This is a genomic window from Bacillus sp. FSL K6-3154 (assembly GCF_040869395.1).
GTDB lineage: Bacteria > Bacillota > Bacilli > Bacillales > Bacillaceae > Bacillus > Bacillus safensis.
The window spans coordinates 170423-283872 of sequence record NZ_CP152033.1 but is presented as its reverse complement, the minus strand read 5'-3'; the positions used below and the strand labels follow the sequence as shown (position 1 = coordinate 283872).

At 41.7% G+C, this 113450-nt stretch carries 129 protein-coding genes, 1 tRNA gene and 1 riboswitch (2 of these 131 running past the window's edge); of the genes, 109 read left to right on the top strand and 21 right to left on the bottom strand.

All coding sequences use genetic code 11. The features are described from left to right. The 23 genes from MHH61_RS01620 to MHH61_RS01510 all read left to right on the top strand — a co-directional run. On the top strand, positions 1-1139 hold the 3' portion of the coding sequence (locus tag MHH61_RS01620; protein WP_125586596.1) for a nodulation protein NfeD. It extends 175 nt beyond the left edge of the window; the window shows 1139 of its 1314 coding nt (coding positions 176-1314); the start codon falls outside the window, past its left edge; its stop codon occupies positions 1137-1139. A gap of 27 nt (positions 1140-1166) precedes the next feature. Further along, a complete protein-coding gene (gene floA / locus MHH61_RS01615; protein ID WP_024423026.1) occupies positions 1167-2159 on the top strand; it encodes a flotillin-like protein FloA in 993 nt (330 codons plus the stop codon). Between the two features lie 31 nt (positions 2160-2190). After that, positions 2191-2688, top strand: a complete 498-nt coding sequence (locus MHH61_RS01610) for a hypothetical protein (RefSeq protein WP_024427958.1) — start codon at positions 2191-2193, stop codon at positions 2686-2688. A 206-nt stretch (positions 2689-2894) separates the two neighbouring features. Continuing rightward, on the top strand, positions 2895-3176 hold the full coding sequence (gene yqfC / locus MHH61_RS01605; protein WP_012010618.1) for a sporulation protein YqfC: 282 nt from the start codon (positions 2895-2897) through the stop codon (positions 3174-3176). Positions 3177-3194: 18 nt separating this feature from the next. Then, positions 3195-4385, top strand: a complete 1191-nt coding sequence (gene yqfD / locus MHH61_RS01600; RefSeq protein ID WP_024427959.1) for a sporulation protein YqfD — start codon at positions 3195-3197, stop codon at positions 4383-4385. A 3-nt stretch (positions 4386-4388) separates the two neighbouring features. Continuing rightward, positions 4389-5348 carry a PhoH family protein gene (locus MHH61_RS01595; protein ID WP_024423023.1) on the top strand — a complete coding sequence of 320 codons (960 nt, stop codon included), beginning with the start codon at positions 4389-4391 and terminating at the stop codon, positions 5346-5348. 111 nt (positions 5349-5459) lie between these two features. Next, positions 5460-7574: an HD family phosphohydrolase gene (locus tag MHH61_RS01590; protein ID WP_164512169.1), complete on the top strand. Its 2115-nt coding sequence runs from the start codon at positions 5460-5462 to the stop codon at positions 7572-7574. Then, positions 7575-8054 (top strand): rRNA maturation RNase YbeY, encoded by a 480-nt coding sequence (gene ybeY, locus MHH61_RS01585; protein WP_024423021.1) that lies wholly within the window; start codon positions 7575-7577, stop codon positions 8052-8054. It begins immediately after the preceding gene. Beyond that, positions 8032-8418, top strand: a complete 387-nt coding sequence (locus tag MHH61_RS01580; RefSeq protein WP_024423020.1) for a diacylglycerol kinase family protein — start codon at positions 8032-8034, stop codon at positions 8416-8418. Before ybeY ends, MHH61_RS01580 begins: the two co-directional genes overlap by 23 nt. 113 nt (positions 8419-8531) lie before the next feature. Next, on the top strand, positions 8532-8930 hold the full coding sequence (locus MHH61_RS01575; RefSeq protein WP_008356263.1) for a cytidine deaminase: 399 nt from the start codon (positions 8532-8534) through the stop codon (positions 8928-8930). Next, on the top strand, positions 8923-9828 hold the full coding sequence (gene era, locus MHH61_RS01570) for a GTPase Era (protein WP_007501305.1): 906 nt from the start codon (positions 8923-8925) through the stop codon (positions 9826-9828). The genes MHH61_RS01575 and era overlap by 8 nt, the downstream gene beginning before the upstream one ends. 148 nt (positions 9829-9976) lie before the next feature. Then, positions 9977-10120, top strand: coding sequence for a YqzL family protein (locus MHH61_RS01565; RefSeq protein WP_003217288.1), 144 nt, complete (start codon positions 9977-9979; stop codon positions 10118-10120). Positions 10121-10155: 35 nt separating this feature from the next. Next, positions 10156-10926 (top strand): DNA repair protein RecO, encoded by a 771-nt coding sequence (recO, locus tag MHH61_RS01560; protein ID WP_101676866.1) that lies wholly within the window; start codon positions 10156-10158, stop codon positions 10924-10926. 329 nt (positions 10927-11255) lie between these two features. Continuing rightward, positions 11256-12143, top strand: a complete 888-nt coding sequence (glyQ, locus tag MHH61_RS01555) for a glycine--tRNA ligase subunit alpha (protein WP_012010611.1) — start codon at positions 11256-11258, stop codon at positions 12141-12143. Then, the gene (gene glyS / locus MHH61_RS01550) at positions 12136-14181 is read left to right on the top strand and encodes a glycine--tRNA ligase subunit beta (RefSeq protein ID WP_024423018.1); all 2046 of its coding nucleotides are present in this window, start codon (positions 12136-12138) and stop codon (positions 14179-14181) included. The genes glyQ and glyS overlap by 8 nt, the downstream gene beginning before the upstream one ends. Positions 14182-14348: 167 nt before the next feature. Beyond that, positions 14349-14987, top strand: coding sequence for a helix-turn-helix transcriptional regulator (locus MHH61_RS01545; protein ID WP_024423017.1), 639 nt, complete (start codon positions 14349-14351; stop codon positions 14985-14987). Positions 14988-15012: 25 nt separating this feature from the next. Beyond that, positions 15013-15834, top strand: coding sequence for a pyruvate, water dikinase regulatory protein (locus tag MHH61_RS01540; protein ID WP_008342399.1), 822 nt, complete (start codon positions 15013-15015; stop codon positions 15832-15834). 261 nt (positions 15835-16095) lie between these two features. Beyond that, complete coding sequence (locus MHH61_RS01535; protein ID WP_024423016.1) at positions 16096-16596, top strand: YaiI/YqxD family protein; 501 nt, start codon at positions 16096-16098, stop codon at positions 16594-16596. Positions 16597-16629: 33 nt separating this feature from the next. Then, positions 16630-18459 carry a DNA primase gene (gene dnaG, locus MHH61_RS01530; RefSeq protein WP_024423015.1) on the top strand — a complete coding sequence of 610 codons (1830 nt, stop codon included), beginning with the start codon at positions 16630-16632 and terminating at the stop codon, positions 18457-18459. A gap of 206 nt (positions 18460-18665) precedes the next feature. Then, on the top strand, positions 18666-19787 hold the full coding sequence (rpoD, locus tag MHH61_RS01525; protein WP_008342392.1) for an RNA polymerase sigma factor RpoD: 1122 nt from the start codon (positions 18666-18668) through the stop codon (positions 19785-19787). A 301-nt stretch (positions 19788-20088) separates the two neighbouring features. Beyond that, the gene (gene cccA, locus MHH61_RS01520; protein WP_024423014.1) at positions 20089-20448 is read left to right on the top strand and encodes a cytochrome c550; all 360 of its coding nucleotides are present in this window, start codon (positions 20089-20091) and stop codon (positions 20446-20448) included. 120 nt (positions 20449-20568) lie between these two features. Beyond that, a complete protein-coding gene (locus MHH61_RS01515) occupies positions 20569-21285 on the top strand; it encodes a tRNA (adenine(22)-N(1))-methyltransferase TrmK (protein ID WP_125586594.1) in 717 nt (238 codons plus the stop codon). Continuing rightward, complete coding sequence (locus MHH61_RS01510) at positions 21278-22399, top strand: Nif3-like dinuclear metal center hexameric protein (RefSeq protein ID WP_125586593.1); 1122 nt, start codon at positions 21278-21280, stop codon at positions 22397-22399. The genes MHH61_RS01515 and MHH61_RS01510 overlap by 8 nt, the downstream gene beginning before the upstream one ends. Before the next feature lie 37 nt (positions 22400-22436). Here MHH61_RS01510 and MHH61_RS01505 read toward each other — a convergent pair whose 3' ends face one another. Both MHH61_RS01505 and vrrA read right to left on the bottom strand, forming a co-directional pair. Next, a complete protein-coding gene (locus MHH61_RS01505; protein ID WP_024423011.1) occupies positions 22437-23381 on the bottom strand; it encodes a 4-hydroxy-3-methylbut-2-enyl diphosphate reductase in 945 nt (314 codons plus the stop codon). A 157-nt stretch (positions 23382-23538) separates the two neighbouring features. Then, positions 23539-24243, bottom strand: coding sequence for a VrrA/YqfQ family protein (gene vrrA, locus MHH61_RS01500; protein WP_125586591.1), 705 nt, complete (start codon positions 24241-24243; stop codon positions 23539-23541). A 155-nt stretch (positions 24244-24398) separates the two neighbouring features. Between vrrA and MHH61_RS01495 the strand changes: the two genes are divergently transcribed. Further along, the gene (locus MHH61_RS01495; protein ID WP_024423009.1) at positions 24399-25718 is read left to right on the top strand and encodes a DEAD/DEAH box helicase; all 1320 of its coding nucleotides are present in this window, start codon (positions 24399-24401) and stop codon (positions 25716-25718) included. A gap of 9 nt (positions 25719-25727) precedes the next feature. Next, positions 25728-26621: a deoxyribonuclease IV gene (locus MHH61_RS01490; RefSeq protein WP_024427965.1), complete on the top strand. Its 894-nt coding sequence runs from the start codon at positions 25728-25730 to the stop codon at positions 26619-26621. A gap of 48 nt (positions 26622-26669) precedes the next feature. On the opposite strand, the gene MHH61_RS01485 is transcribed toward MHH61_RS01490, so the two are convergent. After that, on the bottom strand, positions 26670-26924 hold the full coding sequence (locus MHH61_RS01485; protein WP_024423008.1) for a DUF2624 domain-containing protein: 255 nt from the start codon (positions 26922-26924) through the stop codon (positions 26670-26672). Positions 26925-27064: 140 nt separating this feature from the next. Here MHH61_RS01485 and MHH61_RS01480 point away from each other — a divergent pair, with 140 nt between their 5' ends. The 5 genes from MHH61_RS01480 to MHH61_RS01460 all read left to right on the top strand — a co-directional run bounded on the left by MHH61_RS01480 (position 27065) and on the right by MHH61_RS01460 (position 31161). Further along, positions 27065-27946 (top strand): YitT family protein, encoded by an 882-nt coding sequence (locus MHH61_RS01480; RefSeq protein ID WP_024427967.1) that lies wholly within the window; start codon positions 27065-27067, stop codon positions 27944-27946. Between the two features lie 135 nt (positions 27947-28081). After that, complete coding sequence (locus MHH61_RS01475; RefSeq protein ID WP_025092955.1) at positions 28082-28858, top strand: metal ABC transporter ATP-binding protein; 777 nt, start codon at positions 28082-28084, stop codon at positions 28856-28858. Further along, a complete protein-coding gene (locus MHH61_RS01470) occupies positions 28858-29718 on the top strand; it encodes a metal ABC transporter permease (RefSeq protein ID WP_025092956.1) in 861 nt (286 codons plus the stop codon). Before MHH61_RS01475 ends, MHH61_RS01470 begins: the two co-directional genes overlap by 1 nt. Beyond that, positions 29696-30124, top strand: coding sequence for a Fur family transcriptional regulator (locus tag MHH61_RS01465; RefSeq protein WP_003217433.1), 429 nt, complete (start codon positions 29696-29698; stop codon positions 30122-30124). The genes MHH61_RS01470 and MHH61_RS01465 overlap by 23 nt, the downstream gene beginning before the upstream one ends. Positions 30125-30243: 119 nt before the next feature. Beyond that, positions 30244-31161 (top strand): ROK family protein, encoded by a 918-nt coding sequence (locus tag MHH61_RS01460; protein WP_024427969.1) that lies wholly within the window; start codon positions 30244-30246, stop codon positions 31159-31161. Between the two features lie 66 nt (positions 31162-31227). Here the strand turns inward: MHH61_RS01460 and MHH61_RS01455 are convergent, their stop codons facing one another. After that, complete coding sequence (locus tag MHH61_RS01455) at positions 31228-31806, bottom strand: nucleotidase (RefSeq protein WP_024427970.1); 579 nt, start codon at positions 31804-31806, stop codon at positions 31228-31230. A 139-nt stretch (positions 31807-31945) separates the two neighbouring features. On the opposite strand from MHH61_RS01455, the gene MHH61_RS01450 reads away from it, so the two are divergent. Further along, on the top strand, positions 31946-32308 hold the full coding sequence (locus tag MHH61_RS01450; RefSeq protein ID WP_024423002.1) for a DUF308 domain-containing protein: 363 nt from the start codon (positions 31946-31948) through the stop codon (positions 32306-32308). Positions 32309-32351: 43 nt separating this feature from the next. Here MHH61_RS01450 and ispG read toward each other — a convergent pair whose 3' ends face one another. Both ispG and MHH61_RS01440 read right to left on the bottom strand, forming a co-directional pair. After that, a complete protein-coding gene (gene ispG / locus MHH61_RS01445) occupies positions 32352-33467 on the bottom strand; it encodes a flavodoxin-dependent (E)-4-hydroxy-3-methylbut-2-enyl-diphosphate synthase (protein ID WP_024423001.1) in 1116 nt (371 codons plus the stop codon). A 105-nt stretch (positions 33468-33572) separates the two neighbouring features. Continuing rightward, complete coding sequence (locus tag MHH61_RS01440; protein WP_039180007.1) at positions 33573-33875, bottom strand: hypothetical protein; 303 nt, start codon at positions 33873-33875, stop codon at positions 33573-33575. A gap of 198 nt (positions 33876-34073) precedes the next feature. Here MHH61_RS01440 and MHH61_RS01435 point away from each other — a divergent pair, with 198 nt between their 5' ends. Then, positions 34074-34619, top strand: coding sequence for a GNAT family N-acetyltransferase (locus tag MHH61_RS01435; RefSeq protein ID WP_024427972.1), 546 nt, complete (start codon positions 34074-34076; stop codon positions 34617-34619). A gap of 72 nt (positions 34620-34691) precedes the next feature. Here MHH61_RS01435 and MHH61_RS01430 read toward each other — a convergent pair whose 3' ends face one another. Continuing rightward, positions 34692-35450: a DUF1189 domain-containing protein gene (locus MHH61_RS01430; protein ID WP_125586589.1), complete on the bottom strand. Its 759-nt coding sequence runs from the start codon at positions 35448-35450 to the stop codon at positions 34692-34694. Positions 35451-35595: 145 nt separating this feature from the next. Here MHH61_RS01430 and MHH61_RS01425 point away from each other — a divergent pair, with 145 nt between their 5' ends. The 9 genes from MHH61_RS01425 to pstB (MHH61_RS01385) all read left to right on the top strand — a co-directional run bounded on the left by MHH61_RS01425 (position 35596) and on the right by pstB (MHH61_RS01385) (position 45194). Beyond that, the gene (locus MHH61_RS01425) at positions 35596-36081 is read left to right on the top strand and encodes a DUF456 domain-containing protein (RefSeq protein ID WP_024427974.1); all 486 of its coding nucleotides are present in this window, start codon (positions 35596-35598) and stop codon (positions 36079-36081) included. 181 nt (positions 36082-36262) lie between these two features. Continuing rightward, on the top strand, positions 36263-36871 hold the full coding sequence (gene sodA / locus MHH61_RS01420; protein WP_007501264.1) for a superoxide dismutase SodA: 609 nt from the start codon (positions 36263-36265) through the stop codon (positions 36869-36871). Positions 36872-36992: 121 nt separating this feature from the next. Further along, complete coding sequence (locus tag MHH61_RS01415) at positions 36993-38279, top strand: MFS transporter (RefSeq protein WP_024422996.1); 1287 nt, start codon at positions 36993-36995, stop codon at positions 38277-38279. A gap of 122 nt (positions 38280-38401) precedes the next feature. Beyond that, a complete protein-coding gene (locus MHH61_RS01410) occupies positions 38402-40537 on the top strand; it encodes a penicillin-binding protein 2 (RefSeq protein WP_024427976.1) in 2136 nt (711 codons plus the stop codon). 215 nt (positions 40538-40752) lie between these two features. After that, positions 40753-41670 (top strand): phosphate ABC transporter substrate-binding protein, encoded by a 918-nt coding sequence (locus tag MHH61_RS01405; protein WP_024422995.1) that lies wholly within the window; start codon positions 40753-40755, stop codon positions 41668-41670. 79 nt (positions 41671-41749) lie between these two features. Beyond that, the gene (gene pstC / locus MHH61_RS01400) at positions 41750-42676 is read left to right on the top strand and encodes a phosphate ABC transporter permease subunit PstC (RefSeq protein ID WP_024422994.1); all 927 of its coding nucleotides are present in this window, start codon (positions 41750-41752) and stop codon (positions 42674-42676) included. Next, a complete protein-coding gene (gene pstA / locus MHH61_RS01395) occupies positions 42676-43560 on the top strand; it encodes a phosphate ABC transporter permease PstA (protein WP_025092964.1) in 885 nt (294 codons plus the stop codon). Before pstC ends, pstA begins: the two co-directional genes overlap by 1 nt. 32 nt (positions 43561-43592) lie before the next feature. Beyond that, positions 43593-44396 (top strand): phosphate ABC transporter ATP-binding protein PstB, encoded by an 804-nt coding sequence (gene pstB / locus MHH61_RS01390; protein WP_169510668.1) that lies wholly within the window; start codon positions 43593-43595, stop codon positions 44394-44396. 15 nt (positions 44397-44411) lie between these two features. Continuing rightward, positions 44412-45194, top strand: coding sequence for a phosphate ABC transporter ATP-binding protein PstB (gene pstB, locus MHH61_RS01385; protein WP_024422991.1), 783 nt, complete (start codon positions 44412-44414; stop codon positions 45192-45194). 45 nt (positions 45195-45239) lie between these two features. Here the strand turns inward: pstB (MHH61_RS01385) and MHH61_RS01380 are convergent, their stop codons facing one another. Together MHH61_RS01380 and MHH61_RS01375 are read right to left on the bottom strand one after the other, a co-directional pair. Continuing rightward, a complete protein-coding gene (locus MHH61_RS01380) occupies positions 45240-45740 on the bottom strand; it encodes an endolytic transglycosylase MltG (RefSeq protein WP_024422990.1) in 501 nt (166 codons plus the stop codon). Further along, positions 45737-46084, bottom strand: coding sequence for a hypothetical protein (locus MHH61_RS01375; protein WP_024422989.1), 348 nt, complete (start codon positions 46082-46084; stop codon positions 45737-45739). The genes MHH61_RS01380 and MHH61_RS01375 overlap by 4 nt, the downstream gene beginning before the upstream one ends. A gap of 413 nt (positions 46085-46497) precedes the next feature. Between MHH61_RS01375 and rpmG the strand changes: the two genes are divergently transcribed. From rpmG to MHH61_RS01325, 10 genes are all read left to right on the top strand, one after another. After that, positions 46498-46647, top strand: a complete 150-nt coding sequence (rpmG, locus tag MHH61_RS01370; RefSeq protein ID WP_008360061.1) for a 50S ribosomal protein L33 — start codon at positions 46498-46500, stop codon at positions 46645-46647. A 48-nt stretch (positions 46648-46695) separates the two neighbouring features. Further along, positions 46696-47256 (top strand): 5-formyltetrahydrofolate cyclo-ligase, encoded by a 561-nt coding sequence (locus MHH61_RS01365; protein ID WP_125586586.1) that lies wholly within the window; start codon positions 46696-46698, stop codon positions 47254-47256. Between the two features lie 639 nt (positions 47257-47895). Then, positions 47896-48069 (top strand): hypothetical protein, encoded by a 174-nt coding sequence (locus MHH61_RS01360; RefSeq protein ID WP_162176177.1) that lies wholly within the window; start codon positions 47896-47898, stop codon positions 48067-48069. An 86-nt stretch (positions 48070-48155) separates the two neighbouring features. Next, positions 48156-49694, top strand: coding sequence for a rhomboid family intramembrane serine protease (locus tag MHH61_RS01355; RefSeq protein ID WP_125586584.1), 1539 nt, complete (start codon positions 48156-48158; stop codon positions 49692-49694). Positions 49695-49764: 70 nt separating this feature from the next. Next, a complete protein-coding gene (locus MHH61_RS01350) occupies positions 49765-49968 on the top strand; it encodes a YqgQ family protein (RefSeq protein WP_008342322.1) in 204 nt (67 codons plus the stop codon). 13 nt (positions 49969-49981) lie between these two features. After that, positions 49982-50935 carry an ROK family glucokinase gene (locus MHH61_RS01345; protein WP_125586582.1) on the top strand — a complete coding sequence of 318 codons (954 nt, stop codon included), beginning with the start codon at positions 49982-49984 and terminating at the stop codon, positions 50933-50935. A 213-nt stretch (positions 50936-51148) separates the two neighbouring features. Further along, positions 51149-53068: an LTA synthase family protein gene (locus tag MHH61_RS01340; protein WP_025092969.1), complete on the top strand. Its 1920-nt coding sequence runs from the start codon at positions 51149-51151 to the stop codon at positions 53066-53068. Between the two features lie 85 nt (positions 53069-53153). Continuing rightward, positions 53154-54278, top strand: coding sequence for a M14 family metallocarboxypeptidase (locus MHH61_RS01335; RefSeq protein WP_025092970.1), 1125 nt, complete (start codon positions 53154-53156; stop codon positions 54276-54278). Between the two features lie 154 nt (positions 54279-54432). Further along, on the top strand, positions 54433-55686 hold the full coding sequence (locus MHH61_RS01330; RefSeq protein ID WP_056767338.1) for an MFS transporter: 1254 nt from the start codon (positions 54433-54435) through the stop codon (positions 55684-55686). Between the two features lie 76 nt (positions 55687-55762). Then, a complete protein-coding gene (locus MHH61_RS01325; RefSeq protein WP_024427984.1) occupies positions 55763-56077 on the top strand; it encodes an MTH1187 family thiamine-binding protein in 315 nt (104 codons plus the stop codon). A 224-nt stretch (positions 56078-56301) separates the two neighbouring features. Here MHH61_RS01325 and MHH61_RS01320 read toward each other — a convergent pair whose 3' ends face one another. Beyond that, positions 56302-56475, bottom strand: a complete 174-nt coding sequence (locus MHH61_RS01320) for a DUF2759 domain-containing protein (RefSeq protein WP_003217333.1) — start codon at positions 56473-56475, stop codon at positions 56302-56304. 157 nt (positions 56476-56632) lie between these two features. Between MHH61_RS01320 and MHH61_RS01315 the strand changes: the two genes are divergently transcribed. Next, positions 56633-57271 (top strand): MBL fold metallo-hydrolase, encoded by a 639-nt coding sequence (locus MHH61_RS01315; protein ID WP_024422981.1) that lies wholly within the window; start codon positions 56633-56635, stop codon positions 57269-57271. Between the two features lie 47 nt (positions 57272-57318). Here the strand turns inward: MHH61_RS01315 and MHH61_RS01310 are convergent, their stop codons facing one another. After that, the gene (locus MHH61_RS01310; protein ID WP_003217440.1) at positions 57319-57561 is read right to left on the bottom strand and encodes a DUF2626 domain-containing protein; all 243 of its coding nucleotides are present in this window, start codon (positions 57559-57561) and stop codon (positions 57319-57321) included. Between the two features lie 212 nt (positions 57562-57773). On the opposite strand from MHH61_RS01310, the gene MHH61_RS01305 reads away from it, so the two are divergent. Next, a complete protein-coding gene (locus MHH61_RS01305) occupies positions 57774-58154 on the top strand; it encodes a Spx/MgsR family RNA polymerase-binding regulatory protein (protein ID WP_007501232.1) in 381 nt (126 codons plus the stop codon). Between the two features lie 55 nt (positions 58155-58209). On the opposite strand, the gene MHH61_RS01300 is transcribed toward MHH61_RS01305, so the two are convergent. Next, a tRNA-Gln gene (locus MHH61_RS01300) sits at positions 58210-58280 on the bottom strand. Positions 58281-58376: 96 nt separating this feature from the next. On the opposite strand from MHH61_RS01300, the gene MHH61_RS01295 reads away from it, so the two are divergent. The 9 genes from MHH61_RS01295 to MHH61_RS01255 all read left to right on the top strand — a co-directional run bounded on the left by MHH61_RS01295 (position 58377) and on the right by MHH61_RS01255 (position 63641). Continuing rightward, positions 58377-59252 carry an STAS domain-containing protein gene (locus MHH61_RS01295; RefSeq protein WP_024422979.1) on the top strand — a complete coding sequence of 292 codons (876 nt, stop codon included), beginning with the start codon at positions 58377-58379 and terminating at the stop codon, positions 59250-59252. A 177-nt stretch (positions 59253-59429) separates the two neighbouring features. Next, entirely contained in the window at positions 59430-60500 is a 1071-nt protein-coding gene (gene comGA, locus MHH61_RS01290; RefSeq protein ID WP_041117979.1) for a competence type IV pilus ATPase ComGA, read from the top strand. Next, positions 60481-61521: a competence type IV pilus assembly protein ComGB gene (gene comGB / locus MHH61_RS01285; RefSeq protein WP_125586580.1), complete on the top strand. Its 1041-nt coding sequence runs from the start codon at positions 60481-60483 to the stop codon at positions 61519-61521. Before comGA ends, comGB begins: the two co-directional genes overlap by 20 nt. Before the next feature lie 16 nt (positions 61522-61537). Next, complete coding sequence (gene comGC / locus MHH61_RS01280; protein WP_024422977.1) at positions 61538-61831, top strand: competence type IV pilus major pilin ComGC; 294 nt, start codon at positions 61538-61540, stop codon at positions 61829-61831. Next, the gene (gene comGD, locus MHH61_RS01275; RefSeq protein WP_125586578.1) at positions 61824-62270 is read left to right on the top strand and encodes a competence type IV pilus minor pilin ComGD; all 447 of its coding nucleotides are present in this window, start codon (positions 61824-61826) and stop codon (positions 62268-62270) included. Before comGC ends, comGD begins: the two co-directional genes overlap by 8 nt. Continuing rightward, positions 62254-62568 carry a competence type IV pilus minor pilin ComGE gene (gene comGE, locus MHH61_RS01270; RefSeq protein ID WP_025092974.1) on the top strand — a complete coding sequence of 105 codons (315 nt, stop codon included), beginning with the start codon at positions 62254-62256 and terminating at the stop codon, positions 62566-62568. The genes comGD and comGE overlap by 17 nt, the downstream gene beginning before the upstream one ends. After that, entirely contained in the window at positions 62480-63007 is a 528-nt protein-coding gene (comGF, locus tag MHH61_RS01265; protein ID WP_335374388.1) for a competence type IV pilus minor pilin ComGF, read from the top strand. The genes comGE and comGF overlap by 89 nt, the downstream gene beginning before the upstream one ends. Next, positions 63004-63387, top strand: a complete 384-nt coding sequence (comGG, locus tag MHH61_RS01260) for a competence type IV pilus minor pilin ComGG (RefSeq protein WP_125586574.1) — start codon at positions 63004-63006, stop codon at positions 63385-63387. The genes comGF and comGG overlap by 4 nt, the downstream gene beginning before the upstream one ends. A 59-nt stretch (positions 63388-63446) precedes the next feature. After that, the gene (locus tag MHH61_RS01255; RefSeq protein ID WP_056767455.1) at positions 63447-63641 is read left to right on the top strand and encodes a YqzE family protein; all 195 of its coding nucleotides are present in this window, start codon (positions 63447-63449) and stop codon (positions 63639-63641) included. 34 nt (positions 63642-63675) lie between these two features. Here MHH61_RS01255 and MHH61_RS01250 read toward each other — a convergent pair whose 3' ends face one another. Further along, a complete protein-coding gene (locus tag MHH61_RS01250; RefSeq protein WP_171464609.1) occupies positions 63676-63954 on the bottom strand; it encodes a DUF3889 domain-containing protein in 279 nt (92 codons plus the stop codon). Positions 63955-64253: 299 nt separating this feature from the next. Between MHH61_RS01250 and tapA the strand changes: the two genes are divergently transcribed. The 3 genes from tapA to tasA are packed head-to-tail and all read left to right on the top strand — an operon-like array spanning position 64254 to position 66261. Next, the gene (tapA, locus tag MHH61_RS01245; RefSeq protein ID WP_125586572.1) at positions 64254-64781 is read left to right on the top strand and encodes an amyloid fiber anchoring/assembly protein TapA; all 528 of its coding nucleotides are present in this window, start codon (positions 64254-64256) and stop codon (positions 64779-64781) included. A 52-nt stretch (positions 64782-64833) separates the two neighbouring features. Then, a complete protein-coding gene (sipW, locus tag MHH61_RS01240; protein WP_024422971.1) occupies positions 64834-65406 on the top strand; it encodes a signal peptidase I SipW in 573 nt (190 codons plus the stop codon). A 54-nt stretch (positions 65407-65460) separates the two neighbouring features. Beyond that, a complete protein-coding gene (gene tasA, locus MHH61_RS01235; RefSeq protein WP_024422970.1) occupies positions 65461-66261 on the top strand; it encodes a biofilm matrix protein TasA in 801 nt (266 codons plus the stop codon). 67 nt (positions 66262-66328) lie between these two features. On the opposite strand, the gene sinR is transcribed toward tasA, so the two are convergent. The 4 genes from sinR to MHH61_RS01215 form a co-directional block, all read right to left on the bottom strand. Further along, positions 66329-66664 carry a transcriptional regulator SinR gene (gene sinR / locus MHH61_RS01230; RefSeq protein WP_024422969.1) on the bottom strand — a complete coding sequence of 112 codons (336 nt, stop codon included), beginning with the start codon at positions 66662-66664 and terminating at the stop codon, positions 66329-66331. Positions 66665-66697: 33 nt separating this feature from the next. After that, complete coding sequence (locus MHH61_RS01225; RefSeq protein ID WP_073206269.1) at positions 66698-66862, bottom strand: anti-repressor SinI family protein; 165 nt, start codon at positions 66860-66862, stop codon at positions 66698-66700. 181 nt (positions 66863-67043) lie between these two features. After that, positions 67044-67841 (bottom strand): YqhG family protein, encoded by a 798-nt coding sequence (locus MHH61_RS01220; protein ID WP_024427993.1) that lies wholly within the window; start codon positions 67839-67841, stop codon positions 67044-67046. A gap of 14 nt (positions 67842-67855) precedes the next feature. Further along, the gene (locus MHH61_RS01215) at positions 67856-69526 is read right to left on the bottom strand and encodes a DEAD/DEAH box helicase (protein ID WP_024427994.1); all 1671 of its coding nucleotides are present in this window, start codon (positions 69524-69526) and stop codon (positions 67856-67858) included. A gap of 253 nt (positions 69527-69779) precedes the next feature. Further along, a riboswitch (glycine riboswitch) is annotated at positions 69780-69886 on the top strand. A 201-nt stretch (positions 69887-70087) separates the two neighbouring features. Between MHH61_RS01215 and gcvT the strand changes: the two genes are divergently transcribed. The 3 genes from gcvT to gcvPB are packed head-to-tail and all read left to right on the top strand — an operon-like array spanning position 70088 to position 74001. Next, positions 70088-71185, top strand: a complete 1098-nt coding sequence (gene gcvT, locus MHH61_RS01210; RefSeq protein ID WP_024427995.1) for a glycine cleavage system aminomethyltransferase GcvT — start codon at positions 70088-70090, stop codon at positions 71183-71185. Between the two features lie 16 nt (positions 71186-71201). After that, positions 71202-72548, top strand: a complete 1347-nt coding sequence (gene gcvPA, locus MHH61_RS01205) for an aminomethyl-transferring glycine dehydrogenase subunit GcvPA (protein ID WP_125586570.1) — start codon at positions 71202-71204, stop codon at positions 72546-72548. After that, positions 72541-74001, top strand: a complete 1461-nt coding sequence (gcvPB, locus tag MHH61_RS01200) for an aminomethyl-transferring glycine dehydrogenase subunit GcvPB (RefSeq protein ID WP_034621614.1) — start codon at positions 72541-72543, stop codon at positions 73999-74001. The genes gcvPA and gcvPB overlap by 8 nt, the downstream gene beginning before the upstream one ends. Before the next feature lie 44 nt (positions 74002-74045). Here gcvPB and MHH61_RS01195 read toward each other — a convergent pair whose 3' ends face one another. Then, complete coding sequence (locus MHH61_RS01195) at positions 74046-74426, bottom strand: rhodanese-like domain-containing protein (protein ID WP_087978357.1); 381 nt, start codon at positions 74424-74426, stop codon at positions 74046-74048. Between the two features lie 219 nt (positions 74427-74645). Here MHH61_RS01195 and MHH61_RS01190 point away from each other — a divergent pair, with 219 nt between their 5' ends. The 3 genes from MHH61_RS01190 (at position 74646) to MHH61_RS01180 (ending at position 76982) form a co-directional block, all read left to right on the top strand. After that, entirely contained in the window at positions 74646-75482 is an 837-nt protein-coding gene (locus tag MHH61_RS01190) for a biotin/lipoate A/B protein ligase family protein (RefSeq protein ID WP_024422962.1), read from the top strand. A gap of 85 nt (positions 75483-75567) precedes the next feature. Then, positions 75568-76002, top strand: a complete 435-nt coding sequence (gene mntR / locus MHH61_RS01185) for a transcriptional regulator MntR (RefSeq protein ID WP_024422961.1) — start codon at positions 75568-75570, stop codon at positions 76000-76002. Between the two features lie 104 nt (positions 76003-76106). Next, positions 76107-76982, top strand: a complete 876-nt coding sequence (locus MHH61_RS01180) for a patatin-like phospholipase family protein (protein WP_024427998.1) — start codon at positions 76107-76109, stop codon at positions 76980-76982. Here the strand turns inward: MHH61_RS01180 and MHH61_RS01175 are convergent. Continuing rightward, complete coding sequence (locus tag MHH61_RS01175; protein ID WP_024422959.1) at positions 76979-77374, bottom strand: SA1362 family protein; 396 nt, start codon at positions 77372-77374, stop codon at positions 76979-76981. The two genes, MHH61_RS01180 and MHH61_RS01175, sit on opposite strands and share 4 nt — an antisense overlap. Positions 77375-77412: 38 nt before the next feature. After that, a complete protein-coding gene (locus MHH61_RS01170) occupies positions 77413-78369 on the bottom strand; it encodes a DUF1385 domain-containing protein (RefSeq protein ID WP_025092983.1) in 957 nt (318 codons plus the stop codon). 223 nt (positions 78370-78592) lie between these two features. Between MHH61_RS01170 and MHH61_RS01165 the strand changes: the two genes are divergently transcribed. The 30 genes from MHH61_RS01165 to MHH61_RS01020 all read left to right on the top strand — a co-directional run bounded on the left by MHH61_RS01165 (position 78593) and on the right by MHH61_RS01020 (position 104128). Further along, entirely contained in the window at positions 78593-79120 is a 528-nt protein-coding gene (locus MHH61_RS01165) for a YqhR family membrane protein (protein ID WP_024428000.1), read from the top strand. A gap of 108 nt (positions 79121-79228) precedes the next feature. After that, a complete protein-coding gene (aroQ, locus tag MHH61_RS01160) occupies positions 79229-79672 on the top strand; it encodes a type II 3-dehydroquinate dehydratase (RefSeq protein WP_024422956.1) in 444 nt (147 codons plus the stop codon). After that, the gene (locus MHH61_RS01155; RefSeq protein WP_024428001.1) at positions 79669-80730 is read left to right on the top strand and encodes a Xaa-Pro peptidase family protein; all 1062 of its coding nucleotides are present in this window, start codon (positions 79669-79671) and stop codon (positions 80728-80730) included. The genes aroQ and MHH61_RS01155 overlap by 4 nt, the downstream gene beginning before the upstream one ends. 25 nt (positions 80731-80755) lie before the next feature. Further along, the gene (efp, locus tag MHH61_RS01150) at positions 80756-81313 is read left to right on the top strand and encodes an elongation factor P (RefSeq protein WP_007501192.1); all 558 of its coding nucleotides are present in this window, start codon (positions 80756-80758) and stop codon (positions 81311-81313) included. A 171-nt stretch (positions 81314-81484) separates the two neighbouring features. Beyond that, positions 81485-81766, top strand: coding sequence for a YqhV family protein (locus MHH61_RS01145; RefSeq protein WP_024422953.1), 282 nt, complete (start codon positions 81485-81487; stop codon positions 81764-81766). A gap of 66 nt (positions 81767-81832) precedes the next feature. Then, positions 81833-82756: a stage III sporulation protein AA gene (gene spoIIIAA, locus MHH61_RS01140; protein WP_034280251.1), complete on the top strand. Its 924-nt coding sequence runs from the start codon at positions 81833-81835 to the stop codon at positions 82754-82756. Further along, positions 82750-83265: a stage III sporulation protein SpoIIIAB gene (gene spoIIIAB / locus MHH61_RS01135; protein ID WP_024428003.1), complete on the top strand. Its 516-nt coding sequence runs from the start codon at positions 82750-82752 to the stop codon at positions 83263-83265. Before spoIIIAA ends, spoIIIAB begins: the two co-directional genes overlap by 7 nt. Positions 83266-83284: 19 nt before the next feature. Then, complete coding sequence (gene spoIIIAC / locus MHH61_RS01130; protein WP_003153142.1) at positions 83285-83491, top strand: stage III sporulation protein AC; 207 nt, start codon at positions 83285-83287, stop codon at positions 83489-83491. Next, positions 83488-83901: a stage III sporulation protein AD gene (spoIIIAD, locus tag MHH61_RS01125; protein WP_087978339.1), complete on the top strand. Its 414-nt coding sequence runs from the start codon at positions 83488-83490 to the stop codon at positions 83899-83901. Before spoIIIAC ends, spoIIIAD begins: the two co-directional genes overlap by 4 nt. A 19-nt stretch (positions 83902-83920) precedes the next feature. Further along, positions 83921-85114, top strand: coding sequence for a stage III sporulation protein AE (gene spoIIIAE / locus MHH61_RS01120; protein WP_061109344.1), 1194 nt, complete (start codon positions 83921-83923; stop codon positions 85112-85114). A 14-nt stretch (positions 85115-85128) separates the two neighbouring features. Further along, the gene (spoIIIAF, locus tag MHH61_RS01115) at positions 85129-85761 is read left to right on the top strand and encodes a stage III sporulation protein AF (RefSeq protein WP_024422949.1); all 633 of its coding nucleotides are present in this window, start codon (positions 85129-85131) and stop codon (positions 85759-85761) included. After that, positions 85754-86425: a stage III sporulation protein AG gene (gene spoIIIAG, locus MHH61_RS01110; protein ID WP_024428005.1), complete on the top strand. Its 672-nt coding sequence runs from the start codon at positions 85754-85756 to the stop codon at positions 86423-86425. The genes spoIIIAF and spoIIIAG overlap by 8 nt, the downstream gene beginning before the upstream one ends. Beyond that, complete coding sequence (locus tag MHH61_RS01105) at positions 86425-87057, top strand: SpoIIIAH-like family protein (RefSeq protein WP_024428006.1); 633 nt, start codon at positions 86425-86427, stop codon at positions 87055-87057. Before spoIIIAG ends, MHH61_RS01105 begins: the two co-directional genes overlap by 1 nt. 194 nt (positions 87058-87251) lie before the next feature. Continuing rightward, positions 87252-87734 (top strand): acetyl-CoA carboxylase biotin carboxyl carrier protein, encoded by a 483-nt coding sequence (gene accB, locus MHH61_RS01100; RefSeq protein ID WP_024428007.1) that lies wholly within the window; start codon positions 87252-87254, stop codon positions 87732-87734. Between the two features lie 11 nt (positions 87735-87745). Continuing rightward, positions 87746-89095, top strand: a complete 1350-nt coding sequence (accC, locus tag MHH61_RS01095; RefSeq protein ID WP_024422945.1) for an acetyl-CoA carboxylase biotin carboxylase subunit — start codon at positions 87746-87748, stop codon at positions 89093-89095. Between the two features lie 25 nt (positions 89096-89120). Then, positions 89121-89528 carry an Asp23/Gls24 family envelope stress response protein gene (locus tag MHH61_RS01090; RefSeq protein WP_024422944.1) on the top strand — a complete coding sequence of 136 codons (408 nt, stop codon included), beginning with the start codon at positions 89121-89123 and terminating at the stop codon, positions 89526-89528. A gap of 210 nt (positions 89529-89738) precedes the next feature. After that, complete coding sequence (gene nusB / locus MHH61_RS01085; RefSeq protein WP_012010530.1) at positions 89739-90134, top strand: transcription antitermination factor NusB; 396 nt, start codon at positions 89739-89741, stop codon at positions 90132-90134. 11 nt (positions 90135-90145) lie between these two features. Further along, positions 90146-90997 carry a bifunctional methylenetetrahydrofolate dehydrogenase/methenyltetrahydrofolate cyclohydrolase FolD gene (gene folD, locus MHH61_RS01080; RefSeq protein WP_024422943.1) on the top strand — a complete coding sequence of 284 codons (852 nt, stop codon included), beginning with the start codon at positions 90146-90148 and terminating at the stop codon, positions 90995-90997. Positions 90998-91067: 70 nt separating this feature from the next. Next, positions 91068-92414: an exodeoxyribonuclease VII large subunit gene (gene xseA / locus MHH61_RS01075; RefSeq protein WP_024428008.1), complete on the top strand. Its 1347-nt coding sequence runs from the start codon at positions 91068-91070 to the stop codon at positions 92412-92414. Continuing rightward, positions 92411-92671 carry an exodeoxyribonuclease VII small subunit gene (locus MHH61_RS01070; protein WP_003215880.1) on the top strand — a complete coding sequence of 87 codons (261 nt, stop codon included), beginning with the start codon at positions 92411-92413 and terminating at the stop codon, positions 92669-92671. Before xseA ends, MHH61_RS01070 begins: the two co-directional genes overlap by 4 nt. Next, positions 92661-93551, top strand: a complete 891-nt coding sequence (locus tag MHH61_RS01065; RefSeq protein ID WP_125586568.1) for a polyprenyl synthetase family protein — start codon at positions 92661-92663, stop codon at positions 93549-93551. The genes MHH61_RS01070 and MHH61_RS01065 overlap by 11 nt, the downstream gene beginning before the upstream one ends. Before the next feature lie 150 nt (positions 93552-93701). Continuing rightward, on the top strand, positions 93702-95603 hold the full coding sequence (gene dxs / locus MHH61_RS01060) for a 1-deoxy-D-xylulose-5-phosphate synthase (RefSeq protein ID WP_024428010.1): 1902 nt from the start codon (positions 93702-93704) through the stop codon (positions 95601-95603). Next, on the top strand, positions 95600-96454 hold the full coding sequence (locus MHH61_RS01055; protein WP_025092991.1) for a TlyA family RNA methyltransferase: 855 nt from the start codon (positions 95600-95602) through the stop codon (positions 96452-96454). Before dxs ends, MHH61_RS01055 begins: the two co-directional genes overlap by 4 nt. A 369-nt stretch (positions 96455-96823) precedes the next feature. Further along, the gene (gene argR, locus MHH61_RS01050; protein ID WP_024422938.1) at positions 96824-97273 is read left to right on the top strand and encodes a transcriptional regulator ArgR; all 450 of its coding nucleotides are present in this window, start codon (positions 96824-96826) and stop codon (positions 97271-97273) included. Between the two features lie 33 nt (positions 97274-97306). After that, positions 97307-99040 carry a DNA repair protein RecN gene (gene recN / locus MHH61_RS01045; RefSeq protein ID WP_025092992.1) on the top strand — a complete coding sequence of 578 codons (1734 nt, stop codon included), beginning with the start codon at positions 97307-97309 and terminating at the stop codon, positions 99038-99040. A gap of 199 nt (positions 99041-99239) precedes the next feature. After that, complete coding sequence (gene spoIVB, locus MHH61_RS01040) at positions 99240-100517, top strand: SpoIVB peptidase (protein WP_025092993.1); 1278 nt, start codon at positions 99240-99242, stop codon at positions 100515-100517. A gap of 284 nt (positions 100518-100801) precedes the next feature. Further along, the gene (gene spo0A, locus MHH61_RS01035) at positions 100802-101605 is read left to right on the top strand and encodes a sporulation transcription factor Spo0A (protein ID WP_024422935.1); all 804 of its coding nucleotides are present in this window, start codon (positions 100802-100804) and stop codon (positions 101603-101605) included. 271 nt (positions 101606-101876) lie between these two features. Next, positions 101877-102074, top strand: coding sequence for a hypothetical protein (locus MHH61_RS01030; RefSeq protein WP_024422934.1), 198 nt, complete (start codon positions 101877-101879; stop codon positions 102072-102074). Beyond that, complete coding sequence (locus MHH61_RS01025) at positions 102062-103162, top strand: Rap family tetratricopeptide repeat protein (RefSeq protein ID WP_024422933.1); 1101 nt, start codon at positions 102062-102064, stop codon at positions 103160-103162. The genes MHH61_RS01030 and MHH61_RS01025 overlap by 13 nt, the downstream gene beginning before the upstream one ends. 228 nt (positions 103163-103390) lie before the next feature. Beyond that, on the top strand, positions 103391-104128 hold the full coding sequence (locus MHH61_RS01020; RefSeq protein WP_024422932.1) for a glycerophosphodiester phosphodiesterase: 738 nt from the start codon (positions 103391-103393) through the stop codon (positions 104126-104128). A gap of 36 nt (positions 104129-104164) precedes the next feature. On the opposite strand, the gene MHH61_RS01015 is transcribed toward MHH61_RS01020, so the two are convergent. Further along, the gene (locus MHH61_RS01015) at positions 104165-104401 is read right to left on the bottom strand and encodes a DUF2627 domain-containing protein (RefSeq protein WP_024422931.1); all 237 of its coding nucleotides are present in this window, start codon (positions 104399-104401) and stop codon (positions 104165-104167) included. Positions 104402-104550: 149 nt separating this feature from the next. Between MHH61_RS01015 and MHH61_RS01010 the strand changes: the two genes are divergently transcribed. The 8 genes from MHH61_RS01010 to MHH61_RS00975 all read left to right on the top strand — a co-directional run. Next, positions 104551-106623, top strand: a complete 2073-nt coding sequence (locus tag MHH61_RS01010) for a sigma-54-dependent Fis family transcriptional regulator (RefSeq protein ID WP_024428014.1) — start codon at positions 104551-104553, stop codon at positions 106621-106623. A gap of 124 nt (positions 106624-106747) precedes the next feature. Next, positions 106748-107641, top strand: coding sequence for a phosphate butyryltransferase (gene yqiS / locus MHH61_RS01005; protein ID WP_125586566.1), 894 nt, complete (start codon positions 106748-106750; stop codon positions 107639-107641). Positions 107642-107667: 26 nt separating this feature from the next. After that, entirely contained in the window at positions 107668-108762 is a 1095-nt protein-coding gene (gene bcd, locus MHH61_RS01000; protein WP_003215658.1) for a branched-chain amino acid dehydrogenase, read from the top strand. 27 nt (positions 108763-108789) lie between these two features. Further along, a complete protein-coding gene (gene buk / locus MHH61_RS00995; protein ID WP_029708028.1) occupies positions 108790-109917 on the top strand; it encodes a butyrate kinase in 1128 nt (375 codons plus the stop codon). Then, complete coding sequence (gene lpdA, locus MHH61_RS00990) at positions 109907-111331, top strand: dihydrolipoyl dehydrogenase (RefSeq protein ID WP_125586564.1); 1425 nt, start codon at positions 109907-109909, stop codon at positions 111329-111331. The genes buk and lpdA overlap by 11 nt, the downstream gene beginning before the upstream one ends. Positions 111332-111348: 17 nt before the next feature. Then, complete coding sequence (locus tag MHH61_RS00985) at positions 111349-112341, top strand: thiamine pyrophosphate-dependent dehydrogenase E1 component subunit alpha (RefSeq protein ID WP_056767291.1); 993 nt, start codon at positions 111349-111351, stop codon at positions 112339-112341. Between the two features lie 12 nt (positions 112342-112353). Continuing rightward, positions 112354-113337, top strand: a complete 984-nt coding sequence (locus MHH61_RS00980; RefSeq protein WP_024422925.1) for an alpha-ketoacid dehydrogenase subunit beta — start codon at positions 112354-112356, stop codon at positions 113335-113337. 19 nt (positions 113338-113356) lie between these two features. After that, a protein-coding gene (locus MHH61_RS00975; protein ID WP_125586562.1) for a dihydrolipoamide acetyltransferase family protein crosses the window boundary here: on the top strand, positions 113357-113450 show its start. 1163 nt of this gene lie beyond the right edge of the window; 94 of the gene's 1257 nt are visible here — the first part of the coding sequence; the start codon lies at positions 113357-113359; the stop codon falls past the right edge of the window.

Genomic DNA, 113450 nt, shown 5'->3' with positions numbered 1-113450 from the left:
CGGAGCGGGCGAAGCATATTATTCTCGACATCAATACACCGGGTGGTGCAGTCGATGCAGCGCTTGAGATCGCAGATACGATTCGTGCTTCTGATATCCCAGTGACAGCGTTTGTCAATCATAGAGCGCTTTCAGCCGGGGCCTTCATCGCGCTAAATGCCGATCAAATTTATATGACCCCGAATGGAAAGATGGGGGCTGCTGCGATCATCGATGGAGAAGGCAATGCTGCCGATCAAAAATCTGAATCTCTATGGCTTGCTGAAATGAGTGATGCTGCCGAAAAGCAGGGGCGTGATCCAAAGTATGCTCTTGCCATGGCGGATATAGATATAGACGCAAAAGAAGCCGGTGCACCAAAAGGAGAATTGCTCACCTTCAACACAGACCGGGCGCTTAAATTCGGTTATGCAGAAGGAGAAGCAAAAAATATGGATGAGTTGCTTCAGAAGCTGAAATTAAAAGATGCTTCTGTTCAATACGATGAAGTGAGCTTTGCTGAAAAGGTTGCGCGTTTTCTTACGCACCCAATTGTCATTCCAATCCTTTTATCCATTGCAAGTTTAGGGTTAGTTGTTGAGCTCTATTCTCCTGGCTTTGGGGTCCCGGGCACCATGGGAGTGACAGCGCTTCTTCTATTCTTTTATGGTCATCTCGTGGCAGGTTTTGCAGGATATGAGACGTTGTTCCTGTTTTTAGCAGGGATTGCACTCATCATTTTGGAATTGTTTTTGCCAGGGGGAATCGTAGGTGTCATTGGACTGATCTGTGTCGTTGTCAGCTTATTTTTAGCAGCTGGAAGCTTTACAGAAATGGCGATTTCCATCTTGATTGCCACTGCTGTTTCAATCATAGCAGTTATTTTATTGACAAAGGTGTTGGGGAAACGTATGAAATTCTTTAAAAAGTTCATTTTAACCGATTCAACCAATAAGGAAAGCGGTTATGTCTCAAATGAAACAAGAGAAGATCTTGTTGGGCAAATCGCAGTGACAGCCACTGCACTTCGTCCATCTGGTACGATCGTACTCGGAGATGAGCGCATTGATGTTGTGTCAGAAGGTGCATTTATCGATAAAGATGAACAAGTAAAAATTGTGAAAGCGGAAGGCTCACGCATTGTCGTGAGGAAAGTATAGATATACTGATTTTAGAGGAGGAATAAAATGGATCCATCTACTTTACTATTATTTGTGATTATCGCAGCAGGTTTGATTGTTCTATCGATCTTTTTCACCTTTGTACCGGTGATGCTGTGGATTTCTGCCCTAGCGGCTGGCGTAAAAGTGAGCATTTTTACACTTGTCGGAATGAGACTGCGTCGAGTGATTCCAAACCGAGTGGTCAACCCGCTCATCAAAGCACATAAAGCAGGTCTTGATGTGACGATTAACCAGCTGGAGAGCCACTATCTTGCAGGTGGTAACGTGGACAGAGTTGTGAACGCATTAATTGCAGCTCAACGCGCGAATATCGAATTGAACTTTGCCCGCTGTGCAGCCATCGACCTAGCAGGCCGTGACGTACTTGAAGCAGTTCAAATGAGTGTAAACCCTAAAGTCATTGAAACACCATTTATCTCTGGTGTTGCGATGGACGGGATTGAAGTCAAAGCAAAAGCACGTATTACAGTTCGTGCAAACATCGACCGACTTGTCGGTGGTGCAGGGGAAGAAACAATTATTGCCCGTGTAGGTGAAGGGATTGTCTCTACAATCGGTTCATCAGATAATCATAAAAAGGTTCTTGAGAATCCTGATATGATTTCTCAAACGGTTCTTGGTAAAGGATTAGATTCAGGTACTGCATTTGAAATTCTCTCGATTGATATCGCAGATGTTGATATCGGTAAGAACATCGGGGCAATTCTGCAAACAGACCAAGCAGAAGCAGACAAAAACATTGCACAGGCGAAAGCAGAAGAACGCCGCGCAATGGCTGTTGCACAAGAACAAGAGATGCGTGCGAAAGTTGAAGAAATGCGCGCGAAAGTCGTTGAAGCAGAGGCTGAAGTACCACTTGCAATGGCTGAAGCATTACGTGAAGGCAATATTGGTGTCATGGACTACATGAATATTAAGAATATCGATGCTGATACGGATATGAGAGATTCATTTGGCAAAATGACAAAAGGTCCATCTGATAATGAAAACAAATAAGCATCCTCTCACGCTTTAAGGAGGGAGCCCATTGGACATTTTATTTGAAAATCCGCTACTAATTGCGATTATCATCGGTATCATCTCTGCCGTCTTTGGGAAGATCGGCAAACAAGAGGAGAACGAAGAGCAGAATCAGCAAAAGAAGCCCGCTCCTCAGCGTAAGCAGGTGCCCCAAAAGCAAACAAAGCAAACAAGTCCAGATCCAGTCGTGACCGATCAGCTGGACGATTTCGGCGATGTGCATGATCATGGCGGGATGAAGAAAAAAACTTCTCAGTCCTTACAAGATCGCTATACGGCTACACTTGCCGAAATGGAAGAAAGAAAAAACGAGCTGAACAAAGAGTTCCAATCGCTTGAAAGAGAGCTGACAAGGCCAAAGGCTGCATCTGCTGAAATGAGGCCAAAATTCATTGAGAAGCTGAACCAAGATACAATTGTTCAAGGAATGATCCTTGGAGAAGTATTTGGAGAGCCGCGCGCGAAAAAGCCGCACAGAACGATGAAACGGCCATATAAAAGATAAAGAAGAAAGCCCCCTTTTTCATAAAGGGGGGCTTTTTTTGCCTGATGACGATTTTTCTTAAAGAAAATGCTGAAAAGGCTATTTTACGGGATTCATTAGCATGATATGAACCCCTGAGGAATAGGATGATATAGAGGCTTTCTCATCAGTCTCACCATCTTTCAGTTTGATCTCATACACATGAGGTGGGAAGGGGTTCTTATTGAATGGGAAAAAGAAAAAATCGACTTAAAGCATGGCTGACAAGAACACTTGAAATCCCTCCAGACGTGATGATGGATCTTCCCCGTATTACGATGGTTGGCAGACTCCACATTTACATAGAGAACCATAAAGGGCTTTTGCTTTTCAGTGATCAAGAGGTAAGGCTGATGCTCAAACAGGGACAATGCATTATTTCAGGGAAAGATTTTGTGATTAAAACGATTTTGCCAGAAGAGATTTTATTAGAAGGGAAAATCGATGAGGTCCGTTATATTGATTCTTAACTGACGGAGGGGAGAAGCGTGAAGAATAAATGGTTCGCCTATTTTATTGGCAGAGTGGAAGTGGAGATCAAAGGAAATGGCATTGAGCGGCTCATTAATGAGTGCACGAGGCAGGGGATCACAATGTTTCAAGTGAGCCGCCGTCAAGACAGCGTGCGCTTATTTATTCGCTTATCAGATGTACATGCCTTCAGAAAGGTACGCAGACATCATGACGTGACATGTTCATTTCATCAAAAAAAGGGCTTTCCATTTCTACTCCTATGGTCAAGGAAGAATATCGGATTTACCCTTGGGATTGTATGCTTTCTAGTGACGATATTGGCGCTTTCAAACATGGTATGGAAAATTGATATTAAAGGAGCCAATCCAGAAACTGAACATCAAATGAGAAAGCATTTAGATGACATCGGGGTGCAAAAAGGACGTTTTCAATTTCTAATGGGAACACCTGAAAAAATTCAAAAATCCCTGACAACCAATATTCCAAGCATCACATGGGTCGGTGTAGAACTAAACGGCACAACCTTTCAAATGAAAGTTGTGGAAAAAAATGAACCTGAAAAAGAGAAATACACGAGTCCTCAGCATATCGTTGCCAAGAAAAAGGCTGTCATCACGAGAATGTATGTAGAAAAAGGGGAGCCGCTCGCCGCGGTTGATGAACATGTAAAGAAAGGACAGATGCTTGTCTCTGGACTCATTGGCAGCGAAGATCAGCAAAAAACGGTAGGAGCCAAAGCGAAAATCTATGGTGAAACGTGGTATCGTTCTGAAGTTTCTGTCCCTCTTCGAACATCTTTTGACGTCTTTACGGGTAAAATGAAGACAAAGCACAAGCTCTCCGCATTTGGAGGCTCACTGCCATTTTGGGGCTTTTCTTTTAAAAAGGATGATTTTAAGCAGCCAAAAACAGAAACAGAAGTTCATCCGCTTCATTTCTTAAACATGCAGCTCCCATTCTCTTATGAAAAGGAAATTACACGCGAAAGTGAGAAAATAAATCGAGAATACACAAATAAAGAAGCGGTTCAAGCAGGGATTAAAATGGGTAAAAAAGAATTAGAAGAGAAGCTAGGTCAAACAGGAGAGGTGAAAAGTGAAAAAGTTTTGCACGAGACAACAGGGAATGGTAAAGTTAAGTTAATCATCCTTTACCAAGTAATAGAAGATATTGTTCAACCAACACCTATTGTTCAGGGAGACTAGAGAATGACAGAACATTTACTTGAGATTCAACAAAAATTGGATAGCCCAAACGAAGCGATTGCTTTATTTGGCAATCAAGATGCTTATCTGAAACTAATGGAAAACGAGCTGAACGTCTCCATTATTACGCGTGGAGAAAAAGTGTATGTTTCTGGTGAGGAAGCATCAAGAGATACAGTAAGCCGTTTGATCACATCTCTTTTACATCTCATCCGTAAAGGAATTGAGATATCTGAACGGGATGTCGTCTATGCCATTAAAATGGCGCAAAAAAACAAGCTGAATTATTTTGAAAATATGTATGAAGATGAAATAACAAAAAATGCCAAAGGAAAATCGATCAGGGTGAAAACAATCGGCCAGCGGGAATATGCTGCGGCGATGAAAAAAGATGACCTGGTGTTTGGAATTGGACCCGCTGGTACAGGGAAGACGTATTTGGCAGTCGTCAATGCGGTCCATTCACTGAAAAATGGACATGTAAAACGGATTATCCTGACAAGACCAGCTGTTGAAGCAGGAGAGAGTCTTGGCTTTTTACCAGGTGATCTAAAGGAAAAAGTAGATCCTTATTTAAGACCACTATATGATGCCCTGCATGATGTGCTTGGCAGTGATCATACGGAACGTTTAATCGAGCGCGGCGTGATTGAAATAGCGCCCCTTGCCTATATGAGAGGCCGGACGCTTGATGATGCATTTGTGATTTTAGATGAAGCGCAGAATACAACACCTGCCCAAATGAAAATGTTTTTGACGAGACTTGGGTTTGGCTCTAAAATGGTCATTACAGGAGATATTACACAGATCGATCTGCCAAAGGGCATGCAGTCAGGTCTTGCGGCTGCAAAGGACATGCTTGCAGAGATCAAGGGCATCTCATTTATTGAATTAGACCAGACAGATGTGGTCAGACACCCGCTTGTGGCGAAGATCATTGGCGCATACGAAAAGCAAAAATGAACTGAGTGACCCGATCGTCTTCATCGGGTCATTTTGTTTCGATCGTGGTTTAAAGTAAAAAAGGAGGTACTTTCCTTGAGAAAGAATCAAAAAGGCAGTAAGCGCAAAAGAATGCTGTCTAAAAAAGAACCTCAGAAAATGGAGCGCTCACGTTATTTAAATGTTTTGCTGTACGCTGGTTTAGCAGCCATTTTATTCGTGGTGCTCTTCTTCCATGTAAAGCCTGAATCGCTCGACTTAGATTTATTTTCAGTGAGCGAACAGACCATCTATTCTCCGTCAACCGTTGATGATCAAGAAGCGACAGAAGAAAAGAAACAAGAAGCAACAGATCAGGTAGAAGATCAATATACGCTCAAAAAAGCGTATTCTGATAATCGCGTAGACCTCATCTCATCCCTCTTTGAAGCCATTAAAGAAGAGAAGAAAGCAGCTGATGATAAAGAGAACGCGCCATCAGATCAAGAAATGGTCAAGCGTGTCAAAGAAAAGCTCACAACAGATATGCAGGAGGCTGTTTCGGATCAATCCATCAAAGCACTGCTTCAGGCAAGTGATGAAAATCTCTCATTTACTAAGGATTCCATCATCACAGTGGTGAATTCACTGATGAGTAAAGAAATTACAGCAGCGAAATTACAAGATGAGAAAAAACAAGTCAAAACAGAGCTTAAAAACAATTCAATTCCATCAAAATACTTAAATGCAGCGACAGAAATCGGTGAATTTGCGATCATTCCAAACTATGTATTTGACCCAGTGGCAACAGAAAAGAAAAGACAGGAAGCGGCTGACAATATTCAGCCTGTGCAAATTAAGCAGGGGCAAATCTTAGTTGAAGAAGGAGAGCTCATCGACCGGGAAGTTTATCGCAAATTAGAACTGACGGGTCTGTTAAACAGCTCAAATTTATTTAAGCCTGTAAGTGGTCTCCTCATATTAATTGGACTTTTCTTAGCAGCGATTATTCATTCCCTTGAATCGAGGAAAAAATCGCTTGTCCATAAGAATAAGTCATTACTGCTTTACTCGCTTATTTTCACGATTATATTAATTATCATGGAAGTGTTCAGCCTCTTCCAGGAAACGAAGTATACGACGATAGGCTATGTCGTGCCAGTGGCACTTGGCACGATGCTGATCAAGCTGCTCATTAATGAGCGGTTAGCGATCTTCTCCGGTCTTGTATTTGCTCTTTGCGGCAGTATGATGTTTAATCAAGGAGTAACCGGCGTCTTTAACTATGTGATCTGCGCTTATTATCTTGTGAGCGGGATGGCTGGTATTTTATTTTTAAGAAAACATAATGCAAGATCAAAAATATTGCAGGCCGGACTTTTGGTGGCTTTGGTGAATGTACTTGTGGTTTTATCCATTACACTGATCCAAAACTCTTCACCATCAGGGCTTGAAATCGGTGTGAACCTCATGATGGCAATTGTGTCAGGGTTTGCATCATCTATCTTGGTCATTGGGTTAATGCCTGTTTTTGAGAGCATGTTTGGTATTCTTTCCACAATGAAACTGATTGAATTATCCAATCCAAATCATCCGCTGCTCAAAAAGATTTTAACCGAGACACCAGGTACATATCATCATAGTGTCATGGTGGCGAATTTAGCGGATGCTGCATGTGAAGCAGTCGGCGCAAATGGTCTTTTAGCAAGGGTCGGCGCTTATTATCATGACATTGGGAAAACGAAAAGACCGCAATACTTTATCGAAAACCAAATGAACATTGATAATCCGCATGACAAGCTTTCTCCTCAGCTGAGTAAAAATATTATTATTGCCCATACGACAGATGGCGCTGATATGCTGAGAGAAAAGAAGTTTCCTGAAGAACTTGTCGACATTGCCGAACAGCATCACGGGAAGTCTCTTTTAAAGTTCTTTTACTATAAGGCGAAAGAGCGTGATGATCAGGTGACAGAAGAAGAATTCCGTTACCCTGGTCCAAAGCCGCAGTCAAAAGAAGCAGCGATTATTTCTGTGGCTGACAGCGTTGAAGCGGCGGTTCGTTCCATGCACAATCCAAATCCAGAGCGGATTGAAAAGCTTGTCAAAGGCATTATTTCAGATAAAATGCAGGACGGGCAATTTAGTGAATGTGACCTCACATTTAAAGAATTAAATATTATCAGCCAAACGATTTGTACAACATTAAAGGGGATTTTCCATTCTCGGATTGAATATCCAGATGCCCCGAAGCAGAAGGTGAAGTAAATGACATTGTTAATCGATTTAATAGATGAAACAGGACAAGTATCAAAAGAGCAGCTTGAAGAAGTGGAAAAGCTTCTTCAGTTTGCTGCAGACGAACTTGAGGTCAAGGATCAAGCGGAAGTGTCAGTGACGATCGTTTCGAATGAAGAGATTCATCAAATCAATAAAGAATACCGCGGAAAAGACGCACCAACGGATGTGATCTCCTTTGCACTTGAGGAAGAAGGAGAAGGGGAGATTGAAATCATAGGAGCGGATGATATCCCGCCTGTACTTGGTGACATTATCATTAGTGTGGATCGAACGAAAGAGCAGGCAGAGGAATATGGACATTCCTTTATGAGAGAGCTTGGATTCTTAACGATTCATGGCTTCCTCCACTTGCTCGGGTACGATCATATGACAGAGGAAGATGAAAAAGAAATGTTCGCCAAACAGACAAAAATTTTGGATGATTATGGCCTTTCGAGATCATCGTAAGAAAAGAAGGCCGCTCGCCCGTTTTTTTCGGAGTTTTTACTATGCATTTAGAGGAATATGGCGAACTTTCTTGAATGAACGGAATTTTCGATTTCACACAGTCGCAGCCATCATCGTGGTGATCTGCGGCTTTTGGTTCCGCATTGACCCATTTGAATGGCTGATCGTTCTTCTTCTTTGCGGGGGGATGTTTGCGCTTGAACTTGTCAATACAGCCATTGAACATACAGTGGATCTGATGACAGAAGAAAGACACCCGCTTGCAGAGAGAGCGAAGGACGCTGCGGCAGGCGCTGTTTGCGTTTACGCCGCGATTTCGGTTATGATTGGGTTGATCATCTTCTTACCGAAGATCATGCAATAGAACAATATTACTATTTATTAACATTTTTAGAAATGGGCGTGAAAATGTCACGTGAATTATGTAAAATATAAATGTGACAGTGGTACCATTTCTTCTGAAAGTGGGAACTAGGAATGAACAAACAAGAGTTGATTTCAGAAGCAATCAAAGCAAGAGATTTTGCATATGTACCCTATTCTAAATTCAAAGTCGGTGCAGCATTACTGTCGAATGATGGAAAAGTGTATGGCGGCTGCAACATTGAAAATGCAGCATATGGTATGTGTAATTGTGCGGAAAGAACAGCACTTTTTAAAGCCTATTCAGAAGGCATTACATCTTTTCAAATGTTAGCAGTGGTGGCTGATACAGACCGGCCTGTTTCGCCGTGCGGCGCATGCAGACAGGTCATTTCAGAGCTATGTGCACCTGATATGCCAGTGATTCTAACGAACTTAAAAGGCCATATATACGAAACAACAGTAAACGAACTATTGCCAGGCGCATTTTCACCGGAGGATTTAAATGACTAACGAAAGCTTCAAATCAGGATTTGTATCAATTATTGGAAGACCAAATGTAGGGAAATCAACTTTTCTTAATCGTGTCATTGGACAAAAGATCGCCATCATGAGCGATAAGCCCCAAACGACGCGAAACAAAGTGCAAGGTGTTCTGACAACAAACACATCACAAACGATCTTTATCGATACACCGGGGATTCATAAACCTAAGCATAAGCTTGGTGATTTTATGATGAGGGTGGCTCAAAATACACTGAAGGAAGTCGACCTGATCTTGTTTATGATCAACGCACAGGAAGGCTATGGCAAAGGTGATGAATTCATCATTGAACGACTAAAGCAAACGTCTACACCGGTGTTCCTAGTCGTCAATAAAATTGACCAAATTCATCCAGATGAACTGTTCCTTTTAATTGATGAATACCGCACACGTTATCCATTCAAGGAAATTGTGCCCATTTCAGCTCTTGAAGGAAACAATATCGACACACTTCTTCAGCAGATTGAAGGTTATCTTCCAGAAGGCCCTCAATTTTATCCGGCAGATCAAGTAACAGATCATCCAGAACGGTTTATTATTTCTGAATTAATTCGTGAAAAAGTGCTACATTTAACGAGAGAAGAGATTCCGCACAGTATTGCGGTTGCGATTGAATCGATTAAGCCAGATGAAAATGGCAAGATCCATGTCGCGGCGACCATTGTCGTAGAACGTGATTCGCAAAAAGGGATCGTCATTGGTAAACGAGGCAGCTTGTTAAAAGAAGTGGGACAAAAAGCGCGCAGAGACATTGAAGCACTTCTAGGCTCAAAAGTGTATTTAGAGCTTTGGGTCAAGGTTCAGAAGGACTGGCGTAATAAATCCACTCACCTGCGTGACTTCGGATTTAGAGAAGACGAATATTAAAAAATCGCTGCATTTGTCAGCTAATCTGACAATGGTGCGGCTCGATTAGTAAAAATTGTTTATCATGAAATGGAGGTAGCCTGGTCAAGATAAAATTAATATGTTGGATGTAGCGTTGCTGCTTCTAATAAAGAAAGGTGGGGTTTTTATGTTGAATTTTACATGGAACGTATTTTCACAAACAGGAAGCGTTGACACGTATCTGCTTTTCAAAGAGTTAGAAAAGGAGAACCTGGAAAGACCCGATGTACTTGAAGAAGAAATAGCACGATTTGATTTTCCAATCTTATAATTCTTGACCCCCTCCAGCGCTCGGAGTGTAGACAAATGCTCATTAAAAGTGAAGGAATCGTCCTTAGAACAACAGATTATGGCGAAACAAACAAAATTGTCACGCTGCTCACTAGAGAACATGGAAAAATTGGTGTGATGGCCAGAGGCGCTAAAAAATCAAACAGCCGCCTGTCAGCCATAAGCCAGCCGTTTTTATACGGCACCTTTCTCATCCAATCATCAACAGGACTTGGAACGCTCCAGCAAGGCGAAATGATTGAAAGTATGCGGGCCATTCGGGAAGACTTATTTCTCACCGCATATGCCGCATATATGACGGAATTGATGGATAAAGGGACAGAAGAAAAAAAGTCAAACCCTTATTTGTTTGAGCTTCTGCTTCAATCTCTGCGTCATCTCAACGAAGGCACAGATGCTGATATTATTTTATTTATCGTAGAGGTCAAAATGTTATCAGTGATGGGGATGAAGCCTGAACTTGATCAATGTGTCCACTGTGGTCAAAAAGAAGGGCAGTTCCATTTCTCGATAAGAGATAACGGCTTCATTTGCCAAAATTGTTTTTCGAAAGATCCATATAAACTGCCCTTATCCCCCGCAGCTGCAAGGCTGCTCCGTTTGTTTCATTATTTTGATTTATCAAGGCTTGGTCAGGTTGATGTGAAACAGCAGACGAAACAAGAAATTCGTCAAGTGCTTGATCACTACTATGACGAATATTCCGGCCTCTATTTAAAATCAAAAAAATTCATGAATCAGATGGAATCCATGAAAAAGCTAATGGGTGACGAAAACAAAAGTTGACATCTCCCATGACTTTTTGTAAGATCATCTAAGATAAAATATGTTGCATTGACAGAAAGAAGTACTTACGTAAAATCCATAAAAGCGACCTTAGGGCGGTGTGAGCTAAGGATGGAGGCGTAACGAAAGGCATTCTTGAGCAACGTAAAACAAAGCGGCTGGGTGCTACGACACCAGCAAATAGGGTGGAACCGCGGGAAAAAACTCTCGTCCCTATGTTTGCAAGAACCTTGCGAGCATAGAGACGGGAGTTTTTGTGTTCTCTTACAAGGTTCTAATCCCACCCGCCATACATAGCGGTTGGTCTAGAAAAGATGGAGGTGCGATCATTGAATATTCAAGACATGATTTTGACGCTGCAAAAGCATTGGTCAAATGAAGGCTGCGTATTAATGCAGGCGTATGACACAGAAAAAGGTGCCGGAACGATGAGTCCATACACGTTCCTCAGAAGCATTGGCCCAGAGCCGTGGAAGGTAGCATATGTAGAGCCTTCAAGACGCCCGGCTGATGGCAGATATGGAGAAAACCCAAATAGATTGTATCAGCATCACCAATTTCAAGTGATTATTAAGCCATCACCTGACAATATTCAAGAGCTATATCTTGAATCATTGAAGGCACTTGGCATTGACCCGCTGAAACATGATATTCGTTTTGTGGAAGACAACTGGGAAAATCCATCTCTTGGCTGTGCAGGACTTGGCTGGGAAGTATGGCTTGATGGCATGGAAATTACGCAGTTCACGTATTTCCAACAAGTCGGCGGCTTAGAATGTAAGCCTGTTTCTGTTGAAATCACATACGGTATTGAACGTCTTGCTTCTTACATCCAGGACAAAGAAAATGTCTTCGATCTTGAATGGACAGACGGATTTACGGTCAGAGATTTATTCTTAATGGCTGAATACGAGCACTCTGTTTATACATTTGAAACATCTAATACTGACATGCTGTTCGAGCTATTTACAACCTATGAGAAAGAAGCACATAGCCAAATGGACAAAGGGCTTGTTCACCCGGCATATGATTATGTCCTCAAATGCTCTCATACGTTTAACCTGCTCGATGCAAAGGGCGCTATTTCTGTGACTGAGCGAACCGGCTATATCGGAAGAGTGCGTCAGTTAGCAAGAAAAGTAGCCAAAACCTATTATGAAGAACGCGAAAAACTGGGATTCCCTATGCTAAAAGAGGAGGCGGCTTCTCATGAATAAACAAGATGTATTACTTGAAATCGGCTTAGAAGAGATGCCGGCTCGTTTCATGCCAGAGAGCACAAAACAGCTAGGTGAGAAAGTAAAAGCATGGTTTGAAACGCAAAATATTTCATTTGAAGAGACTGCTTTATTTAACTCACCTAGACGTCTTGCTGTACTTGTGAAAGGTGTCGCAGAAAAACAAGAAGACATCAAAGAAGAAGCAAAAGGCCCGGCTAAAAAAATTGCCCAAGATGCTGAAGGCAATTGGACAAAAGCAGCTGAAGGCTTTGCCAGAGGACAAGGTGCTTCAACAGATGATCTCTATTTCAAAGAGATCAAAGGAGTGGATTATGTCCATGTCCAAAAATTTCAAGAAGGAAAGCAAGTCAAAGATCTTCTGCCAGCGTTAGGTGAAATCGCTGCTTCATTAAGCTTTCCAAAGAACATGAGATGGGGAAGCGAGGATTTACGCTATATCCGTCCGATTAAATGGATTGTTTGTTTATTTGGAAAAGAGATTGTACCTGTTGAAATTGCTGGGGTGAAAAGCGGCCGTGAGACTAGAGGACACCGTTTCCTTGGAACGACAGCCAGCATTGACACACCTGCTTCCTATGAACAAACATTGCGCGATCAATTTGTGATTGCAGACTCAGAGAAAAGAAAACAATTCATTACTGAACAGCTAGATGCGCTATCTACAGAAAAAGGCTGGGTCATTCCTGTTGATCCTGAACTTTTAGAAGAAGTGAACGATCTTGTAGAATATCCAACTGTGCTGTCTGGTTCCTTTGAAGAAGAGTTTCTTGCATTGCCGGAAGAAGTATTGGTGACGACAATGAAAGAGCATCAGCGCTACTTCCCTGTGAAAAATGAGCAAGGGGAATTATTACCGCACTTTATTACAGTCAGAAATGGAAACAGTGAGGCGCTGGAAAATGTCGCAAGAGGGAATGAAAAAGTACTTCGTGCGCGTTTATCAGATGCTGCATTCTTCTATAAAGAAGACGAAAAACTAGTGATTGAAGACAATATTAAAAAGCTTGATAAAGTGGTATTCCATGAGAAACTTGGAACAATCGGCGACAAGCTGAAGAGAGTGACAGACATTGCAACTCGTCTAGCGGCGCATGTCGGAGCAGATGACGAAACCACTAAACGTGTGGCGAGAGCAGCAAGTATTTCGAAGTTTGACCTTGTGACTCAAATGGTCTATGAATTCCCAGAATTACAAGGAATCATGGGTGAGAAATATGCAAGAGCTCTTGGTGAACATGAAGAAGTAGCAAGAAGCATCAACGAGCACTATATGCCGCGCTTTGCTGGTGACGAGGCGCCATCCACTTTGATTGGTGCGATTGTGGCAGTAGCAGACAAGCTTGATTCTATTTGTTCATTCTTCTCAATTGATGTGATCCCAACGGGTTCTCAAGACCCTTATGGACTTAGAAGACAAGCGAGCGGTATCGTTCAAATCCTGCTCGACCGTCATTGGAATATTTCATTTAAAGAGCTGTTAGCACTTGCTCAAGTAAAGGCAGAACATGAAGCTGCTCTGATTGAATTTTTAACGCATCGTTTAAAATATGTTCTTCAAGCAGAGCATATCCGCCATGATGTTGTTGATGCAGTGCTGGATGTTGAAAATATTGAGCCATATGCAGTCGTCAAAAAAGCAGCTGTTCTTGAAGAGAGTGTGAAACAAGAAAGCTTCAAAGAAACGGCTGAAGCATTGGGGCGCGTCATTTCAATCAGTAAAAAAGGGGAAGACGCAGAGATTCAGCCTGAACTGTTTGAAAATGAACATGAGCAAAAGCTGTTTGAGGCGTATCAGCAAGTAGAGAAAGCTGTAAAGGAACATGTAGCAGCAGGACAATACAGCTTGGCACTTGAGGCGCTTGATACGTTAAAAACACCGATTGTTCATTATTTCGATCATACAATGGTTCATGCGGATGATGAGAAACTGAAGCGAAATCGTTTGGCACAAATGGTCAAACTAGCCAAAGTCATTCAATCATTTGCGAATATGAACAATTTAATTGTAAAATAAATACCTAAGAACGGTTGCCTTTTCCGAAGGGCAATCGTTTTTTACTCATTTAATTCACGGTTTTTGAGTGGATTTTTGTTTCATTCGGACAAAGATGCGCTATAATATGATGAGTTATGAAAATGATATACATAAAATAAAGATTTCGCTCTCTCTATTTAAAGGTGGTGAGTACAATCGAGTTAAATAAACGGCAAGAGCAGATTTTACAGATTGTCAAAGAGAATGGTCCGATCACTGGAGAGCATATCGCCGATCGGCTGAACTTAACAAGGGCGACCCTCAGACCGGATTTAGCCATTTTAACAATGTCAGGCTTTTTAGAAGCAAGACCAAGGGTCGGCTACTTTTTCACAGGAAAAACAGGCACGCAGCTTCTCGCAGATAAGCTGAAAAAACTTCAAGTGAAAGACTTTCAATCCATTCCAGTGGTGATACATGAGAATGTTTCGGTTTATGATGCGATTTGTACGATGTTTTTAGAGGATGTGGGCACATTATTCGTTGTGGACGATCACTCTATTTTAACAGGCGTGTTATCAAGAAAAGACCTCCTTCGTGCAAGTATAGGGAAACAGGAGCTTCCATCTATCCCTGTCCATATTATTATGACAAGAATGCCGAACATCACCGTTTGCCGCAAGGAAGATTTCATTATGGATGTGGCGAAGCACTTGATTGAAAAGCAAATAGATGCACTTCCTGTGATAAAAGATACGGATAAAGGTTTTGAAGTGGTCGGAAGAATTACGAAAACAAACATGACGAAAATACTTGTCAGCTTATCGGAGAACGAAATAATCTAATGACAGAAGACTGCGAGGGGATGTTATGAGTAATCGCGTAATTTTTGTGGTATCAGATTCAGTTGGAGAAACGGCAGAGCTCGTGGTCAAAGCGGCACTTAGCCAATTTGATGGCGGCTCATCAGACCATTCAAATATCAGAAGAATCCCGTATGTAGAGGATGTTGGTACGATTAAAGAAGTCATTTCACTGGCGAAAGCAGATAATGGGATCGTCTGCTTTACTCTTGTTGTGCCAGAAATGCGCCAATTCTTAATCGAGGAAGCAGAAGCAAACGGTGTCGTTTATTATGACATCATCGGTCCGCTCATTGATAAAATGGAGACGGCATATGGAAATGAAGCGAAACATGAGCCGGGTCGTGTACGTCAATTAGATGAGGACTATTTTAAAAAGGTAGAAGCCATCGAGTTCGCTGTGAAATACGATGACGGCAGAGACCCTAGAGGTATTCTAAAGGCTGATATTGTACTCATTGGTGTATCACGCACGTCTAAGACACCATTATCTCAATATTTGGCACATAAACGGCTGAAGGTAGCGAACGTTCCAATTGTACCTGAAGTTGATCCGCCAGAAGAGTTATTTTCAGTTGATCCGAAGAAATGTATCGGTTTGAAAATTAGTCCAGACAAACTAAATCATATTCGCAAAGAGCGTTTAAAATCTCTTGGTTTAAATGATCGCGCTATTTATGCGAACATTGAGCGGATTAAAGAGGAACTAGAGTATTTTGAAAAAGTGGTTGACCGCATTAACTGTCAAGTCGTTGATGTATCGAATAAAGCAGTTGAGGAAACGGCAAATGTCATTCATCAAATGCTGACCAAAAGAGGTTCCGAATAAACTCAGGATGCTCCTCCTGGGTTTTTCCTATGGTGGGAAACGGGTAAACAAAAACAATGGCATATTTGCTGCATTTGTATTATAATAAAAAATTGTGATAAAATGATTGATTTTAGGTTTAAGTTAAGTCAAGAACGAATAAACTAATATTGGCAGAAGTCAAGTGATTCTGAACATAACTTTTCGACAAAATGAGTTTTACTGTTGATTGCTTTATAGGGGAAAAGTATGGTCTTTTTGCTTCTCTAAAGCAGGAATAAGGTGGAGGGATGGAGAATTAGTCACCTGAATGAACGTAAAAAAGAGAGGACGATTTATGTCGATGCAGATGCTTGTCCTGTAAAAGACGAAATCCTTTCTGTCGCATCTCAATTTCAAGTACCAGTGACGTTCATTGCTTCATATGAGCATTTTCAAACCAAAAGATCTCCACTAGAAGATTGGCGGTTTGTAGATACACATAAGGAAGCAGCGGATTTAGTCATTGCAAACTCAGCTGCCGCACATGATATTGTCGTCACCCAAGATATTGGTCTTGCCTCCTTACTGCTTCCGAGACAGGTCATTGTTCTGTCTGAAAGAGGACGAATGTACACAAACGAAACAATTGATTTTGATTTGGAACGCAGGCATGTTTCCAGCAAACAGCGAAGAAAAGGTGTATACGGAAAAGGTCCCAAAAAGCTTTTAGAAGAGGATAAGAAGCGATTTATGGCGCAACTACAAAAAATCCTGTCGAATCATGAAGGATTTTTAAATTAAAAGGCGAATAATGTACGACGGAGTGTTATTAGGATGAGCAAACGTATACCAGATGAACTTTTGGAGCAGATCCAAAAAAACGCAGACATTGTCGAAGTGATTGGAGAATACGTACAGCTTAGAAAGCAAGGTCGAAATTACTTCGGTCTTTGTCCATTCCATGGTGAAAATACTCCTTCATTCTCTGTTTCAGCAGATAAGCAAATCTTCCATTGTTTTGGCTGTGGTGCAGGAGGCAATGTGTTTTCGTTCCTCAGACAAATGGAAGGCTACTCATTTATTGAAGCCGTTTCACATGTGGCTGATAAGTACCATATTGATCTGCCTGATCAGGTGGCGAATGCTCAGATGAGTTCCTCTCAGCAAGAGGACACTGCAGATCATAAAATGATTGAGGCCCATGAGCTTCTTAAGAAATTTTACCACCATTTGCTGGTAAATACAAAGGAAGGTCAAAACGCACTCGATTATTTACGGTCCAGAGGCTTTACGGATGAAACAATTGCCAAGTTTGAGATCGGGTATGCTCTTGATTCTTGGGATTTCGTGACCAAGTTTTTAGAAAAACGAGGATTTGATCCTGTGATGATGGAGAAGGCTGGTCTTTTGATTCAACGTGAAAACGGCACAGGCTTTTTTGACCGCTTTAGAGATCGTGTCATGTTTCCCATTCATGATCATCATGGAACGGTCATCGCTTTTTCCGGAAGATCGCTTGGTGATCAGCAGCCTAAATATATGAATAGTCCTGAAACGCCGCTTTTTCATAAAAGTAAGCTGCTTTATCACTTTCACGACGCACGTATGCATATTCGCAAACGCGAACGGGCAGTTCTTTTTGAAGGATTTGCAGACGTCATCTCAGCTGTTACATCAGGTGTCGGTGAAAGTGTTGCAACAATGGGTACGTCTCTTACAGAAGAGCACGTAAAGCTTCTCAGGCGGAACGTAGAAGAGATCATCCTTTGCTATGACTCTGATACGGCCGGATACGAAGCGACCATGAAAGCATCAGATTTGCTTGGAAAAAGAGGATGTAAAGTTCGCGTTGCCATGATACCAGATGGACTTGATCCAGATGATTACATTCGTAAATATGGCGGCGAGAAATTTAGGAATGACATCATAGATGCAAGTGTGACATTAATGACGTTTAAGATGAATTTTTTCCGAAGAGGAAAAAACTTATCAGACGAAGGAGACCGTCTTACTTATATGAAGCAGGTTCTCCGAGAAATCAGCCGGTTAAACGGCTCTTTGGAGCAAGAGATTTACATGAAACAGCTTGCTGGGGAGTTTTCGATCTCACTTGATTCATTAAAAGAACAACTGGAGCTGTTTGAAAAACAGCAGCGGCAAGAAACCAAAAGCACGCAGGAAGAAAACGGGCTTGAAAAACGGCGTGCACATCTGTCAACACAAGTGAGAAGAAAGCGTCTGCGGCCGGCATATGAAAATGCAGAGCGAATGCTGCTTGCTCATATGTTAAAAAGCGATGACGTGATCCGCAAAGTACTTGACAGAATCGGGATTGAATTTAATATAGATTCGCACAGGGCGCTGGCAACGTACATTTATGCCTTGTATGAAGAAGGCAAAGAACCAACGCCGCAGCACCTGATGAACCGGATAGAAGATGATGTCATGAATCAGCTGTTGACGGATATATTGATGATTCAAGTCGGAGACGAACTAAGTGAAGCTGAATTAAGTGATTATGTAAAAAAAGTGTTGAATCATCGGAATTTGTCAATGATAAAGGAAAAAGAACTAGAACGTGCAGAAGCGGAGAGGCAAAAAGATTTCTTCAAAGCGGCAACACTTGCAAAAGAAATTATTCAGTTGAACCGTTCGCTGAAGTAATACGTCTATTATTAATGACAGGACTTACGGCTGGCAATGAATCCTTTACGGGAGGAGCATAAGACCGCAAGCATCTTGCCTTCATCATTATTTATTTTATTTCCTATTTGCTTCGTCATCTGTTTGATAGAGAGAGAAAAGCAGGGCGGAAGTAAATCGCAAGTTACTTTAGAATTCGTTGCAAGCTTTGGAAGGAGGGATCCATAATGGCTGATAAACAAGCCCACGAAACCGAAACTGAATTAACCTTTGAACAGGTGAGAGATAAGCTCACTGAAACGGGTAAAAAACGGGGCGTTTTAACATACGAAGAAATTGCAGAGCGTATGTCTAGCTTTGAAATTGAATCAGACCAAATGGATGAATACTATGAATACTTAGGCGAACAGGGTGTAGAGCTCATTAGTGAAAACGAAGAGACAGAAGACCCAAATGTTCAGCAGCTGGCTAAAGCAGAAGAAGAATTTGACCTGAATGATTTAAGCGTACCACCAGGTGTCAAAATCAATGATCCTGTTCGTATGTACCTAAAAGAAATCGGACGCGTCAATTTGTTATCTGCTAAAGAAGAAATTACGTATGCTCAAAAGATCGAAGAGGGCGATGAGGAATCAAAAAGAAGATTAGCGGAAGCGAACCTTCGTCTCGTTGTCAGCATTGCGAAACGCTATGTCGGTCGTGGTATGCTGTTCCTTGACTTGATTCAAGAAGGAAACATGGGTTTGATGAAGGCGGTTGAGAAGTTTGATTACCGCAAAGGATATAAATTCTCAACATATGCGACTTGGTGGATTAGACAGGCGATCACACGTGCGATTGCCGATCAGGCGAGAACAATCCGGATCCCGGTTCATATGGTGGAAACGATTAATAAATTGATCCGTGTTCAAAGACAGCTTCTGCAAGACCTAGGCAGAGAACCAACGCCTGAGGAAATTGCTGAAGACATGGATTTAACTCCAGAAAAGGTAAGAGAGATTCTTAAAATTGCGCAAGAGCCTGTATCTTTAGAAACACCTATTGGTGAAGAAGATGACTCGCATCTTGGTGATTTTATCGAAGACCAAGAGGCGACATCTCCATCTGACCACGCTGCGTACGAACTCTTAAAAGAGCAGCTTGAAGATGTATTAGACACGCTGACGGACCGTGAAGAAAATGTGCTAAGACTACGTTTCGGACTAGACGACGGAAGAACTCGCACGTTAGAAGAGGTTGGAAAGGTGTTCGGCGTAACAAGAGAGCGTATCAGACAAATTGAAGCGAAAGCTCTTCGTAAATTAAGACACCCAAGCAGAAGTAAACGATTAAAAGACTTCTTAGAGTAGAAACCGGACGGATCTTGAAAGAGATCCGTTCTTTCTTATCAAAAATGAAAACGCTTTTTTCAATCTGATTATATTTTACTGAATAACAAATGAATTTGCAACGTTCTTAGAAAAAAGATGTATAAAAAATACATCTAAATGTGCTGAAGACTTCATTTCTCATCTAGAATCATTTTTGTCTAATCTGTGAACTTGACCAAAGTTTTGTATCATAATTCGTTTACTTTTTGTAAAATTAAAGTAGAATTAGAATTGTTTGCATAGTCTCAAAGGGGTTTTCACAAAGGGGAGGATGAAAGAAATGAAACGGAATCCACTTATACCATTTTTATTGATTGCCATTTTAGGTATTGGACTCACTTTTTTCTTATCAATGAAGGGGCTGAAAGATGAAGAAAAAATTGCCTCTGGGGGCAAAGAGCAAAAGCAAGAAGAGACAGCAAATGCAACGCCGGAAGAATTGTATAAGCAGAACTGCATAAGCTGTCACGGGGAAAACTATGAAGGCGGCGCAGGTCCTGCATTAAAAGGTGTTGGAGACAAGCTTGAAGTAGCTGACATCAAGAAGAAAATTCAAGAAGGCGGCAACGGGATGCCAGGCGGGCTGATTCCAAATGAAAAGCTCGATGAAATGGCGGAATGGGTGTCTAAAATTAAATAATCTTACACAAAAAGCTCTTTTTCAAAAGAAGAGCTTTTTTCATTTGAAAACGACTTTTAAAAAGTCCATAATTTATATAAGATAGACAAGTATGAACATTAAAGAAAAGTAGTGATACGTATGAATGAAATGAATTTATCGAAACGATTAAAAAAAGTCGCTGACTTTTTACCAGATGAGGCAGTCTTCGCTGATATCGGCTCAGACCATGCCTATTTGCCATGCTATGCGATTCTGCATCAAAAAGCAGTGAAAGCCATTGCTGGTGAAATTACCGATGGACCGCTTCAATCGGCGCAGCAGCAAGTACATAGACTTGAATTAGATGAACAGATATCGGTCAGAAAAGGAAATGGCCTTGAAGTCATTGAAAAAGGCGAAGTGAATGCAGTGACGATTGCAGGGATGGGCGGGGCACTCATTGCAAGTATTTTAAATGAGGGCAAGCATAAGCTCGCAGGCCATGAGCGGCTCATTCTTCAGCCGAATATCCATGCCCATCATATTCGTTTATGGCTTTATCAAGAGGGGTATGAATTGATAGATGAAGTCATTTTAGAAGAGGACGGCAAAATATACGAAATCATCATCGCTGAAAAAGGCGATAAAGATAAAGCCTATAAAGGAATGTCACTTGAAGCAGGCATGTTGGTTGGTCCTTTTCTTGCGAAAGAGCAAAATGACGTTTTCCAGCGCAAGTGGATGCAAGAGCTTCAGCATATGGAGAAGATAGAAAGTCAAATTCAGCAGGCGGCGCGGACAGAAGAAAATAAAGAACGCCTTGAAGAGCTGAATGCGAAAATAAAGATGCTAAAGGAGGTTTTGACTGTTGGCTAAAACAGTAAACGGGCATGAAATCATCCAATTGTTTGAACAATTTTCACCAAAGGTATACGCCATGGAAGGGGATAAAATTGGTCTTCAGATTGGGACTTTAAATAAAAAAGTAACCAATGTGATGATCACCTTGGATGTATTAGAGAATGTAGTAGATGAGGCGATCGAGCGAAAAGTGGATCTTATTATTGCTCACCATCCGCCGATTTTTCGACCATTAAAACATGTAGCTACGGATCAGCCGGCTGGACGGATCATTGAAAAATGCATCAAACATGATATTGCGGTATATGTGGCACATACGAATTTAGACGTAGCTGATGGCGGAGTCAACGACCTGCTTGCTGAGGCCTTAGAGCTTGAAGAAACAAGAGTGTTAGTGCCGACATACGAAGATCCAATCAAACAGCTTGCTCTCTATGTCCCAGAGGAATTTGAAGAGGCCATCCGGACAGCTTTAGGAAATGCGGGCGCCGGCCATATTGGCAACTACAGCCATTGTGCGTTTTCAAATGAAGGGACAGGCAGCTTTTTGCCATCAGAAGAAGCTGAGCCGTTTATTGGTGAATCGGGTCAATTAGAATTTGTGAAAGAAGTGCGGATTGAAACCATTTTCCCAGCAAGTATAGAAAAACAAGTGATTCGCGAAATGATCAAAGCACATCCTTATGAAGAAGTCGCCTATAGTGTACACACGACAGATCTTCCTCCTATTCAAAAAGGTCTTGGCCGTATTGGAGAGCTAAATGAGCCAATGACACTGAGAGATTTCACACAATTTGTGAAAACGAAGCTGGATGTGAATGGTGCTCGTTTTGTAGGAGACCAAAACGCTGTTGTGAAAAAAGTGGCGGTGCTTGGCGGAGACGGAAATAAATACATCCATCAAGCGAAAAGAATGGGTGCAGATGTGTATGTGACAGGAGACCTTTATTTCCATGTTGCACACGATGCCATGATGCTAGGGCTGAACGTTGTGGACCCAGGACATTATGCTGAAAAGATTATGAAAGAGGGCGTAAAGGCGAAGCTTCAATCGCTATGTGCGGATAAAAAATATGACGTACAGCTCTTTGTTTCTGAATCAAACACAAACCCATTTCAATTTATGTAATCAAAAAACGTCAGAGCATATCCGCTCTGACGTTTTCTTATTTCTTTGTTTTGACGCGAGGTAAAATTTTAGAAAGAGGAACGGTTCGTTCAATCTTCCAAGTTGTTTCATCATCTGGTTCATAGTTTTCTAAGAAACGAATGACTTCCTTTGTAATAGGTGTTGGTGTTGAAGCACCAGCAGTAACGGCAACGGTTTTGACGCCCTGCAGCCATTCCAGCTTGAGTTCACTTAAGTCGCCAATACGGTAAGCCTGCGTTCCGGCAATCTCCATTGACACTTGTGCGAGACGGTTAGAGTTATTACTTTTTGGATCGCCGACAACAATGGTTAAATCGGCTTGGCCAGCTTGCTGCGATACAGCTTCCTGACGCACCTGTGTCGCAAGGCAAATTTCTTGATGATACTCGACGTGAGGGTATTTCTCTTTAATCAGCTCCATCAGGTCGTGGACATCCCATTGAGACATCGTCGTTTGGTTCGTGATGAGCAGTTTTTCTGATGTTAAATCGAGTGCCTCAATGTCAGCTTCTGTTTCGACAAGATGTACCTTGTCAGGTGCTACTCCGACAGCTCCTTCTGGCTCAGGATGACCCTTTTTCCCAATATAAATAATGTCATAGCCATCGGCTGTTTTCTCTGAAATGAGTTCGTGTGTTTTCGTTACATCGGGACAGGTCGCATCAATGGCGACAAGGCCTTTTTCTTCTGCGATTTGACGAACCTCAGGAGAAACGCCGTGAGCTGTGAAAATGACTGTTCCACTTTCAACCTGCTTTAAAATGTCTAAGCGGTTTGGACCGTCCAGTGTGTAAATGCCATCTTCTTCGAAGGCATCAGTGACATGTTTGTTGTGCACAATCATACCTAATATATAAATTGGGCGTGGCAAGTTCTTATCAAGTGCGGCATTTTTAGCAATGACCATTGCATCCACAACGCCATAGCAATAGCCACGCGGCGATATTTTAATTACATTCATTTATTCGTCCTCCTGTAGGGAAGTGCTGCTAGAGAAGAACAATATAAAAAGCCGTAAAAAACGGCTTTTTATCATTCTCTTGCTTCCATTATAGCCAAAGTAAGCGTATATATCAAAGATTGTTATACGCAGTGAACACTTCGCCGTTAAAAGATCACTAGACATATAGTTTTGGAACAGAGCTGCCAGATCTTTTTTTCGGTTTTGCTTCAGGAACAGATGATGTGTGAGGTGCTGTTTTTTTGACGAGGATGTCTTCGGGTTCTTTATTTTTTTCTATTTCGTCAGTTTGTGCTTCTTCCTCGTGCACTTCTGTTTCCGCGCTGGTCTCCGTTGATTCTGCATCAGCATCATTTGCACTTTCTTCATCATCATCCGCACTGCCAAGCTGGCTGTACAGTTTAATCATCGCCGGCAAATTTCTCACTAAAGGACCGTATTGCTGAATCATTGGCGTAAATTGCTGCGCCATCCCGAGCACTTTTTGAACATTTCCTAACATGCTTGAGAGGGTCGCAGGATTTGTGAAGCTCTGGATTCCTTGTAATCCCGCACCACCTCCAGAGACTCCAGCTCCTCCTGCGCCAGGAAGAAATTTAGAGAGCATGCCTTTAATTCCTGCTCCGCCGCCTAGTGCACGGCTCTCACCTCCTGGAATTCCGCCCATCCCGGGTAAACCGCCTCCCTGTACAGACGGGGAGCGAGGCATCATTTGCTGAAATGGATTGCCTTGCCCTTGAAAAGGCTGTTGGCTAGGAGGCTGCTGCCCTCTTTGAAATATTCCGGGCTGTCCGCCATTTCCAAGGTGCCGGCGTGAGGGACGGCGCGGCTGAAAATCGCCCATAGGCCTTTGCCCTAACATACTTGTACCTCCCTTACTGCATTCTCTTTCTCTTCATAGGTTATGCAAGGAAGCACCAATTGGTTTCCTGTAGGAAAAGCGGACATGGTTTTTTTACTGAAAATCAGCTATAATGAGGAGATGAGCAAAAAGGCATTGCCTTAAGGAGTGAAAACATGAAAGAAACGAAATTTACGACATATGAATTAAAGCCTTTTATTATAGATGCTATTCATGAACTAGGCTTTTATGAGCCGACTGATATTCAAAAAAGAATCATCCCTGCTGTTTTAAAAGGAGAAAGCGTGATTGGCCAGTCACAAACAGGAACAGGAAAAACTCATGCCTACTTACTGCCGCTGATTCATTCAATTGATCCAAGCAAAGAACAGGTACAAGTGGTGATTACTGCACCTACAAGAGAATTAGCCAATCAAATTTTCAAAGAAGCTCAAACGATTTTAAAGAATGCTTCTCCAGAAGAAGAGATCAAAGCTAAGCTTTACATTGGCGGAACGGACAAGCAGAAATCAATTCAAAAGCTAAAAAACCAGCCGCATTTGGTGGTCGGTACACCTGGACGTATTGCTGACCTCATTCATGAGCAGGCGCTGAATGTTTATAAAGCGACCTCTCTTGTTATTGATGAAGCTGATTTAATGCTGGATATGGGATTTTTAGAAGATGTGGACCGTATTGGTGCACAAATGCCAGAACAGCTGCAAATGCTTGTGTTCTCTGCAACCATCCCAGAAAAACTAAAGCCTTTCCTGAAAAAATATATGGACAATCCAAAGTATGCGCATGTTGAACCAAGACGGATTACAGCTGAAAACATTCAGCATATTTTAGTTCCGTCTAAACAGCGTGATAAATTAAAATTGCTCCATGAAATGGTGACGAATGTACAGCCATATTTAGGGATCATTTTTGCCAATACAAAAACAACTGTTGATGAAATCGCATCGTTCCTACAAGAAAAAGGAATGAAAATCGGTGTGCTTCATGGCGGATTGACGCCGCGCGAACGTAAAAAAGTCATGAAACAAATTGAAGATTTGGAGTTCACTTATATTGTGGCATCAGATCTTGCAGCTCGCGGGATTGACATTAAAGGCGTCAGCCACGTGATTAACTATGAACTTCCATCTGATCTTGATTTTTATGTGCACCGCGTTGGAAGAACAGCTCGTGCGGGTTCATCTGGAATTGCTATGACCATTTATGAGCTGGCTGATGAGGATGCACTCATTCAAATTGAGAAAATGGGCGTTGTGTTTGAAAACAAAACCATTGTTCATGGCGAATGGCGAGATGCAGATGACCGTCTGAAGCGTCAAAGACGTAAAAAAGCCCCAAATGAAATTGAAGAAAAAGCAAAACGTCTTGTGAGAAAACCGAAAGCCGTCAAACCTGGATATAAAAAGAAAATGACACGTGAGATGGATAAAATCAAAAGACAGGAACGTAGAAAGTCAAAGCGTAATGGAAAGTAGGGGGAAACATTGTTAAAGATTGGTTCACATGTATCCATGAGCGGAAAACATATGCTTCTTGCAGCGAGTGAGGAAGCTGCCTCTTATGGTTCGAATACGTTTATGATTTATACAGGTGCACCGCAAAATACGCGCCGAAAAAAAATTGAAGACCTCAATATTGAAGCTGGACAAGCGCATATGAAAGAGCATGGCATGACGGATATCGTCGTGCATGCTCCGTATATTATCAATATTGGAAATACAGTGAATCCAGCGACATTTGAGCTTGGTGTAGACTTCCTTCGCTCTGAGATTGAGCGTACGGAAGCGCTGGGAGCAAGACAAATTGTTCTCCACCCGGGTGCGCATGTCGGAGCAGGGGCAGAGGCAGGGATTCAAAAAATCATTGAAGGTTTAAACGAAGTCATTGTGAAAGGTCAAGAGGTTCAAATTGCACTTGAAACAATGGCGGGAAAAGGATCAGAGTGCGGAAGAAGCTTTGAAGAGCTTGCCCAAATTATCGACGGAGTGACACATAACGAAGCTCTTTCTGTCTGCTTTGATACGTGTCACACGCACGATGCTGGTTATCCGATTGTGAGTGACTTTGATGGTGTATTAGAAGAATTTGATCGAATTGTTGGTATTGACCGAATCAAAGTTCTTCATATTAATGACAGTAAAAACGTACAAGGCGCAAGAAAAGACCGACATGAAAATATCGGTTTTGGTGAAATTGGTTTCGATGCACTGAGCTATATTGTGCATCATCCGCAGCTTCAAGATGTGCCGAAAATTCTAGAAACGCCTTATGTAGGTGAAGATAAAAAGAACAAAAAACCACCTTACAAATTCGAAATTGCCATGCTGAAAGAAAAGCAATTTGATGAAGGCTTACTAGATAAAATTACGGGTCAGTAAAAAAGGATGCAACATGTTGAGGTGCCGCTAAATGCGGCCCTTTTTTGCTTAACTTGTAAACTGGTTAAACAAATCATTCACAGTCTGTGCTGTCTGTTTAGAAGTAATCGCTTCCACTTGCTTAAGAAGCCGGTTACGCTCTGAGTCATTAAAAATATTGATGTTTTTCCCGTTCATGAGTTTGGCCACCTCAGCAGCTTGATGAGACGTTAAACTGACGCCATACTGTTTCGCATACCTTAACAGATCATTTGCTGTGATCTGATTGAGCCGCTGCAGGACAATTTTTTGAATTAAAATCAATTCCATTCCTCCCCTCTGTAACAATGTATGGGCGAAAACGGAAAATGTGCAAAAAATTTTATTTTATTCTGTGAAATGATAAAATAGTAAAGTGGATAAAATGTTCATTGAAAATTTAACATGTGTAGAAGGGAGAACGTATGGCAAATAGTAAACAGCATAGAAAGGAATCGGTGCCTCATTTTATTTTGAGAATTTTTCTGATTCTAGTAGGAGCTGCATGTGCAGCAGTCAGCATTGAATTATTTTTAGTGCCAAACAATATTATTGATGGGGGCATCATCGGCATTTCGCTTATTTTGGATTATCTCTTTACAGATAACCCGTTTATTAACTTTGCGACGATTGTTGTCATTTTAAATATTCCATTTATGATATCAGGATACAAGCATATTGGGAAAACCTTTCTCATTTCCACTGTGATTGGGATTGTCAGCTTAGCCGTGATTGAATCTTCACTTCATCATGTGGAGGCATTTACAACACAGCCGATCTTAGCCACTGTATTTGGCGGGCTATTACTTGGATTTGGTGTTGGACTTGTCATCCGTAATGGAGGTTCAATGGATGGAACAGAGATCTTGGGAATTCTTCTGACGAAAAAAATTCCTTTCTCCGTCGGTGAGTTTGTCATGATCGTCAATGTGTTCATTTTTATTTGGGCGGGCTTTGTTTTCGGACCAGAGCAGGCTATGTATTCTGTCATGACATATTATTTGGCAATGAAAACAATTGATGCTGTTATTCAAGGGCTTGATGAAACAAAAGCTGTCATTATCGTCTCAGACTATTATGATGAAATTTCAGATGCGATTCTGCATCGACTCGGCAGGGGAACGACAAAGCTGAGAGGAAAAGGCGGCTATACAGATGAAGAAAAAGATGTCATCTACGCAGTTGTCACAAGGCTTGAAATTACAAAGCTGAAATCCATTGTATTTGAAATTGATGACCAAGCATTTATCACGATTATGGATACGCATGAAACAAAAGGCGGTAAGTTCAAAACAGCCATTCATTAGCTTTTATTTTACTTTTTTATCTTTCTTTTATATAATGAAATGTATGTATGGACAGAGAAAATGGCAAAAGCCATTTTCTTTTTGTTGTATAAATCGTAATCATTCTTTTTATATTGATTAAAGGTGGAAAGATTCATGGCAAAGCCAATTATTGAAATGAAGGACATTTCGTACTCGTATGGACAGCGAAATGTCATTGATCACATTCATTTAACAGTAGAGGAAGGAAACTTCCTAGCACTTGTTGGACCGAATGGTTCTGGTAAAACAACCTTATTAAAATGCCTGCTTGGGCTCATTAAACCGCAGCAGGGTGAATTAAAGCTATTTGGCACGCCTGTCTCAAAATTTAGAGACTGGGATCAAATTGGATTTGTTTCTCAAAAGGCGAATAGCTTTAATACAGGTTTCCCTGCTTCTGTATATGAGGTCGTCGCAAGCGGACTGACCGCAAAAATTGGTTTGTTTAAACGAATGAGCAAACAGGATAAATGGCAAGTGGAAGATGCTATTCGCTCAGTTGGCATACAGGATTTAAAGCATCAAAACATCGGTGAGCTTTCTGGCGGGCAGCAGCAGCGTGCATTTATTGCCCGTGCGCTTGTCAGTCAGCCGAAGCTGCTCATTTTGGATGAGCCTACGGTTGGGGTTGACCAGCGGACAGTAGAAGGCTTTTATCAGCTGCTCGAAACATTGAACAAAGAAAAAGGAATGTCTTTAATTCTCGTCACACACGACGTTGGCACCGTTTCTGATAAAGTCACCCATGTGGCTTGTTTAAATCAGACACTGCATTTCCACGGGGATGCAGAAGCGTTTGATGCAATGGATGATCAGGCGCTATCCCAATTTTACGGGCATGACATTCAAGTGATTCATCACGATCATCACCATCATGGGGGACATGAATAATGCTATTTCCATTTTTTCATTATGAATTTTTACAAAATGCGTTTATCTCAGGGTTACTGATTGGTTTTATTGCGCCCTTACTTGGTGTATTTATTGTCGTAAGAAGGCTTTCGCTTATTGCAGATGCCCTCAGTCACGTATCACTTGCCGGTATTGCCGCAAGTCTATTTCTTGATAAAAAGTTTGGTCTTTTGACAGGGGTAAGCCCGCTCTACTTAGGGATGGCTTTTTCTGTTGCCGGTTCATTGTTTATTGAGCGCCTGCGCTCTGTGTATAAGCATTATCAGGAGCTTGCCATTCCCATCATCTTATCAGGTGGTATTGGGATTTCCGTCATCTTCATTTCACTAGCGAATGGCTTTAATACAGATTTGTTTAGTTATTTATTCGGAAGTGTCAGTGCGGTTTCAAGACTTGATCTTTGGCTTATTGTAGGGATCTCACTCGTTGTTGTGTTAGTTGTTGTGCTTTTATATAAAGAATTGTTTCTGCTTTCTTTTGATGAAGAGCATGCAAAGGCTTCTGGTATTTCAGCAAAATGGATTCATTTTATTTTTATCTTAGTCGTTGCACTTGTCATTGCGGCATCGATGCGGATCGTCGGTACACTGCTTGTGTCAGCGCTCATGACGCTTCCTGTTGCAGCAAGTATCCGCATTGCTAAAGGATTCAAACAGGCGATTTTCCTTTCGATCTTGTTTGGTGAATTGTCTGTATTGGCCGGATTGATTTTAAGCTATTATCTTGATTTAGCGCCAGGCGGAACCATTGTGATGCTGTCGATCTTGATTTTAATCGGGTGTATTAGTATTGGGAAATTCAGAAGGGGGAATCAACATGAACGTACAAGAAGCGCTTGATTTATTAAAGGAAAAAGGCTACAAATATACAAGCAAACGTGAAGATATGCTTCAATTGTTTTCTGATTCTGATAAATACTTGACTGCTAAAAATGTGCTGACGGCACTAAGTGAAGATTACCCGGGTCTCAGCTTTGATACGATTTATCGAAACTTGTCACTATATGAAGACCTTGGAATATTAGAAACAACAGAATTGTCAGGGGAGAAATTATTCCGTTTTAAATGTTCATTTTCCCATCATCACCATCACTTTATTTGTCTTACATGCGGGAAAACAAAAGAGATCGATGCCTGCCCTATGGACAAGCTCGACGCCGATTTAGAGGATTATCATATTAGCGGACATAAATTTGAAATATATGGAACGTGTCCTTCTTGCGAACCGAAGGAAGTTCACTCATGAAAAAGCCAGCCATGGAGCTGGCTTTTTTGTTTTGTCTTTTGAAAACGTTTTACAAAGGGAGGCTGTTTCATTAAAATGAGATCAAGGTACTACTTTTTTAAGTAAAGGGAGGGTTAAATGTGGCCTATTACGTCGTGTTTGATGTAGGCGGGACGAGAACAAAACATGGATTAATGGATCAGGATGGGGAGCTTGTCACAAGTGGTGACTATGAAACGAACTGCCGGCAGCTTGAACCGTTTTTAGAAGCCATGGCGGATGTGGTCAGGCAATATCAAAGGATGCAGGATGTCAGCGGTATTGCCATCAGTCTTCCAGGTTTTGTGGACAGTGAATCAGGTTATACAGAATTTGCAGGCGCCATCATCGCCTTAAATGGCCAAAATGTAAAAACACTTTTAGAAAAGAAAACGTCTATTCGTGTAGAAGTGGAAAATGATGCGAACTGTGCAGCTCTCGCAGAAAAATACAGCGGTCATGCAAAAGATTGTGACAGCTTTATTTGTATGACAATTGGCACGGGTGTCGGCGGGGGTATTTTTGCTAATGGTCAGCTTGTGCGCGGTGCATCCTTCCGCGGTGGTGAATTTGGCATGATGCTGACAGAGACGGAAAATGGCCAGTTTACAACTCTTAACAGCAGCGCTTCAACGGCTGGATTAATTCGGAGCTATAAAGAAAAGCAAGGAATTCCGCAAAGTGCTCAAATAGACGGTCAAGAAATTTTTGAAAAGGCGAAGTATGATCCGGCCATTGAGAAGCTGGTGGATCAATGGTACAAGCGAATCGCCATTGGCGTTTACAATGTAGCGACTGTTCTTAACCCGGAGAAAATCCTCATTGGCGGAGGCGTAAGTGCAAGATCAGATTTATTACAAAACATTGAAAAACATTTACATACACTGCATGCGTGGAAGAACATTCAGGTGAAGCTGGAAACTTGCTACTACTTGAATCAGGCAGGCATGAAGGGGGCACTGTACCATTTCCTCATGAAAGAAGGGCAGCTTGCTCCATCGAAAAAGCCGATACATTAAATGTATCGGCTTCAGCGTGTAGACAAATCCTCGTGTTTGTTCCGCTTTGGTGCTCGTTCAGTTACATTAATAAGCAGTTTGCAGACGCTGCTCGTATTGTTTGATCCACTTAGATGCTTCCTGCCAGTTGTTTACGCGTATGATTCTGTCGTCAATTGGCATCTGGTTATAAGGGGAGTTGAAAAGTATAACCGGGATGTCAGCCTCTTTTGCAATCATTGTGGCATTGCCATGATGGTCTTCAAAAAATACATCAATTTTGTGCTTTTGAACGGCTTCCAGCTTATGATGACCGCCAACCAGCTCAATAGCATCATAGTGCACATCATGTTCTTGAAACCACTTGTAGGTGATATCCGAATGCTGCTGCCTTCTTGCGGTAATATAAATCAGTCTGTGCTTCAGCTTCATTTCGTCGAGGATCTCTTTTGCACCCTCAGCAGGCATTGCCTGTTTATAAATAAGAGGCTCGTGCTGATCCATCCAGCCCCAAAATTCTTCTTGAGAAATCTTTAAAAGCTTCGTCAAATCATACTCTGTCATATCATCTAGTGTCATGGCACATTGGAACGACTCATTTAAGTAGGGGACAAAGGTGTCCTGTGCCGTCACTGTACCATCAATATCAATTCCTAAACGTAACATGCCCACACTCCTCATTTTTATACTCTTAAAGTGTAACATAATCAATTCACAATTCCAGCAAGTTTTAGCAATCATGAAACAGACATATTTGCTCATACTAAAAAAGCTCCTTTCTATTAACCAAAAGGGGGAATTGATCATGGAAAGAGACGAGGATTTCAGAAGAAATGATCGTGAAATCGACACACACTTTAGTAATGATGATGGCTATTTAGAGGAAACAGCTGCTGAAATTGCAGAGCCATATCAAGCTTCAAGAGATCGAGAAGATAGACGAGGACGTGACCAAGCAGGTGACGATTCAGGCAGTAAAGGGATAGGCTATACAGCACTCGCGATTGCGATTATCTCATTATTTGTCTTGCCGGTGCTATTAGGGGTAGCGGCAATCGTCGTTGGTTATATTGCAAGAAGAAAAGGAGCACATGCGCTTGGCGCGTGGTCAATTGGGATCGGAATTGTTTCCGTCATCCTAGGCATATTTATCACCCCGTTCTTTTAATAAGAACAGAAAAACGCCTGACTATGACGTCAGGCGTTTTTTGTTAGGCATTCGCTTGTTTTTCTTTTTCAGCTTCCATTTTCGCATAATGTTCTTCAGCGATTTTATCGATTTCTTTTTTCAGTTCTTCGACCATTGTTTCTTCCGGTACTTTACGAACAATTTCACCTTTACGGAACAATAAGCCTTCGCCTCTAGCACCTGCGATTCCGATATCCGCTTCACGTGCTTCACCTGGACCGTTAACAGCGCAGCCGAGAACTGCTACTTTAATCGGTGCTTTGATTTTAGAAATATATTCTTCGACTTCATTTGCAATGCTGATGAGGTCAATTTCAATTCGTCCACAAGTTGGGCAGGAGATCAGTGTTGCTGCATTTGATGCAAGACCAAATGATTTCAACAATTCACGTGCTACTTTTACTTCCTCAACTGGGTCAGCGCTTAATGAGATACGGAGTGTGTTCCCAATCCCCATATTCAAAATAGCGCCTAGTCCAGCTGCACTTTTGACTGTACCTGCAAATAACGTACCTGATTCTGTAATCCCAAGGTGAAGAGGATAATCAAAGGCTTTAGCCGCTTTTTCGTATGCTTCAATTGCAAGGTTTACATCAGATGCTTTCATACTGACGATGATGTCATGAAAGTCTAGGTCTTCTAGAATTTTAATGTGATGCAGTGCACTTTCGACCATACCATCTGCTGTTGGATAGCCGTATTTATCAAGAATTTTTTTCTCTAATGAACCAGCGTTTACGCCAATACGAATGGGAATGCCTTTTTCTTTTGCTGCTTTGACAACAGCTTCGACTTTTTCTCTTCTTCCGATGTTTCCTGGATTGATTCGGATTTTGTCTGCGCCTGCTTCAATCGCTTTCAGTGCAAGCTTGTAGTCAAAATGAATATCCACAACAAGCGGGATGTTAATTTGTTTTTTTATGTCAGCAATTGCATTTGCTGCACGCTCATCTGGACATGCGACACGCACGATTTGACAGCCTGCCTCTTCTAAACGTTTAATTTCAGCGACTGTCGCTTCGACATCATGTGTTTTGGTTGTTGCCATACTTTGAATGACAACCTCATTATTTCCACCTATAGTTAAAGGTCCCACTTTGACGGGACGCGTTTTAGTACGATGTGTGACTTCACTCACTTGTCAATCGCTCCTTAGTGTACAAGCAATCATTTGCCATGTACGTCTTGTTTTACAGTTCATATTGTAACAGTCTCTTTGTATGAATGACAAGGAATTAACGTTTTATCTCTTATAGACAGGAAACTTATATGTGCTGCCTGCCCTGATTTCGTTCGCCTTGACACCTTGATTCAGCTCCTCGAAATCTTTAATGACATCATCAAGTGGCTTGCTTGTATGTACGATGGAGAGGACCGTTTCACCTTGTTTAACAGTGACATTCTTATAAGTCTTTTTCTCAGCTGTTTGAAGCGCACTTGCTGGGACAGCTGGGTTTTCCTCAACAGGGATGGTTCCATTTTTCAAATCAAAAAAGATAATAAAGAGGACAAACAAACTGATTAGTAAAAAAAGAATTCGCCGCATTTTACTCACCGCTTTTAAGAGTTTACTTCAGTCTATGCATGTCCTGAAATGATAGAACCAAAAAGAGGAGAAAAGCTGGAAAGGATGGTTCTAGTCCGTTCTAGTATGACTTGTAATAAAACTGCTTGGATCGGTGGTGTAAATAGGAGAGCAAGCTCATATGACGATTTATGATAAAATAAAAAAGGGGGAGATTTAATGAAGAAAGTTAGTCAGCATATATATGTGAGAACACTAACAGAAAATGATGCAGAATCACTGTTAACATTAGAGCTTGAGAATCGCTCATATTTTCAGGAATTTACACCTTTGGTCAAAGATGATTTCTTCACGTTACCTCGTCAAATTGAACGAATTCAGCGGAGTAGGCAAAGAATTGCACAAGATGAATCTTACATGCATGGTATTTTCTTAAATGAAACAGGTGCTTTAATTGGGACGATCTCATTAAGCTCTGTCGAAAGAGGTCCGATAGAAGGAGCTTGGCTCGGGTATGTACTCGATCAAAGGCAGGGCGGAAATGGATATATGACAGAAGCCATTCGTTTAATCATTGACTATGCCTTTTTTGAGTTGAATCTCCATCGTATTGAGGCTGGAGTAAAGCCAAGTAATAAGGGTTCCATTCGTGTACTTGAAAAGACAGGTTTTGAAAATGAGGGACTAAATCGTAAAAAAGTAAAGATTAATGGAGTGTGGGAGGATCACTATTTGTTTGCGATCATCCATCCAGATGAGTCCTAGCATGAATAGACATAAAAAGCTCCTCCGAGCCGGGGGAGCTTTCATTGTGTAGACAAATCCTTGTTGGATGGATCATTTGCTTTTTTTGGCAGGAATTTCTTTCACAACAAGATATAAAAAGATAAAGTTAATGACCCAATTTAATAAAAATGAGTTTGCAACAGGCGTGTTTAATGCACTCATAATGGCGAAAAAGACCGTTGTTAATGTGAGTGAATAAGCGGAGAGCTTCCAAAGCATTTGGAAGGACAGCTCTTTTTGCTGCATTCGTTTAATAAATGTACCAAGCATCGCAAGGAATGTTGCGCTGATAAACATGAGAGCCGCAGTTGATAGATATAGTAGTACACAGATGACAGGGATGATAATCGCTTGGTTCTGATTTGTGACGCGGGTGAGTTCATCTTTTGTCAGCGTTCCACCAAGGAGCTGGTATGGAATATCTGTCATTTGTCCATCAATGGCAATCACTGCTTTTTCCTTTAATAAAGCGATGGCCGTTTGCTTTGATTCAAGCTCACTTGCTTTTATTTTTTCAGCAGGATCAAAGATAATCGTGATGCCGTTTTCTTCTTTTTCTATTGGTTCACTTTGATCCGCTTGAAGCTTTCCTTTTTCGATTGAAAAGTCGGGTAAATCTTTTTTGATCACATGCTGAAATCCTGACATCGCATTCGAGATCTCTTGGCTCATATGATACCCCTGAGGAACTGCTGCGATAATTGAGAGGAGAAAAATGAATAAAATCGCTTTACCGATCCCTGTAAACCGTGCTTTAGCAATATCTTTTGGTGAATAAATTCCTTTTAACAATAGATTAAATACGTTCAATACCCATTCACTTCCTACAATCTTTTCTATTTCTCATATTGTATCAATGTCTATCCATCAAGTACAAGTATGGCCTTCATCACTGGTTAAGATAGAGGGAATGAGGCATAATGTATACAGCATATAAAAAGGAGGCGGCACGGTCTTGGACATTCTGTATTGGATACTGATTGGCTGTGCATTTATCATTGCGTTTGTTGGACTGGTTTATCCAATTATCCCGAGTGTGGTCTTTATGGTTCTCGGATTTATTCTATATGGCTTCTTCTTTAGCTTCGAGCCGCTTACCCTGACGTTCTGGCTCATTCAAGCCATGTTTACTGCCGTCTTATTTGCGGCAGATTATGTCTCAAACCTTATTGGGGTAAAGCGCTTTGGCGGCAGCAAGGCAGCTATTTGGGGAAGCACCATTGGGTTATTAGCTGGTCCTTTTGTGATACCCATTGCAGGAATTATTATTGGTCCATTTCTTGGGAGTGTCATTGCAGAGCTCCTTGTTCATCAAAAAGATCTGAAGACGAGTGTGAAAGTCGGATTAGGCTCATTAATTGGATTTGTATCAGGTGTTTTTGCAAAAGGATTGATTCAAGCGCTGATGCTGGGGATCTTTTTATTTTATGTCCTTCGCTAAGTGAAAAAGGGTGTTTAAAACTTTTTCAAAAGGGCTAAATACAAAATAAACACTGAAATGTTTCAGAACATGAGCAATAACGTTGAAACAAGCTGTTTCTTTTGATACTCTTTGAGTAGGGTGAATTGCTGACTTACAGAGGAAGCATTTCAGTACATACATTTTAAGGAGGAATTTAACCATGGCTTTTAAACTTCCAGAATTACCATATGCTTACGATGCATTAGAACCACATATCGACAAGGAAACAATGACGATTCACCACACAAAACACCACAACACATATGTAACAAACTTAAACAAAGCAATCGAAGGTGTATCAGCTCTTGAAGATCAATCAATTGAAGAGCTAGTGGCTAACTTAAACTCAGTGCCTGAAAACATTCGTACAGCTGTACGTAACAATGGCGGAGGACATGCGAACCACTCATTATTCTGGACGCTTCTTTCACCAAACGGTGGCGGCGCACCAACTGGTGAACTTGCAGATGCAATCGAAAAAGAACTAGGTGGATTTGAAAAATTCAAATCTGATTTCGCTGCAGCAGCTGCAGGACGCTTTGGTTCTGGTTGGGCATGGCTTGTTGTGAACAATGGAAAACTTGAAATCACAAGCACGCCAAACCAAGATTCTCCTTTAACTGAAGGAAAAACGCCAATTCTAGGACTAGACGTTTGGGAGCATGCTTACTACCTAAACTACCAAAACCGTCGTCCTGATTACATTTCAGCATTCTGGAATGTTGTGAACTGGGATGAAGTAGCTCGCCTTTACAGCGAAGCAAAATAATGATTTGATTTGAAAAGACCTGCTTTCAAGAGAAGCAGGTCTTTTTATATTTTCCCTCCTTTTTTTACATATCTGCCTTTTGATGAGACAGACTATTGTGTAGAAAAGGAGAATGAATGGTATGAGCAGATTAAAGAAAATGTTCGGGGACATGGATGTTACTAAAGACTTATTGCTCCTCCTCACGATTGGCGGGTTATACGCACTTGCCATTGCGCTTTCGAATACGTTTGTAAATGTGTACTTATGGAAACAGTCTGGGAAATTCACGGATCTTGCGATTTATAACTTGGCCATTGTGGTGCTTCAGCCCATTACGTTTTTATTCGCTGGCCGGCTCGCAAAAAAAATAGACCGGGCGTTTGTCCTTCGTTTCGGTGTCATCTTTTTAGCCGCTTTTTATTTAATTGTCTTAATGGCAGGAGAACAAGCGGCCGCACGGCTAGTTTTATTGGGAAGTGTCCTTGGGATCGGCTATGGTTTTTACTGGCTTGCTTTTAACGTACTCACCTTTGAGATCACCGAGCCTGAAACAAGAGACTTCTTTAATGGATTTCTCGGTGTGCTTTCCTCAACTGCCGGCATGATTGGTCCTCTCATTGCGGGGATTGTCATTTCTCAGTTAACGGATGATACAGGCTACACAGTCATTTTCACATTATCGCTTTTTTTGTTTTCACTAGCGGTTGTGATGAGCTTTTTCCTCAAAAGAAGGCAGTCTAAAGGCAAATTTATGATCAAACAAATTTGGAAAGAACGTCATGCAGACGAGAATTGGCGTAGGATTACAACAGCTCACTTTTTTCAAGGGCTTCGTGAAGGGGTCTTTGTCTTCTTAATCAGTGTCTTTGTGTTTATTGCAACAAACAGTGAGCTTGCTCTCGGGACGTTTGGTTTAGTGAATTCAGGTGTTGCCTTTTTTGCTTATTTCTTCGCTACACGTTTGATTAAGAAAAAGTGGCGGAAGAAGGCCATCATGCTTGGCGGGCTGATTTTATACGGCGCCTTGTTTTTAATCGTTTTCCACTTGTCCTATGTATCACTTCTGATGTATGCGGTAGCCATTGCAATAGGATATCCGCTCCTGCTTGTTCCTTATGTATCCTTAACATATGATGTCATTGGCCATGCAAGGTACGCCAGAAAGGCCCGAATTGAATATATTGTGGTCAGAGAGCTATTTTTAAATGCCGGCCGTATTTGTTCGATTGTTTTGTTCCTGCTGTCTGTCACCTTACTAGGTGATGAGCTCGGAATCCCTGCATCACTTGTTGTGCTCGGAGCGGGACACACCCTCATTTATTACTTTGTAAAAGATATTCATTTGAAAGAAAAAACAGCTGATATGAAAGAGGCTGACGGTCAAAAGCCAGTTTCTCAAACGAACCTTATTAAGGGAGAAAGGTAAAATTTCTTACCTATGGAACATCAAATTTCTAGATAAATGATAGAAAAACCGCTAAAATGATGATGGCACCTTTTATACACAAAAAGGGGTGCCATTTCTTTCTTGATAGAAAAGGTGATGTGATGAGAAACAAGAAAAACAAAAAAGACGCGAAGGAAGGGCGCAAAACACTTCCGATCCGGCTGAATTTATTATTTTTAGCTGCCTTTATTATTTTTACCGGTGTTGTCGTTAGACTCGGATTTGTGCAAATTGTCAATGGAGAAGATTATAAAAAGCAGGCAGAAAAACAAGAGGATGTGAATGTCAGCTCATCTGCTCCGCGCGGAAAAATTTATGATCGAAACTACAATACGATTGTCAGCAATAAAGCGCTGAATGCCATTACATATACGAGAACCTCGACGACTTCACAAGAGGAGCGGCTCAAAGTGGCATCAAAATTAGCGGATATGATTCATGTGAGTACGAAAAAAATCACAGATCGTGACAAAAAAGATTTCTGGATCTTAACGCATCCGAATGAAGCGAAAAAGCTTGTTCAAAAGGAATCAGAATTAAAGGGTGACGATAAGGTCTCTGATGATAAACTATATGAGCTTCAGCTAAAACGCATCACAGACAAGGAATTAAATCAACTGACGAAAAAAGATTTACAAGTGCTTGCCATTAAAAGACAGATGGATGGAGGCTATGCACTTACGCCTCAATTTATTAAAAATGAAGATGTAAAGCCAAGTGAAATTGCTTACGTCTCTGAGCATTTGGACGAGCTGCCAGGTGTTGATGTGACGACAGACTGGTCACGCAGCTATCCGTATAAAGGACTGCTCCGCAGTATGCTCGGCAGTGTGTCTTCGAGTGATGAAGGTCTTCCGCAGTCACTTCTTGAGCATTATCTATCACTCGGCTACAGCCGAAATGACCGTGTAGGAAAAAGCTATCTCGAATATCAATATGAAGATGTCCTGCAGGGCCAAAAGGAAAAAGAACAGAGTACAACTGATAAACAGGGCAATGTCACAAGCTCTAAAGTGTTAACAGAAGGTAAGAGCGGGAAAGACCTTGTGCTGACAATTGATATTCAGCTGCAAAAAGCGGTTGAAAAAATTATTGAAAAGAACTTGAGAAGTGCGAAACAAAGAGGGGGAACTGAGCTTCTTGACCGCGCATTTGTTGTCATGATGGACCCGAGAAATGGAGAGGTTCTCTCTGTTGCGGGTAAGCAGATTTCAAACAAAAACGGAAAATACAAATTCGATGACTACGCATTAGGAACGATGACATCCTCATATGCGATGGGATCAGCCGTAAAAGGGGCAACTGTATTGACTGGATATAAAACAGGCGCTATTCATATTGGAAGTACCCAATACGATGAACCTCTCTATATCGCCCAGTCGCCGCCAAAGAAATCCTATCAAAATATGGGACTCATTAATGATTTAACAGCACTAGAGCGTTCATCAAACGTATATATGTTCAAAACCGCAATCGCCATTGGGAAAAGCGAATATCGTAAGAATCAGGCGCTCCCAATTGATCCGAAAGCATTTGATACGTTCCGCTACAATTTCAGTAAATTTGGTCTTGGCGTCAAAACAGGTATTGACCTGCCAAACGAAGCAACGGGCTACAGAGGAACGTCTACACAATCGGGGCTCTTACTTGACTATGCTATTGGACAGTATGATACGTTTACACCGCTACAAATGGCGCAATACGTTTCAACCATTGCAAACGGCGGGTATCGTTTACGTCCGCAGCTTGTCAAAGAAGTGAGAGAGCCAGACCCGCAGCGCGGTATTGGAGCTGTGACGGAATCCGTCAAACCGGATGTATTGAATAAGCTAGACATGACAAGTGATGAAATCAAGCGTGTCCAGCAAGGCTTCAAGCTTGTGATGCAGAACCCAAGAGGGACAGCCTATTCAAACTTTGGCAACAAAAAGTATAATCCAGCTGGCAAAACAGGAACCGCTCAATCATTCTATGACGGTCCAATTAAAAGCAAGCGAGGTACACCGACGTATAACACAACTCTTGTTGCGTATGCGCCTGCTGATAATCCAGAAGTGGCTATTTCCGTTGTCGTGCCATGGGTGTATCAAGACTACAACCAGCGCTATCCAATTACAAATGATATTGGTGAACAAGTATTAGATAAGTACTTTGAACTGAAATCAAAACAGGAAAGCAATGATACACAGGCGAAAAACAAAAACAAAATTGAAAATGAAGCAGAAACAAATAACTAGACCTTTCATAGGTAAAAACGCTCACTTTTTGTGGGCGTTTTTTTTACGTTTTCTTCAAAAATTCCGATATAAATTGACAAAATTCATAAAAAACGCCGCAATTTCTCTACAAAACTTCGACATTTACAAAACCTTAACATTCCATTTAAACGAAATTAATAAAGAACCTTTAATGTATTACTCGTAGGACAAATTATTCAGGGGGTATTCTTGAAATGAAAAAGAACAAATTATGGCTGCTTACTTTCCTTACTATCGCATTGTTAGCATTCGTCACAGCATGCGGAAACAGCAGCTCAAGCGGAGATTCAAAAGACAGTAAAGGAAATGCTTCAAACAAAGATGAGGCATCAGGTTCCATTACCATCTCAGGATCATCTGCGATGCAGCCTTTAGTTCTTGCGGCAGCAGAAAAATTCATGGATAAACATCCAAAAGCCGATATTCAAGTACAAGCCGGCGGTTCAGGAACAGGACTTTCTCAAGTTTCAGAAGGATCTGTACAGATTGGTAACTCAGATGTATTCGCTGAAGAGAAAGACGGAGTCGACGCAAAAGCTTTAAAAGACCACAAAGTAGCAGTTGTTGGAATGGCCGCAGCTGTAAACCCTGAAGTGGGTGTCAAAGACATCACAAAGGACGAATTGAAAAAAATCTTCACTGGTAAAATCAAAAACTGGAAAGAGCTTGGCGGGAAAGACCAAAAAATCACGCTTGTTAACAGACCTGATTCTTCAGGAACACGTGCAACATTTGTGAAATATGCACTTGACGGTGCAACACCTGCAGAAGGAATCACAGAAGATTCTTCAAACACAGTGAAAAAGCTGATTGCAGAAACACCAGGTGCGATTGGATACCTAGCATTCTCTTATTTAACAGATGACAAAATTACACCGCTTAGCATTGATGGTGTGAAACCAGAAGAAAGCAATGTAGAAAGCGGTAAATATACAATTTGGGCATACGAGCACTCTTATACAAAAGGTGAGCCGGAAGGTCTAGCAAAACAATTCTTAGATTACCTTATGAGTGACGAAGTACAAAAAGAAATCGTCAAAGACCAAGGCTACATCTCAGTTTCTAATATGAAAGTAGAAAGAGACGCAACAGGCAAACAATCGGATAAGTAAGAGGTCTTGAATTGCTGATGAAGGAAAAGTGGAGCATTTCACTTTTCCTTTTATGACATTCATAGGAGTGTAGAAAAAGATGAAGCAGATAGAACATACAGAAGCGAGCGATCGGCTGATCAGCTCGAAGAAAAATAGGCAAATGGATGAAGTAAGAGGAAGTATTTTGGTGAAATTCTGCGCATTCTTAATGATTGCAGTATCCATCGCCATCACCATCTTCCTTGGCATTAAGGGTTTACAATCTTTCATCGTAAATGGTGTAAGCCCAATTGAGTTCTTAACCAGTATCAATTGGAATCCAACAGCAGAAAACCCGGAGTACGGCGCATTTCCTTTTATCTTTGGATCGATCGCCGTCACGCTTCTATCGGCACTTATTGCAGCGCCGCTAGGCATCGCAGGAGCGATCTTTATGACAGAAATTGCACCTGCATGGGGCCGGAAAATTCTCCAGCCAGTCATTGAATTGCTTGTAGGGATTCCATCCGTTGTTTACGGATTCATAGGTCTTACAGTATTGGTGCCGTTTATCGGACATTTCAAGTCAAGCGGCTCAGGGCATAGCGTGTTAGCAGGAACGATTGTCCTGTCTATTATGATTCTGCCAACCGTTACATCTATTGCAACTGATGCAATGGCTTCCCTTCCAAAAAGTTTACGTGAGGGATCCTATGCACTTGGCGCTACAAGATGGCAAACGATTAGACGTGTGCTTGTACCGGCAGCTCTTCCAACATTAATGACAGCAGTCGTTCTTGGAATGGCAAGAGCATTTGGTGAAGCCCTTGCCGTTCAGATGGTCATTGGAAACACGCGTAATTTACCAGAGAGCATTATGGATACAGCTGGTACATTAACAACCATTATTACGTTAAACATGGGTCACACAACGTATGGAAGTGTTGAAAACAATACACTTTGGTCAATGGGTCTTGTCCTTCTAGTTGTATCGTTTATGTTCATACTCATTATCAGATACTTGTCGTCTAGGAGGAAGATTTAATGAATAGCAAAATGACCGATCGTTTTGCCACGTTTGTTTTTGGATTATGTGCCGCCATTATTACGGCGATCCTAGTTGGTTTGTTTTCTTATATCATCTTCAACGGTGCAAAAGAATTAAATTTTGACTTTTTGACAACCCGCTCAAGTGCAATTGGCTCTGGCGGCGGTATTAGGGATCAGCTGTTTAACTCGTTTTACATTTTGTTTATAACAATGCTGATCACAGTACCACTTGGTGTCGGCGGTGGAGTGTACATGGCTGAATATGCGCCTCAAAACAAAGTCACTGATTTTATTCGCACATGTATCGAAGTGTTGTCTTCACTTCCTTCTATTGTCATTGGTATGTTTGGTTTACTCATGTTTGTCAATTTAACAGGCTGGGGCTATACGATCATCGGAGGAGCTCTTGCGCTCACGGTGTTTAACTTGCCAGTGATGGTCAGGGTGACAGAAGACGCGCTTCGCTCTGTACCGAAGGATCAAAAGGAAGCATCACTTGCGCTCGGTGTGACGAAATGGCATACAGTGAAGACAGTCCTGATTCCAGGTGCGATTCCTTCTATTATTACCGGTGCGATTTTAGCATCAGGAAGAGTCTTTGGGGAGGCAGCAGCGCTTCTTTTCACAGCAGGTCTCACCACACCGCGTCTTGATTTTACAAACTGGAGTCCATTTTCTGATACGTCACCGCTGAATATTTTTAGACCGGCAGAAACATTAGCCGTTCATATATGGAACGTCAATACACAAGGAATCATTCCAGATGCAGAGGCCATTGCAAATGGTGCATCAGCCGTACTTGTGCTTTCAGTTTTAGTATTTAACTTAGCAGCTAGATGGCTTGGTTCATTTATTCATAAAAAGCTTACGTCAAAATAATGTGAGAGAGGTGTGAAGGGGATATGGTTCAAATGCTAGCAGAAAAAAAAGAGATTGCAGCAAAAAAGGCTCCACTTCAAGCGGAACAGATTTTACAGGTGCAGGATTTAAGCATTTATTATGGTGAAAAAAGAGCGGTCAATCACATTTCATTTGAAATTGAGAAGAACGCAATTACCGCATTAATCGGCCCATCTGGCTGCGGGAAATCAACCTTTTTACGCAGCATTAACCGCATGAACGACTTGATCCCAGGTGCGAGAAGTGAAGGGGCGATCATGTACGAAGGACTCAATATTTTGGATGACCGCATTAATGTGGTGAATTTAAGAAGAGAAATCGGCATGGTTTTCCAAAAACCAAACCCATTTCCTAAATCGATCTACAATAACATTACCCATGCGTTAAAGTATGCGGGTGAAAAAAGAAAATCAGTGCTTGATGATGCAGTAGAGGAAAGCTTAACAAAAGCAGCGCTGTGGGATGAAGTCAAAGATCGTCTGCACCGCTCGGCTTTGTCATTATCCGGCGGTCAGCAGCAGCGCCTTTGTATTGCGCGTACACTTGCGATGAAGCCCAGCGTTCTTTTGTTAGATGAACCCGCTTCTGCCCTAGACCCAATCTCAAATGCAAAAATTGAAGAGCTATTATCAGATTTGAAAAATGATTATTCGATCGTCATTGTGACACACAACATGCAGCAAGCGTTACGTGTATCTGATCATACGGCCTTTTTCCTGAACGGTGATCTAGTAGAATATGATGCCACTGAACGTATCTTTACACGTCCTGCGCAGCAAAAAACAGAAGACTATATCAATGGTCGATTTGGATAAGGCGGGTGGATTTTGATGAATGCAGTAGCAACTGAAACAGCAAAAAAAGAAGTGTTTCGTGTGAATGATATGAACCTTTGGTACGGACAGCATCACGCACTGAAGCATATTGATTTAGACATTAAAGAGCATGAAGTCACAGCAATTATCGGTCCGTCAGGCTGCGGAAAGTCAACGTTTATCAAGACCTTAAATCTTATGGTCAAAACAGTGCCAGGTGTGAAAATCACCGGAGATATGATGTATAACGGCGACAATATTTTAAAAGGCCGCGTTGATCTAGTGGAACTGCGTAAAAACGTCGGGATGGTCTTTCAAAAAGGAAACCCATTCCCTCAGTCTATCTTTGATAATGTCGTCTACGGACCAAGAATTCACGGCGTGAAGAGCAAGCAGCAATTGAAAGAAATCGCTGAAAAAGCGCTTCGTGATGTTGCCCTTTGGGATGAAGTGAAAGATCGATTAAATGCACCAGCATTAGGTCTTTCCGGCGGTCAGCAGCAGCGTCTTTGTATCGCAAGAGCTATTGCTACAAGCCCAGACATTTTACTAATGGATGAACCAACATCAGCGCTTGATCCTGTCTCAACATTAAAGATTGAAGAATTGATTATGAAATTAAAAGAGAAATACACGATTGCCATTGTGACGCATAACATGCAGCAAGCGGCGAGGGTATCAGATAGAACGGCCTTCTTTTTAATGGGAGAGCTTGTTGAGGTCAATGATACGAATGTGATGTTCTCAGAGCCAAATGATCAAAGAACAAATGATTATATATCTGGTCGATTTGGATAGATAATAAAACCCCCTGGAGGTCAGCGCCGCCAGGGGGTATTGTTGTTATTTTGTTAAGGCTTTGACGATTTGTTTGAACGTCATCCCTGTTTTTAAATTGAACTTGCCTGCACGAATTTCTTTATGGTAGCCGGCGTCAATCACGTAATCATTAAAATCTTTAGACGAGTTGATGATTCCGTCCTTTTCAAGCATGTCTGAAACATCACTTGTGCTCATCCCGTTTTTAATAACAAATTTGACCGATTTGCCTTTAGGCTTGTCCGATGTTTCTTTATCATTTTTAGAATCGCCGTCTTCATTTGCTTTCAGTGCTTTTTCTTTATAATCAAGAAGCTGCTGATATGTTTCACGGCTGACAGAGACTTCTTTTTTAGAGTCTAAATAGTTTTTCACATCGGTGTCTGTTACTTTCGCTGCGAGCGTTTCTTTTGTGGTTGTATCAGCCGCCGCTTCATCTTTTCCAGTGAGGAAAAAAACGATCGCCAGAACACCAGTTGCAAGAATCATACCTGCCGCAAACGTTTGGATGCTTTTTTTCGTCATACAAGCACCTTCTCATTGTCTTTAATGATCATGTTGACCTCATCTACAGATACATGCTCAGCGCGCGCAATGGCCTCAGGAGACATGCCATTTTGATGCTTTGAAATGATTTGTCTTGCGATAGATGGATCAATTTCTGAATGTTTGCGGACGACAATGTTTGTTTCAAGCAATTCTTCTTCAAGAACCTTCATTTTCTTTTTCAGTTTATAGATTTCTTGCATTGCAGATAGTTGAAGTGTTTCAAGTTCCTGCTCGACTTCTTTAATCGGCTCTCTTTGAAAATATGAGAATGCGATCAGTACGATACTGACAACAAGCAATCCGATAATTGCAATTTCCATGTTTCATCACCTTTTATTCATATTTTAATGCTGAAAGCCATAAAAGGCTTTCATGATTGTTTCAGACAGTTTTCGACCCTTCTTTTTTATACCATAAAAAAGCTAGTTTCAAAAGGAATTGCTGAAAAAATCACCTTTTTTTCATCTTTTTTCTTTTTATATGAAAAACGAGTATGAAAATCTTGCTCACTGTCAAAATAAAAGAGGGTTTCTCATGTATACAGTACGACAAAGATTGAGGTTTTATAGGGGAGCAGGCTATTTTTCATGAAATGACCGTGCGATATGGATCAGAACGCGGATGGATTGCACTGAAAATCAAATTGGTGAAAAAACATTCTAGCATTCCTAAGCTAGAAGTGGTATTATAGTTAGGTCTGAATGTGAATTGATTTTAGTTTGGAGGGAAAAACATGCGCGTAAATATTACTCTAGCTTGCACTGAATGCGGTGAGCGTAACTATATTACTAAAAAGAATAAGCGAAACAATCCAGATCGCGTTGAATTCAAAAAGTATTGCTCACGTGATAAAAAACAAACTTTACATCGTGAAACAAAGTAAGCAGCAGGGAATTTTCCTGCTGTTTTTTTATGATGGGAGATGATCTGTGTGAAAAAGGAACTTCGCCTTCAAACATTAGCCAAGCTGGACCAGATGAGTGCCGAAGAATTCAAGCGAAGCACCGCTTTACTTCATGAGCGCTTGTTTCAACTGCCAGCATGGAAACAAGCGAATACGGTTGCACTTACCATGTCTAGAGGAAAAGAGGTACCGACAATGCCTCTCATTGAAAAAGCATGGCGGGAGGGGAAAACAGTATGTGTACCCACCTGTTTTCCAGAAACAAAAGAGATGACGTTTTATGAATATACACCAGAAACGAAAATGATCTCCCGCTACTTTGGGCTATTGGAGCCAGATCCTCTGACGTCGGCCGCTGCATCTAAAGAATCTATCGATTTGATCATTGTGCCTGGTGTGTGCTTCGATCGAAAAGGCTACCGTATCGGATATGGGGGCGGCTATTATGACCGCTACTTAGCTGACTATCACGGCGAAACGCTTGCCCTTTGTTTGACAGTACAGCAAACCGAGCATATTCCGGCTGAAACGCACGACATCCCGGTCTCAATCATGGTCAGTGAGAAAGGTACCATATTTCCAAAATAAAGTCCGCTGCTTATATAGATGAACGGGCTTTTTGTGTTGAGCGAAGGTGCTTGCTTACGATCAAAAGTCACATACACGATAGCGATCAACATTCTTCATTAAAAGGCATTTTAGCTGACGGGGGATATGTTTTGAAAAAATTTCGTGGAAAGAAAAGATACTTCCGTAATATGTGGGAGGAAGTGAATACTTGTGACTTAAAACTTGATCGTGATTCAAGGTTTGATTTTTGGCATACGCACCTTGATTTTTTGGAGTCGGGGAAAATAGCTTAAAAATAAGAAGAGAGCATATCAAAGCTCATATCGCTTTATATCATAGGCGGCTAAAACAGCTTGAAAGCTTAGAAAAGCCATACCAAACTTGGATTTGTATTCACGAACATGACCTTGGTTTAGACGCTGTATATGTTCTTACACCAAATCCATACGACAGTTACTTCCCGCACAAGGTGGAGGAGTTAGAGCGAAATTGTAAGCTGCCTCATACTTTCAAGGATTTAATCGACCTTCTCAATTTGACGTTTCTTATGATCAATCAGAGTGCGGATATGAAAGGAACCTTTTAAGCGATAAAAACGATGGTTCATGCATAAACAAATCCTATTTAAGCCACGATACGAACATAGGAGGGAATATGATGAATAAAATGATTTGGAGCATTGTGTTCACACTGTTTGCATTCGTTCTCGTGCAAAATCGTTATCGGCTCATGAATTTGGTTTTAGGGCAAAATCAAGTCCGGCACTTTTTGATTAAATGGCTGATGAAAATCCCATATTTTCGGACGAAATTTATTCGCCAAGCATTCTAATCCCGCAAAAGCCGGGATTTTTTTGTTTAGAAATGCGGATAAGAACGATTCTTGCTATAATAATGTAAAAAATGGAGCGCGAATGTATGAATGTCATAGATAGTTTATTTTGGCGAGTTGTTGATGAACTTAGACAAAAAGGATACGAGATGATTCAAAGTCCGTACCCAGAAGATGAAATATTTTTTGAAGCACCACGAAACTCAGGTTATGATCTTATCCGTCTATATAGAAAAGATGTGAATTTCAGGCAGGAGATCGTTCGAGATATCGAGGAGCAAACATATCGGATCAATCAGCTGAGAGAAGCTATGCGTAAACGATCTCTTCATCTCCTGCAGCTGCAATTTACAACTGATGTTCCAGTAGATGATTGGGAAGACCTAAACGGTCAGCCGCAAAAAGAGAATAAGGTGACAGTTACTCCTGTATTACTCAATGCAGACACGCTTCAAAACGATGTAAACGAACTGCAAAAATGGCTGAATACATCGCTTGCAGTAGATGTAGAAGAAGCGAAGGAAGATACAGCTGAGGATGCAATGCAGCTGAAAAGGAACGTGCTTCAGGCATTTGATGATCAGGAAAAGCAGCGAGAACGAGAACGGGCCGTGTTTCAAAATGGGAGACCCATTTTTACCTACTTGCTGATTGCTGTCCAAGTGGTGATGTTTCTTTTACTTGAGCTGTCAGGCGGAAGTACCAATACCGCAACTTTAACAGCATTTGGTGCTAAAAATAATGTGCTGATTTTAGAGGGTGAATGGTGGCGCCTGATGACACCAATGTTCTTACATATTGGCTTGACGCACTTACTCTTTAATACTTTTGCTCTTTGGTCCGTTGGAGCGGCTGTTGAGAGAATTTATGGGTCGGGAAGATTTTTGCTCATCTATTTGATTTCCGGCATTTTTGGCTCTATAGCGAGCTTTGTGTTTAATACGGCAATTGCAGCCGGCGCTTCTGGCGCGATCTTTGGCTGCTTAGGCGCACTGTTATATTTAGCCATCTCAAACCGAAAGCTTTTCTTTCGGACGATGGGGACAAACATTATTGTCATTATCCTCATCAACCTAGGAATAGGCTTCACTGTATCAGGTATTGATAATGCAGGGCATCTTGGCGGCTTGGTTGGCGGTTTTTTCACCGCATTAGCTGTCCGTCTGCCTAAACAGATCCAGCCTGTTAAAATGCTACTTGCGAGTGCTGCTTTGCTCTTTATTGGCGGTTTTGGATTGTATACAGGGTTTCATTCTGACGATCAAAAGGAAGCAGCGGCAACAAGTGAGGCAGCAAGTTTATTTGATGAGAAAAAGTATAGCGAAGCAAGTGAACGACTAGAGGAATATGTGCACGATAAAGATGCATCAGCTGAGGCACTTCATATTTATGCACTATCGGAAGCGCAGCAGGGCCAACTTGATAAGGCTATTCAATTTTTACAAAAGTCGCTTGAAAAAGATCCAGATGATCCAAATAAACTGTATCATTTATCGCTTTTATACGTAGAAAAAGGAGAGACAGCGAAAGCAGAGGATCTATTAGCGAAAGCGTTAAAACAAGATCCTCAAAATGATCAATTTTTAAAGCTGAAACAATATATCGAAAATAGTCAAACACGTTGAATGACTTGACTGAAAGCGCATTTATGAATACGCTTATCCTATCTGTTGATGAAAAGAAATGGTGGAAACAATGAAAACGTTATATGATGTACAGCAGCTGCTCATGAGATTTGGAAATTATGTGTATTTCGGAGATCGTGAAGTAGAATTAGAATTTATGGCAGACGAATTGAAGGAAATGTATACATCGGGCATCATTGACCGGACCGAATGGTCAAACGCAATGACGATCCTCCAAATGGAGCTAGCCAAATTAAATCGAAAAACAATGTGAAGGTGGAGGGCATATGACAGGGGATTGGTTTGTAGGTATTGATCTTGGCGGTACGACAATTAAGCTTGCGTTCATTAATCTATATGGTGAAATTCAGCATAAGTGGGAGATTCCTACGGATAAATCCGGGCAGACGATTACAGTCGATATTGCCAAATCAATTGACCATAAACTGGTTGAGATCAGTATGCCGAAATCAGCACTTATTGGGATCGGAATGGGTGCACCTGGACCTGTAGATAAAGTATCTGGCATCGTCTATAAAACAACGAATCTGGGCTGGACAAACTACCCCTTGAAAGATCACCTAGAGGCAGAGACGGGATTTCCATCTGTCATTGAAAATGATGCGAATATTGCTGCACTCGGTGAAATGTGGAAGGGTGCAGGCGATGGCGCAAAAAATATCCTGATGGTCACACTTGGAACAGGGGTTGGCGGCGGCATCATCGTCAACGGTGAAGTTGTTCAAGGGGAGACAGGTGCTGGCGGAGAAATTGGCCATATTTGTGCCGTTCCATTTCAAGGAGCACCGTGTAACTGCGGAAGAACAGGCTGTATTGAAACGATCGCATCTGCAACTGGCATCGTCCGGATTGCAAAGGATAAATTAGAAACCGAGCAGCATACATCTTCACTTGGCAAGCTCGCTTCGCTATCGGCAAAGAATGTATTTGAAGCGGCAGAAAATGGAGATGATCTTGCAATGCGTGTCGTAGAAGAAGTGACGACACATCTTGGACTTGTCCTAGCGAATCTTGCTAGTGCTTTAAACCCAACAAAAATTGTAATTGGCGGCGGTGTTTCAAAAGCAGGTGAGCTTCTTCGCAGTAAAGTAGAGCGCATTGTGAAACAACATGCTTTCCCGCCTTGCGCTGACGATGTTGAAGTGGTAATTGCATCACTCGGAAACGATGCGGGTGTTATCGGCGGTGCATGGATGGCAAAAACCAAATGGCTGTCTTGAACAAAAAAGTCATAATGATGTCATTTTTATTAAAAAAAGCGATAGATAGGCATGAAATTGGATGTTTAGCATATTCATAAGTTTGTCATGAGGAAAAAGACATTGATTTTCCATCATATACAGGATAAGATATACTTTAGTTATTTTTCTAGAAGCACCAATAATTAGGGTATATCTAGAGCCTGGGTGCGCGCTTAGCATAAGGAGGTTACAATGCGAAAGAATAGATTAAAGGCGATTTCATTTTTACTGATTGCGACATTGCTGATGTGGGTCAAAACCTATGTTATCTATAAATCTAGCTTCAATATTAAAATTGAAAATTTCATGCAGGAGTTTATCCTGTTTATTAATCCGCTTAGCTTTCTCTTGTTTATCTTCGGTATCGGTTTATTTTTCAAAGAAAAAAATCGCAATCGATATATCATCGTGACAAGCTTTATCCTAACATTCGTTTTGTTAGCCAACATTGTGTTTTATCGATTCTATAGTGATTTTCTAACCATCCCCGTCCTATTTCAAACAAACAATATGGGTGACCTCGGGTCCAGTATTACCTCTTTAATTGAACCAGTCGATTTACTGATGTTTGTTGATATCATCATTTTAATTTGGCTCTATAAAAAACAGCCTTCCTTTAGAACAGATGTCACCGTTTCACGAAAAGAACGAGCAGCATATTACTTATTTGTGGCAGCTACATTTTTCTTTAATCTTGGTTTAGCTGAAACAGAAAGACCAGAACTGCTTACTCGCTCATTTGACCGTGAGATGCTGGTGAAAAATATCAGCTTATATAACTTCCATATTTATGATGGGGTATTGCAATCGAAGCAGTCCGCCCAACGAGCTCTTGCTGACAGCAATAGCTTAACTGAAATTGAAAACTATGTAAGTGCAAATCAAACGGACCGTAATGAAAAGACATTTGGTCAAGCAAAAGGACGAAATGTCATTCTTATATCACTTGAATCTACACAGAGTTTCGTGATCAATGAAAAATTAAACGGGAAAGAAATTACTCCGTTTTTAAACAAATTGATCAAGAAGAGCTATAACTTTACTAATTTTTATCACCAAACAGGTCAAGGGAAAACATCTGATTCAGAGTTTATTGTAGATAATTCTCTTTATCCACTTGGAAGAGGGGCTGTGTTCTTCACAAATCCAAGTAATGAGTTTACAGCGACACCTGAGCTGTTAAAGGATGAGGGCTACCACTCTTCTGTTATTCATGCGAATAACAAAAGCTTCTGGAACCGTGACCTTATCTACGATAGCTTTGGCTACGATAAGTTCTTTGATATTAAATCATTTGATGTGAATGAAGAAAACTCAGTTGGCTGGGGACTGAAAGATGGTCCGTTCTTTGAGCAGTCCGCTGAATTAATGAAATCGATCCCGCAGCCTTTCTATACGAGATTGATTACATTAACGAACCATTTCCCTTTTGATTTAGATGAGGAAGATAAGCTCATTGATGAATATGATTCAAAGAGCAAAACACTGAACAAGTACTTCCCTACAGTGCGTTATCAAGATGAAGCCCTTAAGCTTTTCTTTAAAAAGATGAAGGAAGCTGGGTTATACGATAACTCCATTTTTGTTTTGTATGGGGATCACTACGGAATTTCTGAAAACCATAACGAAGCCATGGGACAATTCTTAAATAAAGAGATTACGCCATTTGAAGAAGTGCAGCTTCAAAAAGTCCCGTTTGTTGTACACATTCCAGGGGTAACGGATCAACATCCAAAAGAAATTGATACGGTAGGCGGTCAGGTCGATATCCGTCCAACTGTACTCAATCTTCTAGGGATTGATACAAGTAAACAAATTCAATTTGGTCATGACCTTTTATCAAAAGATACGAATGACTTTACAGTACTCCGTGATGGAAGCTTTATTACGAAGGACAGCATTTTTACAGATGGTGTTTGCTACAATAAAGAGACAGGCGAGCCAGCAGATGATAAAAATGTGTGTCAGTCTTATGAAGAGAAAGCGAAGCAGGAGCTTCAATTCTCTGATCAAATCATCTACGGAGATCTCCTTAGATTTTATGATCGAAACAGCCCGGACCATTCACCATCCAAAAAAGAAGGTGAAACGGAGCTGAAAAAGGCGTCCTAATAGATGAAAAAACCTCTGCTATTTTAGAAGCAGAGGTTTTCTTTTTTTGTCTGACGGCTCATATAGTATGAGAGGAGGGATGTAAATGAAGACAACGTCGTTTGGAAAAATTGAATGGCAGCTGGATGAAGCAGGGAGGGATGCTGTGGCAAAGCAGCTTGGTATTGGCAAAGCTGCTTTTCATTTATCTAATCAATCAAGCACTGATAACCTTCTTTTACCGGGATATAGACTTCCAGAAGGAGTCCATGTATTTGATTCGATAGGTGATGTGCAGAGATTTATTGCACCTTACAGACTGCAGCAATCAGATGATTGGATTAATGGAACATTTGAATATGATAGCGCTCGATTAGAAGAAGAGCTGAGCCGCTTGAAAGCCGTATTTCCTTTTCTTCATATTAGCGTTATTGGCCATTCAGTGCTTGATACACCTATTTATGAGATCCGAACAGAGCCTGTTCAGCATTTACATTCTATTCATCTCAATGCCTCATTTCATGCAAATGAATGGATCACGACGTCTGTTTTATTAAAATGGTTGAAATCGCTTTGCTTAGCAGCGTCAGATCCGGTTCAGGCAAGACATTATGAAGCGGTTCATATCCTGCAGACCACCGCTTTATCCATCGTGCCAATGGTCAATCCAGATGGAGTGGATTTGGTTCGTAATGGACCGGAGTCACTAGGTCTTCATCGTGAAGAATTCACACTGCTAAACAAGGGATATTCCGATTACCGGGAATGGAAAGCAAATATTCGAGGGGTGGATTTAAACAATCAATTCCCTGCTTATTGGGAGATCGAGTACTATCGTCATCAGTCGAAGGCACCGTCCTACCGGGATTATCCTGGGCGCGAGCCATTAACAGAACCAGAAGCGAAAGCGATGGCCAATCTTGCGTTGCGAAAACGATTTGACCGGCTGATCGCCCTTCATACACAAGGAGAAGAGATCTATTGGGGGTTTCTTGGCCATGAGCCAGCCATCTCAAAAGAAACGGTCAAACGATTCGAACTAGTGAGCGGCTACAAACCGATCCAATATCTCGACAGCTATGCAGGCTATCGCGATTGGTTTATTTATCAATTTCATAGTGAGGGCTATACAGTCGAGCTTGGTCTAGGGAAAAATCCTCTTTCCATGGATCAATTTGATTCGATCTATGAAAAAACAAAGCGGCTTTTGTGGGAAGCGTGTAAATGTTAAAAGCACCTGTCTGGTGCTTTTTCATATTTTGAGAAAATCAATTGCTTATGGTCAATAAAAACAATGTTGAAGCAATTGACGAAGGCTTCCTAGTAAGCTATTGTGAAAGATATGGATGTAAAAAAAAGGATATGATTTAGGGAGATGTCGACTATTGAGTGCTCAAAGCCTGTGGAAAAGAAATTTTACTTATTTATTTGTTTCTAAAATGTGCAAAATTACGGCTGATAGTTTATCTTTCAACACCATCTTGTGGCTTTTAGTACTAGGAGGGAAAGGGGCCATAGGGACAGCTTTTTTTATTGCAGTCAGCTTTGTTCCTCAAGCGATTGTTGGACCATTTATTACGCCTATGATGAAGCCGCATCAATTGAAATTTTGGATGTGTTTTGCTGATTTAACACGAGGGGCGATTATCCTTGTGATCGTGGTTAGTTACTTTTATGGTTTCACACCATTAGTCCTCATCATTGGCTGTATGCTGCTGCATTCGGCGACAGGAGGCTCCTATGAACCGGCATCTGTATCGATTATCCCAAAGCTTGTTCATGAGGATCTCATACAAAAAGCGAATGCAACGATCCAATCAGCAAGTCATGTAGTAAGACTTGTGACGGTCACGATTTGTGGTGTCATGATTGCGTTTGTAGGCGTAGGTTATACAATGCTTGTGATCATTCCTCTTTACCTTTTGTCCGCTTTATTGGTGTTCATGATTTCATATCAAACAGAAGTCATCATCGATAAAGCCAAAAAAGGGTTATCTTACGGCAAAAGATTAATTCGAGGTTTTTCACTTGTGAGAAGCCATCATATTTTGTTTCCATTAGCGATTTTTTGTGTCTGCTCAAACTTTGCTGCGGCACCATGGGAAGCATTGTCTGTTATTTATTTAACGGAAGACTTACATAGTGGACCGGTCGTCTATTCATTCATCAAAGTCACAACCGCACTAGGCGCATTTTTGATGGGGTTTGTTTTGACAAAGATAAAAGTGAATCGGTATGGATTGCTGTTTATAGGTGCTGGGATTGTTGATGGAATCGCCTTCTTCATCACAGGTATGAACGCATTGTTACCACTTGTGTTTATATCAGCTTTTGCTTTAGGAGCAGCCATTAGTGCAGTTAACGTACCCGAACATACGATGATTCAATTGTCAGTAAAGGCAGAGGATCAGCCGCAAGTGTATGCGATCATTAACATGATTTCCTACTTGATGATTCCGTTAGGCGCCCTCATTGGCGGTTATATGGCAACCCTGTTTGGATCTGGGTATGTCATTGCGGCTGGCGGCATCATTGAAGCTGTTTCAGGTATATGCCTGCTTCTGTTTACAAAGATCGGGAAGGTAGAGAGAGCGGAGTTGACGATAGAACGAGACAAACCTGCCGTAAACGCAACGTAAGCATGGCATGATTGAATGAGGATAGGTTACAATGAGGACGAGAAAACATGAGAATTTAATGGAAAGGGGAAAAATTATGGCTATAGCAGACGTCACCATCATTCCAATAGGTACTGAAACACCAAGTGTCAGTGCTTACGTAGCAGATGTACAAAGAATTTTAGAAGGCTTTCAACAAGAAGGAAAAATCAAATATCAATTAACACCGATGAATACGTTAATTGAAGGCGAATTATCCGTTTTATTTGAGGTCATTCAGCGTATTCATGAAGCCCCTTTTGAAAAGGGATTGCACCGAGTAGCGACCAATATTCGCATCGATGACAGACGGGATCAAACCACAACACTTACAAGCAAATTAGAAAGCGTGAATAAGCATTTAAATCAATAAAAAAAGCCTGCTAAATGCAGGCTTTCAGCGTGTAGACAAACCCTCGCATTCTTTGTCAGTCCTGCGTTCCGGTGCTCACGAATGTCATATTCGCTCCGCTCCGTTACTCGTTTTTCCTAGGGCTGCAAGGGCTTTCTATCACGCTGAAAAGAAGACAAAGGGCTAAAATAAAAATCATTTTAGCCCTTTGTAGGAAATCTGAAAGCCTGCTATATGCAGGCTTTTTAATGTGCAGTTGGATAACCGCTATAGATGATGGTCATGACAGTGAACCATCCAAAAACCAAAAATGTAGCGCCTGCAAAAGCGATGGCAAGTACGTTCACTTTTTTTAGTGAGCGATAGATGCCGAGCGCAGCTAAAATCGTGACTAGACCAAAAATAATGACGAGCATCATGTGAAAGTCCCCCTTTGTCATCAATCCCCTTGATTTCCTTTCTTTTCATTTTAACCGTTTTCATAAAGCTTGTCGAGTAGATTCCAGTTGACGATTGTTTGAATTTTTATTGAATAGCCTTCATAATAAAAAAGAATGAATAAAGTAGGTGATGAAAATGAATTGGAGAAGAATGCCACTAGGCTATGTACAAGCGAACGCATATATTTGGAAAAACGAGCAGGGAGAGTGCTTAATTTTTGATCCAGGCGGTGAAGCGCAAAAGCTGATTTCCTATGTAAAAGAAAAACAGCTTACACCACTTGCTGTCTTATTGACACATGCTCACTTTGATCATATTGGCGCGGCAGATGAGGTGCGCGAAGAGTGGGGAGTGCCGCTGTATGTACACGAAAATGAAAAAGAATGGCTCACGAACGCTGAATTAAACGGTTCAGCTCGATTGATTGGGAATGGAATTACGGTCAAAGAAGCTGAAAAATTGATTACGTCAGAAGGAACGCTTCAAATTGGATCGTTTACATTAGAAATGTTCCATACACCAGGGCATTCACCAGGCAGTGTGTCTTACTATTCGGCGGAAGAGGGCTTTGTTATTTCTGGTGACACGCTATTTGAAGGCGGCATCGGGAGAACAGATTTAGTAGGCGGCAGTCAGGAAGTGCTGCTACAATCAATCCATCAAAAATTATTGTCATTGCCAGAATCAACTCTTGTTTTAAGCGGACATGGCGGGGAAACGACTGTGCTGACGGAGCAGGAGCAAAATCCGTTTATTAATGGTTTTTCTCTTTAATTGCAGGCATGAAAAAAGCATCTCTTTAAAAGAGATGCTTTTTTCAATTAATGTCCGGTACCGGGAACCATGATGAAAATCGAATAATATGTAAATCCGGCAAAGAAAATCGTCAAGTACGCTCCGAAAATGTAAATATACATTCTTTCGGATAAATTCAAGTAGGATAAAAATACAAAAAGAACGGTTTGACCGAAGAACAGCAGCGATGCATCTTTCATATGTCCTAAATAGAACATGACAGCAAAAATACCCGTCCAAAAGCCAAGCACGCGGAACATGCGATTCATTTCTTTCCCTCCCCTTAAAAACCCCTTTGATTCATATTATAGCTGATCATCACTTGTTATGTAAACATTTACATTTTTGACATCATGTGAACAATTTATTTTGAATGTAGAAAAAATTTTTTTGAAAAAATGATGAAAAAGTGTTTATGCTGAAAAGCATGAGGGTACTTACTCCATAAGAGAAAAGGTTAACGACCTAAGGAGGAAGACTAATGAGTGACATTACTTTTTATTCATACCCGAGCTGCACGTCTTGCCGCAAAACAAAACATTGGTTAAAGGCGAATCAAATTGATTTTAAAGAGCGTCACCTTTTCAGAGAAACGCCAACACTAGATGAATTAAAAAAGATTCTTTCTTTAACAACAGAAGGAATGGATGAAATTTTAGCCACACGAAGTCAGGCTTTTAAAAGCTTAAATTTAAATATTAATGACTTAAAGGTAAACGAGGTCTTACAGCTTCTCATTGAAAAACCAAAGCTGCTCCGGAGACCAATCATCATTGATGGGAATAAATTAGTGGTCGGCTATAATCCAGGAGAACTCATGAAAATATCAAAGAAGAAAGCGATACATCAATCGGTTTCCTAATAAAAAACGAAGATCAGCTGAAACAAGCTTCAGCCGTCTTCGTTTTTGTGCTGAACTGGGCTAGCTGGGTTCGAACCAACGATCACGGAGTCAAAGTCCATTGCCTTACCACTTGGCTATAGCCCAATATAAACGTGTAATGTTATTGTTCACCATCTGCGGTCATTTATACATAAAAGTTGTATGTCACGAGTTTTAGTGAAAAAGGAGCGAAAGAAATAAATGAAAAATGAAAAATCAAAGCAATTATACGAATTTATCCTAAAAGAAGCCCCTGTCATGACCGAAGAATGGCTAAAAACAAGAACAGAAGAAGGCTCATTATATTCTAAACATGCTTCAGAAGAAACGGAAAAGAAGCTGAAGGAACAGAACACGGCGTTTATTCAAACCATTGCAGCCACGCTTGTGACACTGTCTGACAAAGTAGAAAACCATTTGAAAAAGTGGTCTGTTGATATTGCACGTGATCGAGCAGTGCACGAGGTGCCGTTATATGAAATCATTGGACAGTTTAAGATTTTCCGCCACATTTTCTGTTCGAGAATTGAGACATTCACCCAAGAAACAGAGCTTGAAGTGACGCTGCAAGATGTGTGTCAGTGGAATCAGCATTTTCATGCCACATTTGATGACATGATTGAGCGTTTATCAGAAGAATATGACCGCGTGACACTTAGTCAGCTGAATGCACAAAGAGAGATGATTCAAGAACTAAGTGCCCCAGTTATTCCAGTATCAAAGGAAATTGGGATTTTGCCGCTGATTGGAGAGATCGATACGTACCGGGCCAAAATCATTCTGGAATCCGTACTAGAACAGGCTTCAAGACTGCGTCTAACGCATTTATTTATTGATATTTCTGGTGTTCCCGTTGTTGATACGATGGTGGCCTATCAGCTGTTTAAAGTGGTCGATAGTGCGAAGCTGCTAGGAATTGAGACGATTATTTCAGGCATCCGCCCAGAGATCGCTCAAACTGTAGTGAAACTCGGCATTGATTTCTCAAAAGTAAATACTGAACACAGCCTTGCAAAAGCTTTAGAAAAAAGAGGATTTCGTATCTTTGAAGAGCAGCCGCAAGAAGCCACATCATGACCAAAAAACCTGTACTTGTAAAAGTCAGGTTTTTTTATATGCTCTTTTCTAAAAAATGATGTAATGCATCGTGAGTTGAGGGTTTTCATCATTTATTAGTCATGAAAATCATAAATTGCTCTTTTGTCATTCACGTTCCGCCATTCTACAATGTGATCAGAGAAAGGAGTGATCCACTTGTATGGGATTGAATATTTAAGGCAAGAGCTGCTAGAAGAAGCATGCCGCATGAGGGCTTCTGATGTGCATATTGTGCCAAAAGAAAAGGAAGCTTCGGTGTCATTTCGTGTTGACTCAGATTTAATCCAGCAGCGAACCATTGATAAAAAAAGCGGAGAGCGGCTTATTGCACATTTTAAGTTTTTATCTTCTATGGATATCGGGGAAAAAAGGAGGCCGCAAAATGGCTCACTAGCTGTGATGCTAAGAAACGGTCAAGTGTTTATTCGGATGTCTACCTTGCCGACAGTGAATGATGAGAGTTTAGTGATTAGAATTTTACCGCAGGATCATGTTCCGAAAATAAAACATCTATCATTATTTCCGAAAGCCTCAGCCAGATTATTATCCTTTTTAAACCACTCGCATGGGCTCATTTTATTTACCGGTCCAACCAATTCGGGGAAAACAACAACCCTCTATTCACTGATCCAGTTTGCAAAAAAGAATTTTAACCGAAATATTATTACCCTTGAAGATCCTGTGGAAACAAGAAATGAAGAAGTATTACAGGTTCAAGTAAATGAAAAAGCCGGCATCACATATGCCGCTGGATTACGCGCTATATTAAGACATGATCCAGATGTGATTGTGCTAGGAGAAATAAGAGATGCTGAAACGGCCAGAACGGCGATTAGAGCAGCGCTGACAGGCCATTTAGTATTGAGTACGCTCCATGCAAAAAATGCAAAAGGAGCCCTTTACCGCATGCTTGAATTTGGTGTCACGATGAATGAACTTGAGCAAACGATGGTTGCGATTGCTGCGCAGCGATTAATCGAGCTCACCTGTCCTTTTTGCGGAGAAAGATGTCAGCTTTACTGTAAATTAAATCGACCGATCAGACGAACAAATGTATTTGAACTGCTGTTCGGAAAAGAGCTTGGTGAGTGTATCAAGGAGGCTAAAGGAGAATATGCTCACTCGTCATATGAAACACTGCAAAGATTAATTCGTAAAGGAGTGGCACTCGGCTATTTATCAAAAAACACTTATCATCGCTGGGTTTATGAAGAAGCGAGTCTCTAAAGTATGGTCTAAAAAGGACCAAGCTGAATGCCTATCAAAACTAGCTCAGTTGATTCAGGCTGGATATACATTGATTGAGGCATTAGTGATGGTGAATATCCAGTTATCAAAACAACAGCGGCAGCAATTAAAACTAGGTATTCAGTGGCTTCACGAAGGCGAGCCTTTTTATGTAGTGCTGGAGAGACTCCATTTTCAGCGGGAAGTCATCGCTATACTATGTTTTTCTGAGAAGCATGGCAGTCTAGCCCGTGCTTTAGAACAAAGCGCCCGTTTTTTAGAGAAAAAAATCAAACAGTTAGACACGTTTAAACGTATGTTACGTTACCCGCTTTTCCTCATCTTCACGGTTTTGGTCGTGTTGGTACTCGTTCAGCAAATGATCATTCCTCAATTTTCTGTTTTGTACTCATCGATGGATACCCGCATGTCTTGGCTGATTCAAGGGATGTTTGGACTATTTCAATTCCTTCATGCTTTTCTTCTCATCACTAGTTGTCTGTGTATCTGTCTTATTGGATATTATGCTGTTTTTTTTAGGAAAAAGTCGACCCTTGAGAAATTGAGGGTGATGAGTAAGCTGCCTTTTTTATATAAAGGGATGCAGCTGATGCATACGTACCTTTTTTCTCTTCAGCTCAGCGGACTGCTTCAAGCTGGATTATCGATGTACGAAGGTTTGCAAGCTTTTAAACAGCAAAGCTACCTGCCTTTTCTTCAAGAAATAGGTGAACAAATGATGGAAGAGTTAAGAAAAGGAGAAAGCATGGCCCATCAAGTAAGCGTGTCTCCTTTTTTCGAAAAACATTTTGCAGCCATTATCAAGCATGGTGAAGCCAGCGGAATGCTTGCGAGAGAAATGTACACGTACAGCCAATTTCTATTAGAGAATGCAGAGCTAAAAATTGAAAAATGGATTTCTTGGCTGCAGCCAGTTATTTATGGGGTAACAGCACTTCTTATACTCATCGTGTATTTATCTATTCTTTTACCAATGTATCAACTAATGGAGCAAGTGTAAGAAGGAGGACAGAGACATGAATGATAAAGGATTTACCCTGTTAGAAATGTTAATAGTCATGCTCGTAATATCCATTCTTTTACTCATTACCATACCGAATATCACACGTCATCACCAAGCGATTCAGGCAAAGGGCTGTGAAGGGCTTAAATCAATGGTCAGCACACAAGTGATGGCATATGAATTGGAGCATGATGGGAAGACGCCATCTTTAGCTGAATTAGAAAAAGAAGGTTATGTCAAAAAGGGATTAACTTGTCCTAATGGAAAAGCGATTGTCATTCAAAACGGCAACGTGAAGCATGAATAAATTATTTTTACATGAGAAGGGTTTTACCCTGATTGAACAGCTGTTGATTTTACTTGTTTTATCGATTTTATTGTCGATCATGGGAGGGAAAATCCCAAATATAATAGAGAGCGCTGAAGCCAAAAGACAAGTAAACATCATGAAACAAGATCTTCAATTGGCATCATATACTGCATTTATCAAAAAAACACGTGTACATGTTGGGATCCATCCGCCTCATGTATCTTATCAGGTAATAGACCAAAAGAGTAACGAAGTCATTGCTTCATATCAACATAAAAAGGGCAGCATCAAAACTTCTACATTCTCGCAAGGTATCTATTTTAATGCAAACGGACATCCAAGCAGCGGTGGATCTCTCATTGTCGAATTTGGCAGTCAATCGTATAAACTGACGATTTATTTAGGAAGCGGGCGAATCCATGTTCAAAAACAATAGAGGATTTAGTACGTTTGAAACACTGTTTGCCTGTCATCTCTTTCTATTTGCTGCCTTAGTGCTCATGCCAGCCTATGAAGAACTCATGATGGGGAAAAAGGAAGTGAGAGCCAAGCTTGAAGCTTATCAGGTTTTACATGAACAGATGAATGAAGCGTTTATAAATGGGACAACATCTTCCATCAAAAAGAAGAGAGGCGAGATCACGTATGTTTTCAATTGGCGTAAACAGAAGGGATGTGTTTCATACAAAGTACAAAAAAAAGAGACCATATGCTTTCAGCATGTGGAGCGATGACAAAGCTTTTACCCTTTTACAAGCTTTGTGGCAGTTGACGCTCTTTCTATTTCTTTCTTTTGGCTGTGGGCTGATCTTTTCAGCAGTGGAGAAAGCTCGTCCATTTGAAGACATCAACGGATTTTCCCAAATGGAGTGGAAACAGACTGTTCTGCAATTAGATGAGGAATTAAGTCGTGCCGATGCTGTGAAATCAGTGAAAGATGGAAAAGCGTTAGAGTATATTTCTGATCAAGGGCGAGTGGTAACGATTGAGCCATATCAAGAGATGCTTCGAAAACGAACGGATCAAGCTGGGCATCTTCCTTTATTGCATAAGGTGAAACAATTTCACGTGAGAACGAGTCAGCATAGAGCGATTCTAAAAGTCACAGATGGATCTGGTAAAGTGTATGAAGCCGTTTTTTTCACACATAAAGGAGTGGTTCGTAAATCGTGAAAAGAGAGGAAGGGTTTATCTATCCGCATGCACTTGCGGCGATTTTATTTTTTCTCTTGATCCTAGGGGCAATAACGATGGGGTTTCAAAAAGAACTGAAAAGTGCAGAGCTGACGATTTCCTTTTATAAAAAACAGCAGCTTTTTAGGGTGGGTGTGAGTCAAGCTGCCAGCACAGTAGAACGTATTTGTGCGAAACAGAAAACCCATATTGATACTGAAGAAGGCCGTGTGACACTGAAGCGGATGAAATGCGATCATAAGAAAAAACTTGTCCTTGTTTTGGTGAAGGTGAAAACAAAAGATGGTTTATCCGATGAGCGTGAACTGATGCTGGATTGGAAGACCGGTGAAATCATGAGATGGGCAAATCCTGATTAGCCAGTGTATAAAATCATCCTCTTCCTGGAAAGACTTGAAGGAAGAAGAGGTGAATGTGCTTGAAAACAAATGACTATGTAAAATATATGACGCAGGAAATCATTAAATATATGAATACACCACGTGACGAACGGAAGGAACACAAACAAGAAAAAATAGAAACGAAACCGCCGTTTTCACAGCGTTTATTTGGGGTTCTGCCGTTTGGCTTATCCATGATGCTTAAAGAACGCCAGCGCCATCGACGAAAGTAAAAAGCCGCCCAGCAGGCGGTTTTTTTATGCCACTTTAGCTGTATTCCTCCACAACAATCACTTTATTCACCTTGTTTGAGTAAGGGTTATAGGAAATGGTGACGAATACCCCAAATTCCTTTGTGTGGTCTTTTAACGTAATATGATACTGTTTCACAGATTCCTTATCGCGGTGGCGGTCCCATACTTTTTGTTTAAATAATACTTGCGTTAGCGGGTATCTTTTTTTTGCTTCTTTGACTGCCCGCGTTTCCCATTGATCTGCGGCGGCAGTCAAACCTCTCGCATCAACGGGTTTGACCTCTAGAATCATAGAACTCAGCAGTAAACTGAGCATGATTATGATTTTTCCATATTTCACTTAACATCACCTCACCTCTTCATATCCTGACCAAATCCTACATTTTTATGTAAGTTTTAAGAAGTACAAATGTCACACAAAAAAATATTGAATATGGTGAAAAAATGAGAAAATGGGAGAATTTTCTCGTAATGGTTCTTGTTTAAGAACAAAATGGACTAATTTGACGTTTTGGGTTTTATAGGTATTTCCTTATACTGTATATAATCGTTCTTTTTAAAGAACAATTGTTCAAGGAGTTGAAGGAATGAATGAAACAGTCGCTCTTTGTACTCTTTTGTGCCATTTGTTTGATTTTGACGTCTTCCCTCATGACACCAACGAATGCTTCTTTTAACGATGTTGAGCACAAAAACTTTGTCATGAAAACATGTGAAAATTTTGAACAGACAGATCAGCATTGTCAGCCTAAAAAATGGGATGAAAGTCAATTGGAGCTTATCGATCAAACGATGATCGAAGGAACAGTCTGCGCACCTCAAAAGCTGAGCATGACACTAAAAAATAGTGGACAGCCTATTGCGTACTCTGAATGGAAATGGGAATTACATAAAATAGGAAATGGTCAGAAGTCATTACAAGATGGTCATATTCTTGAAAAGGGCTCCATAAAGTCCCTGTTGTCGCAAGAAACAGCGACTGTCACGACAGATAAAGCAAAAACAAATGGAAGCTATGCATTTAAAATCTATTATCCTAAAGGGTTTGGCGCATCTGATCAGGCGTACTTTTGGTCTAAACCGATGGAGCTCTCAAAGTGTCAAGAAAAGGCGTCCTAAATGGAGCTGTCTTTTAAAGTGAAAAAATGATAGGCGAAGGGGAGAAGGGGTTATGAAAAAATGGATGAAAATGTCTGGGAGTATTCTTTATGTGATGGTGTTCACGGTGATGATAGCCTCTATTATTGTCGTGTTGTCATCAAGAACAACAGGAGGAGAACCTCAGATTTTCGGTTATCAATTGAAGCAAGTATTATCAGGTTCGATGGAACCAGAATTTTCAGCTGGGTCACTGATTGTTGTAAAACAGGTCGCCTCACCTGAGACGCTCAAAAAAGGAGATATTATTACGTTTCAAACAAAGCAGGATCAGTCCTTTGTGACCCACCGAATTGTTGGGGTGAAGGGAAAGGGTGCAAATAAAGCGTTTGAGACGAAGGGTGACAATAATATGTATCAGGACGGTACGCTGGTAAAAGCGGATCAGGTAACTGCGCAGTATATGGGAGTGAACATTCCTTATGCAGGAAAGCTTCTTTCGTATGCAGGGACATCAGCTGGAACTGCTTTGCTCCTTATTATACCAGGTGTCATGCTGCTCGTTTATTCAACCATTCATTTTGTGGGCGCAGCAAAACATCGTAGACACACGGCTGATGTACATATCTCAGAGGAACAAGCTTAAATCGTTTGTAACCTAATCAGGTTTCAATAAAACAATATATTAGGGGGTTTATTCATGGCAATGAAAAAATCAATTCGTTTAGGTGTATTATCAGGGGCTTTAGGTCTTGCATTAATTGGCGGGGGAACATGGGCGGCGTTTAATGATATTGAAAAGGCAAACGCGGTCTACTCGACAGGAGAGCTGGATTTATCTGCTAAAGAGAACTCCGGCGCCATCAACCTTTCGAACTTAAAACCTGGTGATCGGATCAAGAAAGAATTTCATTTTGATAATAAGGGATCACTAGCGATAAACCAAGTGCTGATGAGTCTTGATTACAGCCAGTTTACAGATGGATCTTCCGCGAAGAATGGCGGTAAAAATACAGCTGAAGAATTTCTCAGCCAGTTTCAGGTGAGTGTTCTTACGGTTGGAGCCGAAGGTGGAAATGGTTATCCGAAAAATATTATTTTAGACCATGCAAACCTGCTTGACTTGCATCAATTAACGTCAAAACAGGATCAGACCGCATTTGAAAAGCTTCGTCATGCCGTCGATGAGAAGTTTTTACATGAAAGTGGGAAAATTAATGTAGCAACTGTTGATGGAACAGTGGCTCCAGAGTATGACGGCATTCCAAAGAATCCGTTTGATTACGATAAAATGGAAATGATCATTGAATTTATCAATGACCAGACGAAGGATAAAGCTGGTCACTATATCCAAAATAAATACCAAGGCGATGCGATTCAAATTGATCTTTCCTTCGAAGCGACTCAGTGGAATGGTTTAACGATCAATCCAAAAAAGCATACGGATGAAAAAGGCTACGTGAAAGAAAACGAAAAAGCACACAGCGAAGATAAAAAATAAAGCCAGTCTTTAGGCTGATATCAAGGTCTGCATAGCAATTGGAGGAGTATGCGCTAAAACGTGCGCTTTACTCCTCTTCTTGCTTTTTTCTCCAGATTTGATAATCTAAAAATTCACGAAATTGCTTTTTCGAAACCCCTGATGTCATTGCATCTCGAACTAGTTTTTCCCATTCACTATCTAATTGACCATCGTATTCGGTTTCATCTTTTTCGTTTAAAAGTGTATGAACCGAGACGTCCAGAACAGCGGAGACTTTTTCAAGAAATTGAATGGAGGGGTTTGTTTGCAAGTTTCTTTCTATTGAGCTTAAATAAGACTTCGCTACCCCAGCCTTTTCGGCCAGTTCTGATAGTGAGTAGCCTTTTTCATTGCGGTATTGTTTAATACGCTGGCCAATCAATGTCATCACCTTCCTTTCGATATTATAGCACATTCAGAAAGGTTTGATAGAATGACTTCTTACCAGAGGGGGAGACTCAGAGGACTTTTCATTTGATTTGAGGAAATGACGGACTTCTTCAACTGTTAGTCCTGCCTTGCGAGCTTCGCGTAATAATTGAACCCATTCACTGTCTAATTTGTTCGTTTTCTTTTCCATACAAATACCCTCCTAAAATACTGAATCATGTATTTCAGGCACTTAACGCATGAAATGGAAAGACATAGGTGGTAAGACCTCATAGTTTGCTTGCGTCATGTTTCCGCCCAATACAAACAGACAAACTTAGCTTTAGACTGATCGAAAATTGTATGTCACATAAAAGGGAGGGGACCATGAGTCAACCTCCTCTTTTTTGCTGTAAGTAAAAAAGTCCGCCATTTTCAATCGTAAGACTGATTTTTGGTTCGTATAAAGTTTTGAGTGCTTGTCTTTCTATTTCATATTCTACAGATGTGTCTGAAGTCCCTTCATAAAATTGGTTTAAAAGTTCGAAGTCTTCCTTCCATTTTTGAACGGCTCGCACTGCCCAGTCGTCCGGCTCCTCATGGGCATAATGCTCCATAAGGCTGTAAAGCCGTTTGATTCCGCTCTCTGGCTTAATCATTGTGCTCATCGTAAAGCAATAATCGGGAATTTGAGACGACAGCTCACGAGCTTCCAACTTCTCTTGAAATTGTTCAATGACTTCTCCGCGAATGAGATGAAGGCCTAATGATAAAAGCTTATCCTTCTTCCGGTCTGCAAGGTAAGAAATTTTTACATTGAGACCAAGCCATGGCTCAAGGGCGATCTGGTTGTTCGTGAGCGGGCTGACTCGTTCATAAAGCCGGATAAAACGGCCCTGCTCTTTGACCGCCTCAAATATTTGAAATAACCGGGGGGAGCCGAAATGGATAAATTCACCACTGATCGTATCACCCGCTTTTTTTTGATCTGTGATCAAAGTCAATTGCCGCGGTTCAGGTACACCGCCAGTTTTTTCAAGCCAGTGCCAATAAAAAGGACGGTTCATAATCAATTTATCCATTTCAATTGTCAGTTGTACGGTCATATGTCCTGCACTTTCTTCTAATATGCTGCATTGATTCGCCTTGAAAAAACGGAGAAGAAAGGTGTGAATGTCATGCTGCTCCATTGATCAACTCTCCTTTATGAGCCTTGCTGTCTTTTTTCTAAAAGTGGTGTTTGTGCTTCAGTTAAATAAGAAGCAAACTGGGTTAATTTCTTTTTCATGTCTCCGCCTGGTTCATGCTGGAAGAGGATTTGATGCAATTCTGTTTCGACATCTTTAATATCAATTCTTGTTAAAATATCATCTAAATCGCCTATGACGTTTTCAAACAGCTGAATTTTTTCATATAAAAGCTTTAAAATATGCTCTTCAACTGTTCCGCTCGTTGCCATATTGTAAATGTGGACATCTCGCTCTTGGCCAAGGCGGTGGATACGTCCAATTCTCTGTTCTAAACGCATCGGGTTCCACGGGAGGTCGTAGTTAATGATTTGGTTACAAAACTGAAGGTTGATCCCTTCGCCGCCAGCTTCTGTCGCAATTAACACTTGCGCCCGTTCTCTGAATAAATCTTTCATCCAATCTTTTTTGCCCCGCTTAAAGCCGCCCCGAAATGGCACGGAGCTGATGCCATTTTGCTGTAGAAACCATTGTAAATAAATTTGTGTGGCGCGGTATTCGGTGAAAATAATGACCTTCTCATTTAACTGCTGAATGAGTTTGACCACTTCAAGCGCCTTTGAGTTTTGCTCCACTTGATTGATTTTCTCCATGATTTGCGTTATAGCAGAAGATCCGAGAATATGCTTTTCTTCTTCCTGCATTTTTTTAATCGTCATATAAACTGCTTCACGGCTTGAACAGCATTCTCGTTCCAAGGTCATAATGGAAAACATATGCTTTGTATAAGACGGATTCTCTTTCAGCTTGCAGATTTCATCATACAAGGCTTGTTCTGTCGGAGAGAAATCAATAGAAATCGTTTTGACATGCCGTTTTGTCCACTCGATGCCTGTGTCTTGTCTTCGGTTTCGAATCATCACTTTATTGACGAGCTGTTTTAATCGGTCATGGTCTTCAAGCTGCAAGTCTTTTTTGGCAAAGATATCTTTAAATTGATGTTCATTTCCTAGGTGGCCTGGCTTCAGAAGGGAAACAAGATTAAATATTTCTCCGATCCGGTTTTGAATAGGTGTTGCTGTCAGTAGCAGGCAGAACTTCTTATTCAGGTTTCTCACAAATTCATAGTTTTTCGTTTTATTGTTTTTCAGTTTGTGTGCTTCATCGATAATGACCATATCGTAGGCAATCGATAAAATCGTGTCTCGATGCGGCTGTCTTTTGGCTGTGTCAATAGAGGAAACGACAACGTCACACTGTTCCCACACATAGCTCTTTTTTTGTTCAACAGCATCAATATAAAATTTCGTCCGCAGCTCCTGTACCCACTGAGACACAAGGGAGGCGGGGACGAGAATGAGAATCTTTTTGGCAAGTCCACGAATCATGTATTCTTTGATAATGAGTCCTGCTTCTACGGTTTTTCCAAGTCCCACTTCATCTGCTAGAATGGCTTTCCCATTCATTTCTTCTACGACTCTTCTGGCTACTTCGAGCTGGTGCTTTAAAGGTGTGAATGCAGGCAGGTGCGCGGGAGCTTGCAGTCCCTCAAATGAATCAATGGCTGTGACTTTTTGAACCTGCGTCGCTAAACGATACATATCCCAGTTTGCCCAAGGGCCGTCTGCTGAAAGCCGCTGCTGAAATTCATTTGCCCATTCCTGATCAAAAATCGTTTGAATATTCAATGTGGTCGCCTGCCTTTCTTTCTAGTAGGATCTGATAAAATTGTTCTGTTTTTAAACGCTTCATTTTTTTGGAGGTCTCTAAAAGACTAGATATATGAATAAAAGCGAACGATATCGAAGGGTTATTTTAAAAATGTTAATGATTTTTCTGTTGCTCTTCATCCATTTCTAATGGTAGGATGTTGATAAGTGATCTAGAAAATAAGTCACCCATTTTGATAGTATGTCCAATAAATGTGAAAAATATGAGCGGATGATGGTATGGGGAGAGACTTGGCGGTTATTTTGCACTGGCAGGCGCCGAAGGAGCAAGCTGAATGATTCAGTGAATCTCTCAGGCAAAAGTACTCTTACCGGACGCAACTCTGGAGAGTGTTTGCTTAAGGGTTTTAGCAAACCACCAAAGGGGAAAACGCACAATGATATTGTGCTGTAAACTTTCAGGTGCAAGGACAGAGACTTCTTTTTGATAAAAGGGAGCGCTCTGTCCTTTTTTGCTGTGATTTTTTTCTGAAAATTCAGCTTGCATTTGCACTGTGAGAAAAAAGGGGGAAACGATTGATGTTGAAACGAACACCGCTTTTTCATGCGTATGAAACGTTTGGCGCAAAAACCATTGACTTCGGGGGCTGGGAATTACCTGTCCAATTTTCTTCCATTAAAGAAGAACATGAAGCTGTTCGAACAAAAGCAGGGCTTTTTGATGTGTCTCACATGGGTGAGGTGGACGTCAAAGGTCAAGATGCCCTTCCATTTTTACAAAGGTTATTAACCAATGATGTGTCTAAGCTGACAGACGGTAAGGCACTATATACAGCCATGTGTTATGAAGATGGCGGAACGGTAGATGACCTGCTCGTCTACCAAAAAGAAAAGAATCACTATTTGCTTGTCATCAATGCATCAAATATCGATAAAGACGTGGATTGGCTTTTGAAGCACCAAGAGAAGGATGATGTATTGATCAAAAATATGTCTGATCAAACCGCCTTGCTAGCGCTTCAAGGACCTCTTGCAGCTGACATCATCAAAGAGGTGGCGGGTGAAGAGGTGACATCGCTTAAGCCATTTACATTTTTATCAAAAGCTGAGGTCGCAAATAAAGAAGTGCTCGTTTCCAGAACAGGCTACACAGGGGAAGATGGCTTTGAAATCTACTGCCAGTCAGAAGATGCGGTTCACCTTTGGTCCGCTTTATTAGAAGCGGGGCAGCCAAAAGGACTCATTCCATGCGGACTCGGTGCACGTGACACCTTGAGATTTGAAGCAAGACTTCCGCTTTATGGCCAGGAGCTGACAAAGGATATCTCTCCATTAGAAGGCGGAATTGGTTTTGCTGTCAAAACGGATAAAGAAGCTGATTTTATCGGAAAAGCTGCACTTAAAAAACAAAAAGAAGAGGGACTGAAGCGAAAGCTTGTCGGCATTGAAATGATTGATAAAGGGATTCCGCGTACAGATTATCCAGTCTTTTCAGGAGAAAAACAGGTTGGGATTGTCACAACAGGCACTCAATCCCCAACATTAAAGAAAAATGTCGGGCTTGCTTTGATCGAAACCTCAGAGGCGGAGCTTGGATCAGAGGTGGAAGTACAAGTTCGCAAAAAACGTCTAAAAGCCAAAATCGTCGCAACACCATTTTATAAAAGAGCCAAATAACGAGGGGGAATAGAGAATGAAGCACAGGTATTTGCCGCAAACAGAGCAAGATCAAAAAGAAATGCTGGATGTCATCGGCGTTCAGTCGATTGATGAGCTTTTTTCAGATATCCCAAAGAAAGTTAGATTCAAAGGAGCATACAACATCAAAGAAGCCGCATCTGAAACAGCGCTTGTCAGGGAATTATCCCGACTAGCTGCAAAGAATAAGGATACAGTTTCCTATGCATCGTTTCTTGGTGCAGGTGTATATGATCATTACCAGCCTGTCATTGTCGATCATGTGATCTCACGCTCTGAATTTTATACAGCGTATACACCTTATCAGCCGGAGATTTCGCAAGGTGAATTGCAAGCGATCTTTGAATTTCAAACAATGATTGCTGAGCTGACTGGTATGGATCTTGCCAACTCCTCGATGTATGATGGCGGGACGGCACTGGCTGAAGCGGCAATGCTCGCTGCGGGACACACAAAGAAGAAAAAAGTGGTTGTTTCTGAAACGGTTCACCCTGAATCAAGAGCGGTGCTGAAAACATACGCCAAAGGACAAAACATTGAAGTTATTGAAGTGCCTGCGAAAAAAGGGCAGACAGATCTAGCTGCATTGGAAAAAGCGGTCTGCGATGATACAGCAGCAGTTCTCGTGCAATATCCAAACTTTTTTGGTGTAGTCGAGCCGTTAAAAGACATTGAACCCATTGCACATAAAGGAAAAAGCCTATTCATTGTCTCTAGCAATCCCCTCGCACTCGGACTATTGACGCCGCCTGGAAAACTCGGGGCAGATATTGTCGTTGGTGATGCGCAGCCGTTCGGCATCCCGGCTGCATTTGGCGGACCTCACTGCGGATATTTTGCTGTGACGAAAAAGTTGATGAGAAAAGTGCCAGGTCGTTTAGTCGGGCAGACAGAAGATGAAAATGGTGTTCGTGGATTTGTTCTGACCCTTCAAGCGCGTGAGCAGCACATTCGAAGAGATAAAGCGACGTCAAATATTTGCTCAAACCAAGCATTAAATGCATTAGCTGCTTCTGTTGCCATGACGGCACTAGGGAAAACAGGCATAAAAGATATCGCCTATCAAAACGTGCAAAAAGCCCACTATGCCAAGAAACAGGCAGAAAAATATGGACTGCAGGCGGATGTAGAAGGGGCTCATTTTAATGAATTTGTGATCAAGTTACAGGAGCCTGTGAAAGAAGCCAATAAACGATTGCTTGAAAAAGGAATCATCGGCGGCTACGACTTGGGGCTAGACTACCCAGAGCTTCAGCAGCACATGCTTGTAGCCGTGACAGAGCTAAGAACAAAAGAAGAAATTGATACGTTTATCAAGGAATTGGGGGATCGCCATGAATAAACAAGATCAGCCGCTTATTTTTGAATTATCTAAAGAAGGAAGAATAGGGTACAGCCTGCCTGATTTAGATGTACCTGAACAGGAGATCCCGTCTTTATTTGATGAGACGTACATCCGTGATGAGGATGCTGAGCTTCCTGAAGTATCTGAGCTTGATATTATGCGTCATTATACAGCATTATCAAGACGCAATCATGGGGTTGATTCCGGATTTTATCCTCTTGGCTCATGCACGATGAAATATAATCCAAAGATTAATGAAAAGGTTGCACGCCTTGCAGGGTTCTCGCAGGTTCATCCGCTACAAGAGGCAGACACTGTGCAAGGTGCATTAGAATTACTATACGATCTAGGTGAACATCTTGAAGAAATTACGGGAATGGACGCTGTGACATTACAGCCGGCGGCAGGAGCACATGGCGAGTGGACGGGGCTCATGATGATCCGTGCGTATCATGAAGCAAGGGGAGATCATCAGCGTACAAAAGTCATTGTGCCTGATTCTGCTCATGGAACGAACCCGGCATCTGCGACAGTCGCTGGATTTGAAACCATTACCGTCGCATCTGACGAAAATGGGCTTGTTGATTTAGAAGATTTACGCCGCGTTGTTAATGAAGAAACAGCTGCTTTAATGCTTACAAACCCGAATACACTAGGCCTCTTTGAAGAAAATATTTTAGAAATGGCTGAAATCGTTCATGAAGCTGGCGGTAAGCTTTATTATGACGGAGCCAACTTGAACGCTGTTTTAAGCAGAGCAAGACCAGGAGATATGGGATTTGACGTTGTCCACTTAAATCTTCACAAAACCTTTACAGGCCCGCACGGAGGCGGAGGTCCTGGCTCAGGTCCTGTTGGCGTTAAAAAGGAATTAATTCCGTATTTACCAAAGCCGGTGCTTGTGAAGAAGGAAGGCCGTTTTTACTTTGATCATGACCGTCCAGAATCAATTGGGCGCGTGAAGCCATTCTATGGCAACTTTGGCATTAACGTCAGAGCCTATGCGTACATCCGCTCTATGGGGCCAGACGGCTTAAAGGCTGTAACCGATAATGCCGTGTTAAATGCGAACTATATGATGCGCCGCTTAAGTGCTCATTATGATTTGCCGTTTGATCGTCACTGTAAGCATGAATTTGTCCTTTCAGGTAAACGTCAGAAAAAATTAGGTGTGCGGACACTGGATATTGCCAAACGATTACTTGATTTCGGCTACCATCCGCCAACGATCTACTTCCCGCTCAATGTAGAGGAATGTATCATGATTGAACCGACTGAAACAGAATCAAAAGAAACACTTGATGCATTCATCGAAGCAATGATTCAGATAGCGAAAGAAGCAGAAGAGAATCCTGAAGTGGTGCAGGAAGCGCCGCATACAACGGTTGTCAAACGTATGGATGAAACAAAGGCCGCACGGAATCCAGTTCTCGTTTTTGAAAGAAAATAAAGAAAAAAGACTCAGGGGGAATCATGCTCCCAGAGTCTTTTTAGTTAGTTCTTCGTTTTAATGCGGCCGCCCCATTTTTTAAAGCCGCCTTTTAAATTATAAATCTCACGGCAGCCGTTTTTACGTAAAGTTTGGGCTGCTTTTCCGCTTCTAAAATTATTTTGACAATAGAGATAAACAGGCTTGTCAGGACGTATTTCATTTTTGCGCTGCTTTAGTTGGGAAAGGGGGATATTTCTTGCCCCTAAAATATGTCCGCCTTCAAACTCATTTGGCTCTCTCACATCAATGAGCTGGGCTTTGCGGTAACCTTTAATAAATTCTTCTTCCGTCAGCGTTTTCATAATACGCTGCTGATAAATGTAGCTGCCGATGGAATAAAGAACGAAAAGTCCACAAAGTGCGAGGACGATATAGTTGAATATTGACAATACAACTCGACTCCTTCTTGAGCATCAGCACAGTAGCCTGTCTGATGGTACGTTTTAGACAAATACTATTATAGTAAAGCATAAGAAACTTGTCATCATAAATGGTAAGAATTATTTTCAATTCCGTCCCTATTTGATAGACTGATGAAGAGAGAAAACCGGTGGTCACCACCATCATCTAACATTGACTACGTAAAAGAGAAGGGATTTTATATGCAAAAAGAGAAATGGTGTTTCATTGATTCAGGAAACCAAGACCCTGCCTTTAACATGGCAATGGACGAAGCCTTGCTTTATTGGCATAGCGAGAAGCTCATTCCGCCTGTTATCCGCTTTTATGGATGGAATCCGGCGACATTATCTGTTGGGTATTTTCAGAACGTTGAAAAAGAAATCAACCTAGAAGCCGTCAAGCGATATGGTCTTGGATTTGTCCGCAGACCAACCGGAGGACGGGGAGTACTTCATGACCAGGAGCTGACCTACAGCGTGATTGTGTCAGAGGAACATCCAGAAATGCCAGCGACGGTGACAGAGGCGTACCGCGTTATTTCAGAAGGCATTTTAGAGGGCTTTAAAGAGCTGGGACTCGATGCGTATTTTGCCATTCCTCGTACAGATAAAGAAAAGGAAAGCTTAAAGAACCCAAGATCATCTGTATGCTTTGATGCCCCTTCTTGGTACGAGCTTGTAGTAGAAGGCAGAAAGGTAGCGGGCAGTGCTCAGACGAGACAAAAAGGTGTCATTCTCCAGCATGGATCTATTTTAATTGACCTTGATGAGGACAAATTGTTCGATTTGTTCCTTTATCCAAACGACCGGGTGAGAGAGCGGATGCAGCGAAGCTTTAAAAACAAAGCGGTTGCCATCAATGAAATCTCAGACCGAACATGTACAATAGACGATGCGCGTGCTGCGTTTAAAAGAGGGTTTGAAAAAGGATTAAATATTGAGCTTGAACCTTATGAGCTGACAGATGAAGAATTAGCGTTTGTCCATCATCTCGCAAAAACGAAATATGCCTCAGATGATTGGAATTACAAGCGTTAAGCCGAAGGACACTCCTTGTTTTTTAATGAACGATGGTGTAGAATTGGGTTGATTATTAAGTAAAGGTGCATTATGGAGGGGTTTTATGACTACACCTAGTATGGAAGATTACATTGAACAAATTTATATGCTGATAGAAGATAAAGGATATGCCAGAGTCTCTGATATTGCAGAAGCACTCGCTGTCCATCCCTCCTCTGTAACAAAAATGGTTCAGAAGCTAGATAAAGATGAATACCTCATTTATGAGAAGTATCGTGGTCTAATTTTAACCCCGAAAGGCAAAAAAATTGGAAAACGTCTCGTATACAGACATGAACTGCTAGAGCAATTTTTAAGAATCATTGGTGTAGATGAAGAGAAAATTTATGATGATGTAGAAGGCATTGAACATCATCTCAGCTGGAATAGTATTGACCGCATCGGCGATCTCGTTCAATTTTTTGAAGAAAACGATGAGCGATCTGTTCAGCTGAAAGCGATTCAAAAGAAAAACGAACAAACAAATCAAGAATCTTAATCAAAAAGGACACCCTCAGCATGGGTGTCCTTTTTGATTAAAGTTCTAATTGAAAGCAAAAGCTCCTACACTATTATTAGCGTGAAATCAAAGGGGGCTCCTTGATGAAGATAGATGGTGTGTTCTCAGGTGGAGGCATTAAGGGGGCAGCGCTTGCAGGTGCCTATGAAGCGCTTGAAGCGAGAGGATTTCAATTTGTCCGTCTTGCTGGTACAAGTGCTGGAGCAATCATTGCTTCACTCATCGCAGCAGGTTTTACAAGCAAGGAAATTCGCACGCTTTTAGATGAAATGGATGAGCATCAATTGCTTGATAGGAGATGTCAATTCATCCCGTTTAAAATGCTCAGGTGGGTATCCATTTACTGGCGTCTCGGTCTTTATAAAGGAGACCGGCTGGAAAAATGGCTGACCGATGTGCTAAAACGAAAGGGGGTCACCGTGTTTGGAGACCTCAAAAAAGATTCACTGAAAATCGTTGCGTCCGATTTAACGAATGGAAAAATCCTTGTGCTGCCAGACGACCTTCCTTCATATGGATTAAATCCAGAACGGTTTTCCGTGGCGAGGGCCATTCGAATGAGCTGCAGCCTGCCGTATTTTTTCGAACCTGTCAAACTGAAGTCTTCAAAAGGCATTTGTACCATTGTAGATGGAGGAGTGCTGAGCAATTTTCCAATTTGGCTGTTTGCTGAAGAGAAAAAAAGACCGTTCGTCGGTGTCACATTAACGCCAAACGAAAAAGAACGCCCTCAACACTCCATCCGCAATGCGTTTGAACTGTTTGGCGCTCTTTTTGAAACGATGCGTGGTGCTCATGACGAAAGACATATCGCCACAAAACACGAACGTCATATTATTTTTATTCCTGTAGAACACGTCATTGCCACTGATTTTCAACTCATGACAGAAAAGAAAAAGGCGCTCGTCGATCTAGGCAGACAGAAGGCCGAGCAATTTTTAAAAAGCTGGACATTTTAAAATAAGGCGCGATTCTTCTTTTTGTTTTTCTTGCCTTCAATCACAGTCAAATGTGTTTGGCTTTTCTTTTTGAGAAGGACGGGCTTAGACTTGTGGTCAGTCGGCACGCTTCGCAAATGAGTGACCCGATTTTTCATCTGGCTTTTCGTTTTTGGTTTAGGCTGCTGGTAGCGACGTTTTGATTGTTTGACTGCTTTACGATAAAGATTGCCCTCTGTTCCAGTTCTTCGATTCATCAGCCATCTAAATAGGAAAAACAAAACCGCTCCAATGATCACAACAGACAGCAGCATGGTAAAAAGTCTGCCTGGGTTCGTTGTGAGTAAGTACACAAATCCCAAAACACCTAAAGCGAAAATAATGGTAAAAGCAGGATGTACTCGGCGATTCATAACTGTCCACCTCCGAAGGAATTTACCGGATTTATAAGTTAGATCACTTGATGAGCAGAATCTGACGCTTGTTTCAGAGATACTTCCTCTAAACGAAGAAGTTCATTAAAACTTGCAATGGCTACCTCGACTTGATCGTCAGAAGGTTCTTTTGTTGTGAGCAATTGCAGCCAAAGGCCAGGATAGCCAAGCGCTTTAAGCACAGGCACTTCTCGGAGTTTGTTCGTGAATTGAAGCACTTCAAATGAAATGCCCAGAACAACCGGAATAAGTGCCAAGCGGTTCAGAACTCTCACCCATAAAGGATCTGTCGGTACGAGTAAATAGACGAACATCCCGACAATGACAGTGAATAAAATAAAGCTGCTGCCGCATCGATAATGCAGACGAGATTGCTTTTGGACATTTTCCACTGTGATGTCAAGGTTCTGTTCATAGCAGTTTATGACTTTATGTTCTGCCCCATGATATTGAAATACTCTTTTAATTAAAGGGGTCATGGAAATAAAGTAAATATAGCCTAATAAAAGGACCAATTTGAAGAATGTTTCCACTGCGATTTGTGCGAAATTCCCTGAAAAGATGGGACGCACAAGCTCTGCTAAAAAGACAGGTACCAGGGTAAAGACAAATTTACTAAAGAGTAGAGAGAGAACTCCGATCACAGCAATGCCGAAGATCATGGATAATTTCGAGCTTTTTTGTTCTTTTTCAAGAGTATGATCTTCAGAAGGATCTAAGTCATATCGCTCACTGGAGAAGTTTAAGTGCTTACTGCCGTTTGCGCTTGCTTCAACAAGTGCAACAACACCCCTGACAAAGGGGATTTTCTTGAGAAAGGCGGTTCGTTTATTGGAGGTCCGGGGAAGCTTCAAAAACTCAATGGACTGGTCCTTTCGCCGAATCGCTGTCACATAGTTCTTCTTACCTCCGAACATGACACCTTCGACAACTGCCTGCCCTCCATAAGCTGGAGGTTTTGTTTGATTGGACATATTTCATCAACCTGCCTGTTTCCTGTAATTTACATGCATTTCCTTATACCTTTATTGTACAGGAAATGAGGGGAAATCACTAGCTCACAGGTCGATTATCTACTAGAATTCTATCTACCTCTTTTTAGCCAGTATACCCTGTTTTAAAAATTTTACACTCACGCATGGAAATCCTTTTTTTTCATGACATTTTGGACATACTACTTGCTGGAGGTGTTCACAAATGAAACGTGATGAAAAGAAAAACCAAGAAGAAAAAAATCAGTCCGTGCAAACGACATCACTTGTGGCAAGAGCGGCTGCTACAGGCTTTGTCGGCGGTGTTTTTTGGGGCTTTATCGGGTTTCTGACCCATGTGTTTCATTTTTCAGAGGTGAGTCCCAATATGCTGCTTCAGCCATTTGTGCTTGGAGAATGGAAAAAGGGAGGACTTGGTACTTTTATCAGTATTGTGCTGTTAGGAGTTTTATCGATTGGAGCCGCCTTTATTTATTTTGGGCTTTTAAAAAGGATCAAAGGCTTTTGGATGGGTTTAGTATATGGCGGGCTTTTATGGCTGCTCGTTTTTTACGTATTTAATCCCATTTTCCCAGATGTAAAGCAAGTACAAGAGTTGCAGCAAAGCACCATTGTTACGACATTTTGCCTATATATTTTATATGGCATGTTTGTCGGGTACAGCATTTCGTTTGAATATAATGAATTGACGAGTCAAAAGCTTGCGAGGGCACTCGGGAAAAAGACAGAATAAAGTGTAAATCGCCTATTCATATGATAAAATATTTTTGGAAACGAAAGGTTTCTAAGGAAAAAGAAACAGATCTCGATATAGATTGAATTAGGGTGAAGGAGTGGTCATATGCCTCATTTTCTTGTACTGAATGGACCCAATTTAAATAGGCTTGGCAAAAGAGAGCCTGCTGTTTATGGAAGTAAGACGCTGACAGATTTAGAGACGGATTTGTTCCAGTTCGCAGAACGAGCAAACATCCAATTAACGTTCTTTCAATCAAATCACGAAGGGGATTTGATTGATGCGCTCCATGAAGCAGAAGATCAATACGATGGTGTCGTGTTTAACCCGGGTGCATTTACCCACTACAGCTATGCGCTGAGAGATGCCATTGCAAGTATTTCTTTATCAGTCATTGAAGTACATATCACAAATGTTCATAAGAGAGAGGAATTCCGCCATCATTCTGTACTTGCTCCAGTATGCCAAGGACAAATCGTTGGGCTTGGCTTAGAAGGGTATAAATTGGCGATTCGTTATTTAGTCAGTGAAGGGGGAGCAGTATCATGAAACTTGAAAAACTAAGAGCACTATTAAGTGAATTAGAGATCGATGGCCTTGTCATTACGAGCAGTTTTAATTTACAGTATATGACCAGCTTTACCGGATCAGCCGGTCTTGCTGTCGTTTCAAAGGACCGAGCAGCTTTTATCACGGACTTCCGCTATACAGAGCAAGCGAAGGATCAAGTCAAAGGCTATGACATCATTGAACATAAAGGAAACATTGTGGAAACGGCTGCTCAAACGGCAAAGGAATTTGGAGTGAAACGCCTTGGGTTCGAACAAAACCATATGACATTTGCCACGTATCAGCAGTACGCAGCCAAAGCAGGCGGTATAGAGCTTGTTCCAGTCTCTGAATCAGTTGAAAAGTTGCGCTTGATTAAGTCTAGTGAAGAGATTAAGATATTAGAGGAAGCTGCGAAGATTGCAGATCACGCCTTTGATCATATTCTCACTTACATCAAGCCGGGCCTGACGGAAATTGCTGTCATGAACGAGCTTGAATTTTTCATGAGAAAAGAAGGTGCTGAAGGATCTTCATTCGATATGATAGTTGCCTCAGGTGTTCGTTCAAGCCTGCCTCACGGAAGAGCGAGTGAAAAGGTGATTGAATCTGGTGATTTAGTGACACTCGATTTTGGTGCTTACTATAAAGGCTATTGTTCTGATATGACAAGAACGATTGCTGTCGGAACACCAAGCGACAAGCTAAAGGAAATTTATCATATCGTATTAGAAGCAGAAAACGCTGGTGTGGATAGAATCAAGCCAGGCTTAACAGGAAAAGAAGCTGATCGCATCACACGAGACATCATTGAAAAGTATGGCTATGGTCAATACTTCGGGCATTCAACCGGGCACGGGCTAGGTATGGAAGTACATGAAGCGCCAGGCCTTTCCTCACGATCAGAGGTCGTTTTAGAAGAGGGAATGGTCGTCACAGTTGAGCCGGGGATTTACTTGCCAGATGTCGGCGGCGTGAGAATTGAGGATGATATTGTCCTGACAGCTGACGGCAATAAACGATTGACCCACTCACCGAAAGAACTTATCATATTATGATGGTGAAATGTAGGAGGATGACAAAATGATTTCAGTAAACGATTTTCGTACTGGCCTGACAATTGAAGTGGACGGCGGTATTTGGCGAGTAGTGGATTTTCAGCACGTAAAACCAGGGAAAGGCGCAGCGTTTGTTCGTTCGAAACTGCGTAACCTGCGTACAGGTGCCATTCAAGAAAAAACATTCCGCGCAGGCGAAAAAGTAGCGAAAGCACAAATCGAAACAAAAACAATGCAATACTTGTATGCAAATGGCGATCAGCACGTCTTCATGGATACAAGTTCTTATGAACAGCTTGAACTAAGTGAAGCACAAATTAAAGATGAGCTGAAATATTTGCTTGAAAATATGTCTGTTCAAATCGTGATGTACGGTGATGAAACACTTGGAGTAGAACTTCCAAACACAGTAGAACTAGAAGTAGTAGAAACAGAGCCTGGTATTAAAGGTGACACAACATCAGGCGGCTCAAAACCTGCAAAAACTGAAACTGGTTTAATCGTCAACGTTCCTTTCTTTGTGAACCAGGGAGATAAACTAGTGATTAATACATCAGACGGCTCATACGTTTCAAGAGCGTAATGAACGAAAAAAGACTGTAAACCTCGTGTTTACAGTCTTTTTTTTATTGGAAAAATGACTCCTCAAGGCATCCCTTCTCTCAATTCTCTCATTCATCTCTCTTCCTTCCTGAAAAACAAGACTACTTCCAGCTGGTCAAGCATATAGTGTAAAAAAAGCTGGAGGTTCTATATGAAACAATTTCTCCCAGGTCTACACCCGTCAGTCGCTGCAATGGCAGGCATGAGATTCTTATCCGCCGCCATTGAACTGACGGCAGCCATCCTTATTTTAATCACAAATGATGTACGGAAAGCGGTAGTCATCAATAGTATATTGGCAATCATCGGGCCGCTCATTTTTATTATCACGATGACGATTGGAATCTATCAAATTGCCGGGCAGCTATCCTATGCAAAGCTCGTGTTCATTTTCATTGGTGTCGTGTTTATTCTTGTTGGGATTTATAAGTGAAACGGCTTGGCATAATTAACGGCTCACATCATACATTTTAGAGAAGAAAAAAAGGAGGGGAATTCGTTGCGGAGTTTGTTGGATATTCTCCCGCACTCGATTGGACAAGAACTCAGGCTGCTGAAAGAGGCAGAATGGGCGCAAATAGAAGAAATCCGCATTCGCACGGATCGTCCTATTGAATTGATGCAGGGAGGAAAACCACGTTTCCTTTCTTATCACACCACCTGGGAAGATGCGTCTCAGCTATTAGGCAGGCTGAGCAATTACAGCATGTACACACTTGAGGAAGAGCTAAAACAGGGCTACATCACCATATCTGGCGGACACCGGGTGGGACTTGCAGGAAAGGTGATCGTTGAAAACGGATTCGTCAAAGGGTTAAGAGATATCTCTTCATTTAATATCCGCATTGCCAAAGAAAAAATCGGAATTGCGCTTCCTTTTCTTCCTTATTTATATGAAGAGCACTGGCACAATACACTCATCATCGGTCCCCCGCAAACCGGGAAAACCACACTGCTCCGGGATATAGCACGTCTTGCTAGTACCGGCACAAAGACAATCCCTCCTAGAAAAACAGGCATTATTGATGAGCGTTCTGAAATCGCTGGATGTATCAGAGGGGTGCCGCAGCACCATTTTGGCCACCGGATTGATGTACTCGATGCGTGTCCAAAGGCTGAAGGGTTGATGATGATGATTCGGTCTATGAGCCCAGAGGTCATGATTGTCGATGAAATCGGAAAAAGTGAGGATGTAGAGGCACTTTTAGAAGCGATTCATGCCGGAGTCAGCATCATCGTCTCAGCTCATGGCTATTCACTTGAAGATGTATATAAACGACCTTCATTTAAACCGTTATGGGAGCTTCGTGTGTTTGAACGATATGTTGAATTAAATCGAAACAATGGGCCTGGCACGATCGGGCGGATGTACGGCGGGGACGGCCAAGAGATGAAATGGAGGCGGGGAGTGGACGTATGTTAAAGCTCATTGGCGCTATTTTCATTGTCGCGGCCACGACATGGGGAGGATTCGAGTTTGCCAAACGATATAGCGACAGACCTAAACAAATTCGGCAGCTGCGGTTTGCTCTCCAGTCTCTTGAAGCTGAAATTATGTATGGTCAAACCCCTTTAGCACGGGCGGCAGAGCAAATTGCAGCGCAGGTAGGTCCACCTGTGAATCAGCTGTTTGAACAATTTGCAGAAAAGCTGAAAGTGGGGACCTTTTCTGCACGTCATGCGTGGAACGAAAGTCTTGAGGATGTTTGGAAAAAAACCGTATTGAAAAAAGGCGAATATGAGGCGCTGAAACACTTTGGAGAAACACTTGGCCAGCATGATGTCACTTCTCAGCAAAAGTATATCAAGCTTGCTTTAGGTCATTTGGAATCAGAGGAGAAAGAAGCTGAAATCGCCCAAGCGAAAAATGAAAAAATGGTCAGAAGCCTCGGATTTTTAAGCGGATTACTACTGATTCTTTTATTGATGTGAGAGGAAGGGAGTCGAGAGCATGGGCGTTGATGTAAACGTCATTTTTCAAATTGCCGGAGTAGGCATCGTCGTGGCCTTTCTCCATACGATTTTAGACCAAATGGGGAAGAAAGAGTACGCTCAGTGGGTGACGCTGCTTGGGTTTATCTACATTTTGTTTATGGTGGCAACCATTGTAGACGATTTGTTTAAAAAGATTAAAGCCGTATTTCTATTTCAAGGATAGGGGAGGGCTTACAAATCGAAATCATACAAATTGTTGGACTTGGTTTAATCGCTACTTTTTTAGCATTAATCGTCAAAGAACAAAAGCCAACCTTCGCCTTTATGCTTGTTGTGTTTACCGGATGTGTCATTTTTCTTTATTTAATTGATCAAATCTATGCCATTATCTCGATGATTGAAAAAATTGCAGCAAGTGCCGGCGTCAATATGAAGTATGTTGAAACCATATTGAAGATCATTGGCATTGCCTATATTGCGGAATTTGGCGCTCAGCTGACGAAGGATGCTGGACAAGGCGCCATTGCATCCAAAATAGAGCTAGGCGGCAAGATTCTCATCTTGGTGATGGCAGTCCCAATTTTAACAGTCATCATTGAGACGATCTTAGGAATGATCCCGTCCATGACGTAAATGAAAAGAGGTGATGACAATGAAACAGGTGACCGCTGTAATGGGATTGATGCTTTTCTTTTGGCTGATTGCTCCGCATGCAGGGGCAGAAGAAAAAGAACCTTTATCTAATGAACAGCCAGCAGCACAGGAAGTGGCGAATGGACAGGCTGATGCACTTGAGCTTCATTCCATCAGTGACTTTTGGGAAACCATTTTGGACGAGTATGGCGGCTTTTTGCCAGAAAGCCAAAAGGGCACAGTGAAGGAAATGATTGACGGCGATAAAGAGCTGTCTCCCCAAACATGGCTGAAAGCCTTTGTACATTACTTATTTCACGAGGTTATTGCAAACGGAAAGCTCCTAGGTACTCTGATTTTACTCACCATCTTTTGTTCGCTTTTGCAGCTTTTACAAAATGCCTTTGAACAAAGCACCGTCAGCAAAGTCGCATATGCTCTTGTTTATATGGTGCTGATTATTATTGCACTTAACAGCTTTCATGTGGCGATTTCTTATGCCACAGAAGCCATTCAAACGATGACCAGTTTTATTCTTGCTCTTATTCCTCTTTTACTAGCGCTTATTGCTTCATCAGGCGGGCTTGTCTCAGCCGGATTCTTTCATCCCGTTATTTTATTTTTAATGAACACGAGCGGTGTTTTCATTCAGTATGTCGTTCTCCCGCTCATCTTTTTATCTGCAATATTGAGCATTATCAGTACGCTGACCGAACAATACAAGGTCACCCAGCTTGCCCAGCTGTTAAGAAATGTGGCAATTGGCGGGCTTGCCGTTTTTTTAACCGTTTTTCTCGGCGTCATTTCCGTTCAGGGTGCATCTGCGGCCGTTACGGATGGAATCGCTCTTCGTACAGCCAAATTCATTACCGGAAACTTCATCCCTGTCCTAGGCAGAATGTTTACAGATGCGACCGATACCGTGATCAGCGCCTCTGTTTTACTCAAAAATACAGTCGGACTAGTTGGGGTCGCCATTTTGATTTCAATTGCCGCTTTCCCGGCGATTAAAGTGCTTTCGTTAGCCCTTATCTATAAGCTTGCTGCTGCCATCCTTCAACCGTTAGGGGGCGGACCTATCATCAGCTGTCTTGATGTCATTTCAAAAAGTGTGCTGTATATATTTGCCGCACTTGCTGTTGTGTCGCTCATGTTCTTTTTAAGCATTACCGTCATCATCACTGCGGGTAACCTGACCATGATGATGAAGTAAGGAGGGGACACCTTTTGAGTTTTCTCACGGAATGGATCACAAGTATTATTCTTTTTATCTTATTTGCGATTGTTATTGATCTTCTGCTTCCCAATTCGAGCATGCAAAAGTATGCAAAAATGGTCGTCAGCCTGCTGCTCATCGTGGTCATGCTCAATCCGATTTTTGCTTTATTTCGAGCTGATCCTGATCAAATTTTTTCAGAATTGATGAAAGGGAAGGAAGAAGCGCAGTCAGAAGAAATAAAAAATCAGATGAATTTAGAAAAAAAAGAAATACAAGCCTCTCAGCGTGCATATATTTTAAAGCAAATGGCTGTCCAACTAGAAAAAAGCGCAAAGGAGCCACTGGAGAAGGAGAGCTATGTAATGAAACACGTAGAAGTGCTGGCTGATGAGGAGCATCTGGATCAGAATATGGAGGCGGATCAATTTCGCATCAAAGCAGTTCTTTCCCCGCTCACAGGTGATGCTGTAGAAACGGTGGCAAAGGTGGACATTGATCTCTCCAAGCAAAAGGAGGAAAGCGCTGGATCTTCTAGCAAAGAGATCACGAGGGTGAAAGAGACACTTGCTGATGTTTGGAATACGAGTCCTGAGCACATCGCGCTGAACATTGAGGGAGGTGACGCAGCAGATCATGAATAACAAGGACTGGAAACAAAAGCTGAAATCATTCTTCCAGCCGCCTGAAAAAGGTGAAGGGAAACCCAAATTAACGAAGCACCATTACTTGCTGCTTGTATTCATTATCGGCGTATCTTTCATGTTAGTCAGTCAGATCTTGTCACCGCCATCAAGCAAACAACAAGCTGCTGTTCCTGCTTCTAAAAAAACATCCTCAGAAGAGCAGGAGGTATTCAAACCGGCATCCTCAGGTAAACCAAAAAATTCAATTGAGGACGTGGAGCAAGAATACGAAAATCAGCTGAAAGAAATTTTAGAGACCATCATCGGCGTTGAGGATGTATCCATTGTGGTCAATGTAGATGCAACGTCTTTAAAAGTGTTTGAAAAAAACAAATCCAATAAAAGTACAACGACCGAGGAAACAGATAAAGAAGGCGGCGTACGAAGTGTCACCGATCAAACAAAAGAAGAAGAAGTCGTCATCATCAAAAATGGCAATGAAGAAACACCAGTCGTTGTTCAAACGAAAAAACCAGAAATCCGAGGTGTCCTCGTTGTTGCTCAAGGAGTAGACAACGTTCAAATAAAGAAAACCATCATTGAAGCGGTTACACGAGTGCTTGATGTACCGAGCCATAGAGTGGCTGTTGCCCCTAAAAAAATCAAGGAGGATTCGGAATGATGTTAAAAAAACAAACGGTTTGGCTATTAACGATGCTAAGTTTAGTTGTCGTATTAAGTGTGTACTATATCATGTCTCCACAAGGTGAAAATGCAGTGACAGTAGAAGATACGAAATCAAAAGGCACTGAAGAGAAAAAGGTTGAAACAGAAAAAGGGACGGACAAAGGCATGGAAAAAGGCGCTGATAAGAAATCCACTGACAAAGAAACAAACGGCAAACAAGAGGATATCGAAACAAGCGGTGAAGAAGGAAAGGCTGTGTCAGAGCAAACAGACGATGAGCTTTTTACAACATACAGACTAGAGCTTGAAGATAAACGAAGCAAGCAGCGCGAAGAATACAACGAAATTGTCTCCAGTGACGATGCAACAGCACAAGAAAAAAGTGAAGCATACGATCAAATGACAGCGCTCAGTGAAGCAGAAGGAACTGAGCGTCAGCTTGAGACATTGATCAAAACAAAAGGCTATAAAGATGCGCTCGTAAGTGCTGAAGGGGATAAAGTGAGCATCACGGTTCGTTCTGATAAAAAATCAAAATCTCAAGCGGCCGATATTATTGATATGGTCACAAAAGAAATGAGAGGTCTTGATAACGTAGCTGTCACTTTTGAGCCCACTAATCAATAAAAATGAACTGGCGCCCTTTGCGGAAAAGGGCGTTTTTTGATGCGGCTTGACGCCCTCTCCAAGGTGCTTACGCGAGGCGCTTCACCACAATAGTAGTTGAATTCATCGAAATCCTCCTGTAAGATGGTTATAGTATGTACTTTTAGTACTAGCCTATAATAAAAAGATAAATCCATACATAGGGGTGCAAATCCATGTTAAAAATCGAAGAAATTCATGAACTGATTAAATTAATTGACGACTCTACTATCGATGAGTTTACGTACGAAAACGAAGGTGCAAAAATCAAACTGAAGAAAAACAAAGAAGTCGTTCAGCAAGTTGCGGCACAAGCACCAGTGGCTCCTGTCCAAGCAGCTCCAGCTCAACAAGCTCCTAAAGCACAAGCTCCAGCTCAGACCGAAGCCCCTGCACAAGAGGCAGCTGCGTCTGAAAATCTGCATAAAATCACATCCCCAATGGTTGGCACATTTTATGCTTCCTCTTCACCAGAAGCAGATCCATACGTGACAACAGGTTCCAAGGTGAAGGAAAACACTGTTGTATGTATCGTGGAAGCGATGAAACTGTTTAATGAAATCGAAGCAGAAGTAAAAGGTGAAATCGTCGAAGTATTAGCTGAAAACGGTCAGCTTGTAGAATTCGGACAACCCCTCTTTCTAGTGAAAGCAGAGTAAGGAGTACGATCATGATTAAAAAGCTATTAATTGCAAACAGAGGAGAAATCGCAGTTAGAATTATCCGCGCTTGTAAAGAGCTTGGAATTGAAACTGTTGCGGTATTTTCTGAAGCGGATCGCGATGCGCTGCATGTACAAATGGCTGATGAAGCATATTGCATCGGACCGACTGCTTCTAAAGATAGTTATTTAAATGTCACGAATATTGTCAGCGTAGCAAAATTAACAGGGACAGATGCCATCCATCCAGGATACGGCTTTTTAGCAGAAAATGCAGACTTTGCAGAGCTTTGCGAGGAATGTAATGTAATCTTTGTTGGACCAACTGCGTCAGCGATTTCCAAAATGGGAACGAAAGATGTCGCGCGAGAAACAATGAAGAATGCAGGCGTTCCGATCGTCCCTGGTTCTCAAGGAATTGTAAAAGATCTTGATGATGCTGTTTCAACAGCAGCTAGTATTGGGTATCCTGTGATTATTAAAGCAACTGCAGGCGGAGGCGGTAAAGGGATCCGTGTGGCTCGTACAGAAGAAGAGCTTATTAACGGAGTCACCATCACGCAGCAGGAAGCGGCGCAAAACTTTGGGAACCCTGGTGTCTATTTAGAAAAGTTCATTGAAGACTTTAGACATGTGGAAATCCAAGTGCTTGCAGATCAGCATGGCAATACGATTCATTTAGGAGAGCGTGATTGCTCGATCCAAAGAAGAATGCAAAAGCTTCTTGAAGAAACGCCATCACCAGCACTAAATGCAGACATCCGTGAGCAAATGGGTGAAGCAGCTGTAAAAGCAGCAGAAGCTGTTGAATACACAGGTGCTGGAACAGTCGAATTCATTTATGATTATAATGAAGAGAAGTTCTACTTCATGGAAATGAATACTCGTATTCAAGTAGAGCATCCTGTGACAGAAATGGTCACAGGTGTAGACTTGATCAAAGAACAGATCAAGGTTGCATCAGGTGAGAAGCTTTCTCTTACACAAGAGGATGTTGTATATGAAGGCTGGGCGATCGAATGCCGCATCAATGCAGAGAACCCAGAGAAAAACTTCATGCCTTCAGCCGGTGAAATTAAAATGTATCTTCCGCCAGGCGGTTTAGGTGTACGTGTTGATTCTGCCGCTTATCCGGGCTATGTGATTCCGCCATATTATGACAGCATGATTGCAAAAGTGATCACATATGGTAAGACAAGAGAAGAAGCGATTGCGAAAATGAAACGTGCGCTTCAAGAATTCGTCATTGAAGGAGTCTACACAACGATTCCATTCCACCTTAGATTGCTCGAGCATGAAACATTTGTGAGCGGTAACTTTAATACGAAGTTTTTAGAAACATACCAAATCATGAAATAATCACAGCTTTCGGAGGTGAATGATCGTGTCAGAAAACAATTTGCTTGAAATGAACCTTGATGAGGATCAATTGGGAAAAGTGCAAATTGCACCAGAAGTGATTGAAGTCATTGCTGGGATCGCCGCTTCAGAAGTCGAAGGCATTGCCGAAATGCGCGGCAATTTCGCTGCTGATGTAGCAGAACGCTTTGGTAAGAAAAATCACCGTAAAGGTGTAAAAGTAGATGTCTCTGATGAAGGCATCACAATCGATGTATATTGTGTGGTTGAATTTGGCCTATCCATTCCAAAGGTATCCACTGCTGTACAAGAAAATATCCGTCAAACCCTTTTGAACATGACTGCCTTAACGATTAATGAAATTAACATTCATGTCGTTGGCATTCAATTTGAAACAAAAGCACCTGAGGCTGAAGTAGATCAAGAAATGTAAAATAGGGTTCAAGTGAAACCAAGGAGGCATTGCCTCTTTGGTTTTTTAAAGCCCATTTTTGAGTAATTTCCGAATATTGATAACGTGACGCGTGGATTGATTCGTTTTTCGTCACAGCTCGCATGGATCTTGGTGCGACCACGGTCAAAATATGTTATGATCTCTGTATGGCTTAACGACAAGCGGATAAAGTGGTTAAAGGAGTAAATAATGAAAAGAAGAACTGCAAGAGAAAAGGCGCTACAAACATTATTTCAAATTGATGTGAGCAATATTGATCCGAAAGAGGCCATTACACATGCGCTGGATGAACAAGAATCAGATCCTTTTTTCGAGGAACTGGTTTTCGGTGTGCTTGAACAAAAGGACAAGCTTGATGACATGATCTCGCAGCATCTAGTGAATTGGAAACTCGATCGTATTGCAAACGTAGACAGAGCCATTTTAAGGCTGTCTGTGTACGAGATGGTGTATCAAGAAGACATCCCAGTTAGTGTCTCAATGAATGAAGCAATTGAACTCGCCAAATTATTCGGCGATGATAAAGCACCGAAATTTGTAAATGGTGTACTTTCGAACATTAAAAACGACCTAAAGCAGCAATAGGAGGATTCGACATGACAGCAACAATCATCGATGGGAAAGAAACAGCAAAAGAAAAACGTGAACAATTAGCAAAAGAAGTAGAAGAGCTAAAACAAAAAGGAGTCACACCTGGTCTTGCCGTTATTCTAATCGGTGATGATCCGGCTTCACTTTCTTACGTACGCGGGAAGAAAAAAGCAGCAGAAGCAATGGGCATGCACTTTCAGCTTGATCATTTAGATGCTTCTTTAACAGAAGAAGAATTGCTTCAGCTGATTGATCAGTACAATGCGAACGATCAATTCCACGGGATTCTTGTTCAACTTCCACTGCCAAAACATATTTCTGAAAAAGCCGTCATTGAACGTATTTCACCTGAGAAAGATGTAGATGGTTTCCATCCATTAAATATCGGGAAAATGCTGCTTGGGGAAGATACATTCCTTCCTTGTACACCCGCAGGCATTGTTGAATTACTGAACAAAACGGGTGTCAGTCTTTCTGGAAAAGAAGTGGTTGTTGTAGGGCGCAGCAATATTGTCGGCAAACCAGTGGGACAATTGCTGTTAAACGAAAATGCAACGGTTACTTACTGCCATTCAAGAACGGCGAATATTTCAGAACATACGTTAAAAGCGGACATTTTAGTTGTTGCCGTCGGTCGAGCAAACTTTATAAAAGCTGACCAAATCAAAGAAGGCGCAATTGTCATCGATGTAGGAGTCAATCGATTGGATACTGGGAAGCTTGTTGGGGATGTTGATTTTGAAGAAGCGAAAGAAAAAGCTTCTTACATCACACCAGTCCCTGGCGGAGTCGGTCCAATGACGATTACGATGCTTGCACATAATACGGTTAAATCAGCAAAACGTACATTAGCATAAGCTTTATCCATTCATCCACCTGCATGCTGCCGGTGGATGAATGTGCGTTTTTGAAGAGGAGGAATACGTCATGAGTGAAAAAGCCTTTGTGACGGTCACAGCCCTTACAAAATACATAAAAAGAAAATTTGATGTTGATCCGCATTTAGAAGATATTTGGATCAAAGGTGAGTTATCCAATGTAAAGATTCATTCAAGAGGTCATGTGTACTTCACCTTAAAAGACGAAAACGCACGCATGCAAGCCGTCATGTTCCAGCGTTCCGCAGCAAAGCTGCCTTTTTCACCAAAAAGCGGAATGAAAGTGTTTGTACGCGGCGGGATTCAAGTATATGAACCAAGCGGCAACTATCAATTATATGCAAAAGAAATGCAGCCTGATGGTGTTGGTGCTCTTCATCTAGCTTATGAAGAGCTGAAGAAAAAGCTGGCAAGTGAAGGCTTATTTGATGCGCGCTATAAAAAACCAATTCCTGAATATCCAGAGGTTGTTGGTGTCATTACATCCCCAACAGGAGCGGCTGTTCGAGATGTCATCACAACGATTAACCGGCGTTATCAGCAGGCGAAAATCATTGTGCTTCCGGCGCTTGTCCAAGGTGAAAATGCCATCCGTTCAATCGTAGAGCGGATCAAAGAAGCAAATGAAAAACAGATCTGTGATGTCTTGATTGTCGGAAGAGGAGGCGGTTCGATCGAAGAACTTTGGGCCTTTAATGAAGAAGCTGTCGCAAGAGCAATCTTCGCATCAGACATTCCAATCATTTCTGCAGTGGGGCATGAAACGGACTTTACGATCAGTGATTTCACTGCAGACATGAGAGCACCCACACCAACAGGAGCAGCCGAGCTCGCTGTTCCAAGCACAGCCGATTTAATAGAACGAATCAAATCCATCGACATTCGGCTTACAAGGGCCGTGAAGAATCGAACATCACAAGCGAAAGACCGTCTTGTGGCGCTGCAATCCTCTTATGCCTTCCGTTTTCCAAAACGATTGCAGGAGCAAAAAGAGCAGCAATTCGATTTGGTATTTGACCGTTTTCAAAAACAGCTGACGAGACAAATTGAACAAAAGCGCAGTCAACTAGACCGCCAGACATACAGGCTGAAGCCGCTTCATCCAAAAGAGCAGCTGCTTCAGGCGAAAAAACGCCATGCCAATGAAACAGAACAGCTCATCCGCAGCATGAATGTGCAAATGAAAACAATTCATTCGCAGTTCCAATCTGTTCTTGGTAAACTAAATGCATTAAATCCACTTCAAGTGATGGAAAGAGGCTACAGTTTAGCCTATAAAGACAATGAACTGATTAAAAGTGTGAACCAAGTCGATACGAAGGATCAATTGGCTATCACCATGAAGGATGGACGTCTGATTTGTGAGGTTATTGAGAAGGAGGGGCAATCATCATGACAGAATCAAATAAACAAAAAGAAGAACAAATGACATTTGAAGAAGCGATGAAAGGTCTTGAGGAGATCGTTGGGAAGCTCGAAGAAGGAGATGTACCACTTGAGCAAGCCATTCATTATTTCCAAGAAGGCATGACACTTTCAAAGCTTTGCCATGAAAAATTACAGCACGTTGAAAAGCAGATGGATTTCATTTTAAAAGAGGACGGTGAACTGGCTCCTTTCTCGGTGAAGGAGGCAGATGCTGGTGACAAGTAATTTGCAGGATTTTTTAACAACACGAAAACAGGCCATTGAAGAGTATTTATTTACATATGTTCAGGAATTGAAGATTCCAGAAGAACTAAAATCTTCGATGCTTTACTCTCTTGAAGCTGGAGGGAAAAGACTTCGCCCTGTTCTCGTTCTTGCTTTATTACATGCTTACGGAAAAAACGAAGAAGATGGCATACCGGTTGGCTGTGCTGTAGAAATGATTCATACGTATTCATTGATACATGACGACCTTCCTTGCATGGACGATGATGACCTTCGCAGAGGAAAGCCGACCAACCATAAAGTATATGGGGAAGCAACAGCGGTTCTCGCTGGTGATGCACTTTTAACGGAAAGCTTTCGTCTCATTACATCGCAGCTATCTAGCAGCGTCTCTTCTGACCAAAAGCTTAGAATCGTAGATGAGCTTGTGCGGTCAGCAGGTGCACTAGGAATGGTTGGCGGTCAATTTGATGACATGGAAGCAGAGCAAAAACAAGTCCCGCTTGCTGAACTAGAATCCATTCATGCCCGGAAAACAGGAAAGCTTCTCACATTCAGCGTCACAGCAGGTGCAATGCTGGCAGGAGCATCAGATGAGGATATCGAAAAACTAAGAGAATTCAGCTATCATATTGGCATTGCTTTTCAAATCCGTGATGACATTTTAGACCTCGAAGGAAGCGAAGAAAAAATAGGAAAACGAGTCGGCTCTGATACAGCGAATGAAAAGTCGACATATCCTTCTTTATTAACGCTTTCAGGAGCAAAAGAAAAGCTGCACGAGCACATCACACGTGCAAAAGAAATTGTCTCAAATCTTGAATTAGAGCAGCAATTGCTGCATGAGTTATGTGATCTGATCGCCTCAAGAGATCATTAAAAACAGCCTAGATTTGAGGGTCTTCGAGCAATTGTGGTAAACTGTAAACAGTTTATCATGATAAGACAACTCTTATTCCCGCTTGGTTTTCATAGGAATAAGGCATTATATATGTAGATAGAAATTTTGTTGAAAGCGAGTTGATCCTGATTGGATCTTTTATCAATAAAAAATCCAACGTTTCTAAAAGGAATGTCAAATGCAGAATTAGAGGAGCTTAGTGCTGACATTCGCATGTTTTTAATTGAGTCCTTGGCTAACTCTGGCGGGCATATCGGTCCAAACCTGGGTGTCGTTGAACTCACGGTTGCCCTTCATAAAGTATTTGACAGCCCGAAAGATAAATTCCTTTGGGATGTTGGACATCAGTCTTATGTTCACAAGCTGTTAACTGGAAGAGGGGCGGAGTTTGATACACTTCGTCAATATAAAGGACTTTGCGGTTTTCCTAAACGAAATGAAAGTGAGCATGATGTTTGGGAAACAGGCCACAGCTCAACGTCATTATCTGGCGCGATGGGTATGGCGGCGGCGCGGGATATTAAAGGGACAGATGAATATATCCTGCCGATTATCGGAGATGGTGCATTAACCGGAGGTATGGCGCTTGAAGCTCTGAATCATATCGGTGATGAAAAGAAAGACATGATCGTTATCTTAAACGATAATGAAATGAGTATTGCACCAAACGTCGGTGCAATTCACACCATGCTTGGCAGACTGCGCACAGCAGGCAAGTACCAATGGGTAAAGGACGAGCTCGAGTATTTATTTAAGCGGATCCCAGCTGTAGGCGGAAAGCTTGCTGCCACAGCAGAGCGTATTAAAGACAGCCTCAAGTATTTACTAGTGTCTGGCATGTTCTTTGAGGAAATGGGATTCACTTACTTAGGTCCTGTTGATGGACATTCTTATGAAGATCTTTTTGAAAACCTTGAATATGCAAAGAAAACAAAAGGTCCTGTCCTGCTGCATGTCATCACGAAAAAAGGAAAAGGCTATCAGCCGGCAGAATCCGATAAAATCGGGACTTGGCACGGCACAGGTCCATACAAAATTGATACAGGTGATTTTGTAAAACCAGCAGCTGCTGCACCGTCATGGAGTGGTCTTGTCAGTGAAACAGTCAGAAAGCTTGCGCGGAAAGATGAGCGAATTGTGGCCATCACGCCTGCGATGCCTGTTGGCTCAAAACTTGAAGGCTTTGCAAAGGAATTTCCAGAGCGAATGTTTGATGTAGGAATTGCTGAGCAGCATGCAGCCACAATGGCAGCTGGGCTTGCGACGCAGGATATGAAGCCATTTTTAGCGATCTATTCAACATTCCTGCAAAGAGCTTATGATCAAGTGCTGCATGATATTTGCCGCCAAAACCTCAATGTATTTATCGGAATTGACCGTGCGGGTCTTGTCGGTGCAGATGGAGAAACGCATCAAGGTGTGTTTGATATTGCCTTCATGCGTCATATGCCGAATATGGTGCTCATGATGCCGAAGGATGAAAATGAAGGCCAGCACATGGTCAATACAGCCATTCAGTATGATGACGGTCCTATTGCCATGCGTTTCCCGCGCGGAAATGGTCTTGGCGTGAAAATGGATGAACAGCTGAAAACCATTCCGATTGGGTCCTGGGAGGTTCTTCGTCCAGGGAAGGATGCCGTCATCTTAACATTCGGAACGACGATTAAAATGGCGCTGCAAGCAGCTGAGGAACTTCAAAAAGAAGGGAAATCAATTCGTGTCGTCAACGCTCGGTTTATTAAGCCGCTTGATGAAGCGATGCTACATGACATTCTTTCTGAAGGGATTCCGATTTTAACGATTGAAGAAGCTGTGCTTCAAGGCGGGTTTGGCAGCAGCGTATTAGAATATTTACACGACAAGAAAGCATCACATATCAAAGTAGAACGTATGGGTATCCCAGATCAATTTATTGAGCATGGAAGTGTTGATGCCCTGCTTGAAGAAATTGGACTGACGAAAGCACAGGTTGCTGAGACTTTACGTGACCTGCTTCCAGCAGCACCAAGAAAAGGAATTGGATCATGACATCAAAGAAAGAACGACTTGACGTTTTATTAGTCGAACAAGGACTAATGGAAACAAGAGAGAAAGCAAAGCGTGCCATCATGGCAGGGATCGTTTACTCAAATGAAACCCGTTTGGATAAACCAGGCGAGAAAATTGCTCGTGATACCCCGCTTACAGTGAAGGGGAACCCTCTCAAATACGTAAGCCGCGGCGGGTTAAAGCTTGAAAAAGCGCTTAAAGAATTTGATCTGACAGTTGAAGGGAAATTGCTGATTGATATTGGCTCATCAACAGGCGGATTTACAGATTGTGCTCTTCAAAATGGAGCAGTCAAATCATATGCTGTAGACGTTGGCTACAATCAGCTTGCGTGGAAATTAAGGCAGGATGACAGGGTCATCGTCATGGAGCGCACCAATTTCCGTCATTCCGTTCCAGCTGATTTTACTGAAGGATTGCCAGAAGTGGCATCGATTGATGTATCTTTTATCTCACTCAAACTCATTCTGCCGGCTTTAAAGCATATTCTTGTTCCGGGTGGTGACTGTATTGCGCTCGTCAAGCCTCAATTTGAAGCAGGCAGAGAGCTTGTTGGGAAAAAAGGCATCGTACGTGAGCCGTCTGTCCACCTTGGCGTACTAGAAGAGATGAATCAATTTGCTGCAAAAGAAGGCTATGATGTAAAGGATGTATCATTTTCGCCTATCACTGGTGGAGATGGAAATATTGAATTTCTGCTTCATTTAGTGCTTCATCCTGATCAAGAAGAAAATGCGGCACTTCCTGCTTCAGAACTTGAGAAGGTCGTCAAGGAAGCCCATTCCGTATTGAAAGAAAAGAAAAACAGTCCTGAGCCGGCTGACACATGAAATCATTGAAACAAAAGGAATAATAGCTAGCTATTATTCCTTTTCAGATTGTTGACAAAGGGTTAAAATGATCTTTATTTTAGCCCTTTGTCTTCTTTTCAGCGTGATAGAAAACCTTTGAAGTCTAGGAAGTTCAGCTACTTTTGCGGAGCGAATTTGGCATTCGTGAGCACCAGCGCGCAGGACTGACACCGAATGCGAGGGTTTGTCTACACGCTGAAAGGAATAATAGCTCGCTATTATTTCTTTTTACATGGTCAAAAGACGAGAATCGGCTGTATCTCACGTAATGCTTGTTTTTTGAAGTGTGCATCATATAACATAGAACGTAAAGACAAACTGAGAATAAAACGCCTAGGGGGGTCTAATATGAATAAAGGTCAAAGGCATATTAAAATTAGAGAAATCATTGCAAGCCAAGAAATCGAAACACAAGATGAATTGGTCGATATTTTGAAAGCCGATGGATATAACATCACACAAGCGACCGTTTCTAGGGATATTAAAGAATTACATTTAGTGAAAGTTCCGACGAACAATGGAACATATAAATACAGTCTTCCTGCGGATCAGCGGTTTAACCCGCTGTCAAAGCTGAAGCGCTCCCTGATGGATGCATTTATTAAAATGGATGCTGCCAGTCATTTAATTGTTCTGAAAACAATGCCGGGTAATGCTCAGGCGATTGGTGCTTTAATGGATAATTTAGATTGGGAAGAAATTATGGGAACGATTTGCGGGGATGATACCATTTTAATCATTTGCCGCACCCCAGATGATACAGAGACAGTTTCGAGCAAAATTTTAGAGCTTCTATAAAGAATCAGGTTTACTAAAAGAGGTGTCAAATGAGTGTTAGCAGAACTAACCATTAAAAACTTTGCAATCATTGAAGAGTTAACGGTTTCATTTGAAAAAGGACTCACGGTTCTAACGGGGGAAACAGGTGCCGGAAAATCCATCATGATTGACGCTGTCTCACTTCTCGTGGGAGGAAGAGGGTCCTCTGAATTTGTCCGCTACGGTGAAAAAAAGGCAGAGCTGGAAGGGCTTTTTCTTGTACCAGCCGATCACCCTGTATTTGCTCTATGCGAAGAGCAGGGAATTGACGCATCAGATGAAATGATGATCCTCCGCCGTGATATTAATAACAGCGGGAAAAGCATTTGCCGGATTAATGGAAAGCTTGTCACCATCTCACTTTTACGGGAAGTAGGACGGCTTTTGCTTGATATACATGGACAGCACGATAACCAGCTGCTCATGGAAGATGAAAATCATCTGCATTTGCTCGATCAATTTGGAGCAGAAGACATTGCACCGGCTCTCTTGCAGTATCAAGAAGCATATGATCAATATATGAAGACGGCCCAAAAGCTAAGGCAGCTGTCTGAGAATGAGCAGGAAATGGTGCACCGCTTAGATTTACTGCAATTTCAGCTAGAGGAGATTGAGGCGGCACAATTAGAGCCGGGAGAAGATGAGAAGCTTCAGGAAGAACGTCATCAAATCAGCAACTACGAAAAAATCTATTCCTCACTCCAAAACGCGTATAACGCTCTGCGTAATGAGCAAGGAGGACTAGATTGGGTTGGTATGTCCTCAAGTGAGCTTGAGCAGGTGTCTGAGATCAACGATGATTTGAAAAAGCTATCTGAACAAGTGTCGAACTCCTACTACTTATTAGAGGATTCAACCTTCCAAATGCGAAGCATGCTGGATCAATTAGAATTCGATCCGGCTCGTCTTGATTTTATTGAATCCAGGCTGAATGAAATGAAGCAGCTAAAACGAAAATACGGCACAACCGTTGAGGAAATTTTGGAGTATGCGGCGAAGATTGAAGAAGAAATAGATCAAATCCAAAATCGAGACAGCCATCTGCAGACGCTCAAAAATAAATTAGATGCGATGAGCCGTGATGCCCTGCTCGAAGCACTTAACGTTTCGGAGCTGCGTAAAAAATGGGCCAAAAAGCTAGCGAAGCAAATTCAAACAGAGCTCAAGGATTTGTATATGGAGAAGTCATCATTTGACACAGCTTTTTCTGTTCGATATGCGCCATTTGGCAGCACCGATTGTCCGCTATTAGACGGAAAACCTGTGCAGCTCGGGAAAAATGGAATCGACCAAGCACAATTTGTCATTTCTACAAATACAGGAGAACCGATGAAATCTTTATCGAAAGTAGCCTCAGGTGGAGAAATTTCACGTGTCATGCTCGCTGTGAAGAGTATTTTCTCAGCTAAACAAGACGTCACATCCATTATTTTCGATGAAGTTGATACAGGCGTCAGCGGCAGAGTGGCACAAGCCATTGCTGAGAAAATTTACAAAGTTGCGTCTGGATCACAAGTGCTCTGCATTACACACCTGCCTCAAGTAGCAGCAATGGCTGACACACATCTCTTCATTTCGAAACGCTCGAAAGCGGGCAGAACACTGACGAGTGTCAAACCATTAAGTCATGAAGAAAAAGTGAGTGAGATTGGCCGGATGATTGCCGGTGTGGAAGTGACTGAGCTGACAAAACAGCATGCAAAAGAACTATTGCACCAAGCAAATGATGTCAAAACAACAGGGTAGCTGAATCATCAGCTGCCTTTTTTTATGTTGTGTAAAAGCCGGCGTATATACCCATAAAATCGTCTTTTTCTTTTATCAATTTATCCAATCATTTTCTAAAGCTGCCGGTTATAAATCCTCTCGAAGAAGGCAAAAGTAAAGATGTAGCCAAAACATGAGTGTTCTGGTGTGGGTAAGGAGCGAGGAGAGTGAAAAATGAATGCCCGAAAAGATGAGAAAAGCCATTGGTGTGATTCTCCTTGTTTCTTTAATAAGTACAGGGTTTATGAGCATAGTGAAGGAATACATCAGCATTCCAACAAATGTTGCTGTATTTGAAAAACAGAAGCACTCAATTGACACATCGATTGAAGCGTCAGCCAATGCTTCTTCACCAGCCTTTAGCCTTTCAGAGAAAAAGAATCAGCTGGATATTACAGGACAAAAGGCGGGAAAAGCCGAAATTGTTTATGATTTTAAAGGATTTCCTATTAAGAAAACAAAAGTTGACGTTCTCCCTGAATTAAAAGTCATTCCTGGAGGTCAATCCATTGGCGTCAAGCTCCACTCTGTAGGAGTTCTCGTTGTAGGTTTTCATCAAATCACAACAGCAGACGGCAAAAAATCACCAGGTGAAGCCGCAGGCATTCAATCAGGGGATATGATCATTGAAATCAATGGTCAAAAAATGGAGAAAATGAATGACCTCACCCCATTTATTCAGAAAGCAGGGAAAACGGGTGAAACGCTTCGTTTGCTCATAAAGAGAGATCATAAAACCTTTCAAACAACATTAACACCCGCAAAAGATGCAAGTGAAGGCATCTATCGAATTGGTCTTTACATTCGTGATTCTGCAGCAGGAATCGGCACGATGACCTTTTTTGAACCTTCATCTAAAAAATATGGTGCCCTTGGGCATGTGATTTCTGACATGGATACAAAAAAACCAATTGTTGTCGACAATGGTGAAATTGTTAGATCAACCGTGACATCGATTGAAAAAGGCACAGGAGGCAATCCTGGAGAAAAATTGGCGAGATTCTCTTCCGAAAGAAAAACAATAGGAGATATCTCCCGCAACAGCCCTTTTGGTATCTTTGGTACGTTAACCGAAAAGCTTGAAAATCATGTAGCAGATAAACCACTTCCAGTCGCTTTATCAAATGAAGTAAAAGAAGGCCCAGCAGAAATTTTAACCGTTGTGGATCATGATAAAGTGGAGAAGTTTGATATTAAAATCGTCAGCACAACACCACAGAAATTCCCAGCAACTAAAGGGATGGTATTGAAGGTAACAGATGAGCGGCTCTTAAGCAAAACGGGCGGAATCGTCCAAGGAATGAGCGGAAGCCCCATCATCCAAAATGGCAAAGTCATTGGAGCTGTCACACATGTATTCGTCAATGATCCGACTAGCGGGTACGGCGTACACATTGAATGGATGCTGTCAGAAGCAGGAATCGACCTTTATCAAAAAAACAAAAAAGCAAGCTGATTATAAACTGCCGCGAATCTTCCGGCAGTTTTTTTCTACCCTTTCTTTCTCTTCCATCATGTTATAAAATAAGGAAAAAGAGATTTTTCGACAAAATGGAAAAAAGCATGTTGTCAAATTGCAATAATCGTCGATTCGTTAAGAAAAACGTAGAAAAAGCTAGATAATGCTCTATTATTCGGAAAATTAAAGTTTTTTAAAGGGGATAGCATGGTTTTGTCGAATTGAACACTCAGAAGAGAAATGCAAAAGACTAAAGGAATCGACATTGGGGAGGAAAGAACGTGGAGAAAATTAAAGTGTGTGTAGCTGATGACAATCGAGAGCTTGTTGGCCTTTTGACAGAGTATATTGAGGGACAGGAAGATATGGAAGTACTTGGCGTGGCGTATAATGGTCAGGAATGCCTGACATTATTTAAAGATAAAGAGCCCGACGTTCTCCTCTTAGACATTATTATGCCTCATTTAGACGGTCTTGCTGTACTAGAACGCCTCCGTGAAAACAATGAAATGACAAAACAGCCAAGTGTGATTATGCTAACGGCATTTGGACAAGAAGATGTCACGAAAAAAGCAGTTGATTTGGGCGCATCCTATTTCATTTTAAAGCCATTTGATATGGAAAACCTAGTAGGTCATATTCGTCAAGTCAGTGGAAACGGCACACAAGTTACCCATCGCTCTTCATCAATCCAAAACAGTGTTCTTCGTAACAAACCTGAACCGAAACGTAAAAACTTAGATGCGAGCATTACGACCATTATTCATGAGATTGGCGTGCCCGCTCATATTAAAGGCTATTTATACTTAAGAGAAGCCATTTCTATGGTGTACAATGACATTGAGCTTCTCGGAAGCATCACTAAAGTGTTGTACCCAGACATTGCAAAGAAATTTAACACGACTGCCAGCAGGGTAGAACGAGCGATTCGTCATGCCATTGAAGTCGCTTGGAGCAGAGGAAACATTGATTCCATTTCCTCACTCTTTGGTTATACTGTCAGCATGTCAAAAGCGAAACCAACCAATTCAGAATTTATTGCCATGGTAGCTGATCGTCTGCGTTTAGAGCATAGAGCAAGCTAGTATCTTTTTCATGAAAAAACGTTTCTTCATTGAGACGTTTTTTTATTTTGAAACATGTTGTCAAAAATTGGTTAGGTTGATAAAATCATCTTAATGTTTAAATTGGACAAACGGGCTGCTTTATTTTCAGAATAAAATGAAAAATAAAGCATGAAAAAAATAAAAAAGACATAAAGTAGTGGTAATCAGCTGCGCCAATCGATCATGAATTCTTCAAAATAGAAGAAGAAAACGCTCATTCGTAAGAAAAAGGATGAGAGGAAAAGGTCTCATGGATTTGGTAATTAAAGCAAACGAGATCGAAAGTTCTATTTCTATTGACCTGATTGGTTGGCGTTTTAAAGTCACTGGCTTCTTAGAGATTGTGCCATTTGAACTGAATATTCCCATTGTCGAATTTAATAATTTTCACATTCTTTTACTATGCTATAATAATGAAAAGAAGAGGGTGAGGTTATGGGAAAGCTGAAAATCCACTCTGCTGAGGTTGCGAACGAAATTAGCAAGTGGACGAGGGTCATTTCTCAGAATGACTTAGAAAAATCTGCTGTCTATAAAGAGAAAATTCAGAATTTGCTAAAAAATACAGATGAAGACCGTGAAGTTCTCCTTTATTATCAGCTTGTTGACGGCAGACATGAAATGTTACTTGGAAATATCGAAAAAGCCAATCAAATTATGAAAAGTGTCGGAACGCTCGATGAGAAGGCAGATGACATTATTAATTTTTATTTTTACTTTTACAAAGGCCAATATGCTGCATATGTGAAAAAGTATGATGAAGCCATTAGCTTTTACAAAATTGCAGAACAGCGGCTAAAACGTGTGAATGAAGACCTGGAAGTAGGAACTTTTCACCATAAGGTTGCTTCAATCTATTACGAACTGAAACAAAATTTCATATCCATTAATCATATTAAAAAAGCCATCGATACATTCAAAGCGCATGAAGAGTACACAGCGCAGGCGATTGACAGCTTAATTTTACATGCAAGTAATTGCATTGATTTGTTCCAATTCGATGAAGCAGAGAAAAAGTATAAAGAAGCACTTGAGAAAAGTAAGCGCATTAACAATGAAGTGCTGATTGGGAAATGCTATCACAATTTAGCGGTTCTTTATTATGCAAAGCATGATTATGAAAAAAGCGCACATTATGCCAAAAAAGGAATGGGCATTCAAATTCACCGTGACAATAGCCATTATTACATCCAATCTTTATATGTTCTGGCCAATGCCTTGGTTCATTTAGGAGATCAAGAGGCGAGGGAATATATTAAAGAGGGTATTTTGTATAGTTGCGATATCCAAAATAATGAATATATAGTAAAATTTGAAATTTTGGATTTGATGTGCGAGAATAGTGGGGCAGCAGACGTATTCTCAGAAAAATTAGACTACATAGAAAAAAATAGATTATATGTGGAGCTTGAGGATTTGTCTGAACAAATATCGAAATACTTCAAGGAACGAAATGATTATCAAAATGCCATTCGTTTTCTTGAAAAGAAATTCGATGCACAAATACTTCAAAAGAAAGTGGAGGTTATCTTATGAAAAAGTTGTTGTTAGGTGTAACCGTTGTTACAGCAGTCGCAGTTGTTTCTTCCCTTTTTGCTCTTGACGCAGAGACGACAGAGCAAGCCATCAGAGCGATTACGTGATCGAATTTATCTGTCAACCTCTTCGTATGAATCAGAAGAGGTTTTTTTTATGCGCTCAAAACTGGAAAAACGAAAAAAGACACGTCATAATGTAAGGAAGCATCATATTTAGAGGTGACCTATGACGAAAATTTTTGCACACAGAGGCTTTAAAGGCATTTATCCTGAAAACACCATGATAGCCTTTGAGCATGCACTCCATTCGGGAGCTGACGGAATTGAGCTGGATGTTCAGCTGACGAAAGACGGCAGACTTGCTGTCATTCACGATGAGAAACTGAACAGAACAACGAACATGAAAGGTTTAGTGAAAGACCATACATATGAAGAATTAAAAGCGGGAGATGCGAGTCATTCTTTCTACGAAGAAACCGGTGCTGTATCCATTCCTCTTTTAGAGGAAGTATTAGAGCTAGTGACGCAGCAATCATCATTGATCATCAATATTGAACTAAAAAACTCCATTTATCGATATCCGGGTATCGAGGAGAAAGTAAAAAAACAAATCGAGCATTTTCAAATAGAAGACCGTGTACTTGTTTCATCGTTTCATCACGGCAGTTTAGCTCTTTTTCACAAACTGATGCCACATGTTGAACTTGCGGTTCTCACAATGGATGTGATTCATCAGCCGGAGATGTATATAAAAACAGTACCAGCAAGGGGCTACCATCCAAATATCAAGGGTGCCGGCGTGACCAAAGAGGTTGTGGCAGCTCTCCATGCATCTCAGCAAGTGATCAGGCCGTTTACAGTAAATAGTGAAAAGCAAATGAAAAACATGTTTTCCTTAGGTGTCGATGGCATTTTTACTGATTTTCCTGACCGAGCCGTGAAAATAAGAGAAGAAATGAAATAAAGACCTGCTCTAAATCAGCGGGTCTTTTTTCACGTTTTATCTCTGTTTAAAGCGGGCAGTCACTTTATTTCGTTTACGGTCTCTATATAAAATAAAGCCAGCCACTACATAAAGACCTCCCCCTAAAAATAACAACCCTGCAATTCCTTGCAGCCATAAATATGGAAATGGTGCAATGATGATGCCGAAAACAGTGTCACGCAGCAGCTTAATCCCAAGTGCTGCAAGCGCGCCAGGTATTAAAATAATCACTAGTGCAAGTATTCTCCCCATCAAATGTCCCCTTAAACGTCATTTACTTCCATTGTCTAATTCAAAAAATATTTTGTCAAGAAAGGAAAACGTGGTAATATAAGAGTTGTGCAATTTTTTGCAACGGAAAAATATGGTGTGCAAATTTTTTCATATAAAGGGGTAACGGGATGCAGAGAGTCTTGATTGTCGGTGCAGGACAGGGTGGATCAGCATTGCTTGAAACATTGCTGAAAACAAATATGATTCAAATCATTGCGATCGCCGACCTTGATCTTGAGGCACCGGGGATGGTAGAAGCGAAAAAGAATGGAATTGATACGACAACGGATTGGAAAGAATACATAAAAGATGACATTGATATCATCATTGAAACAACAGGCAGTTCAGCAGTGCTGAAAGAACTAATTGAAAAAAAGCCAGAGCACGCAGTCATTGTTCCAAGTTCAATGGCTTACGTTATATCAGAATTAATGTCAGAAAAACAGCAGCTGATCCAAATATTAAAGGAACAAACCTATAAGCATGACCGCATTTTTAATGCAACGAACGACGGGATGATTTTTATAAACATGAATGAAGAAGTCGTCCTGTTTAATCGATCAGCGGCCAAAATGGTTGGATGTTCGCAAAAAGATGCGATTGGCCGTCATATACGAGAAGTGATCCCAAATACAAAGCTTCCCGACATTTTAAGATCGAGAGAGCCAGAATTTAATCAAAAACAATTTTTGAATCAGCAAATACAAATTGTTACAACGCGTTTGCCAATTATTGATGACGCGGGGAGAATGCTAGGTGCTTTATCCATCTTTAAAGATATTACAGATGCCGTTGAGCTTGCGGAGGAAGTAACCAATCTTAAAGAAGTGCGAACGATGCTGGAGGCGATCATTCAATCGTCGGATGAAGCCATATCAGTTGTTGATGAGCAGGGAAAAGGGATCTTAATCAACCGGGCTTATACGAAAATGACTGGATTAACAGATAAAGAAGTTGTGGGGAAACCAGCAGGTGCAGATATTTCTGAAGGAGAAAGCATGCATTTGAAGGTACTTGAAACAAGGAGACCCGTTCGAGGCGTCAGAATGAAAGTCGGACCGAATAAAAAAGATGTGATTGTCAACGTAGCGCCAGTCATTGTTGATGGTATTTTAAAAGGCAGTGTCGGGGTCATTCATGACGTATCAGAAATTCAATCACTCACAAATGAATTAAATAAAGCAAGGCAGCTCATCCGTACACTTGAAGCAAAGTACACATTTGAAGACATCATTGGAGAGAGTGAGCAAATGCTTGTGGCGCTAGAGCAGGCGAAGCTAGGCGCGAAAACGCCAGCCACCATTTTACTCCGGGGAGAATCAGGTACTGGAAAAGAGCTGTTTGCGCACGCCATTCATAATGAAAGTGACCGAAAATATAATCGCTTTGTACGGGTCAACTGTGCAGCCTTATCTGAGACCCTTTTAGAGTCAGAGCTTTTTGGCTATGAAGAAGGAGCATTTTCTGGTGCAAGGCGAGGCGGGAAAAAAGGGCTGTTTGAAGAGGCGAATCAAGGCAGCATTTTTTTAGATGAAATTGGCGAAATGACGCCAAGTACACAGGCGAAGCTGCTTCGTGTGATGCAGGAGAAAGAAATAGTAAGAGTAGGCGGAACAAAGGCTATACCGGTCGATGTTCGTGTGATCACGGCGACAAATGTCAATATTGAAAAAGCGATGGCGGAAGGAAAGTTCAGAGAAGATTTATATTATCGAATGAACAGATACCCGATCTCCATCCCGCCGCTAAGGCAGCGCCTTGAGGATATTGACTCGTTAAGCAAACGTCTCATCCAAAAGATCAATTTAGACTATGGACGGAACGTGAGCGGGTTAACGGAACAGGCACTTAATAGACTGCGATCATATAAGTGGCCAGGAAACGTAAGAGAGCTTGAAAATGTACTTGGACGAGCCATGATCTTTTTGAACCCGCAAGAAGAATGGATTGATGAAGGGCATATTTCTTTCATGGAGTCAGAAGATCAGGAAGAAAAAGAGCAGCAGGAACTGACTGTCAGTCAATTTGAGGGAGAGACGCTTTCGGATGCTGTTGAGGCATTTGAAGCGCAGCTGATTAAACAAACCCTTGAAAAGCATCAATTCAATCGCACGAAAACAGCGAAAACGTTAGGGATCAGCATTCGGAACCTTTACTATAAAATGGACAAATATCAACTTGCAAAAGATAGCATGCAATAAAATGCATGTAACCTGCAAAAGATTGCACGAATGTCATGCGAATTGCCTCATATTCACTGCATTTCAAACTGGCACGGAACTTGCATATAAAACATGAACCGAGCACAAGGAAAGGTGGGCATATATGAAGCTTGACGATCTGATTATGAAAGCCGCCCAGCTGCAGAACAAAACGGCGGCTGTGGCTCATGCAGAAGACGAAGAAGTGCTTCATGCCATCAAGATGGCAATTAAGCGAAAGGTCGCTCGCTTTCTCCTGGTTGGGAACAAACGCAACCTGAAGGAGCTAGTGAAGCAGCATGAAATCAATGAGGACTGGATAGATATTATTCATTCAGATTCTCCCGAAGAATCTGCCAAGATTGCCGTTCAGGCAGTGAGCGAGAAGCATGCAGATATTTTGATGAAGGGGCATGTCCCGACAGCCGTTCTTTTAAAAGCGGTATTGAATAAAGAATATGGGCTCAGGACGACAAGTGTCCTATCACATGTCGCGGCATTTGAAGTACCGGGCTTTGACCGCTTTATTTATGTCACGGATTCTGCGATGAACATCGCGCCCGATTTAAATATGCTGAAAGAGATTACGATCAACTCTGTTCGAGTAGCACAAGCTGTCGGAAACGACATGCCAAAGGTTGCAGTGCTCTCTGCGGTGGAGGTCGTGAATCCGGCAATGGATTCAACTTTGACTGCGGCAAGTCTTGCGCAAATGAACCGGCGGGGGCAAATTTCTGGATGCCTGATTGATGGGCCTCTTGCTTTAGATAATGCCATTTCTCAAACGGCAGCTTCTCATAAAAATATTACAAGTGATGTAGCCGGCCATGCAGATATTTTGCTTGTGCCAACAATTGAGGCAGGAAACATTCTTTATAAATCTCTCATCTACTTTGCACATGCGAAGGTGGGAGCTGTGGTGGCAGGAGCGAAGGCGCCGATTGCTTTAACAAGCCGGTCTGATTCAGCCGAAAGTAAGCTTTATTCAATTGCGCTTGCCATCTGTACATCAAATTAAGCGGAAGTAATAGGAGGAATAACACGATGGAACTTTTTAAATATATGGAACGATACGATTATGAACAGCTTGTATTTTGTCAGGATGAGCAGTCTGGTTTAAAAGCGATTATTGCGATTCATGATACAACACTTGGGCCGGCACTAGGCGGAACGAGAATGTGGACGTATGAAAACGAAGAAGCAGCCATTGAGGATGCACTGCGTCTAGCTAGAGGAATGACTTATAAAAACGCGGCAGCAGGACTTAATCTTGGCGGCGGAAAAACGGTCATCATCGGTGATCCGAGAAAAGACAAAAATGAAGAAATGTTCCGTGCATTTGGACGTTATATTCAAGGGCTGAATGGCCGCTATATTACAGCAGAAGATGTCGGTACAACGGTAGAAGACATGGATCTCATTCATGAAGAAACCGATTTTGTCACAGGGATCTCTCCTGCATTTGGTTCTTCTGGAAATCCGTCTCCCGTCACAGCTTACGGTGTATACAAAGGGATGAAAGCCGCTGCCAAAGCTGCATTTGGGACCGATTCATTAGAAGGAAAAACAATTGCCGTCCAAGGCGTAGGAAATGTCGCTTACAACTTGTGTAAACATCTGCATGAAGAAGGCGCGCAGCTCATTGTCACAGATATCAACAAAGACTCTGTCAAACGTGCTGTTGAAGACTTCGGGGCAAAAGCAGTCGACCCTGACGATATTTACGATCAAGCATGTGATATTTATGCACCGTGCGCACTTGGTGCAACCATTAACGATGTGACCATTCCTAAGTTAAAGGCAAAGGTGATTGCAGGTGCTGCAAATAACCAGCTAAGAGAAACGCATCACGGAGACCTTATCCATGAGATGGGAATTGTATATGCTCCTGACTATGTGATCAATGCAGGCGGTGTGATTAACGTGGCTGATGAGCTTTATGGCTATAATGCAGATCGTGCGATGAAAAAAGTCGAAGGCATTTATCAAAATATTGAACGTGTAATTGAAATTTCAAACCGTGATGCCATTCCAACTTATAAAGCGGCAGACCGATTGGCTGAAGAGCGAATTGAAAGAATGCGCAAATCAAGAAGTCAATTCTTGCAAAATGGTCAACATATTTTAAGCCGTCGCTAATTTGAAGAATGAGTTGAAACGGAGGTTTTGTTTTTGCTGACAAAAGAATGGCGTATTCTCACGATTAATCCTGGCTCTACTTCAACAAAAATCGGTGTGTTTCATAATGAACGGTCTATTTTTGAAACGACACTTAGACATACAGATGAGGAATTAAAGCAGTTTCCTCATATTATTGATCAATTTTCATTCCGTAAAGAAACCATTTTGAAAACACTGCATGAACAGGGGATGAATATCTCAAAGTTTGATGCAGTCTGTGCGCGCGGCGGTCTCCTTCGTCCGATTGAAGGAGGCACATATGAAGTCAATGAGCAAATGGTGGAAGACCTAAAAGAAGGATATGCCGGCCAGCACGCATCCAATCTCGGTGGAATCATCGCGCGAGAAATTGCACTTGGCCTGAATATCCCGGCTTTTATTGTCGATCCAGTTGTAGTGGATGAACTAAAACCAATTGCTCGTATTTCAGGGCTGCCAACGATCGAAAGAAAAAGCATTTTTCACGCATTAAATCAAAAAGCGGTCGCAAGAAAAACAGCGGCTTCTTTTGGAAAAAGTTACGAAGATTTGAACATGATTATTACTCATATGGGCGGCGGTATCACCATTGGTGTTCATGAAAAAGGAAAAGTCATCGATGTGAATAACGGTCTGCATGGCGAAGGTCCTTTCAGCCCAGAGCGTGCGGGAACCCTGCCGACAGGTGATCTTGTGAATCTTTGTTTTTCGGGGGAGTATACCCAAGAAGAAATGCTCAAACGCATTATTGGTGAAGGCGGGCTTGCGGGCTATCTTGGCACGACAGACGCTGTGAAAGTGGAACGCATGATTGAAGCGGGTGATGAGCGGGCGGCGCTCATTTATGAAGCAATGTGCTATCAGATTGCCAAGGAAATTGGTGCGGCTAGCGCTGTCTTAAAAGGAGCAGTTGACGTCATTGTATTAACAGGCGGACTTGCATACAGCAAACAAATTACGTCAAGTATTCGCGGCTATATTGACTGGATTTCAGATGTTGTTGTGTTTCCAGGTGAAAATGAGCTGCAATCGTTAGCAGAAGGTGCGCTTCGTATTTTAAAAGAAGAAGAATCACCGAAAGAATACCCAAATGATCAACAGGAAAAGAAAGGAGTGACAAGTCATGGCAACTGAATATGACCTCGTCATTCTTGGTGGAGGCACAGGCGGCTATGTAGCGGCCATCCGTGCCTCACAGCTTGGATTGAAAACAGCAGTTGTAGAAAAAGAAAAGCTCGGCGGAACATGTCTTCATAAAGGCTGCATCCCGTCTAAAGCGCTGCTCAGAAGTGCAGAAGTTTATCAAACCGTCAAACGCGCAGCTGATTTTGGTGTTGAGGCAGGAGGCGTTGCCTTGCAATTTGCCAATGTGCAGAAAAGAAAAACAGAGATCGTCGAAAAACTAGCAGGCGGCGTCAAACATTTAATGAAACAAGGAAAAATTGATGTATATGAAGGAATCGGCCGTATTCTTGGCCCATCTATCTTTTCGCCAATGCCAGGAACGATCTCCGTAGAAATGGCAAATGGAGAGGAAAATGAAATGCTCATTCCAAAGCAGGTCATCATCGCGACAGGATCAAGTCCGCGTGTGCTGCCAGGGCTTGAAGCAGATGGAACACACATCCTCACTTCAGATGATGCACTTGAACTGCCAGAGCTTCCGCAGTCAATGCTAATTGTGGGGGGCGGAGTGATCGGAATCGAGTGGGCTTCCATGCTCAATGATTTTGGTGTGAACGTCACTGTGCTTGAGTTTGCAGACCGCATTTTGCCAACAGAGGATCATGACATTTCTAAAGAAATGGAAAAGCTATTATCTAAAAAAGGCATCACTTTTGTGACTAATGCGAAGGTACTGCCAGATAGCGTAGAAAAGCAGGAAAATCTCGTGACAATTCAAGCGGAAAAGGATGGAGACATTCAGACGTTTGAAGCGGAAAAACTCCTTCTTTCAGTCGGCAGAGTACCTAATATCGAAGGCATAGGTCTTGAAAACACGGACATCCAAACCGAAAAACAAGGCATTGTCGTAAATGAACATTATCAAACGAAAGAATCACATATTTACGCAATAGGAGATGTCATCGGCGGGCTTCAGCTGGCACATGTCGCTTCTCACGAAGGGATGATTGCTGTAGAACATATGGCTGGGAAAGATCCAAAGCCGCTCGATGAGACGCTCGTATCTAAATGTGTTTACTCTCACCCAGAAACCGCTAGTGTTGGACTCACTGAACAGGCGGCAAAAGAGCAGGGGTTTGAAGTCAAAATAGGGAAATTTCCATTTATGGCGATTGGAAAAGCACTTGTGTACGGGGAGTCTGATGGATTTGTCAAAATCATTGCCGATCAAAAGACAGATGATATTTTAGGAATTCATATGATTGGTCCTCATGTAACAGATATGATATCTGAAGCTGGATTAGCCAAAGTACTTGATGCAACCCCGTGGGAAGTGGGGCAGACGATACACCCGCATCCGACCTTATCAGAGGCGATTGGCGAGGCAGCCCTTGCTGTTGACGGGAAGGCGATCCATTTTTAATCAAGGAGGGAAACATGATGAGTAACATGCGTCATCAGGAATTAGGATTATCAGATGAACAAGCAATTGAGATATACAGAACAATGCTTCTAGCAAGAAAAATCGATGAACGGATGTGGCTATTAAACCGTTCCGGGAAAATTCCATTCGTTATTTCTTGTCAAGGGCAGGAAGCGCAGCAAGTCGGCGCTGCATTTGCTCTTAATAGAGAAGAAGATTACGTCTTACCTTACTATCGTGATATGGGGGTTGTCCTTGCTTTTGGGATGACAGCAAAAGATTTAATGATGTCTGGTTTCGCAAAACAAGACGATCCAAACTCAGGCGGAAGACAAATGCCGGGGCATTTTGGGCAAAGAGCAAATCGAATTGTGACCGGATCTTCACCTGTAACAACGCAGGTTCCTCACGCGGTGGGAATTGCCCTTGCTGGACGATTAGAGCAGAAAAACTTTGTCAGCTTTGTCACGTTCGGTGAAGGCTCATCAAACCAAGGTGATTTCCACGAAGGCGCAAACTTTGCTGCTGTTCATAAACTGCCTGTTATTTTCATGTGTGAAAACAATAAGTATGCGATTTCCGTGCCATATGACAAACAAGTAGCCTGTGAACGCATTTCAGATCGTGCGGTTGGATATGGGATGCCTGGTGTCACTGTAGATGGAAATGATCCGCTTGAAGTATATGCCGCTGTCAAAGAAGCAAGAGACCGTGCGGCTAGAGGCGAAGGCCCGACATTGATTGAAACAATCTCTTACCGTTTAACTGCGCATTCAAGTGATGACGATGATTCAAGCTATCGAGAAAAAGAAGAAGTGCTCGAAGCAAGAAAGAAAGATCCGCTCATCCAATATGAAACGTATTTAATCGAAGGAAACGTCATGACTTCTGAAATGAAAGAAGAGATGACAAAAGAAATCATGCAAATCGTAAACGAAGCTACTGATGAAGCGGAAAACGCGGCTTATGCTGATGCAGAAAGCGCACTTCGTTACGTGTATGCGGAGTAAGGGGGAAGAAAAATGCCTGTTATGTCATATATAGACGCTATTACACTGGCGATGAAAGAAGAAATGGAGCGAGATCCGAAAGTGTTTGTGCTCGGAGAGGATGTCGGGAAAAAAGGCGGCGTATTTAAAGCGACAGCGGGTCTTTACGAGCAATTCGGAGAAGCGCGCGTCATGGATACACCTCTTGCAGAATCAGCCATTGCGGGTGTAGGTATTGGGGCAGCGATGTATGGAATGCGCCCAATTGCAGAAATGCAATTTGCGGATTTTATTATGCCTGCAATCAACCAAATCATTTCAGAGGCTGCAAAAATTAGATACCGATCAAATAATGATTGGAGCTGTCCAATGGTCATCCGCGCACCTTACGGGGGCGGAGTACACGGGGCACTTTATCATTCACAATCGGTCGAAGCTATTTTTGCTAACCAGCCTGGTTTGAAGATTGTGATGCCTTCTACACCTTATGATGTCAAAGGTCTTTTAAAGGCTGCAGTGCGTGATCCAGATCCTGTATTGTTCTTTGAACATAAACGTGCATACCGCCTTATTAAAGGAGAAGTGCCTGAAGAGGATTACACTCTTCCGATTGGAAAAGCAGATGTGAAGCGTGAAGGCGATGATATCACGGTCATTACATATGGCCTTTGTGTCCATTTTGCGCTGCAAGCAGCAGACCGCCTTGCAAAAGACGGCATTTCCGCTCATATTCTCGATTTGAGAACAGTGTACCCGCTTGATCAGGAAGCGATTATAGAAGCGGCTTCTAAAACAGGGAAAGTGCTTCTGTTAACGGAAGATACAAAAGAAGGCAGCATCATGAGTGAGGTTGCGGCAATCATCTCGGAGCATTGCTTATTTGATTTAGACGCACCAATCAAACGCCTGGCAGGACCAGATATTCCGGCAATGCCTTATGCGCCGACAATGGAGAAATTCTTCATGGTCAACCCGGATAAGGTAGAAGCTGAAATGAGAGAGCTGGCGGCGTTTTAAGAAAGAGGAGGGTTTCAAAGTGGCAATTGAACAAATGAAAATGCCTCAGCTAGGTGAAAGTGTAACAGAAGGAACCATTAGCAAATGGCTCGTTTCACCTGGCGATCATGTGA

What these genes read in the sequence shown, in the direction of transcription:
- floA (WP_024423026.1), top strand. Translation starts at nt 1,167, where the DNA reads ATGGATCCATCTACTTTACTATTATTTGTGATTATCGCAGCAGGTTTG.
- yqfC (WP_012010618.1), top strand. Translation starts at nt 2,895, where the DNA reads ATGGGAAAAAGAAAAAATCGACTTAAAGCATGGCTGACAAGAACACTT.
- MHH61_RS01595 (WP_024423023.1), top strand. Translation starts at nt 4,389, where the DNA reads ATGACAGAACATTTACTTGAGATTCAACAAAAATTGGATAGCCCAAAC.
- MHH61_RS01590 (WP_164512169.1), top strand. Translation starts at nt 5,460, where the DNA reads ATGCTGTCTAAAAAAGAACCTCAGAAAATGGAGCGCTCACGTTATTTA.
- ybeY (WP_024423021.1), top strand. Translation starts at nt 7,575, where the DNA reads ATGACATTGTTAATCGATTTAATAGATGAAACAGGACAAGTATCAAAA.
- MHH61_RS01580 (WP_024423020.1), top strand. Translation starts at nt 8,032, where the DNA reads ATGGCCTTTCGAGATCATCGTAAGAAAAGAAGGCCGCTCGCCCGTTTT.
- MHH61_RS01575 (WP_008356263.1), top strand. Translation starts at nt 8,532, where the DNA reads ATGAACAAACAAGAGTTGATTTCAGAAGCAATCAAAGCAAGAGATTTT.
- era (WP_007501305.1), top strand. Translation starts at nt 8,923, where the DNA reads ATGACTAACGAAAGCTTCAAATCAGGATTTGTATCAATTATTGGAAGA.
- MHH61_RS01565 (WP_003217288.1), top strand. Translation starts at nt 9,977, where the DNA reads ATGTTGAATTTTACATGGAACGTATTTTCACAAACAGGAAGCGTTGAC.
- recO (WP_101676866.1), top strand. Translation starts at nt 10,156, where the DNA reads ATGCTCATTAAAAGTGAAGGAATCGTCCTTAGAACAACAGATTATGGC.
- glyS (WP_024423018.1), top strand. Translation starts at nt 12,136, where the DNA reads ATGAATAAACAAGATGTATTACTTGAAATCGGCTTAGAAGAGATGCCG.
- MHH61_RS01540 (WP_008342399.1), top strand. Translation starts at nt 15,013, where the DNA reads ATGAGTAATCGCGTAATTTTTGTGGTATCAGATTCAGTTGGAGAAACG.
- dnaG (WP_024423015.1), top strand. Translation starts at nt 16,630, where the DNA reads ATGAGCAAACGTATACCAGATGAACTTTTGGAGCAGATCCAAAAAAAC.
- rpoD (WP_008342392.1), top strand. Translation starts at nt 18,666, where the DNA reads ATGGCTGATAAACAAGCCCACGAAACCGAAACTGAATTAACCTTTGAA.
- cccA (WP_024423014.1), top strand. Translation starts at nt 20,089, where the DNA reads ATGAAACGGAATCCACTTATACCATTTTTATTGATTGCCATTTTAGGT.
- MHH61_RS01515 (WP_125586594.1), top strand. Translation starts at nt 20,569, where the DNA reads ATGAATGAAATGAATTTATCGAAACGATTAAAAAAAGTCGCTGACTTT.
- MHH61_RS01505 (WP_024423011.1), bottom strand. Translation starts at nt 23,381, where the DNA reads ATGAATGTAATTAAAATATCGCCGCGTGGCTATTGCTATGGCGTTGTG.
- vrrA (WP_125586591.1), bottom strand. Translation starts at nt 24,243, where the DNA reads ATGTTAGGGCAAAGGCCTATGGGCGATTTTCAGCCGCGCCGTCCCTCA.
- MHH61_RS01495 (WP_024423009.1), top strand. Translation starts at nt 24,399, where the DNA reads ATGAAAGAAACGAAATTTACGACATATGAATTAAAGCCTTTTATTATA.
- MHH61_RS01480 (WP_024427967.1), top strand. Translation starts at nt 27,065, where the DNA reads ATGGCAAATAGTAAACAGCATAGAAAGGAATCGGTGCCTCATTTTATT.
- MHH61_RS01475 (WP_025092955.1), top strand. Translation starts at nt 28,082, where the DNA reads ATGGCAAAGCCAATTATTGAAATGAAGGACATTTCGTACTCGTATGGA.
- MHH61_RS01470 (WP_025092956.1), top strand. Translation starts at nt 28,858, where the DNA reads ATGCTATTTCCATTTTTTCATTATGAATTTTTACAAAATGCGTTTATC.
- MHH61_RS01465 (WP_003217433.1), top strand. Translation starts at nt 29,696, where the DNA reads ATGAACGTACAAGAAGCGCTTGATTTATTAAAGGAAAAAGGCTACAAA.
- MHH61_RS01455 (WP_024427970.1), bottom strand. Translation starts at nt 31,806, where the DNA reads ATGTTACGTTTAGGAATTGATATTGATGGTACAGTGACGGCACAGGAC.
- MHH61_RS01450 (WP_024423002.1), top strand. Translation starts at nt 31,946, where the DNA reads ATGGAAAGAGACGAGGATTTCAGAAGAAATGATCGTGAAATCGACACA.
- MHH61_RS01440 (WP_039180007.1), bottom strand. Translation starts at nt 33,875, where the DNA reads ATGCGGCGAATTCTTTTTTTACTAATCAGTTTGTTTGTCCTCTTTATT.
- MHH61_RS01435 (WP_024427972.1), top strand. Translation starts at nt 34,074, where the DNA reads ATGAAGAAAGTTAGTCAGCATATATATGTGAGAACACTAACAGAAAAT.
- sodA (WP_007501264.1), top strand. Translation starts at nt 36,263, where the DNA reads ATGGCTTTTAAACTTCCAGAATTACCATATGCTTACGATGCATTAGAA.
- MHH61_RS01415 (WP_024422996.1), top strand. Translation starts at nt 36,993, where the DNA reads ATGAGCAGATTAAAGAAAATGTTCGGGGACATGGATGTTACTAAAGAC.
- MHH61_RS01410 (WP_024427976.1), top strand. Translation starts at nt 38,402, where the DNA reads ATGAGAAACAAGAAAAACAAAAAAGACGCGAAGGAAGGGCGCAAAACA.
- MHH61_RS01405 (WP_024422995.1), top strand. Translation starts at nt 40,753, where the DNA reads ATGAAAAAGAACAAATTATGGCTGCTTACTTTCCTTACTATCGCATTG.
- pstC (WP_024422994.1), top strand. Translation starts at nt 41,750, where the DNA reads ATGAAGCAGATAGAACATACAGAAGCGAGCGATCGGCTGATCAGCTCG.
- pstA (WP_025092964.1), top strand. Translation starts at nt 42,676, where the DNA reads ATGAATAGCAAAATGACCGATCGTTTTGCCACGTTTGTTTTTGGATTA.
- pstB (WP_169510668.1), top strand. Translation starts at nt 43,593, where the DNA reads ATGCTAGCAGAAAAAAAAGAGATTGCAGCAAAAAAGGCTCCACTTCAA.
- pstB (WP_024422991.1), top strand. Translation starts at nt 44,412, where the DNA reads ATGAATGCAGTAGCAACTGAAACAGCAAAAAAAGAAGTGTTTCGTGTG.
- MHH61_RS01380 (WP_024422990.1), bottom strand. Translation starts at nt 45,740, where the DNA reads ATGACGAAAAAAAGCATCCAAACGTTTGCGGCAGGTATGATTCTTGCA.
- MHH61_RS01375 (WP_024422989.1), bottom strand. Translation starts at nt 46,084, where the DNA reads ATGGAAATTGCAATTATCGGATTGCTTGTTGTCAGTATCGTACTGATC.
- rpmG (WP_008360061.1), top strand. Translation starts at nt 46,498, where the DNA reads ATGCGCGTAAATATTACTCTAGCTTGCACTGAATGCGGTGAGCGTAAC.
- MHH61_RS01360 (WP_162176177.1), top strand. Translation starts at nt 47,896, where the DNA reads ATGAATAAAATGATTTGGAGCATTGTGTTCACACTGTTTGCATTCGTT.
- MHH61_RS01355 (WP_125586584.1), top strand. Translation starts at nt 48,156, where the DNA reads ATGAATGTCATAGATAGTTTATTTTGGCGAGTTGTTGATGAACTTAGA.
- MHH61_RS01350 (WP_008342322.1), top strand. Translation starts at nt 49,765, where the DNA reads ATGAAAACGTTATATGATGTACAGCAGCTGCTCATGAGATTTGGAAAT.
- MHH61_RS01345 (WP_125586582.1), top strand. Translation starts at nt 49,982, where the DNA reads ATGACAGGGGATTGGTTTGTAGGTATTGATCTTGGCGGTACGACAATT.
- MHH61_RS01340 (WP_025092969.1), top strand. Translation starts at nt 51,149, where the DNA reads ATGCGAAAGAATAGATTAAAGGCGATTTCATTTTTACTGATTGCGACA.
- MHH61_RS01335 (WP_025092970.1), top strand. Translation starts at nt 53,154, where the DNA reads ATGAAGACAACGTCGTTTGGAAAAATTGAATGGCAGCTGGATGAAGCA.
- MHH61_RS01325 (WP_024427984.1), top strand. Translation starts at nt 55,763, where the DNA reads ATGGCTATAGCAGACGTCACCATCATTCCAATAGGTACTGAAACACCA.
- MHH61_RS01320 (WP_003217333.1), bottom strand. Translation starts at nt 56,475, where the DNA reads ATGATGCTCGTCATTATTTTTGGTCTAGTCACGATTTTAGCTGCGCTC.
- MHH61_RS01315 (WP_024422981.1), top strand. Translation starts at nt 56,633, where the DNA reads ATGAATTGGAGAAGAATGCCACTAGGCTATGTACAAGCGAACGCATAT.
- MHH61_RS01310 (WP_003217440.1), bottom strand. Translation starts at nt 57,561, where the DNA reads ATGAATCGCATGTTCCGCGTGCTTGGCTTTTGGACGGGTATTTTTGCT.
- MHH61_RS01305 (WP_007501232.1), top strand. Translation starts at nt 57,774, where the DNA reads ATGAGTGACATTACTTTTTATTCATACCCGAGCTGCACGTCTTGCCGC.
- MHH61_RS01295 (WP_024422979.1), top strand. Translation starts at nt 58,377, where the DNA reads ATGAAAAATGAAAAATCAAAGCAATTATACGAATTTATCCTAAAAGAA.
- comGB (WP_125586580.1), top strand. Translation starts at nt 60,481, where the DNA reads ATGAAGAAGCGAGTCTCTAAAGTATGGTCTAAAAAGGACCAAGCTGAA.
- comGC (WP_024422977.1), top strand. Translation starts at nt 61,538, where the DNA reads ATGAATGATAAAGGATTTACCCTGTTAGAAATGTTAATAGTCATGCTC.
- comGD (WP_125586578.1), top strand. Translation starts at nt 61,824, where the DNA reads ATGAATAAATTATTTTTACATGAGAAGGGTTTTACCCTGATTGAACAG.
- comGE (WP_025092974.1), top strand. Translation starts at nt 62,254, where the DNA reads ATGTTCAAAAACAATAGAGGATTTAGTACGTTTGAAACACTGTTTGCC.
- comGF (WP_335374388.1), top strand. Translation starts at nt 62,480, where the DNA reads ATGTTTTCAATTGGCGTAAACAGAAGGGATGTGTTTCATACAAAGTAC.
- MHH61_RS01250 (WP_171464609.1), bottom strand. Translation starts at nt 63,954, where the DNA reads ATGATTCTAGAGGTCAAACCCGTTGATGCGAGAGGTTTGACTGCCGCC.
- tapA (WP_125586572.1), top strand. Translation starts at nt 64,254, where the DNA reads ATGAAACAGTCGCTCTTTGTACTCTTTTGTGCCATTTGTTTGATTTTG.
- sipW (WP_024422971.1), top strand. Translation starts at nt 64,834, where the DNA reads ATGAAAAAATGGATGAAAATGTCTGGGAGTATTCTTTATGTGATGGTG.
- tasA (WP_024422970.1), top strand. Translation starts at nt 65,461, where the DNA reads ATGGCAATGAAAAAATCAATTCGTTTAGGTGTATTATCAGGGGCTTTA.
- MHH61_RS01225 (WP_073206269.1), bottom strand. Translation starts at nt 66,862, where the DNA reads ATGGAAAAGAAAACGAACAAATTAGACAGTGAATGGGTTCAATTATTA.
- MHH61_RS01220 (WP_024427993.1), bottom strand. Translation starts at nt 67,841, where the DNA reads ATGGAGCAGCATGACATTCACACCTTTCTTCTCCGTTTTTTCAAGGCG.
- gcvT (WP_024427995.1), top strand. Translation starts at nt 70,088, where the DNA reads ATGTTGAAACGAACACCGCTTTTTCATGCGTATGAAACGTTTGGCGCA.
- gcvPA (WP_125586570.1), top strand. Translation starts at nt 71,202, where the DNA reads ATGAAGCACAGGTATTTGCCGCAAACAGAGCAAGATCAAAAAGAAATG.
- gcvPB (WP_034621614.1), top strand. Translation starts at nt 72,541, where the DNA reads ATGAATAAACAAGATCAGCCGCTTATTTTTGAATTATCTAAAGAAGGA.
- MHH61_RS01190 (WP_024422962.1), top strand. Translation starts at nt 74,646, where the DNA reads ATGCAAAAAGAGAAATGGTGTTTCATTGATTCAGGAAACCAAGACCCT.
- mntR (WP_024422961.1), top strand. Translation starts at nt 75,568, where the DNA reads ATGACTACACCTAGTATGGAAGATTACATTGAACAAATTTATATGCTG.
- MHH61_RS01180 (WP_024427998.1), top strand. Translation starts at nt 76,107, where the DNA reads ATGAAGATAGATGGTGTGTTCTCAGGTGGAGGCATTAAGGGGGCAGCG.
- MHH61_RS01175 (WP_024422959.1), bottom strand. Translation starts at nt 77,374, where the DNA reads ATGAATCGCCGAGTACATCCTGCTTTTACCATTATTTTCGCTTTAGGT.
- MHH61_RS01170 (WP_025092983.1), bottom strand. Translation starts at nt 78,369, where the DNA reads ATGTCCAATCAAACAAAACCTCCAGCTTATGGAGGGCAGGCAGTTGTC.
- MHH61_RS01165 (WP_024428000.1), top strand. Translation starts at nt 78,593, where the DNA reads ATGAAACGTGATGAAAAGAAAAACCAAGAAGAAAAAAATCAGTCCGTG.
- aroQ (WP_024422956.1), top strand. Translation starts at nt 79,229, where the DNA reads ATGCCTCATTTTCTTGTACTGAATGGACCCAATTTAAATAGGCTTGGC.
- MHH61_RS01155 (WP_024428001.1), top strand. Translation starts at nt 79,669, where the DNA reads ATGAAACTTGAAAAACTAAGAGCACTATTAAGTGAATTAGAGATCGAT.
- efp (WP_007501192.1), top strand. Translation starts at nt 80,756, where the DNA reads ATGATTTCAGTAAACGATTTTCGTACTGGCCTGACAATTGAAGTGGAC.
- MHH61_RS01145 (WP_024422953.1), top strand. Translation starts at nt 81,485, where the DNA reads ATGAAACAATTTCTCCCAGGTCTACACCCGTCAGTCGCTGCAATGGCA.
- spoIIIAB (WP_024428003.1), top strand. Translation starts at nt 82,750, where the DNA reads ATGTTAAAGCTCATTGGCGCTATTTTCATTGTCGCGGCCACGACATGG.
- spoIIIAC (WP_003153142.1), top strand. Translation starts at nt 83,285, where the DNA reads ATGGGCGTTGATGTAAACGTCATTTTTCAAATTGCCGGAGTAGGCATC.
- spoIIIAE (WP_061109344.1), top strand. Translation starts at nt 83,921, where the DNA reads ATGAAACAGGTGACCGCTGTAATGGGATTGATGCTTTTCTTTTGGCTG.
- spoIIIAG (WP_024428005.1), top strand. Translation starts at nt 85,754, where the DNA reads ATGAATAACAAGGACTGGAAACAAAAGCTGAAATCATTCTTCCAGCCG.
- MHH61_RS01105 (WP_024428006.1), top strand. Translation starts at nt 86,425, where the DNA reads ATGTTAAAAAAACAAACGGTTTGGCTATTAACGATGCTAAGTTTAGTT.
- accB (WP_024428007.1), top strand. Translation starts at nt 87,252, where the DNA reads ATGTTAAAAATCGAAGAAATTCATGAACTGATTAAATTAATTGACGAC.
- accC (WP_024422945.1), top strand. Translation starts at nt 87,746, where the DNA reads ATGATTAAAAAGCTATTAATTGCAAACAGAGGAGAAATCGCAGTTAGA.
- nusB (WP_012010530.1), top strand. Translation starts at nt 89,739, where the DNA reads ATGAAAAGAAGAACTGCAAGAGAAAAGGCGCTACAAACATTATTTCAA.
- folD (WP_024422943.1), top strand. Translation starts at nt 90,146, where the DNA reads ATGACAGCAACAATCATCGATGGGAAAGAAACAGCAAAAGAAAAACGT.
- xseA (WP_024428008.1), top strand. Translation starts at nt 91,068, where the DNA reads ATGAGTGAAAAAGCCTTTGTGACGGTCACAGCCCTTACAAAATACATA.
- MHH61_RS01070 (WP_003215880.1), top strand. Translation starts at nt 92,411, where the DNA reads ATGACAGAATCAAATAAACAAAAAGAAGAACAAATGACATTTGAAGAA.
- MHH61_RS01055 (WP_025092991.1), top strand. Translation starts at nt 95,600, where the DNA reads ATGACATCAAAGAAAGAACGACTTGACGTTTTATTAGTCGAACAAGGA.
- argR (WP_024422938.1), top strand. Translation starts at nt 96,824, where the DNA reads ATGAATAAAGGTCAAAGGCATATTAAAATTAGAGAAATCATTGCAAGC.
- spoIVB (WP_025092993.1), top strand. Translation starts at nt 99,240, where the DNA reads ATGCCCGAAAAGATGAGAAAAGCCATTGGTGTGATTCTCCTTGTTTCT.
- MHH61_RS01030 (WP_024422934.1), top strand. Translation starts at nt 101,877, where the DNA reads ATGGATTTGGTAATTAAAGCAAACGAGATCGAAAGTTCTATTTCTATT.
- MHH61_RS01025 (WP_024422933.1), top strand. Translation starts at nt 102,062, where the DNA reads ATGGGAAAGCTGAAAATCCACTCTGCTGAGGTTGCGAACGAAATTAGC.
- MHH61_RS01020 (WP_024422932.1), top strand. Translation starts at nt 103,391, where the DNA reads ATGACGAAAATTTTTGCACACAGAGGCTTTAAAGGCATTTATCCTGAA.
- MHH61_RS01015 (WP_024422931.1), bottom strand. Translation starts at nt 104,401, where the DNA reads ATGGGGAGAATACTTGCACTAGTGATTATTTTAATACCTGGCGCGCTT.
- MHH61_RS01010 (WP_024428014.1), top strand. Translation starts at nt 104,551, where the DNA reads ATGCAGAGAGTCTTGATTGTCGGTGCAGGACAGGGTGGATCAGCATTG.
- yqiS (WP_125586566.1), top strand. Translation starts at nt 106,748, where the DNA reads ATGAAGCTTGACGATCTGATTATGAAAGCCGCCCAGCTGCAGAACAAA.
- bcd (WP_003215658.1), top strand. Translation starts at nt 107,668, where the DNA reads ATGGAACTTTTTAAATATATGGAACGATACGATTATGAACAGCTTGTA.
- lpdA (WP_125586564.1), top strand. Translation starts at nt 109,907, where the DNA reads ATGGCAACTGAATATGACCTCGTCATTCTTGGTGGAGGCACAGGCGGC.
- MHH61_RS00985 (WP_056767291.1), top strand. Translation starts at nt 111,349, where the DNA reads ATGAGTAACATGCGTCATCAGGAATTAGGATTATCAGATGAACAAGCA.
- MHH61_RS00980 (WP_024422925.1), top strand. Translation starts at nt 112,354, where the DNA reads ATGCCTGTTATGTCATATATAGACGCTATTACACTGGCGATGAAAGAA.